Here is an 84,492-nt window from a genome sequence, read left to right as displayed (position 1 = left end):
TTTCTTTCTCAACATTTGAAGGAAAAGACGATGGATTGGTCGCCAAAACTTGATTTGCCTTACATTCTCTCTGGGCAAGCACAAAAGCACGTCACGCATAATGAGGCGATTTCATTAATTGATTGTCTGGTTCAAATGACTGTTAAATCTGCGGACACTGCCACACAACCGGAGTATGTGTCTGAAGGTGATATGTATATCCTGCCAGACCAAATAACGGGATCTAAGTGGGAACACATGTCGCCTGCATCTCTGGCTGTTTACACGGGCGGTGCGTGGAAAGAAATAATACCCAAGATCGGCTGGATATGTGCGGTTGTGGATACATCAAGTCTGCTAATGTTTTCCAGTGAAGGCTGGCAAAGTGTTGAACACAATAGTGCCGGTTTAGGAAGTGCTGCCTACAAGGATATAGGAATAAGTGGCGATACCATTCCCAAACTTGATATGCCGGCTGCTTGGAGTGCGGATCACAGTTTTGAAGGATATAGAAATGTCAGTTTCTTAACTGGCAATTCGAAAGGTATTGTCTCTGGCCGATACAATATTGATAGCACGGCATCGGACCATTTTACATTGTCGTGCAATTATGATTTGGGCCAGAACACGTCTGTTCATTCACTACTTGGAAGTGCAATGCTTGAAATTTGCGCCACGAATGGTGCGGATGGGTTTATCGGCTTTTGGGCTGGTGGGCCTGCTTCAACACCGCAAAGAAGGGTGGCAGTTAATAGTCAGGCATTATTTCCAGTAAGTGATGGGCAATATAATCTCGGGCAACCCGCTTATAGATATCAGGATATATATTCTGTGAATGGGGTAAGCATGACATCTGATGCGAGAGAAAAGACGGATCTTGTTAAGCTCACACCGGAAGAGAGGCGTTCAATTGCGCAGATAATGACAGAAGTTGGCTCTTTTAGCTGGCTTAAAGATGTTGAATCCGTTGGGGAAGAAGCTGCGCAGATCCATATCGGTGTTACAGCGCAAAATGTTGCAAAAGCTTTTATCAATGAGGGGTTGGATCCTCAAGATTATGCGTTGTGGCAAGAAGATGTATTTGAGAATGGGGAAACACGGATGGGATTACGCCCCGTGCAATTGCTCTTAATGAGTATGGGAACGCTTTTTCAGGAAATAGAAGAATTAAAACAAAGAAACCAACAGGTTTAAGATATTATCTAACCTTCCAGAAAGAGGTGATTTTCCTTGCATAGCCTTTGCCAGTCTGGCATCTAATTTATAGAAGCTCATGGTTATTGGAGCATATTGGGGCAATTATGATTAGAGAAACTTTTCTTCAAAACTCATCTACTGTTGAATCGTTACTGGAAATCGGGCCAGGGGCCAGTCCAATATTTGCAGGTTCAAGTGTAGAATATTTTGATGTCATGAGTGCAGACGAATTGCGTCAGCGTTTTTCAGAACATGGTGCCCCCATTGGGAACGTTCCAGAGCATATCCATCATGTATCACGTACTGCGAATTTAGCTGATGTCGACAAAAAATTTGCCTTTGCTGCATCTTCTCACAATATAGAGCATCAGCCGAACCTCGTTAAACATCTCCAGGATGTGGCAAATCTGCTTGAAGACAATGGCGCATATCTATTGATCATACCTGACAAAAGATATTGTTTTGACCATTTTGTTCCGGAGACCACGCTTCCTGATATTTTAGGTGCTTATTTAGAAAACCGGACAGTTCATTCAGCGCGTGCTGTTGTGGCTGACCGTATTTTAACGGGGCATAATGATGCGCACAGACATTGGGCGGGCGATCATGGAGCGCCGAAGGGACATTTGTTTTATCCCGCTGCAGAAGAAGAGTGGAAGAAGTCTGAAGGAGGGTATATTGATGTGCATGCTTGGCAATTTACCCCTGATACCTTCACGCGTATTCTTTTCCAATTAAGGGAATTGGGGCTAAACCCGTTTCTCACTGATTTTGTAGGTGAAACACCGCACAATAGATTTGAATTTTGTGCGAGACTCGTCAAAGCGCCGTAAGGTTTACATCTAGAAAAATGTCTACTCAAATAAAACTATCTTTGCCGATGATTGGGTAGACATGAAAATACAGCAAAACCGTTTTTGCGATTATACTATAAATTAGAGCACGGAATTTTATTCAATTTACGTTTACTCTGCACTTGCTTGAATGGCGTGCGCTGCTGAGAAATCCATATATTCTTGTATTGTTTCAGCAGGGGGACCAATTTTGACGATTTCACCATGATGAAGCCAAATAACTTTATTGCAGACATTGGCCAATAGCTCCATAGAATGGCTGGCCAATATGACAATTTTGATTTCATCAAGATAGGAGTTCAGTCTATCTTCTGCGCGTTTCACAAAACTGGCATCACCTGTTCCAAGCCATTCATCTAAGACTAATACATCTGTCGGAATAGATGTTGATAGCGCAAATGAAACTCTCGCTTTCATACCTTCAGAATATCTGTGCATCGGTAGATCGAAAAATTCTTCTAGGTCGGCAAATGATTTGATATCTTCGCGCGCATTGTTGATTTCTTCCGTCGTTGCACCAAGTAATCTCAGAGGAAGTTCAATATTTTCACGAGCAGATAATTCACTGTTTATGCCCAACCCTCTATCGATTAGAGGAAGGACGCGTCCCTCTGCGATAACTTCACCAGAGGAGGGGTGTGCTAGTCCTGCAAGCACGCGCAAAAGGCTGGTTTTCCCTGCACCGTTTGCACCGATGATGCCGAGTCTATCTCCGGTTTCCAATTCTAAGGAAATGTCTTTAAGCGCATGTACTTTGAGCTGTGAGCTATCTTTAGACCCAAAACGTTTGGCAAGTGATATTTTCAAAGAACGGTTTGTGACTTCATAGAGGTGGTACTCAAAATTCACATTTTTTAGTTTGATCGACGCCATATAACAGATGTCCTAATCTCTATGATTAAAAAGAATGGATAATTGAGCAATTACAGCCAAAGGAAGATTTTTTTACGGCTTACAACATCTGTAATGTTTGCCAGAATAGCAACGCCAAGCACGGTTAAACATGCATATATCCAGTTATCGGCCGTTGGGTATTTACCTAGGAGTGGCTGCCTAACAACTTCCATCAAATGATAGAATGGATTGATCAACAACCAGATGGAATCTAACCTGCCTTGTGATGGCATCCAGATCACTGGTGTAAGGAAGAATGCAAATTGAACAAAATTTGCAGTTGTCTGCCCCACATCCCGAAAGCGTAATGTAATGGGACCAAGAAACATTCCGCAGAAAAAACCAAACAAAATCAACAAAATAAAGCCAAACGGCATTAGAAGAAGAGCCGGTGTTATCGGGACACCTGTGTAGAAAAGCACGCAGCTAATTACAAGCCAGTTATGGCAAAAAATGATTACGTTTCTAAATACCATACGGGCGGAAAAAACAGATGTTCGTATGGGCACGGAACGTAAATGTTGCTCCGATTCAATCAATATACCTGTTGCCTCTGAGAGAGCTAGACTTAGATAGCCCCAGATTAGGAAACTGGCACCCAGAAAGGCGAGGTAGGATTTAAAATCGATATCGAAAATTTGGCTATAAAGAAAAGCAATCCCGAAAATCATGATCGCCATAGAGATACTAATCCAGAATGGCCCAATAGCAGATCGGCGATAACGCATTTGAATATCTTGTCGAGCTAAAATCCACCAAACTCTCCAGTTTTGGAAAATGGCGAGATAGCTAGCTTTTATGGATAGGAGAGTTTCAGAAATCAATTGAGAGGCATTGTTGGCGGAATCTGTGTCTGGAATTAATTCTGGTGTTTTTTTCATATTTCTACTCGCCCGCCTGCTGAAAGCTACTTATTTGGGACACACAAACAAATGTCGTTGAACCTATTTGTATTGTCCCGACAGTTCAATATTTCTTTGACTCACATAAAGTTAAAAAAAGCGAACTCTTATTCCCTATCCATTCTAATTTTTATTCATATGCGTCACATTGAATACACCCCATGCAAGTTTTCATATAACTTATCAAACATAAGACAGTTTATGATTCTGTTTTCCACCATATCAATAAGGTGTACCGGACAAATGGTTCGTTTCTATCGGACGCTCTATGGCATTTTGCAAGTGGGTTTTGCCAAAAATACACAATCGGGCTAGATCGTTTCTCTATATCAGGTCTCGTAGTTCGTTTCTGCCTGAAAATTAGTTGAAAATATAGTAAATGCATGGTGTTGGAGAATTGCCCATGACGCGTAAATACGGTTCGTTGAAAAACGCATTCATCCTTATAGGGTTCGTCATGCTGTTTGGTTGTGGAGAGGCGCCTCCTGCTCGTACACCGGATGGAGTTTTTATAGAGCCATTACCAGCACTTGCTTCCTGGGCACATGAATTTCAGGACGCTGATATCAATAGCCACTTCAAATTAGAGGCTGGTAATTGCATTGGTTATTTAGACCTTGTTGAGAGCCGTTTTAAGGGTGAACCTTCGGGTGTCACAATTCGCGGTTGGGCGTGGGATTCAGTTGCCGCAAAGCCTTATGATAAATTTCTTGTTGTTGATGAAAGTGATCAAATAGTTGGTGCCGGATTTTCTGAGGGCAATAGGGAAGATGTGCTCTCCGCAATTGCACAAGTTACACAGCCCGATGTGGGCTTTTTGGCGATTGCAAAAAGAGAAACTGGTAAGCTGAAAGTGTTTGGGGTGTATCTTGACACAAAATCAGCTTGTCAGCTTGGCACGGAAATTCAGTTATAGCCCATTATCGAAACGATGATTGATACTATTCTTCTTCCAAAAGAGTACGGCGTTTGTATTCTTCAAACATCATCGTGCGATAAGGACTAGCTTGGGGCAAATATTCAGCTTTCTCGCACACATCTGACATGCCCTCACACATTGTTTGAAGGTGAAACCTGTCTAGGGGTTGTGCTGTAAATGTTGATAAAATCCAGTTCTGGGATGGTGCCAAACGTGTCTTTGCAAGATCTGGCTTCCAGTAATCTCCAGGATGTATGATCAATCCAACTGCAATCGTTGTGGTGCTTGCAACAAGCAAGACACGCTCTGATAGTCTTGTAAGGCTGGGCGTCATATAGGAAACAACTTTGTTATTCCACGCTAACAAGGTGAGCCATACAAGTGGGAGATACATATAGGTCAAGCGGGATTCGGTCCACTGATAGATAAATGTCATGGTCGCAAAAGCCGACATCAACCCAAGCAAAGCGAGCTGCTCGACGCTGGGAATCCATAATTTGGATTTAAACCGAGCATATATGCCAACGAGAATTGCTGGTAAAAAAGTGCCAAAGGCGAGGGGCCACACACTTGAATAGAAAGACGCCATTCCCAACCCAACTTCCAGCAAAACAAACTGTTTTGGTTCAGAAGCGTGCGGAATGATGGCAGACCAAACAGCCTTACCGCCAAAGACTAAGAGGGTCGCGCTTATCATGGCAAGACCAGCAAATATTGCGGTCGATTTGGACGTCCATTTCAAAAAATAACTAGCTATATAGACAGTAGGGATAACCAAAAACGGAATTAATCCGTAGGTTTGAGTCAGGCCAGCTAATGCAGAGACACAGAGGGCCGGCAAAAGGATTTTAAATTTTTCTTGAAATGTCAAAACTGCAGCATTGGTTGTGTCATTCAGCTTTTCCAACCTCTCTAGCAACAAGACAACACTTAATGTCATGAAAGAAGAGGCGAGGGTGTCACTGAGAATCCAGAATTTATAAAATCCGATGATTGAAAAATACCAAGCCAGCGGGACTAATATTGATACCCAGATCGAAAATCCTTTTTTCCTCGCGAACTCGCCCAATGCATAACAGGTGACAAAAACGGCAAGCAATTGCGCAAACAAAAAAGCGATTCCGTGCGAGCCTAATATATCATCTAGTGCCGCAATGAATACAAAAACGGGTTGTCTCAACACCGGCCAGTCAGAACCATCTACACCGCTGATAAGCTGATTTAATGCCACACCTTGTGTGACCCAATCAAAACTATCATCCGACATATATGCATATGAATTGAAGAAATCGCCTGTCCATAATTGGGCAGCCAAAAACGCATGAAATAAAGCAATGATTGCAGCATTTAGTGTGATCGGTTGAGTGGACCAACTTAGAAAACGAGAGCTTGTCTCTTGAGAGGAACTCACATTGGATATCGACTTGTTCAAGCAATCACCTATTTATTTCAGAAGAGATTTTGAAGAGTGATTCTACATTCCCTAAATGATATTTTTCACAACCATGAATGAGATGCAAACAATTAAATTCCCTCATCTTTAAAAGCGCAAACGCTGCAAATACAATAATATTCATCACAGCACTTGATTGTATCGGAAGTATGCATAGTGAAGTACGTTACGTCGTGAATCATTGCTAAACGTGGTATCGTAAGATGGGGAAGTTTATGTCCAAAGAAGTTTTGGAGATCAAACAAATTGAAGGCATGATCAACTCCGTCGATTTGTCACGCAAGAATTGCTTTACAATTGAAGACGATACCCCGAGTATTCTTTTAAGTACTGCTTCAAATGGTATGTCAGCGGGCCTGTACACGTTAAAATGTATAACGAGTACGCAAGACATTCCGCTCTCTCCACGTGTTTTTATGGAACGCCTCAGCGGAGAAGAGCAAGGCAATGCTCAAATAAGATGTTTAAAAACACGCTATGGGTGGAAAGCAACTTTCTGGATTCCGACAGACACAAAATATCTGAAGATAGCTCTAACTGAAAATAGCGGTGAGTTTCAATTTCTAGAGTTTTCACTCACCAAAGTGTCTAATAAACGCAATGGTTTGGTTCAAACACTTAATTTGATTTCGGAACGCGTGCGTTCGCCCAGACAATTATTTGATAGTGCAGCCAAAGTTGCAAGAGCCATTAAGAATGGCGGAATCAAACAATTAAAAGAAGATTTAGCGACTACGTCTCGCGTTGGTGGACAATTAAATGGATATACAACGTGGATCGACCTTTATGACCAGATCGACGATAAAGATTTAAAATCAATACAAAAAAGAATTGATGAGCTTTCTCAAAAACCTGTGATTTCAATCATCACGCCAGTTTACAATCCAGCTCCTGAACTATTAAGAGCCGCGATAGAGAGCGTTTTAAGCCAATATTATTCTCATTGGGAATTATGCTTGGCAAATGATTGTTCAACTGACCCTGAAATCGCGCGTATTATAGATGAATATGCTGAACAAGACTCACGTATTAAACGCGTGCACAGAACTCAAAACGGCCATATCTCTGCAGCATCTAATTCAGCTCTGGAATTGGCTAGTGGAGAATTCATCGCTTTTCTAGATCATGATGATGAATTGAGTGCCACCGCACTCTACCATGTTGCAGAAGCTATCAATAAAAATCCTTCTTGTCGGTTGTTTTATTCAGATGAAGACAAAATCGATTTAGATGGGAAAAGGCATGATCCATACTTTAAATCTGATTGGAACCACGATCTACTACTATCCCATAATTTGTTTACGCACCTTAGTGTGTATGACAAAGCGCTAATAGAAGAAGTGGGAGGCCTTCGCTCCAAATATGATGGTGCGCAAGATTATGATCTGGCGCTTCGCTGTTCTGCGAGGCTACGAGCTGATGAAATCTGCCATATACCTTTTATACTCTATCACTGGCGGGTCATGCCCGGAAGCACAGCGCTATCTTCAGATGAGAAACCCTACGCTATGCTGGCCGGAGAACGAGCCTTAAATGATCACCTAATAGCGCTAAATATAAAGGCAAAAGCAGAGCTTATAGGTATTGGATTTAAAGTATCCTACGATATACCTACGCCAGCGCCTCAAGTTTCTATCATCATTCCTACAAGAAACAGTCAGAAGCTAGTGAAGCAGTGCGTTGATAGTATTTACAATAAAACAAGTTATCCAGACTTCGAAATTATTTTGGTAGATAATGGTTCAGATGACCCTGAAGCAATCAAGTATTTTCAAGATTTGGAAGCTAAAAATCAAATCAAATTAATATCGGACCCAAGACCCTTCAATTATTCTGCTTTGAATAATTTGGCTGTCGCACAATCAAATGCACCAGTACTTTGCCTCTTGAATAATGACATAGAAGTCATTTCTGACAATTGGCTCGAGGAAATGGTCAGTCTTGTTCTTCAGCCAAATGTTGGAGCTGTCGGAGCCATGTTATATTACCCCGATGACACCATTCAGCATGCTGGTGTTGTCATGGGCTTAGGTGGTCTCGCTGCTCATATTCATGGTGGGTTGGAACGCGGGACACCTGGATATGTTGGACGCGCAGCGCTAAGACAATCTCTAAGCGCGGTCACAGGGGCTTGTATGGTCGTCTCAAGAGACAATTATGAAAAGGTCAGTGGTCTCGATGAAGAAAATCTTGCAGTCGCATATAATGATATAGATTTCTGCTTAAAGCTGCAGGCCATTGGAAAAAGAAATATCTGGACGCCTCATGCTGAATTATATCATCATGAATCTGCAAGTCGGGGATATGAAAACACACCAGAAAAGCTAATGAGATTTCAAAAAGAGGCTGATTTTATGAAGAAAAAATGGCCTGATCAAATCAACGCAGATCCAGCATATTCACCAAATCTAACGTTAAATGACTGCAATTTCTCACTCGCTTTTCCTCCCAGAATTTCAAAGCCTTGGAGAGCCTAAATGCACAATCAAATAGATGAGTTACGTCAATTGTCGGCTCGAATTGGAGCAGACCCACTCCTCGTGCAAGGGGGAGGAGGGAATTCTTCGGTAAAGCTGGATGACATACTCTACGTGAAAGCGTCCGGCACGTGGCTGAGAGATGCATTAGACAAAGAACTATTCGTACCTTTAAACCTAGAAGCTGCACGAGAATATGCGAGCTCAGGCCAAGAAGACTATCTAAGACTTCGTGTAGACGACTTGCCCGGTGGAAACCTCAGACCATCAATTGAAACAGGTATGCATGCAGCTATGCCGCATCAATATGTGATGCACACACACCCTGTGTTCACAATTGCCGCTACAATCATTCAAGATCATGATGTAGGTCATTTCTTGGATGGTCTGCACTGGGCAAAACTGCCATATATAAAACCTGGAGCGGGTTTAGCATCTGCTATTTCAGGACTCGTTCAAGAAAATGCTCCCGACATTATATTGTTGGAAAATCATGGACTTGTCGTTGGTGGCAACAGTCCAGAAGATGTTGAACAGACCCTATTGGAAGTTGAGAAGCGTTTAAGCCTCCCCCAAATGGAACTGAACAAGGATTTTGAAAAATCAGAGATAACAAATGAGCCAGATGGCTATAAATGGTTTGAAAACAAACTTGCTAAGGATGTTGCATGCTCAGGCGCAGCGATGCAAAAACTGACTTTGGGCGCGCTCGTACCAGATCAAGTTGTTTACCTTGGTGGCGCAGCAGTTCGGATTTCAGACATTCACGAGCTTGATGAAATTCGCCTTAATTGGAAGTCGCACTACGGGGTTGAGCCTGGGTTGGTCTTTGTTGAAGGCGTGGGCGCACTCGTACGTGAAGACCTGACAAAAGGTGGTCTAGCGATGGTAGATCTATTATTGCAGTTAGCTATTCATATTCCCGACAATGTCGCCTTGAATACTCTAACGCCCGAGAACCAAATTGAACTTCTAAACTGGGACGCCGAAAAATTTCGTCAGGCTGTCGATGCAGAGAGAAAAGGGTGAGTGGACGAAGGTTTAAATGAGTCTTAGTTCACGCGTTCAAACACGTGTAAATCAATACCTTTTCTTTGACCCTCAATGATTGTTTCTGTCCATTTGTCTGATCTTAAATGGTCAAACGCCCCCAATGAAGCCTGCGCTTCAACAACCACAACTTGGATATCCGCATCCATCTCAAGGGCTTCGAAATTAATCGTCCAACCATTGCGGTGTCTGTTGTTCAGATTAGAAAAGTCAACATATTCTTGCGTATTGAACCCAGAAAGCGCCGCCTGCAATCCACCATAATATATACCGATCTGATAGACCGATGTTACAGAATGTTTGTTTTCGATGAGTTTCCATACTTTTGCTAAATCATAGTGAGCATCTGCTTTAACCGATTGTCCTGGTCCGGGGTGCTGAAAGAAAGACTTTGTTGCAGAATTCAGCACGGAATATGAAAATATATTGGATATAAGCAACGCAATAAGAGGTAATAAAAGCAAAGCCGATTTTACAAATTGGATTTGAGCTAGATCCGTACCAAAAAATTCAAATTTTATGGTGTCTTTAAAGCTGGAAGTGGCGAATACGATTATCCCCGCAGCGACGGCCCCAGCAGCGATTTCCGCTTGATATCTCGGTAAGCCCCACAAAGTTATTTTGGTTGGACCATAAAACACCGCACACGCGACGAATAAAAATCCTATCACTGCCAGAAAGAGCATGGCTTCTTTCGTATTTCGGCTTTTGAAAGTTTGGCCAATAAACATGAGGGGAACCAGCCCTATCACTGTCACCAGTGCGACCCCTGGAATGCCATTTACCAAAGCCGTTGCAAATTGATCTAGCGCAGATGCATCCGAAGTGGCCGGTGTTCCAGCTGAAGCAAAGAGATACGCGCTTAGCCCAGCAAGCCCGATAAGAAGAATTGTACCAGCAATATCTGCTCTATCTGCTTTGGAATCTTTTTGAGACACTTCATAGAGAAGTGCTGCGACGACGGGTATGATCAAAAGGAAGCCAGGAGCGCGTGTCATCGCAGACAACACCGCAATTAAGCCAAGAAAAAGCACAGGCAATTTTTTGGTCGGCTCCGTAAAACTAAGGATACAGAAAATAATCACCCCGCCCAATGCATGCCAAATAGATGATTCGACCATTAGCGAGATCTGAAGCAAACCGGGAATCGTCATGATTGAAAGGCTTGCCAAGAAAGCAGCCATACGGTCCAGCTTGTGGCGCAGTGAAATGAATACACCCGCCCCAACACATAACAAAGCCAAATAGCCAGCAGCTTTAAAGCCAATCGGGCTAATTCCTAAAACTGTGCTGGAAAAGATAAGTGGCAGAAATCTAAGGGGTGGATGTGCATCATATTCAGGAGTGATGGCATGCAAGACAGGAGAGTAGGGGTTTTTAGAAAAAATACCCGTATCAGATGCCAATCCATATCTAAACAGAACAAACGCACCGACCCATGCGAGGCTAATTAACCACCAGCGCGTTTTGCAAAGCTTTGGCACAATCCAGAAAACAATAGCCAACAGTAACAGGAAAGCTAGGTTAAAACCTCTGATCATATATTCAACCGGTAGATCTTTTACATATGTCCAAAGCTCAGGCTGGTTTAGCTGTACATCATAGATCCACATTTGTGCGTATCTAGAAGAAAGCGATGCGTGATAAATAGCATCGGACCAAAGAGCAGCATTTAAAGATGGCCAAGAAATTATGACCATAATCAGCGACCCAACCCCTAAGAGGGCAAAATCGACTTTATCTAATTGAGGTATCTCAAATGATATCTGCGCTTTTTTTAAAGTACTGAGAAAGGCGAGTCCCAAAAGACCTATTGCGATAGCAACCACTTCCAAGGAAGACGACTGCCAGAAACTCTTGATATTGTAAGATCCTACAAAGCAAATAGATGCAGCAATAATAACAGGTATATTTAGCTTGAGCTCAAAACAACGATCTTGAGGTTTAATCATAGCAGCGCCCCGCTCCTGACAATCTAGATGTAGGAAATCTATTGATTTTTAACGTTAGTTTCACAATAGGGCATTGTTCGTCAAGTCATTCAGAATGATGCAAATGTCAGGCTTGATTAAAGCTAAAGCATAATCTCAATTCAAAATTATTCTAGCAGCAATCAATAATTTCAATGAGATAGACGGTCGATTAGCGTCCATAACACTTTCATGGTGTTTTTTTAGGTAGGAACATTGACCTTTTGGTTAACTCCGCTACTGCATTGGAAAACTAGTTAACGTTTGGAAATTAGTCATGCAAATAGTCATTCCAATGTCCGGTTTTGGCGAGCGTTTTCGCCGCGCGGGATACGAACTTCCAAAGCCTTTAATCCAAGTGGATGGAAAATCGATTATTGCCCATGTCATCGACATGTTTCCAGGCGATCATGATTTCATTTTTATCTGCAATAAAGATCATCTCCAAACTCCTGAATACCGAATGGCGGAAACTTTACGTCGCTATTGTCCAACTGGAAAAATCATCCCAATTGCTGCGCACAAACTTGGGCCGGTTAACGCGGTTTTGAAGGCCCGAGATGAGATCGACGTCAATAAACCAACCATCGTCAATTATTGTGACTTTACATGTTATTGGGAATATTCTGATTTTGAGAACTTCTTAAAGGAAACAAACTGTGACGGCTGTGTTCCAGCATATCGTGGTTTTCACCCTCATAGCTTGGGGTCAACATTCTACGCCTATATGAAACACACTGGGCTATGGATGGATGATATTCAGGAAAAGCAACCCTGGACAGATAATCCAACGGATGAATTTGCATCAAGCGGAACTTATTACTTCAAAACGGGACAGCTTTGTCTTGATGCTTTTGATGCTCAAATTGCACAAGATCTAAATATCAATGGCGAGTTTTACGCAAGCTTAGCCTATCGTATTTTAAAGCAAAAGAAACTGTCCGTCGCGATCTATGAACTACAACACTTCATGCAATGGGGAACACCGGCCGACCTTGAAGAGTATAATGGTTGGTCAAATACATTCCGTCGTTTAGGTATGGACTCAGCCACACGCGCACGCCACCGCGGAACTTTGCTAGTTCCTATGGCTGGATTAGGGAGTCGGTTCGCAAAAGAAGGCTATAAGCAGGTCAAACCCCTTATACCTGTCTCTGGTCGCGCTATGGCAATTCAGGCAACACGAGACCTTCCAGAAACACCACACACGCGATTTGTTTTGAGAAATGATATTCCCGGCGTTGAAGACATTGAACATAAACTCGTAACATCTTTTGTCGGTGCTCAAACGACAATGCTGAAAGAAGTCACGGAAGGGCAGGCTATCACCTGCCTGCTTGGTATGGATGGTGTTGATTTAGATAAACCTATAAGCGTGGGTGCTTGTGATAATGGCATGCTTTACGATGCAAATGCATTTGATGCTTTAATGGATGAAGGCAAAGCTGACGTAATCGTTTGGACTGTACGCGGTCATTTTGACGGACGGATGCGGCCAAAACAATTTGGTTGGGTGATAGCTGATGAAACAGGAAAAATCTCTGATGTTCTGGTCAAAGAAGAACCAGAAGATCCAGCCACAACGCCGTTAATCGTTGGTGCTTTCACATTTAAACGAGCTTCCGATTTTAAAGATTGTATCAATGCACTCATCGCGCGAGATGGACGTGTAAATGGAGAATTCTACGTCGATAGCCTGATAAAAGACGCTATCGCCAAGGGATTAAATTGCCAAATTTTTGAAATTGATCATTACATCGGGTGGGGAACACCAAATGATCTGAAGACCTTTCAATATTGGCAATCATGTTTCCATAAATGGGCGACGCACCCCTATAAATTACAAAATGACAGACGTATTCCAACATCTCAGACACAGGATTTGGTGACAGAATACACATCATTTCAAGTGCTTCGGCCAGAGGGCGTGAGTGTTGCAAATGATTTGGCGACACAAGATCAACCCAATTTAAGCCACTTATTCAGTTCGGTTGGTAACCTCTTTCACAAAAAGCAATCAGCTAGCCTAAAGCGTGACGTTTAAAATGGATAGTAAAACACCTGACACGCATGATGCTCAGCTAAATCTATCAATGGAAAAAAACGGTGCGAATCCATTAGTACATCAAATCATCAAATTTGGCCTGACCGGCATGGCGAATGTCGGCATAGATCTTTCGGTCTATATTTTATTGCTCCATTTGGGCCTAGAAATATGGCTGGCCAAAACCTTCGCATTTATAGTGGGAACGATTTTCGCTTATTTGGTGAACAAGAAGTGGACATTTAATGACGCGTCAGGGTCTCATAGGAAGATATTTGCTGTTTTCACTTTATATATCTTCGCGATGATTATAAATGTAGGTTTGAATAGTTTCTGCATAAGCATTCTAGGCGATAATTTAGCTGGTAAAATAATCGCATATATATTTGCAGTTATTCCCAGTGCAGCCGTGAATTTCTTAGGTATGAAGTATATATTTAGGGTTTCAAAATCCACCCAAACAGAAGGTTTATAACAATGCCAATATTATTGGGTGCTCCATACGTACCAGCACATGACGAAAATCGAATGAATAGTGAAGGGAATCTCGTTGAGGCACGCGAACGCTTTCTCACAGAACGTTTCACGAATTTAGATGTCTTACTGGATCAACGTTTTTCGTGGATGAATGAACACATCAATGAAGGTGATCTAGTTGTCGAATTTGGGTGCGGTGCGGGTTTTTCTCCTTTATATGTCAAAAAAGGCAATCTTACACTGACAGACGTCAACCAGAATGAATGGGTTGATAAAATAGCAGATGCTATGAACCCACCATTTGAACCCAATTCGGTGGATGTTATCATTTGTAGTCACATGGTTCACCATATGGCTAAGCCTGTGACTTTCTTCCATCTCGTACATAAAATCTTGAAACCGGAAGGTCGAATTATTATCCAAGACCTGAATACCGCACTCACAATGCGCGTTTTATTGAAAATGATGCGCCACGAAGGTTGGTCATATGATATCGACGTTTTCGATGAAAATGAAGTGACGAATGACCCTGATGATCCGTGGTCAGCCAATTGCGCAATACCTGAGCTTTTATTCAAATCTAGTGCGGAATTTGAAAAGAAAGTACCTGGATATAAAATTGAAAAAAACGAGCTGAATGAATGTCTGCTTTTCCCACTCTCAGGTGGCGTCATTGCAAAAACACCCGTTCCTAAATTACCCCGTTTCATGCTGAAATTTATAGGATTTACAGATAAAATCCTCATTGCCCTAATGCCGGGAATTTTCGCAATGGGGCGTTCTGTCGTTTTGAAAAAAGAACCGATATCATCTTGAATTTAAACGATAAAAGGTGCTCAATTTGAGCGCCTTTTATCGAAATCGTGCAATTAGACCGCGTAGTTCAGAGAATTTTTTAAAATTCGCGTCAGGTTTTTCATCCCCTTCAAGACCTTCTTGAATGCCCTCATGTAGCTTCTGAATTGTGAAACAACCCTTCAACGCATTTTTAGCGCCTGCTATATCTTTGTCAGGGCTATCTCCAATCATCCATACAGCACCTTCAACCCCTCCTATTTTGGCTAGTGCTAGGTGAAAGATTGCTTTGTCGGGCTTGTCCGCACCAGCTTCTTCAGATGTCACCATCCAATCTACGAATTTATTGATTCCAAAAAAGAGAATTTTACGATGCTGAATTTGCGCCGTTAGATCTGTAACAATGACTGTTGGTATGCCTGCAATCCGCAAATCATCTAAAAATTCTAATGCTTCTGGAAACAAAGAAGCTGCATTTAGAAAGGCTCCCCAATACGCCTGCTCCATTTGCAATGCTGCAAATGATTGTGTTGCAAGACCGGCTTTTTCTATTGTCCGTTGGAAATAAAGCAATCGATGATGAGAAGAGGCAGCTTTACCAAGGCGTTGCTTAATCTCGTCTCTAGCATCTTCAAAACAACGATCAAAATTCGCTCGGCTTATTTTGAGTTGCGTCTCAGCAAATTCACGCGCCGCTTCCGTACCTGCAGCATGAGCATCATCATAAGCATAAAAAGTATTGTCTAGATCCAACAGAACACAAGCAGGCTCTTCATCCAAAATAGCTTCATTTAAGATATTCATAAAATCCCTCCGGCTGCTGCACGCACCCGATTAATTTGATCCAGCACAACAAGTTGCAACAAGCCATGCTGATCAGCATGCCATTTTGGCTCTAGCGCTAGATACTCCTTCATCGTCGGAAACAATTTGTCTGCCACGATAGCAATATCATTGGCAGATGGAGTACCTTCAATCACAACTTCAATTTCACCATTGTCTTTTGTTTGCTCAAGTACATTCAAGCCACAAACGGACACAAGCAACGTCTCCAAATCACGCAAGTCATCGCCCTGTTTTGATTTGATTCTCAACCTCAATGGCACATCTTCAGGAGGACGTTCAAAATCTTCAACATCAGATGCGCGCAGCGGCTCTAAAGAGATTGTGATATCCGCGGCATGCTTTTGTGGTTGAATATATAATCGGCTGTCTGGATATCGTGTTTCAATGGAAGAAATGACTTTGGGAAGAGGGTGCCCTCTAACAGCAACATCTCTTCTAATTTTCAGATAACGGCGCAGTCCCTCATGCATATCGAGGAAAATTTTTAAATCGCATCTTTCTTTCAATTTAGGCGGATAAAGCGCATGCAAACCGGACACAAGTACAACATTTTTCGCTTTAAGTTCGCGTGGTTTGGTCATTCGACCGTCCGCATGGTCATAATGACGTGACCGTATAGATCGTCCCTGACTCAGCTCCAAAGCATCATTCGTGAAACGTTCTAAATCATTCGCTTTTGGATGAAGATGAGTCAGCGCTCTCCACATCGGCTTATGACGGTCCCAAGAGTGATAATCATCACCCGAGATGGCACATGTTGCTGAACGGCCAAACATATCCGCAACAAGGTCACTTAACGTATCTTTGCCTGCGCCGCTATCGCCGGCAATTCCTATGACTAGAGATTTACGAGAGGCGAGGTGAAAATTGTCGGTAAAGATACGCTCCCTCAGCATTTGCAGCCCAAGCGCGGCCAAACATACTGTAAATAGTGAAAATATCCAACTTGTAGGTTGCCCTAAAGCAAAACTATCAAGGATCTGATTTGTATTGGAAAAATCCCACTTAGATCCGACCAGAACTCTAGCTCCTGTCGACATTAGAACATGCAACAATACAAAGCTTACATTGACAGCGATAAATAAAGAAAGCGCTCTTTTCCCGGACCGCACGACATGCATCGCCATGAATGGAACAAACCACATGGCCCAACCTGGTGAAGCCGGTGTCAATAAGTACAATGTCAAGAAAACAATGCCAATCAGACACATAAGTCCGCTAAAGGAAATAGGTCTGATCCTCCACGCCAATAAAAGCAAACCTGCATAAACCATTGGCAAGATATAAAGTGTTAAGCCTGCACCATAGGCGATGGAAAGCGCGACACTTTTCTGAAGTTCCGGTGTCCCCAACACCATGGTGCGAAACCCTGGTAGCAGGATGAGGGGCCCTAAAAGCAATGCAACAAGCCCTGTCAGAGAGTAGATATATTTGAAGGTTGCTGCGTTATATTTTGGCGATCCATATATATAAATAATAATAAATGGCGCAGCGACAATCATGCTCAACTTAGCAACAACAGCGACAGCCAATAATGCTGCGGACCAAAATAGCCTGCTTCTATGCAAAGCAACCAGACTGAGCATTAATAGAAGAGTCGGAAGTACATCAAGCTGACCATGCCAATAGCCAATATATAATGTAATGGGCGCAAGCCAAAAAACGAGCGTGACTTTCTCTCTCAGTTTTTCGGGAAGAAGTTCTTTTATCGCTCTTAGAAGCAATATATCCAATAAAAGGACTGTCAGTCCTAAGCCTATTTGCGCTCCATATTCACCCCCAACAGAAAACCCGATCAGTGTCAGTGGTGCGAATACAACGGAATACACTTGGCCATAAGGGAATGCTCGAACTGATCCCCCGTCGGCTATAAAACTATTCCAAAAATCTATGCTTTCTGAATGTGGTAGGGAAGTTAGAAATGGAATAAACCAGAATTCATGATCCCACGGAAAAATCACGAATATCAGAAGCAAACGTAAAAGGAGGCCGACCGTAAAAAAGGGAGTGGTTTCGTATAATGATGTACCAAAGGCTTTAAACTGTTTAATCATTAAGCTCGGCTTCCCATAAATCTGGCCGCTTCGTGCAAACAGCATCCATCGTCATATCAAATTCTCTAAGCAATTGAGCCATTGCAGAAATGCCAGAATCTGCATCTCTTCCCTGTAATTCAGGTGAAACAAGGCAAAGCTTAAATTTGTTGGCGATGAGCGTATCGTATTCAGCTTTGTTTAGAGGGAAACGTGTAAAGCAATCGACCCAAACCCAATCGATTTTTCCTGCTAAAGTTATAGCTGTCGCTATGTTTTCAAATTCGGATACCCTTACAGCACATCGACTTTCTCCCAAGTTGGATGTTCTGACAAGGAATGGAAAAGATTGATCTAAAAAAAAGAAATCATCGATTTTTTGAGTTTGCATAATCGACAATAAGCGTTGTTCTAGCCCTTCTTCTTTCACATTTAAAATCAGTGTCCCGTGATTATAGTTCTGTATCCAGTGTTCGAAATTTTCTCCATCCACAAAAGCATCATGATGAATAATCAAATCTTCACCACGGCTACGAATATCCACCTCAATCCCGTATTTTTTTGGGGTATTGTTTAGGTCTAAAATCGTATTTTTTCTGTGTGCAATCAGATGCTTAAACATAAATCAACTCTTACTCGAATTGTTTGAAAATGATTGCCTCAGACGAAAGCTATAATCTAGTGTTCTTTTAATAAACTTATATTTTCCCGCCCAATTGATGTTCCAACTGGACTCACCATGTTCACGAACAGCAAAATTGACGGGGAACTTACGCACGCGCAATTTTTGTTTTTTTGCACTCGCATAAGCGAACAAATCAATCGAAAAATCATGTGGAGGATTAGACAATGTATCCCAGAATTTTCGAGAAAATAAAGTCGGTTGAGCATTCACATCTGACAGGAAATGGCCAAGTAACAATATTTCGAAAACACTCATTCCCATCGTAAAGACACGATCGGACAATGGCCGGCCATATCGACGCCCTTTTACAAAAAGCTGTTCAGGATGATCGTCTTTTTCAAATAACTTTAGCCCCTCAATCACATCCATTGGATCTGTTTGCATATCTGCATGCGTCCATCCAATAATGTCACCTTTGGCAGCCTGAAGACCTGATAATATACCAAACCCGTAGCCTTGGTTCACCTCCACATCAACAATGCGAATACGGGGAGTTTCAGATGTCAGGGTTTGAAGAAGCTCAGATGTATTATCTGTGGACCCATTATTCACGAGAATAATTTCACCATCAATTTTTTCTATAACTTCCTGACAACGGCTTACCAATTTCGGTAAGCCTTCACCTTCATTATAGCAAGGAATAACCAAAGAAAGTTGCATCGTGGTTCCTCAGCTTTTTACGTTATTTAAATTTCAGGAATATAGATTTGACTTGCTATCCATATCCTCGAGCGCTGCGATCAACTGCTTTTTAAAAGCTCATCAAAGTAGGAAATCGTACTGATTAATCCATCCTCTAATTTGACTTTAGGTTCCCAGTCCAAAAGAGATTTAGCCTTAGAAATATCAGGCTGGCGCTGCATAGGATCATCTTGAGGCAATGGAAGATATATCAATTTAGAAGATGAATTTGTAAGTTTCACAACCAATTCGGCAAGCTGTTTAATCGTAAACTCACCCGGATTACCAATATTGATTGGCCCAGAAACCTCTTTGGGCGTGTCCATAATTCTCAGAAACGCTTCAACAAGGTCATCACGATAACAAAAAGAGCGTGTCTGAAGTCCATCACCATATAAAGTAATGTCCTCGCCTTTAAGCGCTTGCATAATGAAGTTGGAAACAACGCGGCCATCTTCTGGATTCATGCGAGGACCATATGTATTGAAAATACGTGCGACCTTAATTTCTAAACCATGTTGACGGTGATAGTCGAAAAACAAAGTTTCAGCGCAACGCTTTCCTTCATCATAGCATGACCGGATACCGATAGGGTTCACATTGCCCCAATATTCTTCTTTTTGCGGATGAACATTTGGATCGCCATATACCTCACTTGTAGATGCTTGAAAAATCTTAGCACCAATCCGCTTTGCAAGACCCAGCATATTAATCGCACCATGCACGGATGTCTTCGTGGTTTGCACCGGATCGTGTTGATAATGAATAGGGGAGGCAGGACACGCCAAATTGTAGATTTCATCGACCTCAAGATAGATCGGGAAACAGACATCGTGCCGAATAAATTCAAAACGAGGATTGCCGAATAAATGTTCTATATTGCGTTTGTCACCTGTAAACAAATTGTCCAGACAGATAACTTCATCACCACGTTCTAGAAGTCTATCTATTAAGTGTGAACCAAGAAAACCTGCACCCCCACTCACTAGAACTCGTTTTCTAGCATACTGCATATTATTCCCACCAGTGACATCTAAATACCGTGAACTTGTTAAACCCTATACAGTAACCTTAAATCAGATCAATGCTGTCTCTTCAAATAACATCGTGTATTCAACAAGTTTAAGTCCTGCCCAATTCTATCTATAAGAATTTTATGGTGATTGGGGCGACGTCTTCAATCGAAACGTCCAGCAATTATGTATTATAAAACTGGATATTGGGTAGTAAGCTGAACTCGCCAACAGAATAAGATTTGCAGCTAAATGAGTCTGTTTAAGCAATACAATCAAGCCGTATTGAGTCAGCATTATTAGTATTGTTGCGATGACAAATCGGAAACCAGATTTTTTGTGCTGACCCTTAACTTCAAATGTAAATATTTTATGCCCAAGATAGGACGTCACCAAGCTTAGGAATAAAGCCAAAGCATGTGATAAATCCAGCGACAAACCAAATTCATGAAACCCTATTGCTAAGCCTAAATAGAGGAGTGTATTCACCCCTCCAACAAGAACAAAGCGAATCAATTTCTTCGCTTGGTCTGCATTCAGCCCAAACTTTTCCAATGGAAGTTTTTCAAGAATATCACTCACGTCTAATTTGCTTTTTCACTAAGCGTAATTGTTTCAACTTTGCCAATAAGCTCAACCATCAGCTGACTTGGTAATGCTGTTGCCTGACTTCTCGTTGTTAGAAGGTTCAGTATCATCAACAATCCGATAAATAGTGAGCTGACTAAAATGTTGACGAGGGCGAGAATAATATTCGTCGCATAACCAGGCAGAAATAGACCTGGGATATTGTAATAATCGACTGCAAACTTAGCTGCGATTACTGCCAATATTCCAAAAGAAAATAGAACAAACATACCCGTCAAAGCTATGATAAGACGGCTAATAACAATATCACTGAAAACAGCAATGGCACTGAGACCATGCACCATCAATGATGTCACATTCATACGCGATTCCCCAAAATACCGCGTTCCACGATCTGTTTCGACAAACTCGATGGGGACGCGACTTCTCAAAATTGTCGCGGCAAAATTATTCCAGATGTTTGAATTATAAATGACATTATCAATTTTCGACTGCGGAATGAATGAAAAATTCCCAAACGAGATATCTTTCCCAGTCAACAAAGAAAACAAGAGCTTATAAACCCAATACCCCGCTCTAAATTGCGTCCCTTCTGAACGTTTGCGTCTACGAGCAACGATAATAGAATTTGGTTTATCCGCAGCGCGCTCAACAAGTTGTGCGACTTCTTCGGGACGGTCTTCACCATCACTATCCATAACCAAAACGCTAAATTCACTATAATGTTCTTTGACATACGCCATGCCTAAGGCGATCGCCCGTTGATGGCTTTGGTTTGCTCTAAGGTGAGCAACAACGATTTCCTTAATGGGACCAACTAAACGTTCAGGGTTTGGCCGCTCATAGGCACTGGATCCATCATCCACGGCCAGAATCCGAATATCGTGCGGCGCAAGCTCAGGCTGTGCACTAATATCTTCAATCAGTTTATCAAGAGATTCCCAATCATCCAGTACAGGTGTGACGATAAAGAATTTTTGTGGCTTCTGCATTCAAATAACTCTCTTGAAAATATAGATGATTAAACGATCAAAAGATGCTCTATCGCAGCTTTATTCAGCGGACTTTGTGGCGCGGTTGCAACTCACATCGACAACCTGTTCAGTATTATCAAATGGGCGGGTGAGGCGATCCGTAATCTCTCCCATTAAATTCCGTTTGCGCGGAAGAAGAAGACGCCTGTAGCCATTCATAAAATTAGCCAGTGATTTACCGCGCTCCGTCAGAACAACACACTCACCATCACGCCGTACTGTTCCAGACGCAAATTGCTCTGTTAACCGGACATCTACCAAGCTATATTCGGGCATGTATTCTTTTACAAATATATCTTCGAACGCATCAAAAGCCACGTCGCCACCGCGTTGGTTTAATTTCTCAACAATGTAGATAGACAGCGAACGGTCAATAACTGTTGGTCCCATAACAGCGTATAAAGTTAACGCCGAACTTGCCAACAGAAAAGCCATGGAAAATTCTATAGAATTAAGTGTTTGGCGTTTATTTTGATAATACCAATAGGCTATTGGAACGACAATTACAGCCGCAATGATAATGTCTACAATACAAGAATATAAAATGACGCTGACTTCAAAAAACCTGAAGTGAATTATGTTGACCACGAAAAAGACAACTAACATTGCCAGACATATAACAGCGATGTCAGTCCATTTCCTGAGATCAGCTTTAAAATCCATAATGGAACTCCAACATTTTTCTATGTACAACTCAGGAAGAAATTTGTGTTAACAGGTTTTCAATTAAAGACAATATCCAACTGATATACTTGTTAAATTGCACATAATCTATCTTATGAGATCATAGTCTGCGCCCTAAAAATCAGATCATGTGCCAAATGGTTTTTAGCTGCAATTCAGCAGGCTAGAAAGTGAGCACTTATAAGCGCGCCTTCATCTTTGGGACGTTCTCCCCCTCCCTGTTAAAGCTGCCCCGCCAAACTCCCTTTGACATAACTTTTCCCGTCCCCACGCCTCACAATAACATGTTTCATTTTTGCAACACCAAATACAAACGTTTGTATTTTGTATTGCAAACGTTTGTATTTGTGCGTATGTAGGATCGCAAGAATTAGAGAAGTAACATTCGTTGCTCGAATATAATCATGACGGGGAGTCAAAATTATGAGATCTAGACACTACTTATTTGCGTCAGTTGCAACGCTAGCATTTGCCGCTCCAATGGCAGCACACGCTCAAGACAACGCTGAAGCAGCCACTGAAGATAGGGCTCGCCTAGACACAATCGTCGTGACAGGTACTTTTAGCTCCGCTGGTCAAAACAAAATCGACTCAAGTATTTCTGTCAGCTCTCTAGATCTTGATGAAGTACAAGGCGCTGTTCCTCGCAACACAGCTGAAGTTCTAAGACAGCTCCCTGGTATTCGTACTGAAAGCTCTTCAGGTGGTGGTAACTCAAACATCAACGTTCGCGGTATCCCTATTTCAACAGGTGGTGCAAAATACCTTTCTTTCCAAGAAGATGGACTTCCTGTCCTGTTGTTTGGTGACAGCAACTTCGCTCCTGCTGATGGTTTCTTCAAAGTAGATGGCACACTGGCGCGCGTTGAATCTGTTCGTGGTGGTACAGCGTCCACACTCACAACCAATGGTGCAGGTGGTATTGTAAACTTCATCGGTAAAACAGGTGAAATTGCAGGCGGAAGCATCGCTCTAAACTACGGTCTAGACCATGATGATTTCCGTATAGATGCGGAATATGGCGGCGACATCTCAGATGACATGTATTACCACATTGGCGGACACTTCCAGCAAGGTGGAGACTTCCGCGATTCAGGTTATGATGCAATTTCCGGTGGCCAGCTTCGCACTTCACTGACAAAACTATTCGACAACGGTAAGATTACTGTAACTGGTAAATGGTTGAAGAAATCAGATGCAGCCTACTTCCCGCAGCTCGTATCTCGTACAGACGATGGCAACGGCAATGGAACGGTTGGCACAAGCCTAGGCAGCTTCGATGCAGCTGATCATTCAATTTATTCAAACTACACACGCTTTGGACAAGGTGTTGATGGTCAAGGCAATTTAGACAATTACGATCTTGCTGACGGTTTGAACCACGAAGTAAAATCGATTGCAGCACACGCAAACTTTGATCTGGGCGACGGTTTCACATTCGACAACAAAGCCAGATACCAAATTATCTCCGGTGAATTCCTTGGTGGCTTCTCAAACGGCGTCACACTTGCCGAAGATATTCCGGGCTCAACATACTATAATGGACCTAACGCTGGCGAAGCTGTGACAGCAGCAAACCTGCCAAACGGTGTCGTATCAAACGTTGCAATCTTCAATGTTGACCTAGAAGACTTAAACAATTTTGCAAACGACATGCGTTTGACAAAAACGATAGACTTCAATGGCGGCACTTTAGATGTTGTTCTTGGTCACTTCTTCATGAGCCAATCATTCAAACAAGACTGGCACTGGAGCGAAATCCGCACGACAACAGAAAATGACGCCGTTCTGATTTCAACACCAGGTTCCGTGAACGGTATCCACGGCGTGAACCAAGCATTTGGCTGGGATGGATCTAACAGAAATTACGACCTTGAAGCAGAAGTTAGCTCACCATTCATTGGTATCAACTACGCAACTGGCCCACTGACATTTGATGCAAGTGTGCGTATGGATAACATGAAACAAAATGGTATCCGGACAGAGGCCGCTGGTGGCGACTTTGACGTCAATAATGATGGTGTCATCACAGGCTCAGAAGCATCTGTTTCACTTAACAACGGCACAGTAGGCGCAATTGCAAACCTTGAAGTGGATCACACAGCTTGGTCTGTTGGTGCAAACTACCTCATCACTGATAATGTATCCGTATTTGGTCGCGCTTCTAGCGGTGCATCATTCAACTTTGACCGCGCACTAGACTTTGGTGTGCGTGATGCAGGCGGCGCACTCAACGATGGCGGCGATGATGCATATGTTGATGTAGTCGACCAATATGAAATTGGTACAAAATGGCAAGATCTAAACATCGCATCAGGTAGCGCAGACCTTTATGCAACTGTATTCTTCTCAGAAACTGAAGAATCCAACCTCACAATCACACCTCCATCAGGCCGTGTGCGTGAATATGAAGCGATGGGTCTTGAACTTGAAGGTCGCTACAATGTTGGAAACTTCGACCTATTTGCAACGATGACATACACTGATGCAGAGATTACATCAGCCTCTAACATTGCAAATGACGGGTCACTCGTGGCTGACACAGCTCTAACAGGTAACAAACCTCAACGTCAGGCTGATGTTATCTGGGCGATTAGTCCAAGCTACTCATTCGACCGTTTCCGCATTGGCGCAAGCTGGGTTGGAACAACAGACAGTTATGCAAATGACTCAAACACGCTCACACAAGATGGCTACTCCGTATTCAACTTGAATGCAGCGTTCAGCCTAACAGACTCACTAGAGCTTGGCATAAACATCAACAACCTCACTGACGAAGCAGGTATCACGGAATCCGCAAATGATGGACGTGATGGTTGGGATACAAATGGTGACGGGCTGCTTGATACAACAATCGGACGTTCAATTCAGGGCAGAACGGCATCTGCAAGCCTGCGTTATACATTCTAAGGCTTTTCCCTCCCGGGTCCTCTTCAATTGTCCCCAGGGTCCGGAATTTACTCAACCCCAATCACGCTTGTGATTGGGGTATTTTTTTTCGCAATATGAATTGAAAAAAGTTTGGAAGAAGAGACCTCTAGTAAAAATCTAGATTAGCCTGCGTGTCCCTTAAAACAAATTGGCGCAATCGCTCTCTTCGCACGGCAAGAGCATCAAGCATTTGTTGAATGTCATTGTTTAATGGCTGAACGCAATCATGTCCTGACCACCCCATTCCATACAAAACAAACTGATAATTGTTTTCTGAAAAACACTGAATCCGGCGATCAAAATCATACACGCTAGGCACACTGTTTTGCCATTGATGCAGCTTTTGTTTAAGTGTTTCAGGGACTGTTTGCGGCCCCCTATTTTCCGTCCAAAAATCACTGTCATCACGATTGGACAAACAATAGTGCAGCTTTAAAAAATCGACGATGTTTTCATAGTGAAGTCTCATGGCTTCATTATAGCGCTCTTGCGGTTGCGCCCCCGAAAAGAAACGCGGCAACATATCAAGAAGCGCCCAATTGGCCATTTCAATCAGATAAATACCTGTGGATTCAAGAGGTTCTAAAAAACCGCTCGATAAACCCACAGCCACACAATTTTTTCGCCATTGGCGTGCGTGATACCCAGTCTTCATATCAAGAAACCGCACATCTAGGTCTTCTATAGGCTTGCCCGTGTAGTTTGCTAAACATTGGACCGCATCTTCATCATTCATATGCCGCGTACTAAAGACGTGTCCTATACCGCGCCGAGTTTGCAAGGCGATATCCCATATCCAACCAGCTGTTTGCGCAGTGCATTTGGTATATCCAGTAATGTCGCGTTTATCCTCGACCGGAATACGCGTTGTCACAGCCCGATTGACGAACAAGATTGATGATTTATCGATAAACTCATTCTCTTGATCAGCATTTATAAGGCGCGCCGCAAAACCAGTACAATCAATAAAGAAATCGCCTTCAATGCTTCGTCCATCATCAAGCTGCACTGACGAAAAATTGCCGTTTTCAGAGGATGAGGCACCTACAACTTTCCCAATTATTTGTGCGACGCTCACGTCTCTAAATTTTGCTTTTAAAAACTCAACCAACTTTCCTGCATCAAGATGGTATGCATAAGCCAACGCCCCATCATAAGCGCGATCGTTGGAATGCTTAGGTGCTCTGCCTAATTTTGCAATTTCCGGCTGAACCGAAAACAGATCAGCGAAATCCTCTCTCTGATCCTTTCCAAGTTTAGACCATTGATGAGCAGGGTTATGGCCCTCAACTGACACAAGCTCACCAAAAGGATGAAAGTAACTTTCCGCAGGCGCTTTGGCCGGCGTTTCACGCCATTGGATAAACTCAATACCATGCTTAAAAGTCGCATCGCACGCTTTTAGAAATTCGCGCTCGTCTATGCCACATGCATTCAGGGTTTGCCTCAGTGAAGGAATAGTCGCCTCACCCACGCCTATTGTTGCAATATCGGACGCTTCAACCAATGTAATGTTTACATTTTTTTGAAAGCGATTCTTTAACTGGCTCGATAGAAACGCAGCCGAAAGCCACCCCGCTGTGCCCCCACCCACGATGACAATATGATGAGAATTATTGTCTTGGTTCATAGCTCTATCCAATCGTTTGCATTGATAAAAAGGTATGGTATTTGTTAAACCTCGGCAACAGTCATTGCGCACCCCTATTCAGTCAGTAATGTGAGCCAATTGAGTTGAGTCTAGTTATTTGACTGGATTTTGCCATTTTAAATTTAGTCAAAACAGCCCATATTGGAGCCTGCAAGAATGCCAAAAACTGGAAAACGCGCAACTATGGTAGATCTTGCAAAGATGGCCGAGGTTGATATTTCAACCGTATCTCGCGCACTAAATGGTAGCTCGGTCGTTAAAGAAAACACGCGAGAACGTATTCTAAAAATAGCGGATGAAATTGGCTATGTTGTCAATGCATCAGCGCGCAACCTCAGAAAACAATCTAGTCGCGCGATCGGGATAGTCATCCCGCTTTCTCCTGAATCTGGGCAAACCATTTCCGATCCGTTTTTCCTCGAAATGGTGGGGGCAGTATCTCACGCTGCTTCAAAGCGCGGCTTTGATCTTATCGTTAGCGTTCCTCAAGAAGAAACGAAAGTCTCCGAGCAGCGCTTATTGCAAACTGGGCGAGCCGATGGATTGATCATCATTGGTCAAGCGGGACGCGATGAACGCCTTAAGAACCTTGGCAATGAAGCCAAAAATATAGTCGTCTGGGGTGGATCAACCGAAAACCAAACATACACATTGGTTGGTAGTGACAATATTGAAGGCGGCCGCACAGCGGCAGAACACCTCCTAAATCTTGGCCGCAAACGCATCCTATTTCTAGGAGACCGTAGTTTGCCAGAGGTGGAATTAAGGTATCAAGGGCTTGTCAAAGCCCATTCGCAAAAAGGTATGGAACATGCCCCTGAATTAATCTTAGAATTGGACTTTTCTGGGCTTACAGCATTTGAAAAACTTATTAGTTTTCATAAAGGCGGAGCCAATTTTGATGCTATCTTTGCAGCATCAGATGTGCTGGCAATTGCCGCCATTCATGCTTTAAGAGCTTGTAATTTGTCCGTACCAGATGATGTGTCTGTCGTTGGCTATGATGATATTGGACAAGCTAAAATCCTAACCCCTTCTCTCACCACCATCAATCAAAACATTAGCTTAGGTGGTGAGTTACTTGTGGACCTATTGCTGAAAAAGGTCGCAGGAGAAAAAGTTGAATCCGCTGTGACGCCCACAAAACTTATCGTCAGAGAATCATGTGGTGGACTAAAATAGTCCACCAACCAGATTATCTCAGTGGTATTTCGATAATCGGCCCAAAAGAAAGCTGAACATCGTCATTTGCCATTTCTGTGTAAGGCGCAATAAAATTCACCGAATGCCTATCTGCATTATATTGTGTGACACTACCACCGAACAAAAACTCACACCCCGGAACCAAACTGCCGTCAGTTGAATATGATCTCCACGGGCCGTTTAAATCCTCTGATATATAAAAGCGTTGCACCTTTGTTATTTCATCAACTGGTTGGCCCTCATACCTGCTGTCACACGCTGAGATAACCAGAAGATAACTACCGGTATCACCTAACGGATATACTTTAGGTACTTCTGCCTGCGTGACCAATTCAGAATCCGGCAGGCACACAGGTGGGAATAGTGTTTTGACCTGAAAACCATTGTCGCGCTCTTCTAAAGTTGCGCGCGCAATCGCTGGACGGTCAGGGCCAACTTTTGCTGACCAATATAGATGAATAACGCCTGCAGCATCTTGAATGGCAAAAGGGTCGCGCCAAGCCAAAATTGGTCCGCCCTCTTCTCCTAGTCCATCGCCCAAAGTTTGCTTAGGTCCTAAATAATATCCGGCAGCGATAATCTCATCATATTGAAAAAGAGATGAGGATATAGATGTGCTCTGAATATTGATCTCATCATCAATTGAATCAGCACTTCCAACACATATTGACTGAATGAAAGGACGACCATCCTCACATTCCATTATACCTGTGAAGCCATATAAGACACGGCCATCACACAGCTGAGTCACAGAACCACTCCAAACATTTCTTGAATCACTTCTATCTTCAAGCTGAGACGGTGTCTGTACCGCGCCTAAATCTGTCCAAGTTGCGCCATTATCGTCACTTGCAAAGCGACGCACATGAAAACGGTGATTATTGCGGTGTTCTGGCAAAATAGCTTCACCGCGAACATCTATTCTTGGCATAGCAAGACAATATAGATTCAACTGCTTACCTATCTGGCAAGTCCATGAATCCCATAGCCACAAATCTGGATGTTTAATCCCATTTTCAAAGGTCATCGCAGCAGGTGGCGTCGTAATATCTTTTAATTGTGCATTCATGTCGCCACTCCTTCTATGCCATACTCTGTTTCATTTGCTTCGGAGAGCGCGCGTTCGGCTGGGTGATACTTCCAATTATATAGAGCAAGCAGGAATAAAACGCCTGTAAAACCAGTCGCAAGTAGGAACCCAATTCGCATGTCTCCTCCACCGAATCGATCACTAACAAAAGCCATCAAGATCGGGCCAATAGCGGCAGAAGCAGCGGTAAAGAACAATATCAAACCGGCAACTGCACCATGGTCTGTTTTGGGAAAGCAGCTAATGCCTTTGGAATTCAAAGTTGGGTAAATCATAGACATAAACAAACCCGACAATGGCAGGAGATAAACAGCAGCATTTTTGCCGATTATTGCACTACCTAGAAAACATCCAAAAATTATAGCTGAAAAACAAAGTATTACTGGTTTCCAGTCAAAATGCTGCAGAATCCACGCCCCTAAAAAACGACCTGCGGCGCGAAGTACAAAGAAAATCATGACCGCATAGGCCGCAAACCACATAGCCGGCTTACTACCTTCAAACCCAACCAAAAATGTCGGCAACCACACAAATATCGCAACTTCCGCGGCCACATACATTGCAATTCCAAAAGAGAATCCAAGCGCATATTTGTTTTTCAAAAGAGAGAGTGTGTGACCCAGGGTAGCTTTATTTTTATCTGCAATTTCATAGTCTGGGTATTTGGTGAACAATGCTGCAAGCATCATGACAACACACAATCCCGCAGCGATTAAATATAGCCATGTCCATGATAATCCTGCTGATGTAAGCGCCACGACCAACATCGGTCCGATGATTGCTCCAACACCGAAAAAACCCTCAACAGCGTTCATCTTAGCAGTGTGATGTTCCGTCGAAGACGCGATATCACCAATTAAAGCAAGTGCTGCTGTTTTAAACAGCCCGATTGCTAAGCCAGATACAAAGAGAAGGGCAAAATAGAGATAAAAGGACTCCCCCATCATAAACATAGCGCTAGCAAAAGCATATACGCCCAGTCCTATTAGGATAGCATTTTTACGGCCAATCCGATCCGCAACAAAGCCGAGTCCGACGCCGCTCAGAGCAATCGCTATCATAGTTGACCAGTGAAATGCGCTAGCCTGTGTGTTTGTGAGCCCCATATCATCTTTAGCGATTTTTATGATTTCGCCTACAGCATCTGTCGTCATGGCAAACATGAAGAACATCGCATAGGTCAAAGCTGATATTAACGTATGGGATGCTGACTTATCTTGTGTGTTGTTATTTAACATTTTTATCTCCCGCTAACTTTACGCTACACCAAAATACAAACGATTGCAATATATCTTTACAAACGATTGTATTTTGAGCTATGATAGCTGGAACAACCGGATAAGGGGCTCTCAAAATGTCGAATTCAAATAATAAAATATACGCTGGAATTGATGCAGGCGGCACGACTTTCAAATGCGTTATTGCGACAGCTGACGCTCAGATCCTTTACTCGCAGCGTTTCCCAACAACTCAGCCAGAAGAAACCATACGATCATGTGTTGGCTTTTTCAAAGACATGCAGCAAATGCATGACCTTGAATTTGAAGGTTTAGGTATTGCTGCCTTTGGTCCTTTGGATATTGATGAGGCGAGCGACACTTATGGCTCCATCCTCAACACACCCAAACCTTATTGGAGCAATGTGAACCTGAAGAAAGAGTTTGAAGAAAAACTCGGCCTGAAAACTATAGTCAACACTGATGTAAATTCTGCAATTGCTGCTGAGCTATGGTGGGGAGCAGCGCAAAATTGTCGCCGCGCTGCCTATGTAACGATCGGCACAGGTATTGGTGTTGGATTAGTCCAAGATGGTATATTCATGGGAAGTCCCCTTCACCCAGAAATGGGGCATATCCGAGTTCAACGCCACATCGATGATCAAGACTATAAAGGCTATTGCCGCTTCCATAATGATTGCCTCGAAGGCCTTGCATGTGCTCCCGCTTTCGAGGAACGCTACGGATCTGCGAAAGAGCTTCCTACAAATCATAAAGGTTGGGATATTGAAGCTTACTATCTTGCTCAGATATGTCTCAATCTAACGCTAACTTTCCGCCCAGAGCGCATTGTTCTTGGGGGTGGTTTAATGTTGGCTGCTCAATTCTTACCCAAAATTCAAAAGCAATATGAAGCACTCCTTGGCGATTATTTGCGCGGCAACGTTCCCCAAGCTTCACACCTCATTCGTACACCTTTATTAGGTGATAATGCAGGCATGCTCGGTGCTATAGCCATACAATTGGAATAAAATGCCAAGCCATTGCTTTTCAGCTCAAAGAAAAAACCAGAACAAGTTTACCATAATTGGCCTATTAAAGCGGGGGTTTATACTGATCTTCCAATTGTGATTATCATTCTAATACCAGCCGTTTTAGGAAACAATTATAGTTTATCATTGGAACGGCTTTTGAATGCAATCAAACTTCACATCTATAGCGTCGAGGTTTTTTTGACTTAAAATGCAGAGAGATTTATGACCACCAAGACATTGTCCGCTACCAAACTCTCACAAAAAAGTGATGCCGTTTCGCAATTGATTTTATACTAAAACATATTTAGTGGACGTATAACTAACTATTTATATTACAGTTTTACTTAAATACATGCTATGGCCCCACTCTCATAAAACACGATAATGTGAGTGGTCTGTAATGCTGATAGATATATGATGATTAGTCTCACCTTGGGCGCTATCGTTGTCGGGCGATTTTAAATTTTTCCGACAGACATTTGAGCTAAAATAGACAATTGCAAATGTCTTTTTATACAAAGCATTGGCTTAGAAATATTAGCTCAGACCTTATTTGGACACGAGATGTTGAAAATATACTGGACAATCTTCTTTCTAACTCTGGGCGTATTCACGCCTCCAGCATACGCGCAACGAGGCTCGAATGCACCCCCAAGTGTGTTTGTTGAAAATGTTCAGTCACGTGAATTTTCACTCAATATCGAAGCTTTAGGCACTTTAGAGCCAAATGAAAAAGTTGACCTCACTTTAAACGTCGCTGATCGCGTAACGGCTATATTTTTTGACGACGGACAACGCATAGAAGAAGGCAAGACACTGCTCTCTCTTGCTCAACGTGAACAGGTTGCTCTTGTCGAAGCAGCAGAAGCAACACTTGATGAAGCAACAACCCAACTCGATCGGGTAATGCGTTTGAGTAAAGAAAACGCAATCGCACAGTCTGAAGTCGATCAAGCGCGCCGTGACAGAGATAATGCCAGCGCACAATTGCGAGCAGTTCAATCGCGTCAGAAAGACCGCGTCCTCGTTGCACCTTTTGATGGTGTGTTGGGCTTTCGCATGGTGAGTGTGGGAACATATGTGCGCGCCGGAGATGTTGTGGCGACACTGATTGATGACAGCGAAATGAAATTAGAATTCGCTGTCCCATCCACTTTCTTACGATCCCTAAAACAAGGCACGCCCATCTCAGCTTACACATCTGATTTACCTGGCGAAACGTTTAACGGAATGATTGCGACAATAGATAATGCTATTGATCCAATCACAAGATCCATCAAAGTGCGGGCGATATTACCCAACCCAGACCAGGTTTTAAAATCAGGTATGTTTATGCAGGTCACGTTAAAAACGACGCCGCGCAACAGCCCCTCTATTCCCGAAGAAGCCGTGCAATCTGTAGGACCAGATACATTTGTCTACGTCATCAATGATATCAACGGCAAGAAAATCGCGACTCGCAAACAGGTCCAATTGGGCGCGCGTCAAAGCAAATATGTTGAAATCATATCAGGCGTTGAAACTGGAGATGTCGTGATCACCGAAGGGATTATGCGGGTGAGAGAAGGCAGTGAAGTAAGCATTACAGATCCATCATCAATCATGCCTGAAGTCTTCGAAGAAAATACGCGTTTGGCTGCCAGCGGCTCCTCTCCAGCAGGAAAATAAATCATGATCCTCTCGGATGTCTCGGTAAAAAAACCCGTTTTTGCCTCGGTTATTTCTCTCATTCTTGTTGTCTTTGGAATCGTATCTTTTGATCGTCTCGCCTTGCGTGAATATCCAGACATAGATGCGCCTGTTGTCTCAATTGAAACAAGCTATCCGGGAGCTTCAGCAAGTATTGTTGAAACACGTATTACGCAAATTCTGGAAGACAGAATCTCCGGTGTGGAAGGCATCCGCTTTATTAACTCCACCTCCCGCGATGGCCAATCCAATATCAGTATCGAATTTAGTGTTGATCAGGATATTGATGCAGCTGCCAATGATATTCGTGACAGGATTTCTGGTGTTTTGAACAATATCCCAGATGATGCCGAACCTCCTGAAATATCCAAAGAAGACGGGAATAATGATGTCATTTTATGGCTCAATCTGAGCAGTGACTCTATGACGTCACCAGAACTGTCTGATTATGCAGATCGCTATCTCATTGATAAATTCTCCGCGTTGGATGGCGTGGCGCGAGTTAGAACCGGTGGTGCTAGAAATTATGCACTCCGTGTCTGGATTGATCGTCGTGAGTTAGCAGCACGGGAATTAACAGTATCAGACATCGAAAGTGCTTTACGAAGCGAAAACATTGAATCGCCAGCGGGCAGCTTGGAATCATCAACACGCACATACACGCTTCGAATAGATCGTACTTTCCGTACACCTGAAGAATTTGCGACATTGGTATTGGCCAGTGGTGAAGATGGCTCCCTCATCCGCCTAGGCGATGTTGCCCGTGTAGAAAAAGGCACAACAGAAGACCGCACATTATTCCGAGGTAATGGCGTACCAATGATTGGTGTGGGCATTATCAAGCAATCCACAGCCAATACAGTTGATGTTGCCAAGGCCGCACGCGACCTCGCGGCCAAACTCAATCCCACCCTTCCAGAAGGCATGGCAATTGCGCAAACCTATGACACATCGGTTTTCATTTCCGCGTCCATTGCAGAAGTTTATAAAACGCTCGCTATATCCGTTGGTTTGGTGACACTGGTTATCTTTCTATTCCTTGGCAGTATCCGAGCCACTATTATTCCAGCCGTAACAGTTCCAGTTTCAATTATAGCCACTTTCACCTTCTTATATTTGTTCGGTTTTTCTGTGAACCTACTCACTCTGCTCGCACTCGTGCTCGCTATTGGGCTTGTGGTTGATGATGCCATTGTGGTGTTGGAAAACATCTCGCGTCGGATTGAAGAAGAAGACGAAACGCCGCTTGTCGCTTCATTCTTTGGAACGCGTCAGGTCGGTTTTGCCGTTATTGCCACAACACTTGTTCTGATCGCTGTGTTTGTTCCCATAACATTCCTTGAAGGCGATCTAGGACGATTATTTACCGAGTTTGCCCTCACCATGGCTGCGGCAGTGGCATTCTCTAGTCTTCTAGCACTAACACTTACTCCCATGCTCGCCTCCAAGCTTTTGAAAAAAGAAAAGAGCACAGGTGTATTTTCAGTCCTACCCCGCATGGTAGATTCTGTTTTCAAAGTTCTTCGCTCTGGTTATGGTTGGATTTTAGATCGTTTGATCTTTCGACCTATTCTTGTTGGATTAGCTCTTATAGGGATGACCGCCAGCGCATGGCTGCTCTTTCAAAACATTGATAATGAGTACGTTCCAAGCGAAGATCGCGGAGCCTTCTTCATCTCAGTGAGAGGGCCTCAAGGCGCGTCATTTGCACAAACATCTAAATATATAGATGAAATCGAACGCCGCCTACTGCCCTATACAGAGACCGGAGAAATTCAACGTCTCTTATTGCGTGCTCCCGGATTTGGAGCAAACACCTTTCATCAGGGGTTTGCAATCATTGTTCTAGACGATTGGTCAGCGCGCCGCCCGGCTCAAGAAATCATGAGTGAAATCAACAAAAAACTCTCAGACCTTCCAGATGTAAGTGTTTTTGCGCGTATGCGCGGTGGCCTTGGTGGAGGGACAGGTAAGCCTGTACAATTTGTTCTGGGTGGCCCTTCTTATGAGGACCTAACCAAATGGCGGGACACATTTGTTCAAGCCCTAGAAGAAAACAATCCGGGCCTCGCTGATATCGATTGGGACTATAAAGAGACCCAACCCCAATACCGCGTTCTTATTGATTATAATCGTGCTGCTGACCTCGGTGTGACTGTTGATGAAATCGGCTCGACCATGCAGACAATGCTGGGTTCGCGCCGCGTCACGACTTATGTTGATAATGGTGAAGAATACGATGTTATTCTTGAAGGTTTAAGGTCAGAACAAAACACGCCAAATGACGTGCAAAATATATATGTACGTTCGCAACGTTCTGGTCAGTTAATTCCCTTGTCGAATCTTGTCACCATCACCGCTCTCGCCGACAGCCCGAGTTTGAACCGTTATAACAAAGTACGGTCCATCACCATAGAAGCCGACCTTCTACCAGGCGCTTCGCTGGGAACTGTACTTGGTGAAATGCAGAAAATCGCACGCGACGTCTTACCTTCTGAAACCACAATTGATTTTAAAGGACAATCCCTTGATTATCAGACTTCAGGCAACTCGATTATGTTCGTGTTTGGTATAGGTTTGCTTGTTGTCTTCCTTGTTCTAGCTGCACAATTTGAAAGCTATCGTCACCCAATTGTTATTATGCTGTGTGTCCCCGGTACAATTGCTGGTGGGTTATTGGGCCTATGGCTCACAGGAAATACATTAAACATCTATACGCAAATCGGCTTGATCATGCTTATCGGACTTGCTGCCAAAAACGGTATTCTTATCGTTGAATTTGCCAACCAGCTCCGCGATGAAGGCAAGACATTTGATGTCGCACTCAAAGAAGCAGCCCTTGCTCGTTTTAGACCAATCATTATGACAAGCCTGACAACTGCGGCCGGTTCTGTGCCTCTCCTCCTCTCCAGCGGAGCCGGAGCTGAAACACGCATGGCAATCGGCGTTGTTATTCTATTTGGTGTGGTTGCTGCCGCGCTAATTACAGTCTTGTTTGTTCCAACAGCCTACGCCCTCATTTCACGAGGCTCAGGCTCACCAAATGAAGTAACGAAAAAACTGGCCCAAGAAACGGCTTAATCAAGAAAAATCACTTATTTTTCTTGGAGCGTTAAACCATCTGCCTGCAAGCCTGCAAGTTTTTCACTTGCGCTTGCAGAGCTAGGACCAATCGGTCCTGCCCGCCCTAAATAGCTCATTTCCACATCAAAATTTACATCATCTTCTAGTTCAAAACTCTGGCTAGGACGATCAAAATCAGGATAGTAGCCACATATTTCGCCATCGCTACAAATAAAGCCATCTCCATCCAGATCCGACGCCACGACAATAAGATACCCCTCACCTACCTCAACATCCGTAAAATTATATTGTGGATTTGGGCCAGTTGCAGACACCAATTGCCCGTCTTCAATTGTATTAAACCCTTCACCATCCCCAATATCTTGCTGCAACAATGCATATAAATTAGGATAAATCGGTGCCGGAGCACTCGGTAAAGTGGGTGATTTCAGCAAAGTCACTGCTATGTCAATCATACTTGCATCAGAGAGTGAAATCCGAATTGTGCTTTCATAAACCGCTTGTGTTAGCCCAGTTGTATCTGCAACCAAATTATACGTGCCAATCCCATCCGCATCCACATTAGAACTAGCTGTCACTGTCAACCAGTCAGGTGATGTCAGATCTATAACAGATGACACTGACAGAGCATCATCCCCGATTTTAGAAATTTCAAGTTCTCCATTTCCATTGGAAAACTCTATGTCTATTTCCTTAGGATTAGCAGAAATGCGAGTGGTTACAGCATTTAAATGCCCATTTCCCTGCGCTGCATTAATCATACGCGGCAGTGAAATTATGCCATATCCAGTTTTAAAGTCGAAACCTTCATCTTCAGCTTCAACTGTTAACACACCTGATTTCATCATTGATTGCAATTGAGATGTATTCAAAGTTGGATCAATCGCCCGCATCATAGCAATGGCACCAGCTACATGCGGAGCTGCCATCGAGCTTCCTTGATAGAGCGCCAAACTATCAACAAATGCGCCAGATTCTAATGTCGCATTTGCACCTATAATACCGTCAGAATTCCCATCATTATTTGAATCAACACGAACATCTCCACCAGGGGCTGTCAGGTCGATTTCAGCATATTCAGAACTATAATAAGCTTGTTTCTCATCTATATTAGATGCTGCAACGGCAAAAACATTATCATAAGCTGCTGGATAAAAAGGCGATTTTCCTAAGCTTGTGCCACCTTCATTCCCGCCCGCACCTATCACAATCACGCCCGCTGCTGTGGCTGCATTAATAGCAGACCGCGTTGCTGATGAAGGTGAATTTGAACCTAATGAGAGATTGATAACATCGGCCTTAACCGGCGCAAGCGGAACTCCAGACACAGGAAGCTGCGCGGCATAACGGATAGCACTTGCGATATCTCCCGGTAAAGTTTCGCAGTTTTCTCCTTCAGAATCTTCACCATCTGGCCCAATGCTTTTGCTATATCCTACTTTCAGCGCCATCAATTTTGCTTCTGGATATACACCCATCATGCCTTGGTTATTGATCGAAGCTAAAGCAATAGAAGCTACGTGAGTGCCGTGAAAATCATGACATAAATCAGCATTCTCATCATTTGGATCGACGATTTCTTCTGCTTCTGCATCAAATCCATCGCCATCATATTCAGCTTCAACAAAATCTCGCTGATCAATAATGCTATCTGCTATATCTGGGTGAGATGTCAAAAATCCGGAATCGATCACAGCAATCACCGGCGTATGTGACACTGATATCGCCGCAAGCGTCTGCCTCGCCTGATCCCATTCCACTTGAGAGAGGTTCCACTGTGTCGAAGGCGATGCCGATGGATCAAAATTGGAAGGTGGACCAATTTGAACTTTTCTTGGAAAGACATATGGCTCTAATACAGTCAGACCTTCTTTAAGGTTTATCGCTTTAATCGCATCAAGTGTCGCCCTTTGGCGTTGATGCCGTGTCGTTTTGTTTTTTGAGCCAATGCTATTTTGCGTAGATATATTGGAAGCGAGAAATTCAGAATAGTCTATTTCCACTCGCGCTCCAGCATTCATTTGTGAAAATTTACTATTCCTACCTACATGTGTCGCCGCCACTATTTTTTTCTGGTCTGCCGAGACAACAGCTTTACCGATTGCCACATGCGCAGGATTAATTTGTGAAACACTTGCACCAGCTAATTGCGAGCCACCAAGTGTGAGCGCATATTTTGATGATCCCGAACTGGCAATAACTTTGATAAGAAACTCGCCATCATTAGGAACAATTATTTCTTCACGCGCTTGAGTGGAACTATTGGATATTAGGAGAGAATTGTCGCTAAGATCGAGCAATTCAAGATCCAGATCAACACCAGACGCAGGGTCGACTGTGTCTCGTGACGGATTTGCGGTTTCTTCTTGTGCGATCTCTAATCGAAGAATTTCACCTGCCAAAAGATTGGCTTTGTAATAGTCAAACTCATCAGTAGACGAAGAATTGCCTAATTGCCCCTCAGGCGCACCATTTTCATCGACGGGAATTGTCTTGCTAACATACCCTAATATAAAGCTATTATTTTCAACCGACTGAGCAGACGCGGCCGTATTGTTTCTGACGAGACTGCCTCTATAACTATTCGTATCGGAATCTGTACGGAAAGGCAGCTCTGACGACAATGTCACGCTGATATCTGCAGTGGCCGGTGTCGGCGTTGGCGTAGGTGTTGGCACAGGCGTTGGTGTGGGTGTCGGCGTAGGTGTTGGTGTTGAGCTGCCCCCGCCTCCACAATTTGCGACAATCACAAAAGCGCAAAATGCTGCGCCACATTTCAACTTTGAAACAAGTCCGCTCATATTTAATGACAGTCTTTCTATCTAGTTCTGAGTATCAATTGCTCACAAACGCATTCACTCTCTTGATATACTTGTATCTTGATACAGACCTGAGACAACTAAATAAAACAGGTTCAATTTTGCATGTTTTTTTATAGAGAAAACTAGGGATTTGAGATTACAACCTTCCACAGGTCGTTTGAAACCAAAAATCTCCTGCATATTGTGCTTTACCACCCTTTGAAAAAAGGTATGGAAATAAGGCATTGTTATTGGTGATGCTCCCAAACGACGATACGTATAGCGAAGAAGTGGAAACGATAGTGCAATCAATACTTGTTACAGGTGGAGCCGGATATATTGGTAGCCACACATGTCTTGAACTTATCAAATCTGGCCGCAAACCCATCGTTTTCGACGACTTCTCCAATGCCAGCCCGCACGTCATAGAAAGACTTGAAGAATTATCAGGCACAAAAATTGATGTCGTTGAAGGTGATGTGCGTAATTTTGATCAAATCAATAAAGCTATAAAAGACTATAAATGTGATGCGGTTATTCACTTTGCTGGCCTCAAAGCCGTGGGTGAGTCCGAAGTCCGTGCCATTGATTATCACGATGTCAACGTTATTGGCACGCATGTTCTTCTGCGTGCTATGAAAGCCAACAAAATTGACAAAATCGTCTTCAGTTCAAGCGCAACGGTTTATGGTGTTCCTAAATTTTTGCCCTACACTGAAGACCACCCGCGCAACGCAACCAGCACATATGGGCAGACCAAATTATCTGTTGAATATATGCTGGAAGATGTACGCCGCTCTGGTGAAATAAAAAATGTTGCTATTTTGCGGTATTTCAATCCTATCGGTGCCCACCCAAGTGGCCGTATCGGAGAAGCGCCAAACGGCATCCCAAACAATCTAGCACCCTATGTTGTGCAAGTGGCATGTGGAAAACGCGAAGCCATCAATATCTGGGGTGATGATTATGATACGCCAGATGGCACAGGTGTGCGCGATTATATTCACGTCGTCGATCTAGCGCAGGCGCATCTTGCAGCTCTGGATTATTTAGACGCAGGCAAAGGCGCATTCACCGTCAATTTGGGTACAGGAAACGGATCTTCAGTAAAAGAAGTCATCGCCGGATTTGAAAAAGCCTGCGGCAAAAAAATACCAATGGTGATTGGCCCGCGCCGCTCTGGTGATATCGCCTGCTTTTATGCAGACCCTTCCTCCGCGAAAAAGCTCCTAGGATGGAGTGCAAAGCTCAACATGGAAGACATGTGTCGCGACCAATGGAAATGGCAAGAAAACAATCCGAACGGATATGATGAAGCTTGAAGTCTTTGCGTGCCCAGCCCTCGCCTCGCCTAAATAACGCCATCCGATAGACAATCGTGGACGTGTAAAATTCCAATTGGTTTTTTATCTTCTAGAACAAAAAGTGCAGTAATACGGTTGCTACTTATTAGCTCCAATGCACGCGCGGCCAACATATCATTAGTGATGGTTAGTGGTGACTTTGTCATGATGTCGTCCACAATCACTGTCGAGAAATTCTTACCAAAGTGTCGACGTAGATCACCATCAGTGATCATTCCCTCTAAATCTCCTGCCGAATTGATGACGCCGACACACCCAAACCCACCTTGGGAGATAATTGGCACAGCATCGCCGGCGATAGATCCAGATTGAACAAGCGGCAAATTCGCATGATCGCGAACAAGATCAGAAACCCTACGAAATGCTGCACCAAGCTTTCCGCCTGGATGATAAACTTTGAAATCTGTCTCACCAAAGCCTTTTTCCGTTAGCAGAGTCACGGCCAAGGCATCACCGATTGCCAATGTCATTGTTGTACTTGTGGTTGGTGCCCGCGTCTGACCACATGCTTCAGCAGCTGGCGGCAAAAGCAGAAGACAATCACACGCTTTCGCTAGGCTGGAATTTGCACCGGATGTAATAGCGATAAGTGGAATTTTAAATCGCCGCGTATAGGCAATAATATCTGCTAATTCTTTAGTTTCACCAGAATTTGATATCGCCAACACAATGTCTTTTTGGCTGATCATTCCTAGATCACCATGACTGGCCTCGCCCGGATGTACGAAGCTAGAAGGTGCACCAGTAGAGGCTAAAGTCGCAGCAATCTTATTGGCAATGTGGCCTGATTTTCCCATGCCCGACACAATTATGCGTCCTTCTACATTTTGCATGAGTTTAATCGCGCGGGGAAAAGCTTCAGATATGACAGCCGAACTATCTACATTCAACGCTTGAACCAGAGCCTCAAGGCCTTTGATCTCGCAATTTATGACATCGCGTGCGCTGGCTAGATAATCCATGAAATACCTTACTCTATTTTACATTTGATTCTGACCGGAAAATCACCAAATCATTTTGTACAGGCGAGTAAACCTTATACAATTAACCGTCAATGTTTACAGCTTTTCTGCGGCTTTTCGACTAGATGAATACCATCCAAAAATCAGGACAGATGTTGCCATTAACAGCATGAATATGCCGACGCTGGGAAACGTCAACGCAGCAAGATTATCGCCATCTATTAAACAAGATTTGGATGCATCAAAAACCGTTTCTCCGGTATTGTCTGGCCCGGGAATGCGGCAACCAGAAAAAAGAGCCAATTGCATAATCCATGAGTAGATTGCAAATAACACCCCATACACAACCAATAATTTGACGCCCCAATGCTTTGGCCACCCCCACGCAATAATACATGCCAAAGCAGGCGTGAGTATGTGCAAATACCAACCTGGTGTTCCGGTTCCCTCACCGTCAAGCGCAATGCGCAATATTTGATGATAACTTAAACCAGCGAGCATAGGCAAAAGTACAAAGAGCGGTAACAAACGATATTTACGCTGATTTGCACTGTTTGAAAGCCAGTTATATCCAACCCACAACAACAATATGGCCGGCCCTATCAAAAACCATGGTGACGTCCGCACTAAAGACCAATTGCCAACATAGATGAATGACATGCCAATAGTGGCATATCCACGAAGCATCTGTATCAGGCTGAAATTCTCTAGGAAATTAACAAGGACGCCGCCCTCCTTGTTAAATTGCAGCATTTCATCGCCACCAATTGCATTGCCGTATGCAATAAATTTATAAACATACCAGCCAACGCCAATAGCCAACGCCAAACCAATACTCGTCCCACCATATTTTATGGTATCAATTTCGCGTTCCATCCAATAACGCCAGCAGAAATACACTGCTAATCCAGCCGTTATCGGCACGAAAAACGCTTTCGTCCAAAGCCCTGCCCCCAAAGCAATACCAAGTATCACCGCCCACCGTATGGGCTGATGTTTCTGGTCCAACTTTAATACAGCCATCCAGACAATGCCAAAGCACAATAAACAAAGGCTATCATTCCCAATACGTGCCATCTCTGGAAAAAACTGTGGCACGAGGAAAGGCCAAGCAGACATTATAATTGCCGCTTTTTCCCAATGCTCTTTAAACAGTGATTTACTGGCCTCAACCCCAATCACGAATCCAGTAAAAGCAAAAATCCAACTTAATGTGCGTAAGGCGAAGAACTGGCTCGCCCAGTCCATAGAATTAAACACCTTAAAAACAGGCTGAAGCAAAATATAATATAAAGGCGGATGTTGCGCCTGCCAATTATAGCCACCCACTCCTACAAATTCTGGTGGTGGCGCACTTTTATGTGGACCAATATGTTTTTCAAAATCAAATGTTTGGTAAGAAATTTCGCCCGGAAAAGTATACGGCATTGGGCCGGGATAATTTTGCAAGGCACGATCAAACTGATCTTGTCCATATATCGGCATACGCCCTTCATGTCCCCATTGAGAAATCGATGACCAATGTGCCGGTTCGTCAAAACCTTCAAAGGGCGGTAGAAAAGCGATATGAGCAATGCCATAGAAAAAAACGGCAATGAGCACAAAACGGTATGTAGGCCATTGTGAAAAATTAAACATAAAAGCCTGCCTGAACACTGAAAACTAGTTTTGCGAATCTGTATGGGAAGAGTGATTAACACTGCCCATATTTTGTGCCTTTTGGCTTGCTGGTTTTAGATATAAACCGGCCACTACAACAACAAGAACAATCAAAACAATATAAACGGATTTCATTTTGGGATCACGCCACACTTGTTTGCGTTTTTCAGCGCGCATTTGCTGTTCTATGCGTGCTTGTTCTTCTTGTTTGCGTTTTCTGTGTTTTTCAAAATCATGGACAGCCATGTATCATCCCCTGCCATATCCTATTCGCTTTTTTATCTCGAACATTCACTGGCATACCATCTACAATTGCACCATATCCAAGCTAACGACTCAGACGCCTTTCAGCTTGAATATGGTTTTAGATCAAGTGCTTCGTGGTCACAAGGACTAGTCAGTCCCAAATAAATCTCGTGTAAAGATCTTCTCTGGCACATCAGACAAATCTGAGCTGTGGCGATTTGCAATAATCACATCACATTCGGATTTCAGTCGGTTTAGATCATTCGTCACTTCTGAACCAAAGAAAGTGTCTTCTTCAAAGGTTGGCTCAAACACCATAACCTGAATACCTTTGGCCTTGATCCGCTTCATAATGCCTTGAATTGATGATGCACGGAAATTGTCTGATCCGGCCTTCATGACCAGGCGGTACACACCGACAGTTTTCGGGTTTCTTGCGATGATCGCATCTGCGATAAAGTCTTTACGTGTTGAATTTGCATCCACAATCGCGCGCACAAGATTTTGCGGAACAGCATCATAGTTTGCCAGCAATTGCTTAGTATCTTTGGGCAGACAATAACCACCATATCCAAAAGATGGGTTGTTATAATGCGTTCCAATGCGCGGATCTAAGCCCACACCATCAACGATATCACGTGAATTTAGGCCAAGAGCCATTGCATATGAATCCAGCTCATTAAAATAAGCGACGCGCATAGCTAGATAGGTGTTTGCAAAAAGCTTGATAGATTCAGCTTCTGACGCACCTGTGAACAGAATTGGAATATCTTTATCAAGCGCGCCTTCAGCTAGTAAATCCGCAAACACTTTAGCGCGTTCGGATTTTTCACCCACCACAATGCGGCTTGGGTGTAGATTATCAAACAATGCCCGCCCTTCCCGTAGGAATTCGGGGCTGAATATTATATTCTGACAACCCGTGCGTTTCGTCAGGTCCGATACAAAACCAACTGGAATAGTTGATTTGATGACCATCACAGCATTTGGATTTATACCGCGAACCGTATCGACCACTTTTTCGACAGTTGAAGTATCAAAAGCGTTTGTATCAACATCATAATTTGTCGGCGTTGCAATGATAACATAATCAGCACCGCCATAAGCTTCTACCGGGTCTGTCGTTGCGCGTAAATTTAACGTGCCTTTTGCAAGATATTCCTCACACTCGGCATCAACAATGGGAGATTTTCCCGCATTGATCAGATCGACTTTTTCTTGAACGACATCAAACGCGACAACTTCATGGTTTTGCGCCAATAAAATTGCGTTGGAAAGTCCAACATACCCCAACCCAGCGATACCAATCTTCATGTGCTAATTCCAATTCCACACTGTCATTTACAAAAGAACCTGCGAACAAATACAATGACTGAGAAACTATGCAAGTTGTTCCCAAGCACTGATTTGCATTTGAGAGAATAAGATGCACATTTCACGCCAGATATGCCCGTTAAGCGTTCAGACTTCTAGCAAATCATCTAGGAGCGCCTGAGCTGCCCGTTCCCATGTATATTGGCTAGCCTGCGCTTTTCCTAAATCTGAATATTGATTTCGCAGACTTTCACTTTGCCAAAATGCTGAAATTGCTGTGCTCCAGTCTTTTGAATTATCAGCATCCGCATAAACAACAGCTTCGCCGCATATTTCAGGGATTGAGGCACACCGCGTTGTAATGACAGGACATCCCACACTCATGGCTTCAACAGGTGGCAAACCAAAACCTTCATGCTTGGAAGGATAAGCAAAACACATCGCATTTTCATACAATGCGCGACGTTCGCCATCACTTATCCGGCCTGCAAAGACAATTTGATCGGATGCTTCAATGCCCTCATCCTGAAATGTCTCCTTCATGTCCGGTCCAAACAAAACCAATGGCAGGTCTATATTGATCTCTGGATGATTCTGACGGTCAAACACATCCATTAAAACACCCATATTTTTATGTTTGTAAGAATTTGAAAGTCCCAACACATACCCATTCTTCTTCAGGCCATGCTTTGCCAAAATTGATGTTTCCGAAGGATGTCGAGTTACATGATCCACCCCATTATGAATGGTACGGACCGTCTCACTATTGCCGACCCCCTGTTTAATCAGCGCTTGCGCTGCATAATGAGATGGTGTGAATATGCGTTTGTATTTGCGCCCCATTAAAGCATTCAATAGCTTAGTGTAAATCACATAAGCCTTTGAATATGAATGGGAACTTTCATAAACATTGGCATCATGGATGAACACGACAGCATTGGCTCGAAACACTGGACCAATGTTACAGAAATTGATCAACAAACGCTCTTTCGCCATGAAAGGTAATTTTATCTGGTGCCAGATTGGTCTGGGAAGCTTTCCAGCTTGAATATATCTAGCTGTTAGGCCTGCCGCCTCTTCAAATGGCTGTTCCGCAAGTAGAATTTCAAGATCGGACAGCAAATCCGTATATCTAGGCTGTTTTTTTAATAACTGAAAAGCACGCAAATATTCCGATGCGACACGCCCTTCTGGATAAGCTTCTCGATGTAAAAACGCACCATTGACCGCTAAACCAGCATTCTTTTTCATGGACAAACACCCTGCCGCGCCACAACCCTAAGGAAACAACTTCTATCACAAGCTGTCAGGCAATGGAAATTGGATAGCAAGCGCAATATCAACCAGACTCAATCAAGGCTATGGTTTGGCCGCCTTAGTTCAATTTTTATCTTCCTGCGTTTGTCCTAAAACTTTAACCACGGTCTTCATCACCATGTCTTGCCATTGGGGCAATTCAACATTGTGCACTCTGGCAATTTTCGAACAATCCAATCTCGAATTTGCTGGTCTAGGCGCAGGCAAAGGATATTCTTCGGTTGTGATAGAATTCAGCTTCGGTGTAGGTCCACCGGCTAGCTCAGACGCTTTAAATATTGCTTCTGCAAACCCATGCCATGACGTATATCCACGGCAAGTCATGTGAAAAACACCATAAAGCTCTGTATTATCAGGCTGTTCGACAATATTGCGCGCGACTTTCACTATCCCTTGTGCGATTGCATCAGCATGGGTTGGTGCGCCAAATTGATCATTGACCACACCTAATTCACCACGCGCTGCACCAACCCGCAGCATGGTTTTAAGAAAATTGTTTCCGGTTTCCGAATAAACCCAAGCCGTGCGCAAAATCACATGTTTTGGATTGACATAAGCCGCGAGCTTTTCACCCTCAAGCTTGGTTTGCCCATAAACACCCTGAGGGTGAGTTGCGTCCGTCTCAACATATGTTCCATCACTAAGATTGGCACGTATATCAGCCAGATCTTCAGCATCATAATCTGCATATTCGGGGTTTTCTGGATCATAAATGTCTGCAGTTTTATCACCTGCAAAAACATAATCCGTCGATATCTGGATAATGGGAAGGTTTAATTTAGCCGCTGCCATCGCCACAGCTCCAGCGCCTGTCGTATTCACGGCCGCAGCCATGTCCCCTTCTTCTTCGGCTTTATCTACATTGGTATAAGCCGCAGCGTTGATGACTACATCAGGGCCAATATCTTCAATCATCAAACGCAAATGTTCACATTTATCATCATCTGCAAGTTCGGATAGATCCAACCAAGGGCGTCCAGCCGTATAAACATCGAGACTATCTTGATCCGCAAGCTTGATTAGGGCTTTCACAACCTGACCGTTTTCACCCGTAACGAAAACTTTCATAGTGCCCGACTCCGCTTGTGCTAAACATTTTAATGCGTGAGTCTGATATCAAATGGAGGTGTTTTGGCAAGGCTTGTCGACAGGTTTCAATCGACAAAATTCCTGAGTAAGAAACTAAAGTATTTTACAAATCACCTGCACTTATCCTAGAATCAACCCAACCTGACATTTGTTAAAATGCCTGTTACGACATTGAAACGCTATTCAACCCTTGGTAAATAAAATTCAACTATTAAGAGGTCGACGCCAATGAGTACGGCTCAAATTAGGTTCTTTCGTGAAATAACCGCACCGCTTATTGAAGGCGTCGTCATCATCGACAGGCGTGGTTCAATTCTTGTCTCAAATCAGGCTGTCACTGACTTATTTGGTTATTCTGAAACTGATCTTGTTGGAAAAAATGTAAACATACTCATGCCCGCTGAATATGCGCCGCATCACAACAGTTATATTGACCGCTACAACAGAACCAATGAAGCAAGAATTTTAGGTGTAGGACGAAATGCCGAAGGACAACATTGTGATGGCAGCATTTTTCCCGTTAATCTGAAGGTCAAAAAAATAGAGTTTGAAAACACCCCCTATTATATGGGGGTCATACATAGCCTTCAACGACAACAAAAAGCTGCAGACACACTAAAATTTCATACCGAACTTTTAGAACGCGCAGAGGCCATCGCCCATTTAGGCCATTGGCGCGTTGATCTGGTAAAAAATCAATTATTTTGGTCAAAAGAAATATATCGTATTCACGGCGTCACGCCCGACACTTACACGCCAGATGTCGAAAGTGCATTAGATTTTTATCACCCTGACGACCGAAAAATCGTCAACGGACTTCTTGATCAAGCTATTGAAAGTGATGAAGATTTCACCTTCGAAGCACGTATATTAAACACGAGTGGACAAACTGTATATGTGCGCTCTTCGGGTGAATCAACGCGTGACAAGCATGGCAATGCGATATCTGTTTTTGGGGTATTTCTCGATATCACCAAAATGAAACAGACCGAATTAGCCCTTATAAAAGCAAATGAAGAATTAGAAGAATTTGCTTACAGAACATCGCATGATTTGAGATCTCCCCTCGTCTCTTCCGCCTCTCTCATCGCATTGTCCAAAAAAGAGATCGCCAACAAAAATTTTGAACACGCAAGCCAATGTCTAGATCTGGTTGAACACTCACTCACAGACTTGGACACACTCGTTCAGGACATCCTCACGCTAACTCAGGCACAAAAACAAGATGAAGATCTTGAAAGCATCAATGTTGGGGACATGATTTCCAATGCGATCCAAAAAATGTCTCATATTGAAAATTTCAACCGTCTTGATGTCCAGATCGAGCTAAATAAAGATCTAGTATTAAAAACCCAACCTAATCGGTTCAACTTGATCATTGAAAATCTAATATCCAACGCTATCAAATATCAGAATACTCAAGAAGAAAATTCTTATCTAAACATCACGGCTTGGACTAAAAACAATTTCTTTATACTTGAAGTTACAGACAATGGACTTGGTGTTCCTGAAGAATATCATTCTAAACTATTTGAAATGTTTAAAAGATTTCACACCCGTGTTGCCCACGGTTCAGGATTAGGATTGTATATGGTCAAAAAGAGCGCTGAACTCCTCGGTGGAGAAATTGGCTTTCTACCAAGAGCCAAAGGCAGCAAATTCAGATTGCTCCTACCATTATCCTCAGATGAAAAAGTATAACAATGAAATTAAAAACAGTTTTAATTATTGATGATAGCAAAGCATCTCAGCATTTGACCAAATATGCGATAGAATTTTTCGATCCAACGATTAAAGTTCTTCAAGTTTATGATGGAAAAGAAGCGCTGGAATTATTGGCGACGCTAGAAACACAACCTGACCTGATTTTTCTAGACATTAATATGCCAGCTATGAATGGACATGAATTCCTAGATGCCTTTTCCCAGAAAGGTTATAAATCTTCCGTAGTGATCATGTTGACGTCTTCAGATCAGGAAAAAGACAAACAACGTTCCATGTCTTTTGATTGCGTCAAAAAATACATTATCAAACCGCTTGAACAAGCACATTTGCAAGAAATAACAGAATCTTACGCTGATTGGAGCGCGTCCCTAAACACCCCATCAGACGACTCCTAAGCTACATCTAGTTCAAGTCCCCTATTCGCTCCAATATGGGGACGATATCTCTTATGTCTTCCGAACAATAATGAGACCCGCGCTATATCCCGCGCCAAATGAACAAATCAATCCAATATCACCCGCAGTGAAATCATCATTATACTTATCAAAGGCAATGATAGATCCCGCTGAAGATGTGTTTGCATATTCATCCAAAACTACAGGAGCCATGCTTATATCAGCGTCTTTCCCCAGCACTTTTTGGGTAATGAAATTATTCATATTGATATTAGCCTGATGAAGCCACATGCGCTTGATTTGGTCCGGTGCGATATTATTGACCGCTAGCTCATCAGTAATCATTTGCGCCACCATAGGCACAACTTCTTTAAACACTGAGCGACCATTTTGCACGAAAAGCTTGTCAGGTTTGCCAACACCCTCAGGCGCTGCATGATTTAAAAAGCCGAAATTATTGCGGATATTGTTGGAAAACTCTGTAATCAGTTTCGATCCGATAATTTCCCAGCTACCATCATGGTTCTTCTCCTCAGATTCGACCAAAACGGCCGTCGCCACGTCCCCAAAAATGAAATGGCTATCACGGTCTTTGAAATTCATGTGGCTTGTACAGATTTCAGGACTACAAACCAGAACAGATTTGGCCTGACCACCTAAAATTAAACCACGTGCAGTTTCAATCCCGAAAGTGGCCGATGAACACGCCACATTCATATCAAAAGCAAACCCAGACGTGCCTAGATATTTTTGAACCTCAATGGCAATTGCTGGATAAGCACGTTGCAGATTAGAACACGCGACAATCACAGCATCGACGTCTTCAGGCTTGCGACCGGCGCGTTCAAGAGCTTGTTTCCCAGCTTTAACAGCCATTTCCGCCAAAACAGAAATCTCATCATTTGGACGCTCAGCAATACGCGGAGCCATGATGTCATTATCCAAAATGGGTTCTTTAGATAAAACATATCGCGCTTTTATACCGGAAGCTTTTTCAATAAAAGCAGACGATGACGGCGCTAATGCGTCCACCTCCCCAGTTTCAATCGCGTTGGCATTTTTCGTATTAAAACGCTCAACATATGAATTATATGACTCAACAAGCTCTTCATTTGAAATGCTGTTTGGCGGCGTCCAAAGCCCTGTGGCGCTAATACGTGCTGTCACAAAATCCTCACTCGATAGATACTGGGTCAGCCATAATACCCATTTAATTCATCCTAGCCAGAGGCTAGTCCCATTGAATTGCCCCTGCACGGATTTAAAAAGCTAAAATGACGGCGCTCCCCTATTCACATAAGATCAGAACCGTCCTACCCATTTTCAATCTGATTTTGCTTTATCTGTGCCAGCGAGTTCACCCATGCAAACCTTGATCGTTATTCCGTCTCGATACGCTTCCAAACGGTTTCCGGGCAAACCTCTGCATGTCATTGCGGGCCATTCCATGCTGGCGCGCGTGGTGGATATAGCTGCAAAAGTTTGCGCCCAAAATGCCAATGTCTCTTATGTCGTCGCCACAGATAATGCAGATATTGAAGCCCACGCAAAAGAGATTGGCGCACCTGTCGTCATGACTGATCCTGATCTGGCTTCAGGGTCAGATCGCGCACTCGCAGCGGCCCAGATTTTTGCGCCCGGGGCAGATTTCATCATCAATCTTCAAGGTGATGCCCCTTTCACGCCGCCTTCTCATGTTCAAGCCATTATTGAAGCAGGAAAAACATCTGGCTGTGATGTCGTCACTCCCGTTTTAAACATGAGCTGGGACGCATTGGATATCATGCGCGTTCAGAAGAAATCACAACCCTTTTCCGGCACAAGCTGTGTGCGCCGCGCCGATGGTGAAGCGATGTGGTTTTCTAAAACCGAAATGCCCGCCAATCGCAAAGAAGCAGACATGCGTAGCAAAAGCGCAATGTCTCCTGTGTGGCGTCACATTGGACTTTACGGCTATAAACGTGAAGCTTTACAGCGCTTTACACAACTTTCCGAAGGCCATTACGAGCGCCTTGAAGGCCTTGAACAATTGCGTTTTCTTGAAAATGGCATGCGCATTATGACTGTCCCCGTCACCACGACAGATGCCGCTATGTGGGGCGTCGACACGCCAGAAGATGCAGCTTTTGCCGAAAAGCTAATCGCTGAACAAGGCGACCCGATGAATACGCAGAATAAAGACCAATAATATGAGCCGCCAAATCTATATCATTCGTCATGGTAACACATTTAATAAGGGAGATGTCGTCACACGCGTTGGCGCACGCACTGATCTTCCGCTTTCTAATTCTGGTCAAGCCCAAGCAGATGCGCTCGCATCTTTATTGGCAGAGCGTGTTACACAATTTGATGCTGCTTATTGCAGCCCGCTTTTGCGTACCCAGCAAACAGCCAAAACAATTCTAGCCGCCCAATCAAATCCCCCTGCTCTCACATTAGTGGATTTCCTTCGCGAAATTGATTATGGCCCAGATGAAAACCAACCCGAAGACGATGTCATCGCCCGCATCGGCCAAAATGCATTAAACCTTTGGGAAAGTGACGCGATCGCGCCAGATGGCTGGCAAGTCTCACCGGCACAATTGATTCAAGCGTGGAAAGATCTGTTTACAAAAATAGCAGCTGAAACAGGTAAAACCGGCCCCGTTCTTGTTGTCACTTCCAATGGTGTGGCGCGTTTTGCGCTTCAAGCAATTGGCAATACGGGTGAACACGCGCTAAAATTAAAAACCGGCGCTTTTGGAATAATAGAAGCTAGCGCTCATGATGATCTGGCTATTTTAGAGTGGAATGTCAGACCTTAAACATTATCCCGCTTTTTCGGATAATCATGCTGCAATCATCCATGCAATTTATACGCATATGCGTATTTAATTGACTTATACGCGAAACCGTATATATTGTCTTCATACGCAATAGCGTATATTGCTTTCTTAGTCAGATAAAGCAGACAGACATGACAGATATTATCCGTAGCCCGCGCAATGTCGGCGATGCCATTCGCAAAATCAGGCTTGAAAAAGGTTTAACTCAAACTGAATTAGCAGCACGCGTGAATGTGCGCCAAGCCACGATTTCTAAACTAGAAAGCGGCGAACCGGCCACTCGCCTCTCCACATTATTTGATGTGCTTATGGCGCTAGATATGGATTTACATATCATGCCCAAACCAAACTCAACACCAGACGACACAGCCAATTTTGAGGACATTTATTAATGGCTGAAAACCATTCTCGCCGTAAATTACATTTAACAGCGAGCGCATCTGGCAAATTGAAAATATCGCGTTCGCAAACCTTAAAAGTTTGGCTAAATGCTAGATGTGTTGGTCAACTGACACGCGCAACTGATGGCGGTCTGAGTTTTGTCTATGATGCAAATTGGTTAAATTGGCATGGTGCCACACCCATCTCAACCAGCATGCCATTACAGACGCAAAAATACGCTGATGAGCGTGTGCGTAATGTGTTTGAAAACCTGTTGCCTGATGTACAGCAAGTGCGAGAAAGTCTAGCCACGCGATTTAAAGCTGATGGCACAGATCCCTTCTCCCTCCTTGCCGCCATCGGCATGGATTGTGTCGGCGCTTTGCAATTATTACCAACAGACATAGAGCCAGGACATGCAGGTTTAATCGCTGGTGGAGAGGCATTAAGCGAAGAAGATCTTGCCAAAATGTTGCGCCAGTTACGCCAGACCCCTCTTGGACTAACAGACGAATACAAAAATGATTTTCGTATCTCTATAGCAGGTGCCCAAGATAAAACGGCACTGCAATATTACCAATCCGCGAATGGTTCAGGCATTTGGCGAAAACCAATTGGCACAAGCGCAACAACACATATTTTCAAGCCCGCAATCGGCATGCTTTCAAACGGCGTCGATATGCACGATAGCGTTGAAAATGAATGGTTTTGTCTCAAACTTTGTGCGCATTTAGGATTAAAAACAACGCACGCTGACATCGCTATATTTGAAGATCAAAAAGTATTGATTGTGGAACGCTTTGATCGCCTTCTAACAAAAGACAATCGCTTGCTACGTCTACCGCAAGAAGATTTCTGTCAGGCGCTCAACCTTCCCTCTTCGCGAAAATACCAACGCGATGCCGGCCCCAATTTGCTGGATATGTTTGCGCATTTAAAAGAGAGCAATAATCCGCTTGAAGATCGTTTAACGCTTATGCGGGCACAACTTGTTTTCTATCTTTTGGGGGCAACAGATGGTCATGCAAAGAATTTTTCTTTGCGACATATCCCTAAATCTATCCCCGCTCAATCAAACCACCCCGCCCCCGGATTTATACTTGCGCCAATCTATGATGTGCTAACCGCGCAGCACATTGTCGACAAAGGCCAGATTTCACAAAACCAATTTAAACTGGCTCTGTCTGTAGGTCGTTCAAACCATTATCGCATGGATGAAATCACGCGCCGGCATTTTCAGGAAACGGCTGATTTGGCCGGTTTACCAAAATCTGCAATATCAGACCTCATTGATGATCTCAGCAAACGCCTGCCAAATGCGATCGACACTATTTTAGCAAGCACACAACATAAAATCCCCAGCGAGCTGACAGAAAGCCTACACAAAGCCAGCACAAAACGCCTAGAAACTCTGCAAATTATGTAGAATGTTTCGTCATTGGTGCAGCAAATTGTCAGCAAGACTTTATAAATTTGCGTTTGTTTACAATGGCCCCATAGCCATAATCATACCCAGATATTCGACGGCCTGTTCATTGCCTTGGTTTGCTGAACGGGAAAGATATTCAATGCCTTTTTGGATATCCATGTCTCGCCCTTCCCCCAAAACAAAACAATTACCATAATTAAATTCGCCTCGGGCATCTTGCTGTGCGGCCGCTTTTTCAAACCAGTCACAACCGAACTTTTTATCTAGAGGCAATCTCTTACCTTCAAAGTAAACTGTTCCGATTTTGGTTTGCGCAATAGCATACCCCTGCTCTGCTGCACGCTTCAAATAAACGAGTTGTTTCAAATTGTTCTGAGGATAATGGATGCCGTGCTCATACAAACCAGAAAGGATATAGCTGGCATGTCCGTAAGACTGAGCAGCCGCTTTTTCATACCATTTGACAGCTATTGCCAAGTTTTTTTGTGTGCCAATTCCATATTGATGCATTTGCCCCAGCGTGACCTTAGCACTGGGAATAATTGAAGATTTTTCATACAATGCAAAAGCTGTTTCCATATTTTTTGGGACACCTAAACCATTTGCATATGAAAAACCAAGATTCAGATGGGCAGCAACATAGCCTGCATTTGATGCTTTCATTAGCCACACAATAGCTTCTTCATCCTGTCCTGCTTTAGCGAGGCTTCGGCCTAGCCAAAACTGGATATTTGCTTGATCCGGGTTTGTTTTCAGCGCTTCACGACAAACAGAAATAGCTGTTGGAGCATTGATTTTATTAAATAAAATACCAGAAAAATCACTTTCCGGATCAGCTGGCATACCCGCCAATTTCTCACATTGAGCTGGAGATGCAGCATAAACTGGAGAGACTAATATAGCCGTCACCACACTCAAAACCGCGAATGTAAATATAAATTTCATACCATTACCCCAACCAAAAAACGATATTAGTCGAAAAGACATAACTTAGGTTTTAATTACAATCGCAGATGATGGCGAGAGTTTGTTAGCGAGAAAGCTGTTATGTTTATCCGCATAAATGTAGGCTGATTGACTTTAAACCTTCACCCCATTTTCGATCAAAAACAGCCTTACACCTTCTAGCTCTTTTGCATAACGTTTCCATTTTCCAATGGACCCAGTATAGAGCGGCTCGCGCACTTGATTTGCACTTGGGGTGGCGACAGCTTTGCTGGAAGAATGAAAATCTAAACACCCCTCTTCCCAATCTAATCCACAATGTAAGAGCAAATTTGCAGTCTCTGATCTTTGGTCCGCTATGAGGTCTTCATAGCTTAAAATCATAAATTGTTCGGGAAATTCCTGGGCCCAAAAATCCGTCATTTTTAGATAGGCCAGATAAAAGCGCGCTGTGCTTATTAGATCGTAGGAATAAGTGTGATATCGCGCGCCGCCTCCAAATAAGTGTTTGTAATTGCTCCATATTGTATCCATAGGGTGACGCCGCAAACACACCATTTTGGCATTTGGCAATGCCTTTAAAATGAAGCCAGCATACATAAAATTGAGCGGTAATTTATCGGTAAAAACAGCGCTATCCTTTGCGCCAACATGCAGGCGTGCATTTGTCATATAAGCGCGCCCAACTGCGTTTATATCCGCTTTTCCAGCCTTAGTTATGGTCTCAATATCCAACACAATTTTAGAGTTTGTGCCCGATGCCTGCTTCACCGCCAATGGCATGGATTGGAGTTCTCCGGCCGATTCAACACTTGAATGCGCCGATAAAATTCGGTCAACAAGTGTTGTCCCCGTGCGCGGAATACCGCCTATAAACAACACCTTATCGTCTATTTTTGAGATGTTTTTCGTCGATGTTTTTTTATAGACATCTAGAAAAGCCCCTATCAATTCCTCATCATGTTTCACATCAAATTTCACATTCGACATAAATTGCGTATTGGCCGCATGTAAGTGTTTGAAGCTTTCTTCAGACTGTCCTAAGTCCTCGTTTTCTTTGGATAAAGCATATTGAATCCGCATGATTTCAATTTTACGGCTCGCCTTTTCAAGCGCGTTTTCCAACCGATCAATATGGTTATTTTCTGCTGTGCATTTTGTGATTTCAGCCAATCCCAAATGCGCTTTTCCATAGAGCGGATCTAGTTTCAGCAGCGCTTCATATTGCAAAGCGGTGCTGCGTTTGTCTCCAAAATATGTGTGGCTTCTGGCGAGATTGTCTCGAAACTCTATCGAGTTTGGATTTAGTTTCACCGCCTTTTCAAACAATCCAAGCGCAAACTTGTGATGCCCGAAACGCGTTAGCACATAGCCTAAAGTGTTGTGCGTATTTGCATCCGTTTCACCCTGAAGAAACTCCAACGCTTGAAGCGCAAATGTAAGCGCCTCCTCATCATTGCGCAGCATGAGATGTGCTTTGGATAACTGGCTTAGATATTTTGCACTTTCAGGACATTTATCAATCGCGGTTTGAAAATATGCCAATGCTTGAGCTACTTTACCTTGCTCAAGAAAACATTGGCCCAGCGTAAAATTTGCCTCCCCTGCTTTCGCCTTATCAGAGTGAGATAAATTGGGACGTGCCGACTCTGCAAGCGTCATTAAATGCTGCACTTTCAAACGCTTTTTGGCGTTCTTTAATTCGCCTCCAACAATGCTCATAAATATCTCAACTGATCTTTTTGCCCGACAAAGCTGGCCAGAACTTTATCTATTTCTTTCCTAGCAATCGCCCAAAAAAACCGACATGGCGTGTCACCAAAGGTGTTTGCACCTTATTAGAGCGATCATAACGGTCATGCACTTGGCGCTTAACTTTTGCTGGAGCCTGCATGTGAGCTGGCGTTTTTACAGATGTTGTTGGCATTGTCCAATTGCCATCCGGTTTTAGCGTCTTGGTTTGAGTTTTTTCATATGATGGGACTGATTTCTCAGGCGAAAATGCCTGTTTAGGTGATGGCCCATATTTATTGGGCCCAGCCTGCCCCGGCATAAAACCACTGACAAGAATATCAATAATAGCCCCAATCCCCGGCACCAAAACCCAGAGCATATTCCATCCTGATCTTCCCATATCATGGTGGCGGCGCACTGAAGTGGCGATATAGGCCCGCACAAAAAACAATACACACATTATCATCAACAATGGGCTAAGAGTTGTAAGTCGGTCGTTTCCAGGGTCAGTGGCAATACGGGCTAACACCAAAATAACAGTAAAAAGTGTCACGAATAAAAGCGGTAAGATGAAAAACATCCTCACCCACCAACCGGTCCGGTCAATGCGCCCTTTTGTGCCGAAAAGATAATTGATCATCGCGATGGCCTTTGTAGCTATACTGCTCAAATGCCATAAAAACCGCATGACACAGTTTTATTAAGCGCAACTTTTAAAAAGAAGCCAGAATCAAAGTGAAAATGCTGTGTTGTTACAAAGCAGCATTATACAAATTTGCTTGCAATACCGATTGCGTGAGGCTCGTCTGAATCGCCCTCTTCGGCTGTGTCAATTTCTGGCTCTTCATAGCTTTGAGATGGCAATTGCACGCCATCTTCACCGGCAAATTCAAAACTAAATGCAGATGGCTCAGGCGTAGGCTTAGGAGCCTGTTTTGATGATGCCGGTGCACGGTTTACGGATGCATTTTGTTTTTGCGGCGCAGACATTTGCACCACTTTTGCCCGCTTTGGTCCCAAACCTTGAGCCACAGGTGCAATTGGCGCGTTTGCCTGACCTGCATTGGCGTAGCGTCCATCATTGGCCGCAACAGGTGCAGGAGCTGGCGCATATATATTGGCTTGAGGTTGGGCATTTTGCATGGCCCTGCTCTGCGCTTCTCGCACAAACACAACATTTACAAGCAATAAGCCGAAAGATTTCATAATCTCCATGACCAACACGAGACTACCTAAACGGTTTGATTGCACAAATTGGAGGAAACCCCAGACACTATCAAACTGTGCGCCTTTTAGCTCTCCATCCGCAGAAATAGGCAATGGCGTTGCCCCTTTAGAGCCAACAATAGAGGTTGATACTTCTATATTGGCCCCTGCTCCCGTCGCTTTGGCCAGAATATCTCTTTGTTCGATCAATTCATTGTCCAGAAAAATACGACGTTCTGCTTTATTCAGCTCTGAAGACAATTGTGCCCTCTTCGTCACATAATTTTCCGGCAAACGGTCGCGCTGGGCTTTAATTTCATCCGGCGTGCGCGTCATGCCAATAAAGGAAAGTTCTTCTTTAATCTCCTCAATGCGCTCAGCGGCCAAAGCAGATTGGGTTTTCAGCGCGCTCTTTTGTTCTAGGGCTCGGCGTTGCGCACTCGCCTGCTCTTCTGCGTTAGACGCGTCAACATAATAAGACCAGCTTGCACTCGCGTTTTGAAATGTCGCCATTGACCAAACAGGAAAGAATAAAAGCGCCATTAAAAGCCGCGGAATACTTGGACGCGCGAAACACCAAATAATCACAACAAGCAACACGGCCCCAATAATTTCAGAGATGATGCCGGTTCCAAAAGCGATCCAGTAATCAACCCCCTCTACCCCGGCCGTCCATGTCACAATGTTTCCATAGCCAGAAAGCAACATACACGTAAGCACAAGCATAATGATTGTGATCCGGATCACCTGCCCTGGCAGCCCATGTTCAGGTGCATCTTGCCCCTCTTGTTGGGCAAGTTCAGGTTCTCGGTTGTGCGTTTTTCTTGGGAAAATGCCCATCTCACCGGCTCTCTTCGTACTCTACGCAGTTAGAGGCTGCCCTCATTTGCGAATATGAAGCCCATAATTAGAGCGACGAGCTTAAGGCCAAGTTAAGCATCCCCATAAAATCAGGAAACTATCACTATATATGTGTGTCTATGTAGAACCCTATATGTATATGCGTATATACAGCTACACCAATATACTTATGTATCTCTATATGTATGTCATGCTCGCATGTTAGATATCCAGACATCTATATAGCTAGAGCGCGATACTGCTAGCATTCTAGAAAGCTGGCAAGTTAGCAAAATAGAAACCTATCCATTGTACTTCTTAGGAAAATTGTTGAGGGTTTAAGGAAATGCGCATGCAATTGATAGCAATAGCGAGCCAAAAGGGCGGTGCAGGCAAGACAATGTTGGCACAGAATCTTGCATTTGCGGCTCATGAGTCGGGAAGAAAAGTCGCCATTTTCGACTTAGACCCGCAAATGACGAGCCTGAATCAATTCGATAAGCGCACACAACAGGGCTTAGATGGCGAACCAGCGACCATTGCAGCGACATTAAATCGGCTTCCACAGCTGCTAAGAGCTGCAAAAAATGAGGGAAGGGACCTCATTATTTACGATATGCCGCCAAATATTGGTCAAGAAAGTTTTCTGATCGTCAATGAAGTCGACCTCGTTTTGATCCCAACACAGCCGCAAGCCTATGATCTTGAAGCCATTGAAGCGACAATCGCGATTGCTGCAACAGTGAACACACCTGGCGCTGTGGTTATCAATCGCGTGCCAAAAGAAATGAAAGAACTCGCTGATGATGCGCGTCAGTTTGTCGAAGTAAAATGCTCATACCCAGTGGCTCCAGTTATTATCCATGACCGCGTTCAGTTCATGGAAGCTGCTGCCGCTGGCTCTTCACCATTGCTTGAACATTCTCGCACGCAAGCGGCCAAAGAGATCCGCGATCTCTGGGCATGGGTGAGCCAACGTTTAGAACAAACAAGAGCTATGCGGGGGAATGCAGCATGAGTTTTCTCAAAGGCTTAGAACCAAATATTCGCGGCAAAGAAGCTGGGAATACTGCGCCCACAAATGCATCGCGAGTAGGGGCCAATGCAGCTGCTCAACCTGCTTCAGCAGGTGAACAAGACAACCAAACACCGCTAACCGGATATCAAGCGACGCAAAGACCTGCGCCAGAAATTGATGAAAATACAAGCATGGGACCAAGTGTGTCGCCAGCTGATTTAAAAGCAGCTTTTGATGTCAAACATCCTGAACAACGCGAATATCAAAGCCTTAAAGAGGCTAGAGATGGTATTGCACAAGAATTGGGCCAAGAAAAAGCGACACCTTTTGGTGAATATCAGCGCCGGATCAAAGGTTTTATCGACGAACATGACAATGCGCGCCTGAATATAAAAGGAAAGGGCAAGCAGGTTCAGCTTAATTTCCGCATCAGCGAAACATCACGCCATTTCCTCAAGCTTGTTGCGCTTGAAAACCATGTCGATGTTACGACTTATGTTTTTGGAGCTATTAATGCGCGTCTTCATGCCGAAGGTCGCACACGCTTTGTCAGATAGGCAAAACCTCTAAACCAAATGAAAATTGAACGTTCAATCTTCCAGTCAAGAGATTGGAGGAAGGAGCGTGTCTATTCGCCAAAATCATTCTCCATAGCTTTGGATATTCTTGAACCCTGTTGAAAAAATTTGATTTCATATTCTGTTGTTTTGTTTAAACGAAGTGTGTCTAATCCCCATTCTGGCGAACAGACACATCTCGTTTAAACACTGATAATATTAATTTATTTGGGAATGACACACGTTTTCGCAAAGGCATGTTTGCTTGGCTTAAGCATTCAAATATCCTTTAGGGAAAAATCGTTTTTCCGAGGGGCTGGAGAGCTATTTTAGGCTATTTATGTGCAGGGGCAGCTGAAACGAAAACGGCTCTCACGCAGGCTCACAGCGCCGTTAAAACCAAACTTTCCCTAGATGCAAATTTAACTTAGGTCCAACACAAAATATCGTGAAAGGTAAGTGTTTAATTGGGTCATTTGAAGTTTGATGTGTGTATTGGAAGTTTAGATTGTTTTTTGGATTGTGAGAGGGAAACAGCCACGTTTGGATGGTCGTGGTTTGTCTTTTTCCTAATTATTGACGAAAAGTCTTAATTTTCGAGCAAATTTTAAGTTTGTGAGATGCTGCTAAAATCCTTTAAGTGTTTAAATATGTGTTAGATATAGTGTTAAGGGTCTAAATTCGGCTGTAAGCTCTTGTTTTTACAGCAGGCTATTGGACACGCTGTGTCTGTTCGCCAATTATATGTGTCTAAACCCCACAAAAACGTGTCCGTTCGCCAATTTCTGAATATCATTTACGGGGCGTTGAAATCGTTAATTTCCTAGACCGTGTCTAATCGCCAAAAACTGGGTTTTGCAGGTTTTAAGACCGTGTCTAATCCCCATTTTTTCAAAATACCGTGTCTAATCGCCAGTTTAAGCGTGTCTGTTCGCCAGAATTACATTTTTTGAGTCCTTTTGACGGCCTTTCTCTGTGTTTGGAGGCGGGTAAAGCGTGTCTGTTCCCCAACAAAAAAACTTATCCCACAAGAAAACGTGTCTGATTCCCGAGAATCATGTGGATAGTGATGATTCTATGAAAACAAAGATATCCTACATCACCGATTTTCAAGAATTGCCCGTATTTACAGGGGATTTGGCCCACATACGGCGTTTGTTAAGGATAAATCATTGGACATGCAGCCAATGAACGTGTCTAATTCCCGACACAAGACACACGCTTTTCGATGATTCTGACTGAAAATTTGTAGGATAAGGTTTGCACTTACCCATGGTGAAATCCACAGCGACGCACAAAACGGTAGAAGAAGAGGGCCTTAATGATGAGGCGGACTCTGGCTCAGTTTCTGGTGAAGTGCTGTCGCCGCAAGATCCCGGACCCTTGTTTGACGAAATGTTAGATCCAAACCCAAAACATTCTCCCTTATTGCCTGAGCGCTATCCCATGGGAGATTTGTTCGTGTGTGAGTTGGTCGATATTGTTTTAAAAAGCGATATGGCGAGTTTGGAATATCCATTTTATTCGCTGACTAAAAAGCCAGACCGGAATCCACGTCGTTTTGAACATGATGGTCGCTGGATAGAATTTCGTCCCAGTATCAAAGGCTTGCCGACAATCTATGACAAAGACCTGCTCATATATGCTATTTCCCACATCATGCGCGAAAAGCAGAGATCAGGCAAAACACCTAAAACCATTGTGATAGATCCATATCACTTCTTGTCTTACACAAACCGCCCGACAGGGGGCAGGGATTATGAGGCATTGGTGGATTCCATTGAGCGGCTAGAAGGCACACGTTACCGCACAAATGTGAAAACGGGTGGATTTGAACATGATGAATGGTTTGGTCTGTTTGAACGCGTAAAAATGAAGACACGTCGCACACCAAAGGGTGGTTTGCGGCCTGAACGTCTGGAAGTCACGATTTCAGATTGGACAATGGAAGCTATTCGCGCCGACGAAGTGTTGACACTCCACCGTGATTATTGGCGTTTGCGCCGGCCGATTGAACGCCGCGTTTACGAGATTATCAGAAAGCATTGCGGCCAACAGGATGGTTGGTCGATTGGGGTGGATAAGCTTCACCGCAAATCAGGATCACAAGCCACACGCCGCGAGTTTCGCCGCAAGCTGCACGAGGTGGTCAATGATAACCATCTGCCAGATTATGATGTCTATATCGAAAACGATATTCTCCACGCCACATCGCGTCAGGATTTCCTCGATAGCCATTCCGCTTCCAACAAAATAGCGACGGGTCGCGCCAAGAAAAATGATCTCCAAAGCTCAAGCGAAGAGGGCAGTGGTCAGGAATTAGGCCGCCAGATTGCCAGCCAACTACGCCGTATGCAGATCTCAGCTGATGGCTATGATGCCGCCAAAAAAGAAGCGCCGGGCTGGGATATATATTTCATCGAGGATGAATGGCGCACATGGATTGGCAAACGCGCCCAATCCGCCTTGATCGGGGCTGACCCTGAAAGCGCCATCGACCTCGTCCCGCGCAAACCCGACGCTGCCTTTATCGGATTTTGCAAAAACTGGTTTAAAACCAGAGGTAAACCAGAATAGGGATGTATTGTTCATTCCGGTTCATTTATTTAGCATTACTCGCCATTGCTTCAAGTGGTTTGAGCTTAGCTGAAGATAACCAAAGAGTGCTAAAACTATTTGGCAAAATAGATTCAGCGATGGTTGGTCTACTTGAAGAAATGCCAGAGGATGTGGAGACTGTTCTAATATCGTCTTCTGGGGGACTTCCCAGCAGCGCAGCGGAACTAATCGGCTTGGTTGCAGAAAATGAACTGAACATAGAAATAGGTGAAGTTTGTGTATCGGCTTGTGCTGAATACATTTTACCCTTTGCTCAGGGAGATGGGCGCACTTTGCACCTAAAGAACTCACCATTTATTGGGTTTCATTGGAACGCTCGGATAATACAGGAAACCGTAATTGCTCAAATATCAACAGATATCAGCAATTGTCCTTTTCGTGATGCCCAAGAACTTCGGTCATTGCATCTCAATTCAAATGTAAATCCAGATTTTTGGAAAGAGACACTAAAAAGGCTTGGTCAAAACTATTCCTTAGTACGGCTGGATCAGAATGCCTGTCCGGTCGTTAAGATGCAGTTTGAAAATACTATTTGGCTACCAACGAGTGAAGAATTGAAAAGCTTTTACTGGCTAGAATTTACAGGAAAAGTCTGTGCAGACGATTTTGATACTTGTGCGCAACAAATTGATGATAACTTTCACTCAGGCATCCGGTTTGTTATCGGCGATAAGTTACATGTCTCCAATTAGGTGTATCTCAACGATGGTCCAATTAGATTATTGAGGGAGGTGGCAATTTAAGACTGGTACTCGCAGACGAACAATAATAAGCAGTTTTCATGACCAACCCGACACCAACTGACGAACTTCTTCTCGGTACAGCGCCAGACCCTGATTTGCCCGTGCTCGCAATGGATTTGGATGGCACGCTCATCTACACAGACACCACAGCCGAGCTGTTTAAATTGTGCGCGAAATACAAGCCATATTTATTGCCGGTTGCGGGCTATAAAATGCTCACCAATAGGCCACACGCCAAACGTTGGCTTGTGCGTCAGGTGGGGGATTATTTTGACCCGCGCAAATTAGTGACTGAACCCAAAGCTATTCGGTTAATGCAGGATCATAAGAAAAAGGGCGGGCAGGTGTGGCTCGTGTCTGGCTCTGATCAGCTCATGGTAGATGAAATGGCTGCAGAATTAGCCACCTATATTGGCAAGTTTGATCGCATAAAAGGCACAGAAGGTCCTGAGAGCGCTAGCGTCAAAGACGCAATCAACCTGACCTCACAGAACAAAGCGAATTTCCTGACAGAAAACTGTCCGCAGGGTTTTTATTATGCTGGAAACAGCACCCAGGATTACGCTGTCTGGAAAGCCGCACTCAAAGGCTATGGATTTAACGCTCCGGCACAATCTTACAGCCTGACCCGAGAAGATGGTTCAAAAGTCGAGGTGCAGGAAATAGTGCCACGCAAATAGGGGGTATCGTGAAGAAATCGGATCTCCCAACAAAGATTTGTCCTGTTTGCAAACGCCCATTCAATTGGCGCAAAAAATGGGAGAAAGTCTGGAATGATGTGGTTTATTGTTCAGAAAAATGCCGAAGAAACAAACAGGCATAAAAAGTATGAAAATAGCTTTTAAACAATTGTTTTTATATGCCATTTCTACGAAAAACTAAAACTTGAAACATCAAGACTTATTCATAGGCACTGTCATTTCAGACGTGCGTATATTCTGCATCTGTTCGCTCACAATCTGGGCTACTTTGTGAGCAGATTCTAGTGTGAGGTGATTGTCATCAAATAGAAGAGGTTTATCGCTGTCGCAATTGTTGCGCTCACACAATGCATCTACAAGTGATATATAAGATGCCGCGTGAGAATCTGTTTTATTCAATGCGCTCATCATTTCATCGAATGCATAAATATCCTGATTGATGAAAGCAGTCATATTGGTTTTGCCTACCAATTTAGAACGAGCCATCAGAAGGGGTAGGTTGGTGGTATATTCCAACGTTGGCCCCAAAATGATCACCTTGCTAGCACCTGCTTCATTCAGTTTTTCGATAAGATTGTGTAATTTTGTTTCATATGAAGCGTCTGGCGTAGCGCCCCATGCAGTCCAGCGTGCAGAGACAACCACAACAGGTTTTTCCAATTCTGGAATATAGTCTGTGAGGGCTTTTTGAAATAAATCCGTACATCTTGCTTCACCCTTTAGTGGCCATAAGGGAAGGCAACCCGATGCTTGCAGCGGCAGCACTTCATAGTCCGTCAGTGCGTCTTGAAGCGGACCTGTCAAATGCGCACTATGACTATCTCCTAAAAAAATAAGCGGTTGTTTATTGCTCTGTGCTGAAAGGCAAGCATCAACATTATAGCCTTTGCCTCCTGCCGCTGTCGCAGTCGTGATAAAGCAATCTTTACCCCGAGGGGTGAATTGATAGCGATTTTCATCTGTACTGGAATAATTGATAGTCAGTTCAGTGAGCGCATGAATCTCCGGATCAAATTTACGCCAGCGACCTTCAATGCTCAAAATAGATACAGAGATACACACAGTTGCGATGAGGCCGATTGTCGTCACAGAGAGTGTTTGAAATGACGAAACAGCGCGCAGTTTTCGGAAAGGCTGTTCCCAAAATTTCCAAGATAGATACGCAATCACAATAGATAGGCATGTCAGAAGTAGACTATCTGTTAGGCTCAAATGGGTTTTAAGAAAAACGATCTTGTAGAAAATCAGCAAAGGCCAATGCCACAGATATAAGGAATATGAGATTTTACCGATAAAGACGAAAGGCTTTTGGCTTAAGACTAAACCTGTCCACGATTGCAATCCTGCTAAAATGATGAGAGCTGTACCCGCAACGGCATAAATCGCATTCAACCCGGGAAATACATCATCCTTATCAAGCATGAAGATGGAGTAAGCCAGAAGACCAGCCCCCAGAATACCAGCATAATTTTTCAATTTATCAGGCATGCTTTTATCAAAACCATATAAAGCTATTAAAGATCCGACACCCAATTCCCAAAAGCGAGAGGGCAGGAGATAGAAAGCAGCTTCAGATGATTTTGTGAGTAGCCATTGGCTCAGCCCGAAGGAAAAAATCACGCCTAAAGCGATGATATGGGCGCGGTATTTTGCCAATGGTTTTATAAAGCATATCAACCATAAGATAATTGGCGTCACAAAATAAAATTGTTCTTCAACAGCCAATGACCATGTGTGAAGAAGCGGGTTAGATTCGGCCAATACCGAGAAATAACTATAGGCTTTAAAGAAATAGATATTGCTGCCAAAGAGTGACGTCGCAATTGTTGTGCGTCCCAATTCTTCTACTTCGGCAGGCAGCATAAACATCCATGCTGCGATGAATGTTGCCACAACCACAAGCGCGAGGGGCGGCAAAATTCTAAGGGCGCGCCTGCGATAAAAATTGGCGAATGTGAAAGTCTTCTTGTCGATTTCTGCAGTGATGATGGATGTGATCAGAAAGCCGGAAATCACAAAGAAAATATCGACGCCGGTAAAACCACCTGAAAAAGTCGTCATTCCGAAATGATAAAATAGAACTGGTAGAACAGCTATGGTGCGCAGCCCATCAATTTCCGGTCTATATTTCATATCTAAATCTACTCATCCCACGTCAATCAAGTATGCAAATTCTCTTGAGATCTGAGGATGCAATATTGACGCCAATTCCAATGCTTTGGAAAAACCGCCTTAGCCCAACAAATTTTGCCAGAAAGGGGGCGGTAATTCGCCTTCAACAGCTTGTGTCGCGATAAAGCGAAGCGTGGAGAGGGCGCAGTCCATAATTTCTGGGGAAGAAAAAGCTTCCTGATAAACAACATAGGCCGGAAATGAGAAAGTCGGTGCACCCTGAATTTGAAATAAAACGCCTTCATCTAAATGCGTTTGCACAATGCGTTTGGGAAAATAACTCGCGCCTTTATTCCGAATGACCAGATTAACCCCGATAGCACCCAGATTAATTGTCAGTCCTGGATTATGCAGATCGGGGAAAGTGGCAGCATGGGTTGTGCGAAAGGCTTCGCCCCAATCATTATAGATATAATTATCGCGCAGCGGCGTCTCTAAATCAGTGGTCACCAGAATGAGATCATCTTCAAGCAATTGCTCGACATACATGCCGGGGCGTTGCTCTGGCCGATAGACAACAGCTAGATCCATTGTGCCTTCGCTCATTTCTTGGATTAGCCGCTGAGGCATACCAATCTCGCACTTGATTGCAACATTTGGCATTTGCGCTTGAAACTGGGGCACCCATTGCACCAATAAGCGGTTCCACAAACTATATTGCCCGCCAATGATAATCGTGTCGTCATAGCCTTCTGGCACAGCCACATGGTGTTTAGCTTCTTCCCAAACGCGCACCATGGATCGCGCAAACCGATAAAACTGCTGACCGGCTGGGGTGAGGGTGCATCCACCTTTAGATCGATAAAAGAGGGCTTTGCCCAATTGCTCTTCAAGGGATTTGATGCGTGCACTGACTGTCGATTGAGTGACGTTTACGCGTTTTGATGCTTCTATGAAATTACCGCATTCTACGATTGCGAGAAAAGTCTGAGCTTGAACTACATCCATCATATATCGCTTTTTTCGATACAAACTGCCAAATATATTCGTTTGTCCGATTTAATGGGATGCGGTACATGATGTAAATGGAAAAGATAAAAAAGAAGAGGAATACAATCATGTTTACACCAAATATGAGATCAGCGTTGATCGCTCTTATTGCAGCGACAGCTTTTGGCGCAACAGGCTGTATGACAACTCAAAAAAGTTTTGGAGACGAAGTCAGCGACGTTGCGAAAGAGTGGAAAGCTGGCGAGAAAAAAGTCAATTCAGGTGAAGAGCTCATTAAAGACGGGAATAAGCTCGTCAAAAAAGGGAACACCCAAATCAAAGATGGCGAGGCTGAAGAGCGTAAAGCCCAGCGAGCTTTTGATGATGCGACAGCTCAATATGATGCAGCCGTGTTAGGCATGGGTGCTGCGACAAGCCCTGAACAAGCCGAGTCTGAAGCAGAGCGTATTAAATCACTCGATAAAGATGTGAAGAAAACAAAATCTGCACTTCAAGACGCGAAAGATAAACAGAAAAAAGGTAAGAAAAACCTGTCTAATGGTGAAGCCAAAATCAAAAAGGGTGAGGCACTATTAAAAAAAGGCGAAGCCCAAATGAAACAGGTTAAAGAGGAATATAAAAACCTTACACCATAGTGACTTACATCGTTTCACCATGCACTTGGAGCGCCGTGAAAAGCGCTCCATTTTTTATAGGTTCGCACTATTTTAGAAGAAAGTGAAAATTTGTCGGCAATCCATGCAACCAACAGGTAAGGGACGCGTTGTGTTTATGTCTGAGCAAGACACCCCCAGAGGCTGAGCGGCTATTTAGTTAATGCCCCCTCGACTAAATATGACCCTCAGCTTGCATCGGTGCAGGCAGCTTTGTGTATTTTTGGGCACAAGGCTGCCTGTTTGCTGCACAGCCATTTTTACTTCCTCCTTCTTTATGAATATTCCCGCCTTTGCGGATTTATATCTGCTTTGAACAGGGTATAGAATCCTGATTACGGCAGAGGTGATTGTGTCAAATTACAAAGCCGTTTTGGGTTGGCACTCTTATTGCCTTTACCAATGAAAAAGTTTCGATAGGGGACAGTTTTGACGAAACTACAATACAGACCAGAACTTGATGGACTTCGTGCCTTAGCTGTCGTTCCAGTCATACTTTACCATGCCGGTTTACAGTCGCTGTCAGGTGGTTTTTTGGGTGTGGATGTCTTCTTTGTCATAAGTGGGTATTTGATCACCAACATTCTCTATTCAGAAATGTCCTTGGGAAAATTCACGTTTCTAGGATTTTACGAAAGACGAGCACGCCGTATTCTCCCAACATTATTTTTGGTGTGTTTGGCGTGTATTCCTGCTGCTTATTTTTTATTGATGCCTTCAGATTTATATGAATTTGCGGGAAGCCTTGTCTCAGTCAATTTATTTGCTTCCAACTTTTTCTTCTGGAGCCAAACAGATTATTTCGCGTCCAGTTCTGATTTAAAGCCATTGTTGCACACGTGGAGTTTGGCAGTTGAAGAGCAATTCTACATCTTCTTCCCATTTCTCCTATTAGCTATGAGAAAACTGCCACGTAAAACCGTGCTTTACGTTATCCTCGCTTTATCCCTAGGAAGCTTCTTGTTTAGCGTGATCGGAAGCCGACGCTTTTTTGACGCCAATTTCTTTTTATTGCCAAGCCGCGCTTGGGAATTGGGGGCAGGAGCTGCCATTGCTTTGGCATTGGGTGGACGCATTCTATCGCCGTCACGTCTGACACAAATAGGCAGTTGGACAGGTATTATAATGGTGGTGGGAAGTTATATCTTCCTAGACAAAACCATGCTCATGCCTGGGTTGTTTTCATTATTTCCAGTGCTTGGAACCGTTTTAATTATTTGCTGTACAGGCCATACAGGAACGCTTTCTACACGCTTAATGACTTTAAAACCAATGATTTGGATCGGGCTCATTAGCTATAGTGCTTATCTTTGGCACCAACCAATATTTGCTTTCGCCCGTCATATGAGCTTGTTCGAACTTTCTCTTACAAACATGATATTTGTCATTGGTCTGACTTTGGTATTGGCTTGGCTGACAACCAAATATGTCGAAGCGCCGTTTAGAAATAGAAAGACATTCAACTTCACAAAAATAGTACAAGTTTCGTCGGCATTGTGCGTCTTGATCATTGCGATTGGGATTGTTGAGTATTCAAGCCACGGTATGCCGGATCGTAAGCATGGTTTGGCAGCTAATATTGAGCAGGCTTTTCAAAAAACCGAAGGTTTATCGCCCAATTGCCACATGTCTCCTCTTCCGCGTGATTGTATAAAAGCAGGGTCAGCAGATCGTAAGACAATCGCCGTTTGGGGAGATTCTTTTGCGATGCACCTTGTTGATGGTGTGATTGCATCCGAACCCGATGTGAATTTGTATCAGCTAACAATGCATTCTTGTCCGCCAATTCGCGATGCCACGCCTTTTAATCCGTGGGGCAATGGACAAAAAGGAGCAAATTGGACGCAGCAATGCCAATCGTTCAACAATCAAGCGTCTCAATTTATAGCCGATAATCCTGACATTGATACCGTAGTGCTTTCTTCGCAATTTGCTCAGATTGTGAGAGCTGAATATTTTGTGTCCAATGACAATCAACACATCACAACTTCGGTTGAAACGGTCGAGCCTAAGATTTTAGATACAATTGCATGGCTTAAAAAGGCCGGCAAAGAAGTCGTCATTATCGGACCAATGCCAAATAGCGATCACAATATTGGTCGATGTCTGGCAAAGAGCCAATGGTTTGGCTTATCTGGCAAAGAAAATTGTCTCTTACACACAAATGAGCTTGCAAAAGGCGAATTACAGATTGAAGGTCTGCTGACAGACTTGGCCATGCATCATCGTGTGCTTTCACTCAAGAATGAGCTTTGCCATGATGGTGTTTGCGATGTTATGGTAGCAAACACACCCCTATATTATGATGGCGGACACCTCACAACTGAGGGCTCAAGAGCACTCGGAAAAGCGCTTCATTTTTATGATTTTATTTTAAATGATGCGCGGGAGAAAAGAGCAGGTTAGTGCTAGTTTGTGCGCAGTTCCTAGATTCTTAGGTGATTTTTAATTGCTTATGCGCGTGACTTCACTCCCATAATCAGCAGCCATAATAGTAATCCGATTTCGCCTATCATTGCAGCAATAGCCACAAATGGCTCAATCTGAGGCTGAAGCTGCGCGTAGTTTGGCAATAAAACCATAGCCAGCGTGTCGCAAATATAGGCGATGCCCGCGATTGATAAAAATGCACCTAAAGCTTTGGGTAATAGGCCTGATTTCCAAATCAGATAGCTGATAAGTAAGAGATGTATCCCAAAAAATAGCAATGAAATCATAAAGCCATCAAGATGGGCTTCTGCATATTGCAGGATCATATCGTTTTGATAGTCGCTCGGCATTGCACGCAATCCGCCTTCTGCAATGTTGAGGATAGAGGCGAGATTTAAAACCGCTGCGCCATGTATAAACACATAAGCAAGACGCATCCAGGCTGCCAGCATGGAGAGGGGCTTATTTGTATTGGCAAACAGATGAAACAGCATCCATGTCATCAATATATCAAGTGCGAGGATAGCCAGATAAGCAGTGATTCCCAATCTAAGCAGGGACATATTTCCCCTAATATTGTCAGCAGTTTGTGCTGCATTTCCGGGTACAATAAGTGATTGAGATACGAGAAAATAAGCCGATCCACCAATGAGGGCGATAAATAAATATACGAGGCCAGTAAGGTGAGCAAAAGTCGGAGTAGCACGATCATGAGATGTCATTTTCATTTTCCAAAAGCTTTGTGTTTTCCAGCTCCTTTAATGATTTGAACCGGTGATGGCCGTTAGATACTCTATCAAATTTGTATAATATATTGCTGAAATTATGAATTTAGGTATACATATATGTATGGATTGGCGATCAATAAAATTCGACTGGAATAAAGCACGCGCTTTTCTCGTGACGGCAGAAGAGGGTTCATTATCGGCCGCTGCAAGAGCGCTTGATATGAACCAACCCACGCTTAGTCGTCAGGTGTCTTCCTTTGAAGAAGAATTAGGCGTCAGTCTGTTTGAGCGTGTTGGCAAAGGCCTTGAACTCACCCCGCATGGTCTTCAACTTGTGGATCATGTGCGCGCAATGGGCGAGGCGGCCGTGCAGTTTTCTTTAACCGCGACAGGCCAGATTGATCAGATTGAGGGCGTCGTCGCAATCAGCGCTTCTGATGCTGTCTCAACCTATATTCTACCTGATATGATGGTTGATATCAGGCGCGCAGAGCCGGGCGTCATTTTGGAAATTGTTGCCACCAATACATTGAGCGATTTAAGGCGACGCGAAGCTGATATTGCTGTGCGCCATGCCCAACCAATCGAGCCAGATTTGATTGGGCGCAAAGTGCGCTGTGTCAATTGTTGGTTATATGCGACGCCAGACTATTTAGCCTCAATTGGTGCACCGGCATCACTTGCAGATTTGAACAATGCTGATTTCATCGGTTTTGGCGATAATACCCAATTATTACAGGGCTTAAATGCAATAGGTATTCCGGCATCGCCTGATAGTTTCAAACTCTCTTGTGAGAATGGAACAGTAAGTTGGGAACTGGTTAGAAAAGGACTGGGCATCGGTATTATTACGGAAGATATTGCGCTCAATTTTCCAGAGCTCATTCGTGTGCCCGTGCCACAAACACCGATACCAGTTAGTTATTGGTTAGTTGCCCACAAAGAATTGCGCACCAATCGCCGCATAAGATTTGTTTTTGACAGATTGGTTGAAGCTTTCGCGAAATATCCTCAACCCTAGAAAAGCCAGAATCTCTTCTTATCTCTATGTCAGTGCATAAACGCATTTAAAGATAGATGAGGATCATGGGAAACAATCACATTCGCACTTTTATGCTTATTGCAGGGCTAACAGCCTTGTTTATGGGTATTGGTTTTATGCTTGGCGGGCAGGTGGGTATGATTATCGCACTTGTGCTTGCGGGCGCGGGTAATTTCATCAGTTATTGGAATGCTGATAAGATTGTTTTATCCATGTATAAGGCAAAAGAAGTGGACGAACATGACCGCGATCCACTGATTGCTGGTTATGCCAAAGATGTGAAAGATATGGCGCGCAATGCAGGCATGCCAATCCCGCGTATCACCATTATTGAAAATCACCAGCCAAATGCCTTTGCCACAGGCCGAAACCCAGAAAATGCTGCCGTTGCAGCAACAACAGGTTTGCTACAAATGCTCAACCGACGTGAAGTGCGCGGTGTGATGGGGCATGAGCTCGCTCATGTGAAAAATCGTGACACGCTGACAATGACCATTACCGCGACAATTGCTGGTGCGATTTCGGCATTGGCAAACTTTGCAATGTTTTTTGGCGGCAACCGCGAAAGAACAGGCGGTCTGATTGGCACAATCGCGATTATGTTTTTAGCGCCTATGGCCGCCAGTTTGGTGCAAATGGCAATTAGCCGTGGACGCGAATATGAAGCAGATAAGGGCGGCGCTGAAATCTCTGGTGACCCAGAAGCCTTGGCGAGTGCTTTACAAAAAATTGAGCAGATCGCTCATGGTACAAGTCGCGCTGCGATGAATGAGCAAGCCGAACGCAATCCGGCCACGGCGCATATGTTTATCATCAACCCATTAAATGGCAGGGGCGGTGACAAGCTGTTTTCAACACATCCGGCAACGCACAACAGAATTGCCGCACTGATGAAGCTGAAAGTCGATACAAAGTCGACACCAAACGCGCAGCCAGAGCACAGAAAACGCACAAAAGCTGACGTTAAATTGCCCGCTTTTGCCCAACCGATTGATAAAAAAAGCGATAGCAATGACCCGTGGAAATAAGATTTAGTGCTTCTTTGAAAAGCAGCTAACCAGATGGTCAAACACGGCCCTGATACGTGGATCGTGTTTGAAATTTTCATGCGTCACGACCCAAACGCTCATATCCGCAACGATAAAATCAGGCAATATTCGTACAAGATTTGGGTCTTTATTACCGGCTGGAATTTGCGCCACTGCAATGCCCAGCCCCGCACGCGCTGCGGATAAGTGAGCGGGATGATTATCACACTTTAACACGATGTTTGCATCGCTAAAATGTGGACTGATTGACTGGGCAATCGCAATATCAGTCCTGTTTCTATCTGGTCCGATCAGATTATGCATTTCAAAATCAGAGAGATTTTGCGGTATGTCACGTTTTGCCAGATATTTTTTACTGGCGAAAAAACCAAGCTGAATCGGGGGAAGTTGCTTGGCTATAAGGGCATCTTGATGGGGAGCTATCGTGCGGATAGCAATATCAACTTCTTGGTCCAATAGATTGGCTGGCTTATTGCTCAATTCCAATTCTATTTGAATAGCAGGATGGACTTCATTGAGCGAAGTGAGGAAATTAGGCACGACCTCGATACCCATAAAATCAGGTACGCTTAGTCTAACTCTTCCTGAAATTTCTCCTTTTTTAACAGTAGATTGGCGAACGAATAAATCTGATGCAAGCGCCATTTTCTTAGCTGCGTCATGCAAGTTTCTTGCTTTTGGGGTGGGGGTGAGGCCATTGACCGAACGCGTAAATAGCACACATCCCAAAGCATGTTCTAGTATTTCTAAACGTTTGCGCACTGTAGGCTGGGATAAGCCAAGCTTTCTTGCTGCAGCAGATAAACTGCCTTCTTCCAGCACGGCCAGAAAGATGCGTTGATCATCCCATGATATTTGATTGCTCATAAAATAATGACTAGCTGATGAAAATAATTAGTCAATTTATTTGCAGCGATTTTTCATCCAGATTTCGGTCATTCTTGTGATGGAGATTTAAAATGCAAAATGGAAAAATAGCGTGTGTATTGGGCGCAACAGGCGGTGTTGGCGGAGCAATCACAGAGGCTCTGCTCGCACGTGGGTGGCGGATAAATGCGTTAGTGCGTGATGTTAAAAAAGCTCAGAAAATTTTTGCAGAAGACGTAAACTGGGTGCAGGGCGATGCGATGATCCGACATGATGTAATTAAAGCAGCTACAAATGCGTCTGTCATTATTCATGCGCTTAATCCACCTGGATATAGCAATTGGTCCAAACTGGTTTTACCTATGATCGACAATACAATTTTCGCAGCCGAGCAGATTGGTGCGCGAATTGTTTTACCGGGGACAATTTACAATTATGATCCCGTAAATACGCGTTTAGTTAATGCTGAAACGCCTCAAAATGCGAAAAGCCGTAAAGGCAAAATCAGGGTGGAATTAGAAAAGCGATTAGAAAGGGCATCTGCAAATTCACCTGTTTTAATCTTGAGAGCAGGGGATTTTTATGGCTCTGATTTACGTTCTAGCTGGTTTTCGCAGGCTATGATCAAAGCGGGTAAACCTGTAACAAAGATAACCATGACTGCACGCGGTGCAGGTCACTCTTGGGCCTATCTACCTGATCTTGCTGAATGTTTTTCACGCTTGATTGAAATACCAGAAAAATTGAAGGACTTTGAAGTTTTGCAATTTGAAGGTCTTTATGAGCAAACCGGCCATGAAATGGCGGATTCAATAGAGCGCATACTTGGCCGTAAAATAAAGCGTGCGACGTTTCCATGGTGGGCGATGCAATTGCTTGCGCCTTTGGGCGGTTTCCCAAGAGAAGCAGCCGAGATTGCACCATATTGGAAATACCCGATGAAGCTGGATAATACACGCCTTATCCAGCTGTTGGGTGAAGAAATTCACACTCCATTAGATGCAACCATCTATTCTAGTTTGATAGATATGAAATGTTTGAGCTCGTGAAGAGATTACTCAGATAGACAAGCAATCTCATCCCAGATACACAAAAGTGATAGGGGCTAGCTATGTCGTGCATCAGAGCCTTTTTCAAATTGTGTAAAGTCATTGAAAAGCTGGGAGAAGATGAAATGCAAGAGCAAGTGATATCTCCTTTTTTCTCGGTGATCATCGTCAATTTTAATGGCGGTGATTATCTACAAGGCGCAGTCGATTCTTTAAAACGTCAAAACTTTCAAGACTTTGAGCTATTTGTTATCGACAATGACTCTTCCGATACCTCTATGGAAACATTAGACGTTACTGGTTTAGATCGCGTCCATCTCATGCCCGAAGCTGAAAATCACGGCTTTGCCAAAGGCAATAATTTAGCCGCTAAATTAGCAAATGGAGAGTGGCTTGTTATGCTCAATCCTGATGCTGTGGCAGATGAAAGCTGGTTGGAAAAAATTGCGGGCGGGATAGATAAATTTCCAGCCATCAAAATGTTTGCCAGCGCACAATATAGTTTAGATGAACCTGGCATTATGGATGGTGCAGGAGATAATTATCACGTCTTTGGAATACCTTGGCGGGGAGGGTTTGGGCGTTCAGTTTCAGAAATGCCAAATACGGGAGAATGCTTCAGCCCTTGTGGAGCTGGTGCCGTATTTCATCGCCAGACTTTTCTCGATATTGGTGGATTTGATGAAAGCTTCTTTTGTTATTGTGAAGATGTGGATTTGGCATTTCGCTTGCGACTAAATGGTGAAAGATGCATCTTTTTGCATGATGCAATGATCCACCATGCGGGCAGTGCGTTATCCGACAAAGTGGGCGATTTTGCTCTCTTTCATGGCACTCGCAATCGGGTCTGGGTTTTCCTGCAAAACATGCCGCCCATTGCGCTTTTTCTTTTTATGCCAATGCATATAATTGCAAACCTTTACATCTTCGCGAGACGCGGGTTTGAAATGACTTTTATACGGGCCATATCTGCCAGTTTCAAAGACTATAAAAGCGTGATGAAGCGACGCAAAATCGTTCAAGCGAGTCGCAAATTGGGAAGTTTGCAGATCATAAGCATGATGACATGGAACCCACGCTTATTGTCCAATCGGCTAACAGATGTTCGAGAGTATACCCACAAATAATCGATACGCATTAAACAGTAAGTCGTGACTGATGTATGATCAATATCGTTCGATTTTCGTAATATAGGCAATTGCGGTTGACGCGTTTACAGTTGAAAGCTAACGCTTTGGCTGTTAATTTTGTATGGTAAACAGTCGAATTAAGGGGGCCCTATGAAGGGGATTATATTAGCCGGAGGAACGGGCTCCCGTTTATTTCCAGTCACAATGGGTGTCTCAAAACAGCTTGTCCCAGTTTACGACAAGCCAATGATCTATTATCCGCTAAGTGTCTTGATGCTGGCGGGTATTAAAGATGTTCTGATCATTACCACACCGATTGATATGCCAGCTTTTCAGCGCTTGCTCGGTGACGGATCCCGCTTCGGTATTAATATAGAATTTGAAATTCAAGATGCCCCAAATGGTCTGGCTGAAGCATTCATCATTGGAGAAAAATTCCTTAATAATGAACCTGCTGCATTGATCCTTGGCGACAATATTTTCTACGGTGCAAATTTGAAAAATATTTGTACTCAAGCAGCTCAACGCAAAGAGGGTGCGACTGTATTTGCTTATAAAGTCGCTGACCCAGAACGCTATGGTGTCGTTGAATTTGATGAAACAAACACAGCGCTTTCAATTGAAGAAAAACCTAAAAAAGCTAAATCAAACTGGGCTGTAACAGGACTTTATTTTTACGATAAGCAAGTTGTTGATATCGCTAAAGCTGTTGAGCCATCACCGCGCGGTGAATTAGAGATCACAGATGTTAATCTGGCTTATCTCAAACAGGGCAATCTGAAAGTAGAGCAATTTGGTCGCGGTTATGCTTGGCTCGACACAGGAACACATGACAGTTTGCACGAAGCATCTTCATTTGTGCGGACAATTGAGCACCGTCAGGGAATCAAGATTGCCTGCCCAGAGGAAATAGGGTTCGACCTTGGCTATTTATCAGCCGATCAGCTGGTTGCAGCGGCGCAACCTCTTAAGAAAACCGAATATGGTCAGTATTTGATCCGCTTGGCGCAGGATAAAGGTTAATTTCATGGAAGTTCGTGATTTAGGTCTGGATGGTGTGAAAGAAATTACACCAGCCCGTTTTGGCGATGCGCGTGGATTTTTCAGTGAAACCTATAGCGAACAACGCTTTAGTGATGCTGGTCTGCCGACAGGGTGGGTGCAGGATAATCATTCGCTGTCAGCTGAGGCATTTGTATTGCGGGGGTTACACTTCCAGACAGATCCGTTCGCTCAGGATAAATTAGTGCGTGTTTTGAAGGGCGAAATCTTCGACGTTGCTGTGGATATCCGTAAAAATTCGCCCGATTATGGAAAATGGGTTGGCATTACTTTGACGGCCGAAAAGGGAAATCAAATCCTTGTTCCTAAAGGCTTTGCGCATGGTTTTCTAACACTGACACCCAATGTTGAAGTGGCCTATAAAGTCACCTCTGGATATGCGCCCGAAAATGACCGGGGGATTATCTGGAATGATCCTGCGATTGGCATTGATTGGCCTCTAAACGGGCATGAACCACAGCTTTCAGGCAAAGATGCGGTCGCGCCATTATTGGCTGATGTTGACAATAATTTTGAATATAAACAAGGCTAAGGCAAGCAATGAAAATACTTGTAACTGGTGGTGCAGGCTTTATTGGGTCAGCAGTGTGTCGACACCTTATCAAGGATAAAGGCGTTTCTGTCGTCAATCTGGACAAGCTCACATATGCTGCAAATCTTGAGTCTCTAAAAGAGATACAGGATAATCCAAATTATGCCTTTGAACAGGTCGATATTTGCGACCGCGAAGCTGTCTTAGCTGTCTTGAAAAAGCACTCGGTTGATGCGATTATGCACCTTGCTGCTGAAAGCCATGTGGATCGCTCGATAGATGGTCCGTCTGCTTTTATGGAAACAAACATCATTGGGACATACTCAATGCTGGAAGCCGCGCGGCATTATTGGAAAGACACTCTAAATAGTTCTGATAAATTCCGTTTCCATCACATCTCAACGGATGAAGTTTTTGGTGATTTACCTTTTGATGACAGCTTGTTTACTGAAACAACACCTTATGCGCCTTCGTCTCCGTATTCAGCTTCTAAAGCATCATCAGATCATTTAGTTCGCGCTTGGGAGCGTACATATGGGCTGCCTGTTGTGATGACGAATTGTTCCAACAATTATGGACCGTTTCACTTCCCAGAAAAGCTGATTCCATTGGTGACTTTGAATGCACTGGAAGGCAAAACGCTACCTGTGTATGGCAAGGGTGATAATGTGCGTGATTGGCTCTATGTGGAAGATCATGCAGTAGCGCTTGCAACAGTCCTCGAGAAGGGAAAATTGGGGGAGAGCTATAATATTGGCGGCAATTGTGAGCGCACAAATCTTGGTGTTGTTGAGAGCATTTGCGACATTCTTGATGAACGTGGCCGAATAGATAAACCGCGACGTGAATTGATTGAATTTGTGACTGACCGTCCTGGCCATGACATGCGATACGCGATTGATGCCAGCAAGATTAAAAATGATCTTGGTTGGGAACCAAGTGTCACATTTGAAGAAGGTTTAACCAAAACAATAGACTGGTATCTAGCCAATGAGTGGTGGTGGAAACCAATTCGTGAAGGTCGTTATTCTGGTCAGAGATTAGGCAAATAATTGTCACAAATCAGAGCGACGTCTGACCAGTAAATGAGCATAGAAATAGTATAATTAGTCTGATTGAAGTTATATTCGAGTTTTAGGGCTGGTATTGCATGTGTTTCTTTGCAATTAGCTTTTGCGACACACAGGTCTAAATTGGTGAAGAGGCTTTGTATCTTTTGAGACGTAGAAATAGAAGTATAAAAAAGCCGATAGTTGCCGTTTTGCTAGATGCCCATTTAAAAGGATATCCGACTGCTTGCGGTTATATTAGGCTTATATTGCCTCTGACTCAAAGTGCAGTGCTAAACGAATTTGATGTTCGTTTCGTTTCTTTGGACGCTCTAAGTGAACTCAAACCAGATATTGTTATTGTGCAAAGATTGGCAATATCTACTCAAGAAGATGTTTCTTATCTGATATCATTTTGTCGTAAGTCGAATACACCAATGGTGTATGAATTGGATGATGATATTACGTCATTGGACAGCGAACACTCTGAGTATGATCATTATAAAAAAATGAGCGTCTTTGTGCGTGCTTTATGTGAAGCAGCGGATGAGGTATGGGTTTCAACAAATGAGCTGTTAACACGGTTACAGGCATTGAACCCGAACATTTTGAAAATCGCGAACGAATTAGATGACCGCATTTGGAAAAGTTCAAATACATCCATTGAAGAACTAACTGATGCTGAAGAAACAGCCCCATTATTGAATGTTTTATATATGGGTTCAGCCACTCATGGCGGTGATTTTTTCTCTCTTTTATATCCATCCTTCGAGAAACTTCGTAGTGAATATGGAAACCGGGTAGAGTTAAGTTTGATTGGTGTCTTGCCGGACGAGGATCTCGTTGATGGGATTAATTCAATTGAAATACCTTATGGAGTGGGGAGTTCTTATCCTGCTTTTGTAAGCTGGCTTCAAGGCTTGAAGGGCTACAATGTTGGTGTCGCTCCACTTGTTAGCAACACATTCAATCAATCCAAAAGTCATATCAAATGGCTTGAATATTCGGGGATGGGCCTCGTCACTCTCGCAAGTAATTGTGGAGAATACGGGGAATCAATCGAAACGGGTGTAACTGGAATTCTTTGCGAGAATAATGAGCTAGGAATTTATAAGGCGCTATGTGGCTTCTTAGAAAAGCCTGAGCAACTCTCAAAGCTTCAGACTTCAACCCAAGGCTTTTTGGAAAACCATCTAAACAATCTTGATGGACATTCAAAAAGACTTTTGCAGATGCAGAAGCTCCTAAAAGAGAATAGTAATTCCAGGCATTCAGAAGAGAATTTGTATTCGCAGTATTCTGATAGATGGAAAGCGAATTAGTTTGTGCCGTTTGAAGAAACTGGTTCTAGTTTAAAAATACCTTTGAATATAGTTGTGTAGCTTGAATAGGAATTTCTCATGAGTTCGGACAATGCAGGGATGCCAATTGAGGCAACGAAATTTACTGGTATGAAACCACTGCATTTGCAGCGACCCGACGGTTGGATAGGGCACATTCCCTTTAGCTTTTGGTTGGTGGAAAACTTAAAACCAAAAAGAATTGTTGAACTTGGTACGCATACGGGAAATTCCTTCTTCTCTTTTTGTCAGATCGTTGAGAAGCTCGAACTTGAAACCGAATGTATTGCTGTGGACACCTGGCAGGGTGATGAGCATGCAGGTGAATATAGTGATGTAATTTACAATAGTGTGAATGAACATGCGCAGAAAAAATATCCGAATATAGCAAGCTTAATGCGCAGCCTTTTTAATGAAGCTGTTGGCTCCTTTGATGATGGTTCTATTGATTTGCTTCATATTGACGGGCTGCATACTTATGATGCCGTCAAAGATGATTATGAGACGTGGATTGATAAACTTGCACCAAATGGAGTGGTGATTTTTCATGATACAGCAGTGCGCGATCGCGGCTTTGGTGTTTACCAACTTTGGAATGAATTAAAACAAAAGCATGGTGGATTTGAATTTATCCACTCGAACGGATTGGGTGTGCTAGCGCCTAAGGGCATTTCAAACCTACAAATAGAATGTCTCATCAAGAGCGGTGAAAACTTTAAGCAGACACAAGAAATACGCTCGCATTTTGAATCGCATGCATCGACAATTGTGGGGCAATACGAAAAGAAGTTTTTCGCTGAATTGATGGCAGAAAAAACAGAGCAACAAACTCTGTTACAACAGCATTATAATGCACTTGGTGGGCAGCTAGAGGCGGCACAGCAGGAACGAGACCAGGTACAAACTAGACTTGAAGAAGCAAACTCTCAGGAGAAATTGCTACAGGAAAATTACAGCGCTCTAAATGGCCAACTTGAAACGGCGAAACAAGAACGCGATCGCTTGCAGGTTTTACTTAACGAATCCATGGATCAACAGGGCTTGCTCCAAAAACATTATGATTCATTAAGCAAAGAATTAGAGGCCACTCAAAAAAATCGAGCTAAACTTGAACAGGATCAAGCTAATCTAGAGGGTGATCGTCTAGAACTTGAGCAGGAGCGAGATAAATTAGAGCATGATTGCAAGGCTTTGGAAAAGAAAGTTGAGCTTGTCACATTGCGTTCGCAAGCCCAACAGACAGAGTGTGATGCGCTTCAAGAAAGAATTCTGATAAGCGAAGTTGCACTAATTGAGCAGCGTAACCGCGAAGAGCGCACAAGTGCCAATTGGGAAGAAGATAAAATACGCCTAGCTCAGCTTGAAGATGAATTCATTCAAGTAACTCGCAGACTTCAAGGGGGAATCAAATCTCGGATGATTCATATAATCAGAGATATCAAAACGTTTGGTGTTGATGTTGTTAGAAAAGTACTTGGTAAGAATTCTCGTATTCGGAATACACTTCTTATCACCAAACAAGCTATTCTCATTCGTCGTTCAGGACTATTTGATTCAACTTACTATCGTGAGCAACTTCCAGATCATCAGAAATCAGAGATGGACCTTATCGGGCATTATATCTCAAGCGGTGATCAATCGGGTTTAAAGCCAAATAAATTCTTCGACCCTGTATTTTATCGTCAAACATACCATGATCTTAGAGATCTCCCCATAACAACGTTGGAACATTACATCTCCAATGGGTCTCATGAGGGGAGGGCTACATCCTCAGAATTTGATAGTGGTTTCTATCGTAAGCTACATGAGGATATAGCTGCTATTGGAATTGATCCATTAAAGCACTTTCTACAAAATGGACAGTTTGAAGGTCGTAAGGCTGTAGCTGATAAGTTGAGCATGGAATCTGAAGGGGCTTCGTTTTTTCCTTTGGTTGGTCGTCACAATTTTGAACAAAGTCTATTTGAGTTGGGCGCGCCGGGTTCTAATGTTGATGATATTCTTCCAAAAACATCGATTTTAAACAACGAACCATTATCTGCGAAAGTGGATGTCATTATTCCTGTTTATGGCGGCGAAACGGAAACCAAAACATGTATTGAATCAACGATTAAATACATGTCTGATAATAAGTCATTTGGTAAATTATACCTCGTTGATGATTGCGGCCCTGAACCAGCTTTAAGAGCAGCATTGCCTGATTATGCAAAAACAAACGAAAATATTGTGCTGCTGGTCAATGATGAAAATCTTGGTTTCGTCAAAAGCGTAAACAAAGCCATGAAAGCCAGTGACCGCGATGTGGTTCTATTGAACGCTGACACCGAAGTGCATGGTAATTGGCTAGATAGAATGACGCGCCAAGCATTGTCACACTCAAATGTGGCAACAGTGACAGCGTTTTCAAACAACGCAACAATCTGTACATATCCAGCAATTGGAGGCGCGCCGGAGCTACCTAATGGGTATAGTCTTGCCCAATTGGATGATGCTTGTTCGCAAGCCAATGAATTAAGAGCCGTTGAAATGCCGACTGGCGTTGGGTTTTGCATGTTTATCAGTCGGGCCAGTTTATCCGAAATTGGGTATTTCGATGAAGAATACGGCAAGGGGTATGGGGAAGAGAATGACTATTGCCAGAAAGCTTTGGCAAATGGATGGAAAAACATTCTTGCTGGGGATGTATTTGTTTTCCATCATGGAAGTGTAAGTTTTGGAGAAAGTGCTGCTGCTGAACAATTGGTGGGCGGTGAAATATTGCGCAACAGATATCCAGATTACGAGCCTTCTGTTTCTCGGTGGATTGAGTGTGATCCTGCATTGCCTTTACGGTTCAGTGTGTCTGCCAAGCTTATCCAGCAAAGTAATAAACCTAGATTGATGCATGTTTTGCACCCTTGGGGCGGGGGAACAGAGAAACAAGTTGCTGAACTGATTGAAAACACATCTGCCGAAGCGCTTCACATGGTGATGATCACACAGGAACTACCCGATGGTTTCATGTTTGCATTCTTATTGCCAGAGGGTGAACAATGGCGACGTTTTGAATTCAAGGCGCAAAAACTCAGCGAAACGATACCTATCTTAGACGCTTTAGGAGTAGATAAGGTTCACTTCCACCACGCACTAGTTGTTATGGATGAAATGGATGATTTCCTTGCCGTCTATGACGGTGAATATGACTTATCTATACATGATTACTCATTGGTTTGTCCGCGCAATAACCTCATTAACTCGGAAGGAAGCTATTGTGGTGAACCGGATGAATTTGGGTGTCTTAAATGCTTACGCGAAAAACCAGACCCTCGCAGCAAAGATATCATAATGTGGCGTCAGAAGGGACGTAATATCTTAAATAACGCTGCTAGAATTGTGTGTCCGACAATAGATGTCGCGAGTCGGATTCAAAAGTATTCTTCAAATGAAAACATCGTCGCTGTTCCCCATGAAAAGGAGTTATACCACCCTAAAAGGGAGGTCACACTTTCAAAGCTTGGGCCTGCTGACACGCTGAAAATAGTGTCCATCGGTATCATGGCCCAGCATAAGGGTGGTGGTTTTCTTCTTGATTGCATTGAACAAAGCGTACTGCAAAAAACCAATATTGAATGGGAGATTATTGGGGAATTCCCGAATGAGTTTGATAAACGCGTATCTGCTTTATCTGGCGTATTGAAGGTGACTGGCAGATATGCAGCGGAGGAATTACCTGAGCTGATATCTACTGCAAATCCTCATCTAGTCTTTTTTCCTCAACACTGCGCCGAGACATATTCTTATACGTTGAGCGAAGCCTTCTCTGCTGGTTTGCCTATTTTGGCTCCACAATTGGGCGCATTCTCGGAGCGGGTTAGCGGTGTATCTGCATGCTGGCTTTATGATTCCGAGAAAAGTGCAATTGAAGTCGTCCAACAGATTATCGAATTAAAGAATTTGGTGTTTCAAACAGGTGATTTAGATAGTGTGCCGGATGCAACATTTGATACACCTAAAGATGTCAAACTTTTGGAAGACTTCTATGAAAAGGAATACATAGACGCTTAGCATCTATTAGCGGCCAATTTATCCCACAGTGAAATAACTGGTCTATATTT

The 84,492-nt window shown here is 43.5% G+C and carries 68 protein-coding genes; 37 read left to right on the top strand and 31 right to left on the bottom strand.

Features of this window, described 5'->3' with window-relative positions:
- Positions 1-30: 30 nt before the first annotated feature.
- Positions 31-1,173 (top strand): DUF2793 domain-containing protein, encoded by a 1,143-nt coding sequence (locus HBAL_RS16535; protein WP_012778276.1) that lies wholly within the window; start codon positions 31-33, stop codon positions 1,171-1,173.
- A gap of 107 nt (positions 1,174-1,280) precedes the next feature.
- The gene (locus HBAL_RS16200; protein WP_012778275.1) at positions 1,281-2,009 is read left to right on the top strand and encodes a hypothetical protein; all 729 of its coding nucleotides are present in this window, start codon (positions 1,281-1,283) and stop codon (positions 2,007-2,009) included.
- A 132-nt stretch (positions 2,010-2,141) separates the two neighbouring features.
- On the opposite strand, the gene HBAL_RS16195 is transcribed toward HBAL_RS16200, so the two are convergent.
- Together HBAL_RS16195 and HBAL_RS16190 are read right to left on the bottom strand one after the other, a co-directional pair.
- On the bottom strand, positions 2,142-2,903 hold the full coding sequence (locus HBAL_RS16195) for an ABC transporter ATP-binding protein (RefSeq protein WP_012778274.1): 762 nt from the start codon (positions 2,901-2,903) through the stop codon (positions 2,142-2,144).
- A gap of 50 nt (positions 2,904-2,953) precedes the next feature.
- Complete coding sequence (locus HBAL_RS16190) at positions 2,954-3,805, bottom strand: ABC transporter permease (protein ID WP_012778273.1); 852 nt, start codon at positions 3,803-3,805, stop codon at positions 2,954-2,956.
- Between the two features lie 424 nt (positions 3,806-4,229).
- Between HBAL_RS16190 and HBAL_RS16185 the strand changes: the two genes are divergently transcribed.
- On the top strand, positions 4,230-4,742 hold the full coding sequence (locus tag HBAL_RS16185) for a hypothetical protein (protein ID WP_012778272.1): 513 nt from the start codon (positions 4,230-4,232) through the stop codon (positions 4,740-4,742).
- 25 nt (positions 4,743-4,767) lie between these two features.
- Here the strand turns inward: HBAL_RS16185 and HBAL_RS16180 are convergent, their stop codons facing one another.
- The gene (locus HBAL_RS16180; protein ID WP_012778271.1) at positions 4,768-6,177 is read right to left on the bottom strand and encodes a hypothetical protein; all 1,410 of its coding nucleotides are present in this window, start codon (positions 6,175-6,177) and stop codon (positions 4,768-4,770) included.
- A 236-nt stretch (positions 6,178-6,413) separates the two neighbouring features.
- Here HBAL_RS16180 and HBAL_RS16175 point away from each other — a divergent pair, with 236 nt between their 5' ends.
- Both HBAL_RS16175 and HBAL_RS16170 read left to right on the top strand, forming a co-directional pair.
- Complete coding sequence (locus tag HBAL_RS16175; protein ID WP_012778270.1) at positions 6,414-8,675, top strand: glycosyltransferase family 2 protein; 2,262 nt, start codon at positions 6,414-6,416, stop codon at positions 8,673-8,675.
- Positions 8,676-9,704 carry a class II aldolase/adducin family protein gene (locus HBAL_RS16170; RefSeq protein WP_012778269.1) on the top strand — a complete coding sequence of 343 codons (1,029 nt, stop codon included), beginning with the start codon at positions 8,676-8,678 and terminating at the stop codon, positions 9,702-9,704.
- 23 nt (positions 9,705-9,727) lie between these two features.
- Here the strand turns inward: HBAL_RS16170 and HBAL_RS16165 are convergent, their stop codons facing one another.
- Positions 9,728-11,677, bottom strand: coding sequence for a hypothetical protein (locus tag HBAL_RS16165; RefSeq protein ID WP_012778268.1), 1,950 nt, complete (start codon positions 11,675-11,677; stop codon positions 9,728-9,730).
- 295 nt (positions 11,678-11,972) lie between these two features.
- Here HBAL_RS16165 and HBAL_RS16160 point away from each other — a divergent pair, with 295 nt between their 5' ends.
- The 3 genes from HBAL_RS16160 to HBAL_RS16530 are packed head-to-tail and all read left to right on the top strand — an operon-like array spanning position 11,973 to position 15,032.
- Positions 11,973-13,739, top strand: coding sequence for a glycosyltransferase family protein (locus tag HBAL_RS16160; RefSeq protein ID WP_012778267.1), 1,767 nt, complete (start codon positions 11,973-11,975; stop codon positions 13,737-13,739).
- Position 13,740: 1 nt separating this feature from the next.
- The gene (locus HBAL_RS16155) at positions 13,741-14,214 is read left to right on the top strand and encodes a GtrA family protein (protein WP_012778266.1); all 474 of its coding nucleotides are present in this window, start codon (positions 13,741-13,743) and stop codon (positions 14,212-14,214) included.
- Between the two features lie 2 nt (positions 14,215-14,216).
- Entirely contained in the window at positions 14,217-15,032 is an 816-nt protein-coding gene (locus HBAL_RS16530) for a class I SAM-dependent methyltransferase (RefSeq protein WP_012778265.1), read from the top strand.
- 36 nt (positions 15,033-15,068) lie between these two features.
- Here the strand turns inward: HBAL_RS16530 and HBAL_RS16145 are convergent, their stop codons facing one another.
- The 8 genes from HBAL_RS16145 to HBAL_RS16110 all read right to left on the bottom strand — a co-directional run bounded on the left by HBAL_RS16145 (position 15,069) and on the right by HBAL_RS16110 (position 22,554).
- A complete protein-coding gene (locus tag HBAL_RS16145; RefSeq protein WP_012778264.1) occupies positions 15,069-15,815 on the bottom strand; it encodes an HAD family hydrolase in 747 nt (248 codons plus the stop codon).
- On the bottom strand, positions 15,812-17,911 hold the full coding sequence (locus tag HBAL_RS16140; RefSeq protein WP_012778263.1) for a nucleoside/nucleotide kinase family protein: 2,100 nt from the start codon (positions 17,909-17,911) through the stop codon (positions 15,812-15,814). Before HBAL_RS16140 ends, HBAL_RS16145 begins: the two co-directional genes overlap by 4 nt.
- Positions 17,904-18,512 (bottom strand): phosphatidylinositol-specific phospholipase C/glycerophosphodiester phosphodiesterase family protein, encoded by a 609-nt coding sequence (locus tag HBAL_RS16135; protein ID WP_012778262.1) that lies wholly within the window; start codon positions 18,510-18,512, stop codon positions 17,904-17,906. The genes HBAL_RS16140 and HBAL_RS16135 overlap by 8 nt, the downstream gene beginning before the upstream one ends.
- A 3-nt stretch (positions 18,513-18,515) precedes the next feature.
- A complete protein-coding gene (locus tag HBAL_RS16130; protein ID WP_012778261.1) occupies positions 18,516-19,235 on the bottom strand; it encodes a glycosyltransferase family 2 protein in 720 nt (239 codons plus the stop codon).
- 80 nt (positions 19,236-19,315) lie between these two features.
- Positions 19,316-20,269 carry a UDP-glucuronic acid decarboxylase family protein gene (locus HBAL_RS16125; protein ID WP_012778260.1) on the bottom strand — a complete coding sequence of 318 codons (954 nt, stop codon included), beginning with the start codon at positions 20,267-20,269 and terminating at the stop codon, positions 19,316-19,318.
- A gap of 141 nt (positions 20,270-20,410) precedes the next feature.
- A complete protein-coding gene (locus HBAL_RS16120) occupies positions 20,411-20,851 on the bottom strand; it encodes a GtrA family protein (protein ID WP_012778259.1) in 441 nt (146 codons plus the stop codon).
- 2 nt (positions 20,852-20,853) lie between these two features.
- Positions 20,854-21,849, bottom strand: a complete 996-nt coding sequence (locus tag HBAL_RS16115) for a glycosyltransferase (protein WP_012778258.1) — start codon at positions 21,847-21,849, stop codon at positions 20,854-20,856.
- A 60-nt stretch (positions 21,850-21,909) separates the two neighbouring features.
- Positions 21,910-22,554 (bottom strand): hypothetical protein, encoded by a 645-nt coding sequence (locus tag HBAL_RS16110; protein WP_012778257.1) that lies wholly within the window; start codon positions 22,552-22,554, stop codon positions 21,910-21,912.
- Between the two features lie 444 nt (positions 22,555-22,998).
- Between HBAL_RS16110 and HBAL_RS16105 the strand changes: the two genes are divergently transcribed.
- The gene (locus HBAL_RS16105) at positions 22,999-25,485 is read left to right on the top strand and encodes a TonB-dependent receptor domain-containing protein (protein WP_012778256.1); all 2,487 of its coding nucleotides are present in this window, start codon (positions 22,999-23,001) and stop codon (positions 25,483-25,485) included.
- A 127-nt stretch (positions 25,486-25,612) separates the two neighbouring features.
- Here the strand turns inward: HBAL_RS16105 and HBAL_RS16100 are convergent, their stop codons facing one another.
- Positions 25,613-27,136, bottom strand: coding sequence for a tryptophan halogenase family protein (locus HBAL_RS16100; RefSeq protein WP_012778255.1), 1,524 nt, complete (start codon positions 27,134-27,136; stop codon positions 25,613-25,615).
- A 177-nt stretch (positions 27,137-27,313) separates the two neighbouring features.
- On the opposite strand from HBAL_RS16100, the gene HBAL_RS16095 reads away from it, so the two are divergent.
- The gene (locus HBAL_RS16095) at positions 27,314-28,339 is read left to right on the top strand and encodes a LacI family DNA-binding transcriptional regulator (protein WP_012778254.1); all 1,026 of its coding nucleotides are present in this window, start codon (positions 27,314-27,316) and stop codon (positions 28,337-28,339) included.
- A gap of 13 nt (positions 28,340-28,352) precedes the next feature.
- On the opposite strand, the gene HBAL_RS16090 is transcribed toward HBAL_RS16095, so the two are convergent.
- Entirely contained in the window at positions 28,353-29,429 is a 1,077-nt protein-coding gene (locus tag HBAL_RS16090) for a glycoside hydrolase family protein (protein ID WP_012778253.1), read from the bottom strand.
- Positions 29,426-30,688 carry an MFS transporter gene (locus HBAL_RS16085; protein ID WP_012778252.1) on the bottom strand — a complete coding sequence of 421 codons (1,263 nt, stop codon included), beginning with the start codon at positions 30,686-30,688 and terminating at the stop codon, positions 29,426-29,428. The genes HBAL_RS16090 and HBAL_RS16085 overlap by 4 nt, the downstream gene beginning before the upstream one ends.
- Positions 30,689-30,804: 116 nt before the next feature.
- Here HBAL_RS16085 and HBAL_RS16080 point away from each other — a divergent pair, with 116 nt between their 5' ends.
- The 3 genes from HBAL_RS16080 to HBAL_RS16070 all read left to right on the top strand — a co-directional run bounded on the left by HBAL_RS16080 (position 30,805) and on the right by HBAL_RS16070 (position 36,471).
- A complete protein-coding gene (locus HBAL_RS16080; RefSeq protein ID WP_012778251.1) occupies positions 30,805-31,698 on the top strand; it encodes an ROK family protein in 894 nt (297 codons plus the stop codon).
- Between the two features lie 567 nt (positions 31,699-32,265).
- Positions 32,266-33,369, top strand: a complete 1,104-nt coding sequence (locus HBAL_RS16075) for an efflux RND transporter periplasmic adaptor subunit (protein WP_012778250.1) — start codon at positions 32,266-32,268, stop codon at positions 33,367-33,369.
- Between the two features lie 3 nt (positions 33,370-33,372).
- Positions 33,373-36,471 (top strand): efflux RND transporter permease subunit, encoded by a 3,099-nt coding sequence (locus HBAL_RS16070; RefSeq protein ID WP_012778249.1) that lies wholly within the window; start codon positions 33,373-33,375, stop codon positions 36,469-36,471.
- A gap of 14 nt (positions 36,472-36,485) precedes the next feature.
- Here the strand turns inward: HBAL_RS16070 and HBAL_RS16065 are convergent, their stop codons facing one another.
- Positions 36,486-39,275 (bottom strand): S8 family serine peptidase, encoded by a 2,790-nt coding sequence (locus HBAL_RS16065; protein WP_012778248.1) that lies wholly within the window; start codon positions 39,273-39,275, stop codon positions 36,486-36,488.
- 257 nt (positions 39,276-39,532) lie between these two features.
- Between HBAL_RS16065 and galE the strand changes: the two genes are divergently transcribed.
- Complete coding sequence (gene galE / locus HBAL_RS16060) at positions 39,533-40,597, top strand: UDP-glucose 4-epimerase GalE (protein ID WP_049763230.1); 1,065 nt, start codon at positions 39,533-39,535, stop codon at positions 40,595-40,597.
- Between the two features lie 29 nt (positions 40,598-40,626).
- Here galE and HBAL_RS16055 read toward each other — a convergent pair whose 3' ends face one another.
- The 6 genes from HBAL_RS16055 to HBAL_RS16030 all read right to left on the bottom strand — a co-directional run bounded on the left by HBAL_RS16055 (position 40,627) and on the right by HBAL_RS16030 (position 47,205).
- Complete coding sequence (locus HBAL_RS16055; RefSeq protein ID WP_012778246.1) at positions 40,627-41,601, bottom strand: KpsF/GutQ family sugar-phosphate isomerase; 975 nt, start codon at positions 41,599-41,601, stop codon at positions 40,627-40,629.
- Positions 41,602-41,697: 96 nt separating this feature from the next.
- Positions 41,698-43,239, bottom strand: coding sequence for a glycosyltransferase family 39 protein (locus HBAL_RS16050; protein WP_012778245.1), 1,542 nt, complete (start codon positions 43,237-43,239; stop codon positions 41,698-41,700).
- Between the two features lie 24 nt (positions 43,240-43,263).
- Complete coding sequence (locus HBAL_RS16045; protein ID WP_012778244.1) at positions 43,264-43,506, bottom strand: hypothetical protein; 243 nt, start codon at positions 43,504-43,506, stop codon at positions 43,264-43,266.
- 147 nt (positions 43,507-43,653) lie between these two features.
- Entirely contained in the window at positions 43,654-44,820 is a 1,167-nt protein-coding gene (locus HBAL_RS16040) for a nucleotide sugar dehydrogenase (protein WP_012778243.1), read from the bottom strand.
- A gap of 147 nt (positions 44,821-44,967) precedes the next feature.
- The gene (locus tag HBAL_RS16035; protein ID WP_012778242.1) at positions 44,968-46,071 is read right to left on the bottom strand and encodes a glycosyltransferase family 4 protein; all 1,104 of its coding nucleotides are present in this window, start codon (positions 46,069-46,071) and stop codon (positions 44,968-44,970) included.
- A 129-nt stretch (positions 46,072-46,200) separates the two neighbouring features.
- Entirely contained in the window at positions 46,201-47,205 is a 1,005-nt protein-coding gene (locus HBAL_RS16030) for an SDR family oxidoreductase (RefSeq protein WP_012778241.1), read from the bottom strand.
- A 249-nt stretch (positions 47,206-47,454) separates the two neighbouring features.
- Here HBAL_RS16030 and HBAL_RS16525 point away from each other — a divergent pair, with 249 nt between their 5' ends.
- Together HBAL_RS16525 and HBAL_RS16020 are read left to right on the top strand one after the other, a co-directional pair.
- Complete coding sequence (locus HBAL_RS16525; protein ID WP_012778240.1) at positions 47,455-48,927, top strand: PAS domain-containing sensor histidine kinase; 1,473 nt, start codon at positions 47,455-47,457, stop codon at positions 48,925-48,927.
- A gap of 2 nt (positions 48,928-48,929) precedes the next feature.
- Positions 48,930-49,346: a response regulator gene (locus HBAL_RS16020; protein WP_012778239.1), complete on the top strand. Its 417-nt coding sequence runs from the start codon at positions 48,930-48,932 to the stop codon at positions 49,344-49,346.
- A 51-nt stretch (positions 49,347-49,397) separates the two neighbouring features.
- On the opposite strand, the gene HBAL_RS16015 is transcribed toward HBAL_RS16020, so the two are convergent.
- A complete protein-coding gene (locus HBAL_RS16015) occupies positions 49,398-50,513 on the bottom strand; it encodes a beta-ketoacyl-ACP synthase III (protein ID WP_012778238.1) in 1,116 nt (371 codons plus the stop codon).
- Between the two features lie 196 nt (positions 50,514-50,709).
- Here HBAL_RS16015 and HBAL_RS16010 point away from each other — a divergent pair, with 196 nt between their 5' ends.
- The 4 genes from HBAL_RS16010 to HBAL_RS15995 all read left to right on the top strand — a co-directional run bounded on the left by HBAL_RS16010 (position 50,710) and on the right by HBAL_RS15995 (position 53,978).
- Positions 50,710-51,534, top strand: a complete 825-nt coding sequence (locus HBAL_RS16010) for a 3-deoxy-manno-octulosonate cytidylyltransferase family protein (RefSeq protein ID WP_012778237.1) — start codon at positions 50,710-50,712, stop codon at positions 51,532-51,534.
- A 1-nt stretch (position 51,535) separates the two neighbouring features.
- The gene (locus HBAL_RS16005) at positions 51,536-52,150 is read left to right on the top strand and encodes a histidine phosphatase family protein (RefSeq protein ID WP_012778236.1); all 615 of its coding nucleotides are present in this window, start codon (positions 51,536-51,538) and stop codon (positions 52,148-52,150) included.
- Between the two features lie 152 nt (positions 52,151-52,302).
- The gene (locus HBAL_RS16000) at positions 52,303-52,563 is read left to right on the top strand and encodes a helix-turn-helix domain-containing protein (RefSeq protein ID WP_012778235.1); all 261 of its coding nucleotides are present in this window, start codon (positions 52,303-52,305) and stop codon (positions 52,561-52,563) included.
- Positions 52,563-53,978 (top strand): type II toxin-antitoxin system HipA family toxin, encoded by a 1,416-nt coding sequence (locus HBAL_RS15995; protein ID WP_012778234.1) that lies wholly within the window; start codon positions 52,563-52,565, stop codon positions 53,976-53,978. Before HBAL_RS16000 ends, HBAL_RS15995 begins: the two co-directional genes overlap by 1 nt.
- A 57-nt stretch (positions 53,979-54,035) precedes the next feature.
- On the opposite strand, the gene HBAL_RS15990 is transcribed toward HBAL_RS15995, so the two are convergent.
- The 4 genes from HBAL_RS15990 to HBAL_RS15975 form a co-directional block, all read right to left on the bottom strand.
- Positions 54,036-54,926: a tetratricopeptide repeat protein gene (locus HBAL_RS15990; protein ID WP_041302576.1), complete on the bottom strand. Its 891-nt coding sequence runs from the start codon at positions 54,924-54,926 to the stop codon at positions 54,036-54,038.
- Positions 54,927-55,061: 135 nt separating this feature from the next.
- Positions 55,062-56,648, bottom strand: coding sequence for a tetratricopeptide repeat-containing sulfotransferase family protein (locus HBAL_RS15985; RefSeq protein WP_012778232.1), 1,587 nt, complete (start codon positions 56,646-56,648; stop codon positions 55,062-55,064).
- A 49-nt stretch (positions 56,649-56,697) separates the two neighbouring features.
- Positions 56,698-57,300, bottom strand: coding sequence for a DUF805 domain-containing protein (locus HBAL_RS16520; RefSeq protein ID WP_012778231.1), 603 nt, complete (start codon positions 57,298-57,300; stop codon positions 56,698-56,700).
- Positions 57,301-57,425: 125 nt separating this feature from the next.
- On the bottom strand, positions 57,426-58,706 hold the full coding sequence (locus HBAL_RS15975; RefSeq protein WP_012778230.1) for a hypothetical protein: 1,281 nt from the start codon (positions 58,704-58,706) through the stop codon (positions 57,426-57,428).
- A gap of 352 nt (positions 58,707-59,058) precedes the next feature.
- Here HBAL_RS15975 and HBAL_RS15970 point away from each other — a divergent pair, with 352 nt between their 5' ends.
- The 6 genes from HBAL_RS15970 to HBAL_RS16660 all read left to right on the top strand — a co-directional run bounded on the left by HBAL_RS15970 (position 59,059) and on the right by HBAL_RS16660 (position 64,466).
- Positions 59,059-59,724 (top strand): ParA family protein, encoded by a 666-nt coding sequence (locus HBAL_RS15970; RefSeq protein WP_149037554.1) that lies wholly within the window; start codon positions 59,059-59,061, stop codon positions 59,722-59,724.
- Positions 59,721-60,281 (top strand): hypothetical protein, encoded by a 561-nt coding sequence (locus HBAL_RS15965; RefSeq protein ID WP_012778228.1) that lies wholly within the window; start codon positions 59,721-59,723, stop codon positions 60,279-60,281. Before HBAL_RS15970 ends, HBAL_RS15965 begins: the two co-directional genes overlap by 4 nt.
- A gap of 1,272 nt (positions 60,282-61,553) precedes the next feature.
- Positions 61,554-62,858 (top strand): replication initiator protein A, encoded by a 1,305-nt coding sequence (locus HBAL_RS15960; protein ID WP_012778227.1) that lies wholly within the window; start codon positions 61,554-61,556, stop codon positions 62,856-62,858.
- Between the two features lie 86 nt (positions 62,859-62,944).
- The gene (locus tag HBAL_RS15955) at positions 62,945-63,592 is read left to right on the top strand and encodes a hypothetical protein (RefSeq protein ID WP_233356786.1); all 648 of its coding nucleotides are present in this window, start codon (positions 62,945-62,947) and stop codon (positions 63,590-63,592) included.
- Positions 63,593-63,681: 89 nt separating this feature from the next.
- Positions 63,682-64,323, top strand: coding sequence for a haloacid dehalogenase-like hydrolase (locus HBAL_RS15950; protein WP_012778225.1), 642 nt, complete (start codon positions 63,682-63,684; stop codon positions 64,321-64,323).
- An 8-nt stretch (positions 64,324-64,331) separates the two neighbouring features.
- Positions 64,332-64,466, top strand: a complete 135-nt coding sequence (locus HBAL_RS16660; RefSeq protein WP_012778224.1) for a DUF2256 domain-containing protein — start codon at positions 64,332-64,334, stop codon at positions 64,464-64,466.
- Positions 64,467-64,536: 70 nt separating this feature from the next.
- Here HBAL_RS16660 and HBAL_RS15945 read toward each other — a convergent pair whose 3' ends face one another.
- Complete coding sequence (locus HBAL_RS15945) at positions 64,537-66,477, bottom strand: acyltransferase family protein (protein WP_012778223.1); 1,941 nt, start codon at positions 66,475-66,477, stop codon at positions 64,537-64,539.
- Positions 66,478-66,576: 99 nt separating this feature from the next.
- Positions 66,577-67,467 (bottom strand): LysR family transcriptional regulator, encoded by an 891-nt coding sequence (locus HBAL_RS15940; protein ID WP_012778222.1) that lies wholly within the window; start codon positions 67,465-67,467, stop codon positions 66,577-66,579.
- A 107-nt stretch (positions 67,468-67,574) separates the two neighbouring features.
- Between HBAL_RS15940 and HBAL_RS15935 the strand changes: the two genes are divergently transcribed.
- Both HBAL_RS15935 and HBAL_RS16515 read left to right on the top strand, forming a co-directional pair.
- Positions 67,575-68,102, top strand: a complete 528-nt coding sequence (locus HBAL_RS15935) for a hypothetical protein (protein WP_012778221.1) — start codon at positions 67,575-67,577, stop codon at positions 68,100-68,102.
- A 447-nt stretch (positions 68,103-68,549) separates the two neighbouring features.
- Entirely contained in the window at positions 68,550-70,526 is a 1,977-nt protein-coding gene (locus tag HBAL_RS16515) for an acyltransferase family protein (protein WP_012778220.1), read from the top strand.
- A 47-nt stretch (positions 70,527-70,573) separates the two neighbouring features.
- Here the strand turns inward: HBAL_RS16515 and HBAL_RS15925 are convergent, their stop codons facing one another.
- Entirely contained in the window at positions 70,574-71,272 is a 699-nt protein-coding gene (locus HBAL_RS15925) for a DUF4386 domain-containing protein (protein WP_012778219.1), read from the bottom strand.
- 127 nt (positions 71,273-71,399) lie between these two features.
- On the opposite strand from HBAL_RS15925, the gene HBAL_RS15920 reads away from it, so the two are divergent.
- Together HBAL_RS15920 and htpX are read left to right on the top strand one after the other, a co-directional pair.
- Positions 71,400-72,299, top strand: coding sequence for a LysR family transcriptional regulator (locus HBAL_RS15920; protein WP_012778218.1), 900 nt, complete (start codon positions 71,400-71,402; stop codon positions 72,297-72,299).
- Positions 72,300-72,355: 56 nt separating this feature from the next.
- On the top strand, positions 72,356-73,348 hold the full coding sequence (gene htpX / locus HBAL_RS15915) for a zinc metalloprotease HtpX (RefSeq protein WP_012778217.1): 993 nt from the start codon (positions 72,356-72,358) through the stop codon (positions 73,346-73,348).
- Positions 73,349-73,351: 3 nt separating this feature from the next.
- On the opposite strand, the gene HBAL_RS15910 is transcribed toward htpX, so the two are convergent.
- Positions 73,352-74,236: a LysR family transcriptional regulator gene (locus tag HBAL_RS15910; protein WP_012778216.1), complete on the bottom strand. Its 885-nt coding sequence runs from the start codon at positions 74,234-74,236 to the stop codon at positions 73,352-73,354.
- 92 nt (positions 74,237-74,328) lie between these two features.
- Between HBAL_RS15910 and HBAL_RS15905 the strand changes: the two genes are divergently transcribed.
- From HBAL_RS15905 to HBAL_RS15875, 7 genes are all read left to right on the top strand, one after another.
- Positions 74,329-75,285: an NAD(P)H-binding protein gene (locus tag HBAL_RS15905; RefSeq protein WP_012778215.1), complete on the top strand. Its 957-nt coding sequence runs from the start codon at positions 74,329-74,331 to the stop codon at positions 75,283-75,285.
- Positions 75,286-75,347: 62 nt separating this feature from the next.
- Positions 75,348-76,412, top strand: coding sequence for a glycosyltransferase family 2 protein (locus HBAL_RS15900; protein WP_012778214.1), 1,065 nt, complete (start codon positions 75,348-75,350; stop codon positions 76,410-76,412).
- A 153-nt stretch (positions 76,413-76,565) separates the two neighbouring features.
- A complete protein-coding gene (gene rfbA / locus HBAL_RS15895; protein ID WP_012778213.1) occupies positions 76,566-77,438 on the top strand; it encodes a glucose-1-phosphate thymidylyltransferase RfbA in 873 nt (290 codons plus the stop codon).
- A 4-nt stretch (positions 77,439-77,442) separates the two neighbouring features.
- Positions 77,443-78,009, top strand: coding sequence for a dTDP-4-dehydrorhamnose 3,5-epimerase (gene rfbC, locus HBAL_RS15890; protein ID WP_012778212.1), 567 nt, complete (start codon positions 77,443-77,445; stop codon positions 78,007-78,009).
- 8 nt (positions 78,010-78,017) lie between these two features.
- Positions 78,018-79,061, top strand: coding sequence for a dTDP-glucose 4,6-dehydratase (gene rfbB, locus HBAL_RS15885; protein WP_012778211.1), 1,044 nt, complete (start codon positions 78,018-78,020; stop codon positions 79,059-79,061).
- A gap of 266 nt (positions 79,062-79,327) precedes the next feature.
- Complete coding sequence (locus HBAL_RS15880; protein ID WP_149037551.1) at positions 79,328-80,380, top strand: glycosyltransferase family protein; 1,053 nt, start codon at positions 79,328-79,330, stop codon at positions 80,378-80,380.
- A 78-nt stretch (positions 80,381-80,458) separates the two neighbouring features.
- Positions 80,459-84,442 (top strand): class I SAM-dependent methyltransferase, encoded by a 3,984-nt coding sequence (locus HBAL_RS15875; protein WP_012778209.1) that lies wholly within the window; start codon positions 80,459-80,461, stop codon positions 84,440-84,442.
- Positions 84,443-84,492 lie beyond the last annotated feature (50 nt).

This window comes from Hirschia baltica ATCC 49814, from assembly GCF_000023785.1.
GTDB lineage: Bacteria > Pseudomonadota > Alphaproteobacteria > Caulobacterales > Hyphomonadaceae > Hirschia > Hirschia baltica.
This window is presented reverse-complemented; position numbering and strand designations above follow the sequence as displayed.

Bases quoted from the DNA above. Each gene is read 5' to 3' on its own strand.
- HBAL_RS16535 (WP_012778276.1), top strand. From the start codon at position 31: ATGGATTGGTCGCCAAAACTTGATTTGCCTTACATTCTCTCTGGGCAA.
- HBAL_RS16200 (WP_012778275.1), top strand. From the start codon at position 1,281: ATGATTAGAGAAACTTTTCTTCAAAACTCATCTACTGTTGAATCGTTA.
- HBAL_RS16195 (WP_012778274.1), bottom strand. From the start codon at position 2,903: ATGGCGTCGATCAAACTAAAAAATGTGAATTTTGAGTACCACCTCTAT.
- HBAL_RS16190 (WP_012778273.1), bottom strand. From the start codon at position 3,805: ATGAAAAAAACACCAGAATTAATTCCAGACACAGATTCCGCCAACAAT.
- HBAL_RS16185 (WP_012778272.1), top strand. From the start codon at position 4,230: ATGACGCGTAAATACGGTTCGTTGAAAAACGCATTCATCCTTATAGGG.
- HBAL_RS16175 (WP_012778270.1), top strand. From the start codon at position 6,414: ATGTCCAAAGAAGTTTTGGAGATCAAACAAATTGAAGGCATGATCAAC.
- HBAL_RS16170 (WP_012778269.1), top strand. From the start codon at position 8,676: ATGCACAATCAAATAGATGAGTTACGTCAATTGTCGGCTCGAATTGGA.
- HBAL_RS16165 (WP_012778268.1), bottom strand. From the start codon at position 11,677: ATGATTAAACCTCAAGATCGTTGTTTTGAGCTCAAGCTAAATATACCT.
- HBAL_RS16160 (WP_012778267.1), top strand. From the start codon at position 11,973: ATGCAAATAGTCATTCCAATGTCCGGTTTTGGCGAGCGTTTTCGCCGC.
- HBAL_RS16155 (WP_012778266.1), top strand. From the start codon at position 13,741: ATGGATAGTAAAACACCTGACACGCATGATGCTCAGCTAAATCTATCA.
- HBAL_RS16530 (WP_012778265.1), top strand. From the start codon at position 14,217: ATGCCAATATTATTGGGTGCTCCATACGTACCAGCACATGACGAAAAT.
- HBAL_RS16145 (WP_012778264.1), bottom strand. From the start codon at position 15,815: ATGAATATCTTAAATGAAGCTATTTTGGATGAAGAGCCTGCTTGTGTT.
- HBAL_RS16140 (WP_012778263.1), bottom strand. From the start codon at position 17,911: ATGATTAAACAGTTTAAAGCCTTTGGTACATCATTATACGAAACCACT.
- HBAL_RS16135 (WP_012778262.1), bottom strand. From the start codon at position 18,512: ATGTTTAAGCATCTGATTGCACACAGAAAAAATACGATTTTAGACCTA.
- HBAL_RS16130 (WP_012778261.1), bottom strand. From the start codon at position 19,235: ATGCAACTTTCTTTGGTTATTCCTTGCTATAATGAAGGTGAAGGCTTA.
- HBAL_RS16125 (WP_012778260.1), bottom strand. From the start codon at position 20,269: ATGCAGTATGCTAGAAAACGAGTTCTAGTGAGTGGGGGTGCAGGTTTT.
- HBAL_RS16115 (WP_012778258.1), bottom strand. From the start codon at position 21,849: ATGCAGAAGCCACAAAAATTCTTTATCGTCACACCTGTACTGGATGAT.
- HBAL_RS16110 (WP_012778257.1), bottom strand. From the start codon at position 22,554: ATGGATTTTAAAGCTGATCTCAGGAAATGGACTGACATCGCTGTTATA.
- HBAL_RS16105 (WP_012778256.1), top strand. From the start codon at position 22,999: ATGAGATCTAGACACTACTTATTTGCGTCAGTTGCAACGCTAGCATTT.
- HBAL_RS16100 (WP_012778255.1), bottom strand. From the start codon at position 27,136: ATGAACCAAGACAATAATTCTCATCATATTGTCATCGTGGGTGGGGGC.
- HBAL_RS16095 (WP_012778254.1), top strand. From the start codon at position 27,314: ATGCCAAAAACTGGAAAACGCGCAACTATGGTAGATCTTGCAAAGATG.
- HBAL_RS16090 (WP_012778253.1), bottom strand. From the start codon at position 29,429: ATGAATGCACAATTAAAAGATATTACGACGCCACCTGCTGCGATGACC.
- HBAL_RS16085 (WP_012778252.1), bottom strand. From the start codon at position 30,688: ATGTTAAATAACAACACACAAGATAAGTCAGCATCCCATACGTTAATA.
- HBAL_RS16080 (WP_012778251.1), top strand. From the start codon at position 30,805: ATGTCGAATTCAAATAATAAAATATACGCTGGAATTGATGCAGGCGGC.
- HBAL_RS16075 (WP_012778250.1), top strand. From the start codon at position 32,266: ATGTTGAAAATATACTGGACAATCTTCTTTCTAACTCTGGGCGTATTC.
- HBAL_RS16070 (WP_012778249.1), top strand. From the start codon at position 33,373: ATGATCCTCTCGGATGTCTCGGTAAAAAAACCCGTTTTTGCCTCGGTT.
- HBAL_RS16065 (WP_012778248.1), bottom strand. From the start codon at position 39,275: ATGAGCGGACTTGTTTCAAAGTTGAAATGTGGCGCAGCATTTTGCGCT.
- galE (WP_049763230.1), top strand. From the start codon at position 39,533: ATGCTCCCAAACGACGATACGTATAGCGAAGAAGTGGAAACGATAGTG.
- HBAL_RS16055 (WP_012778246.1), bottom strand. From the start codon at position 41,601: ATGGATTATCTAGCCAGCGCACGCGATGTCATAAATTGCGAGATCAAA.
- HBAL_RS16050 (WP_012778245.1), bottom strand. From the start codon at position 43,239: ATGTTTAATTTTTCACAATGGCCTACATACCGTTTTGTGCTCATTGCC.
- HBAL_RS16045 (WP_012778244.1), bottom strand. From the start codon at position 43,506: ATGGCTGTCCATGATTTTGAAAAACACAGAAAACGCAAACAAGAAGAA.
- HBAL_RS16040 (WP_012778243.1), bottom strand. From the start codon at position 44,820: ATGAAGATTGGTATCGCTGGGTTGGGGTATGTTGGACTTTCCAACGCA.
- HBAL_RS16035 (WP_012778242.1), bottom strand. From the start codon at position 46,071: ATGAAAAAGAATGCTGGTTTAGCGGTCAATGGTGCGTTTTTACATCGA.
- HBAL_RS16030 (WP_012778241.1), bottom strand. From the start codon at position 47,205: ATGAAAGTTTTCGTTACGGGTGAAAACGGTCAGGTTGTGAAAGCCCTA.
- HBAL_RS16525 (WP_012778240.1), top strand. From the start codon at position 47,455: ATGAGTACGGCTCAAATTAGGTTCTTTCGTGAAATAACCGCACCGCTT.
- HBAL_RS16020 (WP_012778239.1), top strand. From the start codon at position 48,930: ATGAAATTAAAAACAGTTTTAATTATTGATGATAGCAAAGCATCTCAG.
- HBAL_RS16010 (WP_012778237.1), top strand. From the start codon at position 50,710: ATGCAAACCTTGATCGTTATTCCGTCTCGATACGCTTCCAAACGGTTT.
- HBAL_RS16005 (WP_012778236.1), top strand. From the start codon at position 51,536: ATGAGCCGCCAAATCTATATCATTCGTCATGGTAACACATTTAATAAG.
- HBAL_RS16000 (WP_012778235.1), top strand. From the start codon at position 52,303: ATGACAGATATTATCCGTAGCCCGCGCAATGTCGGCGATGCCATTCGC.
- HBAL_RS15995 (WP_012778234.1), top strand. From the start codon at position 52,563: ATGGCTGAAAACCATTCTCGCCGTAAATTACATTTAACAGCGAGCGCA.
- HBAL_RS15990 (WP_041302576.1), bottom strand. From the start codon at position 54,926: ATGAAATTTATATTTACATTCGCGGTTTTGAGTGTGGTGACGGCTATA.
- HBAL_RS15985 (WP_012778232.1), bottom strand. From the start codon at position 56,648: ATGAGCATTGTTGGAGGCGAATTAAAGAACGCCAAAAAGCGTTTGAAA.
- HBAL_RS16520 (WP_012778231.1), bottom strand. From the start codon at position 57,300: ATGATCAATTATCTTTTCGGCACAAAAGGGCGCATTGACCGGACCGGT.
- HBAL_RS15975 (WP_012778230.1), bottom strand. From the start codon at position 58,706: ATGGGCATTTTCCCAAGAAAAACGCACAACCGAGAACCTGAACTTGCC.
- HBAL_RS15970 (WP_149037554.1), top strand. From the start codon at position 59,059: ATGCAATTGATAGCAATAGCGAGCCAAAAGGGCGGTGCAGGCAAGACA.
- HBAL_RS15965 (WP_012778228.1), top strand. From the start codon at position 59,721: ATGAGTTTTCTCAAAGGCTTAGAACCAAATATTCGCGGCAAAGAAGCT.
- HBAL_RS15960 (WP_012778227.1), top strand. From the start codon at position 61,554: ATGGTGAAATCCACAGCGACGCACAAAACGGTAGAAGAAGAGGGCCTT.
- HBAL_RS15950 (WP_012778225.1), top strand. From the start codon at position 63,682: ATGACCAACCCGACACCAACTGACGAACTTCTTCTCGGTACAGCGCCA.
- HBAL_RS15945 (WP_012778223.1), bottom strand. From the start codon at position 66,477: ATGAAATATAGACCGGAAATTGATGGGCTGCGCACCATAGCTGTTCTA.
- HBAL_RS15940 (WP_012778222.1), bottom strand. From the start codon at position 67,467: ATGATGGATGTAGTTCAAGCTCAGACTTTTCTCGCAATCGTAGAATGC.
- HBAL_RS15935 (WP_012778221.1), top strand. From the start codon at position 67,575: ATGTTTACACCAAATATGAGATCAGCGTTGATCGCTCTTATTGCAGCG.
- HBAL_RS15925 (WP_012778219.1), bottom strand. From the start codon at position 71,272: ATGACATCTCATGATCGTGCTACTCCGACTTTTGCTCACCTTACTGGC.
- HBAL_RS15920 (WP_012778218.1), top strand. From the start codon at position 71,400: ATGGATTGGCGATCAATAAAATTCGACTGGAATAAAGCACGCGCTTTT.
- htpX (WP_012778217.1), top strand. From the start codon at position 72,356: ATGAGGATCATGGGAAACAATCACATTCGCACTTTTATGCTTATTGCA.
- HBAL_RS15910 (WP_012778216.1), bottom strand. From the start codon at position 74,236: ATGAGCAATCAAATATCATGGGATGATCAACGCATCTTTCTGGCCGTG.
- HBAL_RS15905 (WP_012778215.1), top strand. From the start codon at position 74,329: ATGCAAAATGGAAAAATAGCGTGTGTATTGGGCGCAACAGGCGGTGTT.
- HBAL_RS15900 (WP_012778214.1), top strand. From the start codon at position 75,348: ATGTCGTGCATCAGAGCCTTTTTCAAATTGTGTAAAGTCATTGAAAAG.
- rfbA (WP_012778213.1), top strand. From the start codon at position 76,566: ATGAAGGGGATTATATTAGCCGGAGGAACGGGCTCCCGTTTATTTCCA.
- rfbC (WP_012778212.1), top strand. From the start codon at position 77,443: ATGGAAGTTCGTGATTTAGGTCTGGATGGTGTGAAAGAAATTACACCA.
- rfbB (WP_012778211.1), top strand. From the start codon at position 78,018: ATGAAAATACTTGTAACTGGTGGTGCAGGCTTTATTGGGTCAGCAGTG.
- HBAL_RS15875 (WP_012778209.1), top strand. From the start codon at position 80,459: ATGAGTTCGGACAATGCAGGGATGCCAATTGAGGCAACGAAATTTACT.